The sequence below is a fragment of the Pseudomonas sp. KH_046_2 genome (genome assembly GCF_057838985.1).
Map to the genome: position 1 here is coordinate 5,517,576 of NZ_CM174480.1, position 111,990 is coordinate 5,629,565.

Sequence of the window (111,990 nt, forward strand, 5' to 3'; positions counted from 1 at the left end):
TCACTTTGATAGATCTGCTTGGCGTACATTTCGAACACCTGGCCCTGGTTGAGGAAAATCACCTTGTAGATTGGAGCTTCACGTTTGGTCATGGCAGGCGAAACACATCGGGGGATAAAAATGAGGGCGCGAACTATAGCATAGCCATTGGACGCGCAGCGGTAGGAACCTGGGTACATGTTCCCTATAATGCGCGGTTCTTTGAATCACGTGATGACTCTATTCCATGGCCAAGAAGCTTTACATCGAAACCCACGGTTGCCAGATGAACGAGTACGACAGCTCGCGCATGGTCGATCTGCTGGGCGAACATCAGGCCCTGGAAGTCACCGCCCGCGCTGAAGACGCCGACGTGATCCTGCTCAATACCTGCTCGATCCGCGAACGTGCACAGGACCGTGTCTATTCCCAGCTCGGTCGCTGGCGCGAGCTGAAGCTGGCCAACCCGAACATGGTGATCGCCGTCGGCGGTTGCGTGGCCAGCCAGGAAGGCGCGGCCATTCGCGATCGCGCGCCGTACGTCGACGTGGTCTTCGGCCCGCAGACCCTGCACCGCCTGCCGGAAATGATCGACGCCGCGCGCATCACCAAGCTGCCGCAAGTCGACGTCTCGTTCCCGGAAATCGAAAAATTCGACCATTTGCCCGAGCCGCGCGTCGACGGCCCGAGCGCTTACGTGTCGGTGATGGAAGGCTGCAGCAAGTACTGCACGTTCTGCGTGGTGCCCTACACCCGCGGCGAAGAGGTCAGTCGGCCGTTCGACGACGTAATTGCCGAGATCATTCAGCTGGCCGAAAACGGCGTGCGCGAAGTGACGCTGCTGGGGCAGAACGTCAACGGCTATCGCGGGACCACCCATGATGGGCGCCTGGCGGATCTGGCCGAGCTGATCCGCGTAGTCGCCGCAGTCGACGGTATCGACCGCATCCGCTACACCACGTCGCATCCGCTGGAGTTCTCCGACAGCCTGATCCAGGCCCACGCCGACGTGCCGGAGCTGGTCAAGCACCTGCACTTGCCGGTGCAATCGGGCTCGGACCGCATCCTCGCGGCGATGAAGCGCAACCACACCGCGCTGGAATACAAATCCAAACTGCGCAAGCTGCGCGCCGCCGTGCCGGGGATCTGCATCAGCTCGGACTTCATCGTCGGTTTCCCGGGCGAAACCGAGAAAGATTTCGAGCAAACCATGAAGCTGATTGCCGACGTGGGTTTCGACTTTTCCTACTCGTTCGTCTACAGCCAGCGCCCGGGCACACCGGCCGCCGACCTGGCGGACGACACTCCAGAAGAGTTGAAAAAAGAACGCCTGAACGCGCTGCAACATCGCTTGAACCAGCAAGGTTTCGAGATCAGCCGACAAATGGTCGGTTCGATACAGCGGATCCTGGTGACCGACTACTCGAAAAAGGACCCGGGCGAGCTGCAGGGCCGGACCGAGAATAATCGTATCGTCAACTTCCGCTGCGACAATCCGACCCTGATCGGCCAGTTCGCAGATGTGCACATCGATGCCGCACAGCCGCACTCGCTGCGCGGCTCGCTGGTGTAGGAGCGAGCTTGCTCGCGATGCTCGTCAACGATGACGCGTGCATCCTGAATGAGCGCGGGGCATTCAAGCCCTTCGCGAGCAAGCTCGCTCCTACATAGTCCACGCCAGAGGCAGGAATCGGGTTGCCTCATTTAAGAGTAAGAGCTTTCGCGCCCACGCCACTGGCGCTATCCTTGATTCATCACTATTGCCCCAGGGCGGCTAAATACGACCTTGAACGCACCCATAGAACCACATCGTTTCATCCTCGAGCCTTTTGAAGCTCGCCGCTTCGCCAATCTGTGCGGGCAATTCGACGAGCACCTGCGCTTGATCGAACAGCGCCTGACCATCGAGATCCGCAACCGCGGAAACCAGTTCGAACTGATCGGCGAGCCCAAACACACCACCTCCGCGGAAAACCTCCTGCGCCGCCTGTACCGGGAAACCAAGGGTACCGAGCTGTCGCCGGACATGGTTCACCTGTTCCTGCAGGAATCGGCCGTCGAGCAGCTGGACAACCACTCCCCCGCCGAACCGTCCGTGGCCCTGCGTACCAAGAAAGGCATGATTCGCCCACGCGGCTTGAATCAAGTGCGCTACGTGAAGGAAATCCTCGGTAACGATATCAACTTCGGCATCGGCCCGGCCGGTACCGGCAAGACCTACCTGGCCGTGGCCTGCGCGGTGGATGCACTGGAGCGCGAGCAGATTCGCCGCATCCTGCTGGTTCGTCCGGCGGTCGAAGCAGGTGAAAAACTCGGCTTCCTGCCTGGCGACCTGTCGCAAAAAATCGACCCGTACCTGCGCCCGCTCTACGACGCGCTCTATGAAATGCTCGGCTTCGAATACGTCGCCAAGCTGATCGAGCGCCAAGTGATCGAAGTCGCGCCGCTGGCCTACATGCGCGGCCGTACGCTGAACAACAGCTTCATCATTCTCGACGAAAGCCAGAACACCACGGTCGAGCAAATGAAGATGTTCCTGACCCGGATCGGCTTCGGCTCCACGGCAGTCATCACCGGGGACATCACCCAGGTCGACCTGCCACGCGGCACCAAGTCCGGCCTGCATCACGTGATTGAAGTACTAAAGGATGTACCGGGGATCAGCTTCACCCATTTCCAGCCCAAGGACGTCGTGCGCCATCCGCTGGTGCAGCGCATTGTCGAAGCCTATGAGCGCTTCGAAACCAAAGCGGCCGATGATGCAGCCGCCAAGGATAGCCGCCGCGATGCTTGAGCTTGACCTGCAAATCGCCACCGAGGCCCGCGCCCCCAGCGAAGCCGAGTTCCGCCAGTGGTGCGAACTGGCTTTGCGCCAGCGCACCGCCGACTCGGAGATGACCATTCGTCTGGTCGACGAAGCCGAAGGACGCGAGCTGAACCACACCTGGCGGCAAAAGGACTACGCAACTAACGTCTTGTCATTTCCGGCCGACGTGCCGGACGAGTTTCTCGACATCCCGCTGCTGGGCGACCTGGTGATCTGCGTAGCCGTGGTCGAGCGCGAAGCCGCTGAACAGGGCAAGGAGCTCAAGGCCCATTGGGCACACCTGGTGATTCACGGCTGCTTGCATCTGCTTGGTTACGACCATATTGATGACGAGGAAGCCGAAGAAATGGAAGCACTGGAACGAACGTTGCTTGCAGAACTGGGCTATCCCGATCCGTACGCGGACGACGAAACCGATTTATCCCCTACCGAAACAACAAAGGATTCAGAGTAATCGCTATGAGCGAAGATCGATCGAGCAACGGGCAGAAGTCATGGCTGGGTAAGCTCACCCAGGCTTTTGCCCACGAGCCGAAAAACCGCCAGGAGCTGCTGGAGCTGCTGCGCGATGCACACCAGAACAAACTGCTGGACAGCGAAGCGCTGGCCATCGTCGAAGGCGCCATCCAGGTGGCTGACTTGCAGGTCCGGGACATCATGGTCCCGCGCTCGCAAATGGTCAGCATCAAGGCGACCCAGACACCCCGCGAGTTCCTGCCTGCCGTGGTCGACTCGGCCCACTCCCGCTACCCGGTGATCGGCGAAAGCCACGATGACGTGATGGGTGTGTTGCTGGCCAAGGACTTGCTGCCGTTGATCCTCAAGGAGAACGGCGACAGCTTCAACATCAAGGACCTGCTGCGCCCGGCCACTTTCGTGCCGGAATCCAAGCGCCTTAACGTGCTGCTGCGCGAGTTTCGCGCCAACCACAACCACATGGCCATCGTCATCGACGAGTATGGCGGCGTGGCCGGCCTGGTGACCATCGAAGACGTGCTGGAACAGATCGTCGGCGACATCGAAGACGAACACGACGTCGAAGAAGACAGCTACATCAAGCCGCTGCCCAGCGGTGATTTCCTGATCAAGGCCCTGACGCCGATCGAGAACTTCAACGAGTTTTTCGACAGCGAGTTCTCCGACGACGAATTCGACACCGTTGGCGGCCTGGTGATGAGCGCGTTCGGGCATTTGCCAAAACGCAACGAAATCACTGAAATCGGCCCGTACCGTTTCCGCATCCTGAACGCCGACAGCCGTCGGATTCACTTGCTTCGCCTGTCGCCCATTGCTCGCTAAGGATTGAAATGCGCTGGACAACCCGCCCCGGCTGGCCCGGTAACCTGCTGGCCGTGGCGGCCGGTGCAATCACCACCCTGGCCCTGGCGCCGTTCGATATCTGGCCACTGGCGCTGCTCGCTGTCGGGCTGTTCTATGCCGGCCTGCGCGAGCTGAGCCCGCGCCAGGCACTGGGTCGCGGCTGGTGTTTCGGTTTCGGCCTGTTCGGTGCCGGCACCAGCTGGATCTACTACAGCATTCACCACTTCGGCGGCGCTTCGGTACTGCTGGCCGGTTTCCTGATGTTGCTCTTCACGGCGGCGATTGCCTGGTTCTTTGCCCTGCCCGCCTGGATCTGGGCGCGCTGGCTGCGCCGAAATGAAGCGCCGTTGGCCGACGCCCTGGCCTTCGCAGCGCTGTGGGTCGCTCAGGAGGCCTTTCGCGGCTGGTTCCTGACAGGTTTCCCGTGGCTGTATTCCGGTTACAGCCAGCTCGACGGCCCGCTGGCCGGGCTCGCGCCAATCGGCGGGATGTGGCTGATTTCCTTCACCCTGGCCCTGACGGCCGCGCTGATCTACAACGGCTTGCGCCTGGTTCGCACGGGGCGCAAAGGTTTCATCGCTGCCGGTGCATTGCTGCTGGTCGGTCCATGGCTGCTCGGCATGGCCCTCAAACATCATGCCTGGACCAGCCCGTCAGGCCCGCCACTGAGCGTGGCCGCCATTCAGGGCAACATCGAACAAAGCATGAAGTGGGACCCGGCGCAGCTCAACGCGCAACTGGCGTTGTACCGCGACATGAGTTTCAGCTCCAGGCGCGTCGATCTTCTTATCTGGCCGGAAACGGCGATCCCGGTGCTCAAGGAGTCCGCCGAGGGCTACCTGAACATGATGGGCAGCTTCGCGGCCGAGCGTAAATCGGCGCTGATTACCGGCGTCCCGGTCCGCATGGAGGTCCGCCACGAGAAGCGCTTCTTCAATGGCATCACCGTTGTCGGCGAAGGTGACGGCACTTACCTCAAGCAGAAGCTGGTGCCGTTTGGGGAATATGTTCCGCTGGAGGATGTGCTGCGCGGGCTGATCGCCTTCTTCGATCTGCCGATGTCGGACTTTGCCCGCGGCCCGGCCGACCAGCCGCTGCTGCAGGCCAAGGGTTATCAGATCGCTCCGTACATCTGTTATGAAGTGGTTTACCCGGAATTCGCCGCCAGCCTTGCCGCTCGCAGCGACCTGTTGCTGACCATCAGCAACGACACCTGGTTCGGCACCTCCATCGGTCCGCTGCAACACCTGCAGATGGCGCAGATGCGTGCGCTGGAGGCCGGCCGTTGGATGATCCGCGCCACCAACAACGGCGTGTCCGGCCTGATCAACCCGTTCGGTCAGATTACCGACCAGATCCCGCAGTTCGAGCGCGGCATCCTGTATGGCGAAGTGGTGCCGATGCACAACCTCACGCCGTACCTGGAATGGCGCTCGTGGCCGTTGCTCATTCTCTGCGTGTTGCTGTTTGGCTGGGCGCTGATTGCGAGCCGGATGGCCAAGACTGTCTGAAATCATTTGTGGCGAGGGAGCTTGCTCCCTCGCCACAACGTTTAGCGCTCAGCGATAGAACAACGAATAACCGATCTGCCCCACCGCCTCGTTCATCAACTGCCCGTTCTGCCAGATCGCCTTGAACTCCGGCATCCAGCCACCCAGTGGCCGCGCGTTGTCGCCGCCCAGAAACCCTACCGGCGCCGGCACTACTTCAAACCCGGCCTTGCGAAAACTCCAGGCCGCTCGTGGCATATGCCAGGCCTGAGTCACCAGCACTACGCGCTTGATACCTTGAGGAAGCAACACCTCGGCGCTGAACTGCGCATTTTCCCACGTCGTGCGGCTGCGCCCTTCCTGCCAGCGCACGGTCACGCCAAAATCGTCGCGCAAGGAGTCAGCCATCATCTGCGCTTCGCTTGGCGGAGTGCCGTAATGCAAGCCGCCGCTGGTCAGTACCGGCAGGCCGGAAGCCTTGGCCAGCCGTGCGGCAAAGCGCTGGCGGTCCAGGCCGATACCCGTGGGCTGGTCGGCGCCCCAGGCCGCGTCACCGCGCTCGCGCCCGGAACCAAGGACAACGATGGCGTCTGCGCGCTGCCCCAGGACTGCCCACTCATCGCGGGCCAGCGGCAGCTCCCGTTCGAGCAGGCTGGCACTCCACTGCACCACTACTGGCAGGCTCATCAGCCAGAAGCCACCCAGGCCCAGCGCAAAGCACGCACCGGCCAGCCTTGGCCTTGAACGGCGCAACCACCAGGCAAGCAAAAGCAGCAGCAAGAGAATGCCGGGCGGCAAAAGAAGTTGTTTTACGAAATAACGAAAAGGCATCGAGCATCTCCCGGAGATGCCCGAAGCCTAAGTGGGTTGGTGCAATGCGGCAATCAATACGGAAGGACTATGCTTCAAAAATGCATGGAGCATGGCTCTGTGCCCTATTTGAACTGCAAAGACCGGACCTTTACCGCGTCTCTGCCGGGAACCTTGTCCTTGAGCCAGATGATCTTGGCCGAACGTGGTGCGTCGAGTTGCTTTACCGCCTCTGACAAGCATCCGTGCGTCTCACGCTCACTGCGATCCAGATACGCCTTGACCAGTGCAAACTCTGCGGGGCTGAGGCCACGCAGTTCCAGCTCCAGAGGGCGTACGTCACGCAACCGGCCAGCAGTTCTTGCCGCTTCCAGGGCCAGGGCCAAACGATCGATCAGTCTTTCGTACAGCTCCGGTTTCGTAGCTTTTTGCTGTGACTCAACCATCCCTCACCTCATTGGAAGATAAGACCTACTCCCCAGTTAGAGCTTAGCTTCCATGAACAAACCGGCTGAGCGCCGCGACCAACGGCCCTCGCGGCGGTTTTTGCGAGACGCGCGGCAGCAATCAGGGTTTCCCTCGGTAGAGCGCGGTCATGTATGCTACGGCGCTTCCTGTAACTCCACTTCCAGCTCGGCTGGGCAGCGAAAACGCCAATGCGGCGTGATCAGCGTCCAGCGTTGCATTGAAGAGGATTAGGCCACCCCTATTCAGTTCAAAAGTAGCCATGCACGAACAATATCAGCCCCGTGAAATCGAAGCCGCCGCCCAGTCGTTCTGGGACGAGCAAAAGTCCTTTGAAGTCAGTGAACAGCCAGGCAAGGAAACTTACTACTGCCTGTCGATGTTCCCTTACCCCAGCGGCAAGCTACACATGGGGCACGTGCGCAACTACACCATCGGCGACGTGATCTCCCGCTACCAGCGCATGCAAGGCAAGAACGTTCTGCAACCCATGGGTTGGGACGCCTTCGGCATGCCGGCGGAAAACGCCGCGATGAAGAACAACGTGGCGCCCGCCAAGTGGACCTACGAGAACATCGCCTACATGAAGTCCCAGCTGCGCAGCCTGGGCCTGGCGGTGGACTGGTCCCGTGAAGTGACCACCTGCAAGCCCGATTACTACCGCTGGGAACAATGGCTGTTCACTCGCCTGTTCGAAAAAGGCGTGATCTACAAAAAAAGCGGCACCGTGAACTGGGACCCGGTCGACCAGACCGTCCTGGCCAACGAGCAAGTGATCGACGGTCGCGGCTGGCGTTCGGGCGCGCTGATCGAAAAGCGCGAAATCCCGATGTACTACTTCAAGATCACCGCCTACGCGGATGAGCTGCTGGAGAGTCTCGACGAACTGACTGGCTGGCCTGAACAGGTCAAGACCATGCAGCGCAACTGGATCGGCAAATCCCGCGGCATGGAAGTGCAGTTCCCGTACAACGTCGACTCCATCGGCGAAACCGGCGCGCTGAAAGTCTTCACCACCCGTCCGGACACCCTGATGGGCGCGACTTACGTCGCCGTGGCCGCCGAACACCACCTGGCTAGCCTGGCGGCGCAGAACAACCCTGAGCTGCAAGCGTTCATCGCTGAATGCAAGGGCGGCAGCGTGGCCGAAGCCGACGTCGCCACCCAGGAGAAAAAAGGCCTACCGACCGGCCTGTTCGTCGAACACCCGCTGACCGGGGAAAAACTGCCGGTATGGGTCGCCAACTATGTGCTGATGCACTACGGCGACGGCGCAGTGATGGCGGTTCCGGCCCACGACGAGCGCGATTTCGAATTCGCCCACAAGTACAACCTGCCGGTCAAATCGGTCGTGCGCACCAGTTCCGGCGATAGCAACCCGGCGCCATGGCAAGACGCCTACGGCGAGTACGGCACGCTGATCAATTCCGGCGAGTTCGACGGCCTCGACTTCGTGGGCGCCTTCGACGCCATCGAAGTCGCGCTGATCAAGAAAGAACTGGGCGCCTCGCGTACCCAGTTCCGCCTGCGCGACTGGGGCATCAGCCGCCAGCGTTACTGGGGCTGCCCGATCCCGATCATCCACTGCAACACTTGCGGTGACGTGCCGGTACCGGAAGATCAACTGCCTGTCGTGCTGCCGGAAGACGTCGTACCCGACGGCGCCGGTTCGCCACTGGCGCGCATGCCCGAGTTCTACGAGTGCAGCTGCCCTAAATGCGGCCAGCCTGCCAAGCGTGAAACCGACACCATGGACACCTTCGTCGAGTCCTCGTGGTACTACGCCCGCTATGCCTCGCCGCATTTTGAAGGCGGTCTGGTGGAAAAATCGGCGGCCGACCACTGGCTACCGGTGGATCAGTACATCGGCGGTATCGAACACGCGATTCTTCACCTGCTCTACGCGCGCTTCTTCCACAAGCTGATGCGCGACGAAGGCCTGGTGAGCTCCAACGAGCCGTTCAAGAACCTCCTGACCCAGGGCATGGTGATCGCCGAGACTTACTATCGCCGCGAAGCCAATGGCGCCTACACCTGGTTCAACCCGGCAGACGTCGAGCTTGAGCGTGACAGCAAGGCCAAGGTGATCAGCGCCAAGCTGAAAGCTGACGGCTTGCCGGTGGAAATCGGTGGCACCGAAAAAATGGCCAAGTCGAAGAACAACGGCGTCGACCCACAGTCGATGATCGATCAGTTCGGCGCAGACACCTGCCGCCTGTTCATGATGTTCGCTTCGCCACCTGACATGAGCGCGGAATGGTCCGACTCCGGCGTCGAAGGTTCGCACCGTTTCCTCAAGCGCGTCTGGCGCCTGGCTCAATCCCACGTCACTCAGGGTCTGCCGGGCAAACTGGACGTCGCTGGCCTGAATGACGAGCAGAAAGCCGTTCGTCGCTCGATCCACCTGGCCATCAAGCAGGCCAGCCAGGACGTAGGCCAGAACCACAAATTCAACACCGCCATCGCTCAGGTGATGACGCTGATGAACGTGTTGGAAAAAGCCGCGCAGGCCACTGAACAGGATCGCGCGCTGGTTCACGAAGGCCTGGAAACCGTGACTCTGCTGCTGGCTCCGATCACGCCGCACATCAGCCACGAGCTGTGGAATCAACTGGGTCACGCTGAACCTGTGATCGACGCCGGTTGGCCGGTGGTGGATGACAGCGCTTTGGTACAGGACAGCCTGCAACTGGTGATCCAGGTCAACGGCAAGCTGCGTGGCCACATCGAAATGCCTGCCAGCGCCAGCCGTGAAGAAGTCGAAGCCGCCGCCCGTGCCAACGAGAACGTGCTGCGCTTCGTCGACGGTCTGACCATTCGTAAAGTGATCGTAGTGCCCGGGAAACTGGTCAATATCGTCGCCAGCTAATTGGATCAGGCGCCAGGTGAGCCTGGCGCCGAGTAAAACCTTTCGGGCCGCTTGATCGGCCCACATGGTTTCAAGGGGAGCAACAAGATGATCAAACGCAATCTGCTGGTGATGGGCCTCGCGGTTCTGCTGAGCGCCTGCGGTTTCCAGCTGCGCGGCACCGGCACCAATGAACTGACGATCAAGGAACTCGACCTGAGCGCCCGTAACGCTTATGGCCCAACCGTTACCCAGTTGCGTCAGGTACTGACTGGCAGTGGCGTCAAGGTCTATAACGGCGCTCCTTACAAGCTGGTGCTGACCAATGAACAGGAAACCCAGCGCATCCTCAGTTACGCAGGTGCCGGTCGTGCCGGCGAGTACCAGATCACCACCGTGCTGAACTACGACATCCTTGGTCGCGGAGATCTGGCGCTGCTGAGCGACAAAATCGAAGTGCAGAAAATCTATATGCACGACGGCAACAACCTGGTCGGCTCTGACCAGGAAGCTGAAACAGCCCGGACAGAAGGTCGCCGGGAGATGGTCCAGCGCATGATGCTGCGCCTGGAACAACTGAGCCCGACCCAACTGAACCAGTTGCAGCAGACTGCCGAAGCCAGGGCCAAGGCTGATGCCGCCGCGCTGGAAGCGGCAAAGAAGGCTGAAGCGGATACCCCGCGTCAGTCGCCTGTCGAACTGCCGCAGCAGTAAGACTTACGGGGCGCCCGGGCGCCCCGTTCGCCCTCTCTTATGAAGCTCGCCCCCGCCCAACTCGCCAAACACCTGCAAGGCGCCCTTGCGCCGGTCTATATCATCAGCGGCGATGACCCGTTGCTGTGCCAGGAGGCGGCCGACGCTGTTCGCGCTGCCGCCCGTCAGCAGGGATTCGATGAACGCCAGGTGTTTGCCGCAGACGCCAGTTTCGACTGGGGGACGCTGCTGCAAGCCGGTGCCAGCATGTCTCTGTTCGCCGAAAAGCGCCTGCTGGAACTGCGCCTGCCGTCCGGCAAACCCGGCGACAAAGGTGCTGCCGCGCTGATCGAATACTGCTCGCGCCCGGCCGACGACACCGTGCTGCTGATCAGCTTGCCGAAACTCGATGGCAGCGCGCAGAAAACCAAGTGGGGCAAAGCGCTGGTCGAAGGGCAGCAGACCCAGTTCGTGCAGATCTGGCCGGTCGATGTCGCCCAGTTGCCAAGCTGGATCCGCCAACGTTTGTCCCAGGCCGGGCTTTCCGCCAGCCAGGACGCCGTTGAGCTGATCGCCGCGCGGGTCGAGGGCAACTTGCTGGCCGCCGCCCAGGAAATCGAAAAACTCAAACTGATGGCCGAAGGGGGCCAGATCACCGTTGAAACCGTGCAGGCTGCGGTGGCTGACAGTGCGCGCTTCGACGTCTTTGGCCTGACCGATGCGGTGCTCAATGGTGAAGCAGCCCATGCGTTGCGCATGCTCGAAGGGTTGCGCGGTGAAGGCGTCGAGCCGCCGGTGATTCTCTGGGCACTGGCCCGGGAGTTGCGCCTGCTGGCCAATATTTCCCTGCAATACAGCCAGGGCACGCCGCTGGACAAGGCCTTCAGCCAGGCCAAACCGCCAGTCTGGGACAAACGTAAACCGTTGGTGAGCAAAGCCCTGCAGCGCTACTCGGCCCAACGCTGGGCGCAACTGTTGCTCGAAGCGCAGCGCATTGATGCGCAGATCAAGGGTCAGGCGGCCGGTTCGCCGTGGATGAGCCTGAGCCGGTTGACGTTGTTGATGGCCGGGCAGAGATTGTCGTTGCCGGCTGAGTGAAAAGTCCTACACAAAGTAGGGACTAGACAGATCCGCAACTTCGGCTGAAGATGCACCTCGCAAAATCCACTCACTGCGAGACATCATCATGAGCAAAAAGCCATCAACGCATGGTCCCAACAAGGCCAGATCCATCATCGCCCAGCCATTGTTCCGCAGCCGCCAGGAACGCCCGGCCAAGGGCAAAGGCAGTTACCGCCGCGAAGCCTTCCAGTCTGACAGCTGGGAGGCTTCTTACTTTCTGGCTGCGTAAAGCAGAACACCCCTTCGACATGTTAAGGTCTGTACCTGATTCGTATTTCCTGGACCCGTGCATGCCCTTTTGTCTTTCCCGTCGTTGGCACTTACGCCAATTGATCGCTGCCTCCAGCCTTGTTTTGCTTGTCGCCTGTGCGGAAAAACCGACTGCAGCCGACGCTCAGCCGCTTCAGACGCTTCCTGTCGCCACCGCCCCGGCGGTTGTTCCGCCTGTGGTTCCGACGGGTGAAAACCTCGACATCCAGCCGACCCAGACTTTCGCCGAATGGCAGGCGGGTTTCCGCAAGGATGCCCTGGCCGCCGGAGTCCGTGCCGACCTGTTCGACCGCGCTTTCGCCAATGTCAGCTTCGACCCCAGTGTGATTCGTGCCGATCGCAGCCAACCGGAATTCGCAAAACCGGTGTGGGAATACCTGGACGGCGCCTTGTCGCCGCTGCGGGTACGCAAAGGCCAGTCGCTGGTCGACCAGTACGCTGACGTCCTGCAAAGTATCGAGCAGCGCTACGGCGTCGATCGCCAGGCACTGGTGGCGGTATGGGGCATGGAGAGTAACTTCGGGCAGTTCCAGGGCAGCAAGTCGGTGATCAACTCGCTGGCAACCCTGGCCTACGAAGGTCGTCGTCCCGGTTTCGCCCACGCGCAATTGATTGCCGCCCTGCAAATCCTGCAACAAGGCGACATCGAACCCGAGAAGATGCTCGGATCCTGGGCCGGCGCCATGGGCCAGACCCAGTTCATCCCGACCACCTACAACACCCACGCCGTCGATTTCGACGGCGACGGCCGTCGCGATATCTGGGGCAGTTCGGCTGACGCCCTGGCCTCGACCGCGCATTACCTGCAAAGCTCCGGCTGGCAGAGAGGTCAGCCGTGGGGCTTCGAAGTCCAACTGCCGAGCGGTTTCAACTACGTGCTGGCCGATGGCACGATTCGCAAGAGTGTCGCCGAATGGCGCCAACTGGGCGTTACGCTGCCCAACGGCGGCCAAGTTCCGGCAGGCTCGGAGCAGCTGTCTGCGGCACTGCTATTGCCGGCTGGCTACCGCGGCCCAGCCTTCCTGGTGCTCGACAACTTCCGTGCGATTCTCAAGTACAACAACTCGTCGTCCTACGCCCTGGGAGTGAGCCTGTTGTCCGAACGCTTCAATGGCGCAGGCCTGATCAGCGGTACGTGGCCAAAGGATGACCTGCCTCTGAGCCGTACCGAGCGGATCGAGCTGCAGAACCTGCTGAGCGCAAAAAACTATGACGCCGGCACCGCCGACGGGATCATCGGTGCCAACACCCGCAAGGCGATCCGCAGCGCCCAGCAGTCGTTTGGCTGGCCGGCGGACGGGTATCCGACGCACAAGCTGCTCGAAGGACTGCGTAACCGCTAAAAGCTTCGCGAGCGGGCTCGCTCCCACATTTGATCTGTTAATGACACAAATCAATGTGGGAGCGAGCCTGCTCGCGATGACTGGCTATCAGGCGATGAAGATCTAGCGCCTGACCACCACATCCTGCTCCAGCACCAATTCCTTGTTCCCCGCATCCAGCCTGACCAACGCCCCCATGGGCAGCGTCAGGTTCGGATCGCAATGCCCACTGCGCCACCCGGACAGCACCGGAATCTTCAATGGCTCGAAGGTCTGCTTGAGCAACCTGTCCAGCGCTGCCGCCTCAACCCCCGCAACATCCCCGACCAACACGCCGCGCAGCTTGTGCAACGTGCCAGCCAGCCGCAGGTGGGTCAGCAACCGGTCGATGCGATACAGCGGCTCGTTGATGTCCTCGATCAACAGAATGACGCCCTCGGCGTCAATCTCGTAGGGCGTGCCCATGGTCGCGGCGATCATGGCCAGATTGCCTCCGAGCAAGCGCCCATGAGCCACCCCCGGCTCGATCGTGGTCAGCGGGTAAGCCACCGGATGAGCCAGCACCGTGCCCGCCCTCACCTGCCCGCGCAGCATGTTGAAGAACGAAGACTCGGTAGGTATTTGCTTTTCACCCAGCAAGTCGGCATTGAGCATCGGACCATGAAAAGTCACGAAACCGGCATAACGACTGATCGCCAAATGCAGCGCAGTGATGTCGCTGTAGCCGACGAACGGCTTGGCGTTGTCACGCAGCAAATCAAAATCGATGCGATCGAGCAGCCGCGGCGTGCCGTAACCGCCGCGCAGGCAGATGATCGCATCCACCTCGCTGTCGGCGAACGCTGCATGCAGGTCCCCAAGTCGCACTTCGTCGCTTCCGGCCAGGTAGCCGTTTTTTTCGTAGACCCCGGGAAACACTTTCAGTGAATAACCCCGGGCGCGCATCCATTGCACCGCCTTGTCGGTGTCCAGCGGCGCGGGACCGGCGGGTGCGATGACGCCGATCATGCCTTCCGACGGCAGTGCCGGGACAGGGGCATGGGGGCAAAGGGTGTGGGTCGGTCGAGCGGTCATCCGTGAATCTCCCTGCGTGAAATCTTCAGCACACAGTAGTCAGGAACGGGGACAAACAGAAGAGGAACCGTTGCCCCGCAGGTTGCAGGAAAAAACAGCCATTGCCGCAGGCCAGGCAAAAAAACGCCCGCGAGGCTGGATGCCGTGCGGGCGCTTTTCATTTCATTGCGTCGATCAGGACGACATCAGCTCGGCCTTGACCAGCTTGGCCTGCTCGTCGGCGTGATACGAGGAACGTACCAACGGACCCGAGGCAACGTTCTTGAAGCCCATCTTGTAGCCTTCTTCGGCGAACCAGGCGAAGGTGTCCGGGTGCACGAAGCGCTGCACCGGCAAGTGGCTGCGGGACGGTTGCAGGTACTGGCCGAGGGTCAGCATGTCGATGTCGTGCTCGCGCATGCGCTTCATGACTTCGATGACTTCTTCGTCGGTCTCGCCCAGGCCCAGCATCAGGCCGGACTTGGTCGGAATGTGCGGCATCATCTGCTTGAAGCGTTGCAGCAGGGTCAGCGACCACTGGTAGTCCGAACCCGGACGCGCGGCCTTGTACAGGCGCGGCACGGTTTCCAGGTTGTGGTTGAACACATCCGGCGGCTCGGCGGCGGTGATTTGCAGGGCGATATCCATGCGGCCACGGTAGTCCGGGACCAGGGTTTCGAGCTGCACGTTCGGCGACAGCTTGCGGATTTCACGGATGCAGTCGGCAAAGTGCTGGGCACCGCCGTCACGCAGGTCGTCGCGGTCTACCGAAGTGATCACCACGTACTTCAGGCGCAGGTCGGCGATGGCAATGGCCAGGCTTTCCGGCTCGTTGACGTCCAGTGGCTTCGGACGGCCGTGACCGACGTCGCAGAACGGGCAACGACGGGTGCAGATGTCACCCATGATCATGAAGGTCGCGGTGCCACCGGAGAAGCACTCGCCCAGGTTCGGGCAGGACGCCTCTTCGCACACACTGTGCAGCTTGTGTTTGCGCAGCAGGGCCTTGATGCGGTCGACTTCCGGCGAAACCGGGATGCGTACACGAATCCAGTCTGGTTTCTTCGGCAACTCGGTGGTCGGAATGATCTTTACCGGGATGCGTGCAACCTTTTCGGCGCCGCGCAGCTTCACGCCGGCTTCAACCTTGGGACGCGGGGCCGGGCGCTCGGAGACATCGAGCGTCGGGATCATGGTTTGCACTGCATCAGTAGTCATATCAGTCGATTCCGCCCGTCAGGGTCGTCTGCTCAGCATAGTCGAGGTGTTTGACGAGCTGCGCGCGCAGCCGGGCACTTACCTCGGCAAATTCAATCGATCCTGCGTGATCGCTCAGCTGGGTCATCGCCAGCCCAGCGTAGCCGCAGGGATTAATCCGTCGAAACGGTTCCAGGTTCATGTCCACGTTCAAGGCCAGGCCATGAAAGGAACAGCCGTGGCGGATCCGTAGACCCAGGGAGGCGATTTTCGCCCCGTCGACGTAGACACCCGGTGCATCGGGCTTGGCCACGGCGGTGACACCGTAACTGGCCAGCAGCTCGATCAGGCAGAGCTCCATCCGGGAGACCAGATCGCGCACGCCAAACCCGAGCTTGCGCACGTCCAGCAGCAGATAAGCCACCAGCTGGCCAGGGCCGTGGTAGGTCACCTGACCACCACGATCGACCTGCACCACCGGAATATCACCAGGAAGCAGCAGATGCTCGGCCTTGCCAGCCTGGCCCTGGGTGAACACCGCAGGGTGTTCCACCAGCCAAATCTCGTCGGCGGCATCGCTGCCGCGTTCGTTGGTGAAGCGTTGCATGGCATGCCAGACCGGCTCGTAAGCCATCTGGCCGAGCTCGCGAAAGCCCAGCACACCGGACATCACAGCACCATGTGCACGAAACCGGTTGCCCGCAGTTCGCTGTTGATGTTGTACAGCTGGTCCTGGTCGGTCGCGACGATGTGCAACTGGATGGTGGTGTATTTGCCGTTGCTGCTCTGGCGCTCGTCAACGCGCTCATCGTTGATCGTTGCATATTTGCGCACGATGTCGATGATTCTGTCCTTGTTGCCCACACCGGTGTCGCTGATCACCTTAACCGGGTAATCATTGGCAGGGAACTCGATCTTTGGCGCCTTTACTTCGGTATCGGTCATGGCGTAACGGCCTCGTAAGCGTAAGCCGTGGCGACGGCAAAGCCCCGCGCCGGATCAGCGCAGGGCCATGCAGGTGCACACTATCAGTTGAACAAGCCGTAGAAGAATAGACGGATGCTATCCCACATGCGGCGGAAGATACCACCCTCTTCGACGCCATCCAGAGCGATCAGATCGGCGCTGTGCACCACCTTGTCGTCCAGTTTGACTTCGACTTTACCGATCACGTCGCCCTTGGCGATTGGCGCGATCAGCTGCGGGTTCATGGTCATGCTGGCAGCGAGCTTTTTCAGCTGGCCTTTTGGCAAGGTCATGGTCAGGTCTTGCGCCAGGCCAGCCTTGACCTGGTTGGTGGAGCCTTTCCAGACTGGAGCCTGAGCCAGCTCGGTGCCCTTCTGATAGAAGGTCTGGGTTTCGAAGAAACGGAAACCGTAGGTCAGCAGCTTCTGGGTTTCGGCGGCACGGGCCACTTCGCTGTTGGTGCCGAATACCACGGCGATCAGGCGCATGCCATCACGTACGGCCGAGGACACCATGCAGTAGCCGGCTTCGTCGGTATGGCCGGTTTTCAGACCGTCGACGGTCTTGTCGCGCCACAGCAGCAGGTTACGGTTCGGTTGCTTGATGCCGTTCCAGAAGAACTCTTTCTGCGAGTAGATCGCGTAGTGAGCCGGGTCTTCGTGGATGATCGCGCGAGCCAGCACAGCCATGTCGTGAGCCGACGAATAGTGCTCAGGGTTCGGCAGGCCGGTCGGGTTCATGAAGTGGCTGTTGGTCATGCCCAGGTCGCCAACGGTTTTGTTCATCATGTCGGCGAACGCGTCTTCGCTGCCGGCGATGTGCTCGGAGAGCGCAACACTGGCGTCGTTGCCCGACTGGATGATGATGCCGTGCAGCAGATCGCTGACGGTAACCTGAGAGCCGACCTTGATGAACATCCGCGAACCGCCGGTACGCCAGGCGTTTTCGCTGACGGTTACCGGGTCGTTTTCACCGATCTGGCCACGACGGATTTCCAGGGTCGCGATGTACGCGGTCATCAGCTTGGTCAGGCTCGCCGGTGGCAGACGCTGGTCACCATTGTTCTCGACCAGCACGTTGCCGCTGCTGGCATCCATGAGCACATAGGCCTTGGCGGCCAGTTGTGGTGGCGAAGGCATCATCTCGACCGCGAATGCGGCAGGTGAGAGAAGCAGCGGGACTAGCAGGAACAGGCGTTTGGCAAAGGTGGTGATGTTCATCCGTCTCTCGAAATCGCTAATGGAAACTGCCCGAAGGCAAAACTAATCAAATGACTTTCTAACGAGTCATCGCGTATTCAGCTGCTCACTCAGTCACCCTTGCCGGGCTTTTGTTCTTCAACGAGTCAACAACCTGGTTCGCCCCCCAATACCGCAGACGAACCGTCAATCAAGCTCTATGTATTACTCCGTGACCACACTCGGCGAACCGAGATTGGCCAGGCGCACACTGTTCTGCACCTGCTGGATTTCACCCGGCGATCCGATCGGGCCCAGGCGAACCCGATGCAGGGTCTGCTGATTGCGCACGATCGAACTGATGAACACCGGAGCGCTCACCATCCCGCTGAGCTTCGATCTCAGGAGTTCTGCAGCGTCCGGGTTGGCGAACGCGCCCACCTGCAGATACTGGCCAGAGGCTTGTGCAGAAGCGTTTTTTTTTGCGTCGGCAAGTTGAACAGGAACGACGGCGGCGGCGTGTTGCTGCGGCGGTGGCGTCCATTGCTCGACAGTGCCCGCCGACGCCGTGATCACCGGGGCGCTATTCTGCGCGACTTTCGGTTCGTTGAGCATTAATGGTGCCGGACGGCCCTTGGCGGCCCACCATTGCTGCGGGTCGATGCCTTCGACCTTGACCCGCGCGGTGCCGGTCTCGGCGTAGCCAAGTTTCTTGGCAGCGGCATACGACAGGTCGATGATCCGGTCCGAATAGAACGGCCCGCGGTCGTTGACTCGCAGGATCACGCTCTTGTTGTTGTCCAGGTTGGTCACCCGGACGTAACTCGGCAGTGGCAATGTCTTGTGCGCGGCGCTCATGCCATACAGGTCATAGACTTCGCCGTTGGCGGTGTTCTGACCATGAAACTTGGTGCCGTACCAAGACGCTGTGCCCGATTGCACGTAGGTCTTGGACTCTTGCAGCGGAAAGTAGGTTTTACCTAGCACTGAGTATGGAGCGGCCTTGTACGGGCCGGTATGCAGGGTCGGCGTGGCGTCCGGAATACGCGAAACATCGACATCCCACCATGGCGCGCCATCCTTGTGAGCGCGGTTGATGTCCAGCCCCGGTGTCGTGCGCACGGCGGTGCTGGTCTTCTGGGCCGGCGCGCGGCTGGTCGAACAACTGGCGACCAGCATTGCCAGCGCGGCGAATGCCATCAGCTTCAGGGGTTTATTGATAGGCAATGCCCGCATTACTTGACGCCCCGTGCTTGGACCAGCTGTTCAGACAGTTGATGTACGGCCATGGCGTACATCACGCTGCGGTTATATCGCGTGATCGCGTAAAAATTCTTCAGGCCCATCCAGTACTCGGGGCCATTGTCGCCTTCCAGGCGGAACGCAGTAACCGGCATATCATCGCGCAGCGCATCATGACTTGACCACCCCAGGGCTCGCAACTCCCCGACGGTTTTCGTCGGTTCGATTCCTGTGGTCAAACCTTCGTCGACCCGATCGCCACGGACATCGGCGCGGCTGACCACCGGTTCGCCGGCGACCCAGCCATGACGCTTGAAGTAACTGGCGACACTGCCGATGGCATCGTCCGGGTTGGTCCAGATGTTGATATGGCCATCACCGTCGAAATCCACCGCATAGGCGCGGAAACTGCTCGGCATGAATTGCGGCAATCCCATTGCGCCGGCGTAGGAGCCTTTGAGCGTCAACGGATCGACCTGCTCTTCGCGGGCCAGCAGCAGGAACTCACGCAATTCCTTGCGGAAAAACTCGGCACGGGGAGGATAGTCGAAACCCAGGGTCGACAAGGCATCGATCACCCGGAAATTTCCGGTATTACGACCGAAAAAGGTTTCAACGCCGATGATCGAGACAATCACCTGGGCCGGCACGCCGTATTCCTGCTCGGCACGGGCCAATACCGCTTCGTGCTGACGCCAGAAATCCACACCCCGGGCGATGCGCGCATCGGTGATGAACATCGGGCGATATTCGCTCCACTGCTTGACCCGTTCGGCGGGTTTCGAGATGGCGTCCAGAATCGACTGCTTACGCTCGGCTTCGCGGAACACGCCCATCAACTGTTCACCGGCGAAACCGTAGTCGCGGGTCATTTCACCGACGAATTCGGCCACCTGAGGTGAGCCTTCGTAGTCGCCGGCCAACGCTTCCTGCACGGTGCCAAGGATGCTTACCAGGCCGACCCATGGCGCAAATCGAGTCGCCCAGCCACGCATTACCTGCATTGAAATTTCACCTTATTCAAACCTGCGCGATCCACTTGCGATGGGTATGGATCGACATCAAAACCCCAAACGCTGACAGTAGCGTCACCAGCGAAGTTCCTCCGTAGCTAATGAACGGCAACGGCACCCCCACCACCGGCAACAGGCCACTGACCATACCGATGTTGACGAAAACATAAACAAAAAACGTCATGGTCAGGCTGCCCGCGAGCAACTTGCCGAACAATGTCTGCGCCTGGGCGGTAATCACCAGGCCGCGGCCGATCAACAACAGGTAGATCAGCAACAGCGCGCAGATCCCCACCAGGCCGAACTCTTCACCCAATACGGCAATGATGAAGTCGGTATGGCTTTCCGGCAGGAAGTCCAGGTGCGACTGGGTGCCCAGCAACCAGCCCTTGCCGAACACACCGCCGGAGCCGATGGCGGCCTTGGACTGGATGATGTTCCAGCCGGTACCTAGCGGGTCACTTTCCGGGTCAAGGAACGTGAGGACGCGCTGTTTCTGGTAATCGTGCATAACGAAATACCACATGGCCACGGACACCGGCACGGCGGCAGCGAGCACACTGAGGATCCAGCGCCAGCGCAGGCCACCCATGAACAGCACAAAGGCGCCCCCCGCCAGAATCAGCAATGAAGTGCCGAGGTCGGGCTGACGCACGATCAGGATGAATGGCAAGCCGATCAGAAACAGGCTCACCCCCACATGCTTGAGTTGCGGCGGCAAGGTGCGCTTGGACAGGTACCAGGCGATGGTCGCCGGCATCAGGATCTTCATGAACTCCGAAGGCTGGAAGCGGATCACCCCGGGAATGTTGATCCAGCGGGTTGCGCCCATGGCGTTGTGACCCATGACGTCGACAACTACCAGCAACAGCACGCCGAGCACATAACCCACCGGGACCCAGCGGGCCATGAAGCGTGGCTCGAACTGGGCGATGACGATCATCGACACCAGGCCGATGCCGAAAGAAGTGGCTTGTTTGGCCAGCAGATCCCAGCTTTTGCCACTGGCCGAATACAGCACGAACAGGCTGCCGGCGGCGAGGGTCAGCAGCAGTATCAGCAGCGGGCCGTCAATGTGCAGGCGTTGCAGCAGCGTCGCACGGCGGCGCATCACATCCTCACTGGAGAGCATGCGATCGAAGTTATTCATCACGGGCGGTAGCCTCTGCACTGATAGGGCTGGCGTATTCGGGCTTCAACCGACCGTCCTGGTCCAGGAGCCAGGCATCCATGATCTGGCGCACCACTGGCGCGGCGACGCCGGAGCCGGACTCGCCGTTCTCGACCATCACCGACACCACGATCTTCGGGTCGTCGGCCGGCGCGAAGCCGACGAACAGGGCGTGGTCGCGATGGCGTTCCTGAACCTTGGAACGGTCATACTTCTCACCCTGTTTGATCGCGACCACCTGGGCCGTACCCGACTTGCCGGCGATTCGGTATTGCGCGCCGATCGAGGCTTTGCGCGCCGTACCGCGGGCACCATGCATAACCTGCTGCATGCCGTGGTTGACCTTGGCCCAGTCCGACGGGTCGCGCAGAATGATGTCCGGCATCGGATTTTCATCCACCGGTTTCACGCCCTCGATGGTCTTGGCCAGGTGCGGACGGTTCCAGACGCCTTTGTTGGCGACCAGAGCGGTGGCCTGGGCCAATTGCAACGGGGTCGACTGCATATAGCCCTGGCCGATCCCGAGAATCAGCGTTTCACCCGGGAACCACGCCTGCCGGCGGGTCGCACGTTTCCATTCGCGGGACGGCATCAGCCCCGGCGACTCTTCGAACATGTCCAGCGAGACTTTCTGGCCGATGCCGAACTTGGTCATGTACGCCGACAGCCGATCGATCCCCAGCTTGTGGGCCAAGTCATAGAAGTAGGTGTCGTTGGAGCGCATGATCGCCGTATCGAGGTCGACGAAACCGTCACCGGTACGGTTCCAGTTACGGTATTTGTGATCGTAGTTGGGCAGCATGTAGTAACCCGGGTCGAACACTCGCGACGACGCCGTCACCACGCCGGCATCCAGACCGGCAATCGCTACCGCTGGCTTGATGGTCGAACCCGGCGGGTACAGGCCACGCAGCACGCGGTTGAACAGCGGCCGGTCGATGGAATCGCGGAGTTCGGAATAAGCCTTGAAGCTGATGCCGGTGACGAACAGGTTCGGGTCGAAACTCGGCTGGCTGACCATCGCCAGCACTTCGCCGGTTTTCGGGTCCAGCGCTACCACCGCGCCACGACGACCACCGAGCGCAGCTTCGGCGGCTTCCTGCAATTTGATGTCCAGGCTCAGGACGATGTCCTTGCCGGGAATCGGATCGGTACGCTTGAGCACGCGCAGTACGCGGCCCCGGGCGTTGGTCTCGACTTCCTCGTAACCCACCTGGCCGTGCAATTCAGGTTCGTAGAAACGCTCGATGCCGGTTTTGCCGATGTGGTGGGTGCCGCTGTAATTGACCGGGTCGAGGGATTTGAGCTCTTTCTCGTTGATCCGCCCCATGTAGCCCACCGAGTGCGCAAAATGCGCACCCTGCGGATAGTGACGCACCAGTTGCGCAACCACCTCCACCCCTGGCAGGCGGAACTGGTTCACGGCGATCCGGGCGATCTGCTCTTCGCTCAGCTCAAACAGGATCGGCACCGGCTCGAACGGCCGGCGACCCTGACGCATGCGCTTCTCGAAGATCACCCGGTCCTCTGGCGTCAGTTCCAGCACTTCGACGATCACGTCGAGTACTTGCTGCCAGTCGCCAGACCGCTCACGGGTCATGCTCAGGCTGAAGCTGGGCCGGTTATCGGCAATCACCACGCCGTTGCGGTCGAAAATCAAGCCACGGGTCGGCGGAATCGGCTGCACGTGGACGCGGTTGTTTTCCGACAGGGTCGAGTGGTACTCGTACTGGATCACCTGCAGGAAATACAGACGCGCGATCAGTACGCAAATCAGCGTCACCACGGCAATTGCCCCGAACACGACGCGGCCACGCACCAGACGGGCGTCTTTTTCGTGGTCCTTGATGCGGATCGGCTGGGACATGAGGGCAGAGCTACTTGTGGTAAGGGTGACCGGACAACACGGTCCAGGCACGGTACATCTGTTCGCCGATCAGGATCCGCACCAGCGGGTGCGGCAAGGTCAGCGGCGACAACGACCAGCGCTGGTCAGCCCGGGCACAGACTTCCGGCGCCAGCCCTTCGGGACCACCGACCATGAAGTTGACCGTACGCGAGTCCAGCCGCCAGCGGTCGAGCTCGACCGCCAGTTGCTCGGTGCTCCAGGGCTTGCCATGGACTTCGAGAGTGACAACCCGCTCGTTCGGCCCGACCTTGGCCAGCATGGCTTCGCCTTCCTGACGGATGAAACGGGCCACGTCGGCGTTCTTGCCACGGGTATTGAGCGGTATTTCCACCAGTTCCAGCGCCAGTTCGGACGGAAGACGCTTGGCATATTCATGCCAGCCTTCTTCCACCCATTTGGGCATGCGTGAACCGACGGCGATCAGTCGCAGTCGCACAGCGGTCCCTTATTCCTGGTCTTTGTTGAGCTTGTTGAAGTGCTCGTGACCAACTTCAGGGCTGTGGTGCTTGCCATCGGCCGCACGGCTCTGCTCGGCACCTTTCCACAGGCGCTCCAGGTCATAGAACTGACGGGCGTTGGAGGTCATCATGTGGACGATCACGTCGTCCATGTCCAACAGCACCCAGTCGCTGTCGCCCTTGCCTTCTTCACCCAGCGGCTTGATACCCAGGGCTTTGACGGCCTCGCGGACTTTGTCCAGCATCGCGCCGATCTGGCGGTTGGAAGTACCGGTGGCGATGATCATGTAGTCAGTGATGCTCTGCTTGTCGCGAACATCGATCACCAGCACGTCCTGGGCCTTGACGTCTTCCAGGGCGGCAACGGCGATCTTGACCAGCTCATCGCCTTTTGGCGGTTCGGCGGCGAAGACCTTTTCCGGCAGCGGGGCACTCTTGAATGTGCCTTTGCGTTTTACTTTGCTTTCGTTGTTGCTCGTCATATAAAACTCGTTTTGCTCGTTTGTTCGGGCGCTTCAATACACGTTGTTGCCACGTGCCTTGAGGCACTCCTATTCAGTTCGACGCACGGTAGAGTCCGTGCGCATCGATGTAGGCCAGGACCGCGTCGGGCACCAGGAAACGTACCGACTTACCGCTGGCCAGCAGTTGACGGATCTGGGTGGCGGATACCGCGAGCGGTGTCTGCCAGACGAATGCAATCTGTCCGCTCGGCCCTTTGAGGGCCAGCGGGTCGCTCACCGAGCGCGCTGCCAGCAGGTTGCGCAAGGCATCCGGCGGTTCGCTGTCGGCATCCGGGCGTTGCAACACCAGGATATGGCAATGCTGGAGCAACTCTTCCCAGCGGTGCCAAGTGGGCAGGCCGCAAAAAGCGTCCCAGCCCAAAAGCAGAAAAACCTGGTCGGACGCGGCCAGTTCGGCGCGCATCAGTTCCAGGGTATCAATGGTGTAGGACGGTTTGTCCCGCTGCAATTCGCGGGCGTCCACCACCAACGGTGCCACACCGGCCACCGCGCACTCGACCATCGCCAGACGGTCTTTTGCCGACACCTGCGGCTTGTCCCGATGGGGCGGCCTGGCATTGGGTGTCAGACGCAGCTCATCGAGCGCCAGGGTTTCGGCGACTTCCAGCGCACCGCGCAAATGGCCGATGTGCACCGGGTCAAACGTTCCGCCCAGCACGCCAATGCGGCGAGGGGCTGGCTCGCTGACGGTGACCGGGGCTGACGGGTCGAAGTCGCCCAAGTCAGACCGGCTCCTGTCCGCGCAACTGCCCGTCACCGACCACGATGTACTTCTCGCAGGTCAGTCCCTCGAGACCCACCGGGCCGCGGGCGTGCAGCTTATCAGTAGAAATGCCGATCTCGGCACCCAATCCGTATTCGAAGCCATCGGCGAAGCACGTTGGCGTGTTGATCATCACCGACGAGGAATCGACTTCAGCTACGAAACGCCGGGTGTCGCCCTGGTGTTCGCTGACAATCGAATCGGTGTGATGGGAGCCGTAATGGTTGATGTGCTCGATGGCCTGGCCCAGTCCGTCAACCACGCGGATCGACAGAATCGCCGCCAGGTACTCGGTGCTCCAGTCTTCCTCGGTGGCCGGCACGGCATCGATGATCGCCCGGGTGCGCTCGCAACCGCGCAGTTCGACGCCTTTTTCGCGGAACTGTGCCGCCATCGCCGGCAGGAAATCCTTGGCAACGGTTTGATCCACCAGCAGCGTTTCCATGGCACCGCAGATGCCATAACGATAAGTCTTGGCGTTGAACGCGATGCGCCGGGCCTTGGCCAGATCGGCGTGCTCACTCACGTAAACGTGGCAAATGCCGTCCAGGTGCTTGATCACCGGGACGCGGGCATCACGACTGACGCGCTCGATCAGGCCACGGCCGCCGCGCGGCACGATGACATCGACGTACTCAGGCATGGTGATCAGCGCGCCGACGGCAGCGCGATCGGTGGTTTCGACCACTTGCACCACCGCGGCCGGCAGATCGGCTTCGGCCAGGCCACGCTGAATGCAGGCGGCGATGGCGCGATTGGAATGAATCGCCTCGGAACCGCCACGCAGGATGGTCGCGTTACCGGACTTCAGGCACAGGCTCGCGGCATCGATTGTCACGTTCGGCCGCGACTCGTAGATGATTCCGATCACGCCCAATGGCACGCGCATCTTGCCGACCTGAATACCGGACGGACGGAAGCTCATGTCACGGATCGCGCCGACCGGGTCCGGCAGGGCTGCAACCTGACGCAGGCCGACGATCATGCCGTCGATACGCGCCGGGGTCAGCGCCAGGCGTTCGAGCAGGGCCGGCTCAAGACCATTGGCGCGACCGGCGGCCAAATCCTGTTCATTGGCCGCCGTCAGCTCGGCGCGGGCAGCGTCCAGCGCGTTGGCGGCGGCCTGCAGGGCGCGGTTTTTCTGCGCGGTACTGGCACGGCCGATCACGCGGGAAGCTTCGCGGGCAGCGCGACCCAGGCGGGTCATGTAGTCAAGAACGGACTCAGTCATGGTCTGGCGTGGTCTTTGATTAGGTCTTGGTAAAGAGTAAAGCGACAGATTATAGCTGTCGCGCCCACCGACTAACAGCGGTGACGGGCGGATGGTCGAAATGGAGGGCAATTTGCCGATGTTCAGCCGGGATTAAGCTGCAAATTGTTATCATCACGACTCATTCAGCCCTGACAAATGCCGGTCATCATGTCCAACCTGACTGTTCGAGCGTCCGCCGTGAGCCTGCCCACGGGCCTCCCGGACGCGTTTTTCGACCGTGACGCGCAAATTCTGGCCCGGGATTTACTGGGCAAAGTCATTCGCCATCGGGTTGGTGACCTGTGGCTCAGCGCCCGGATCATCGAGACCGAAGCCTATTACTGCGCAGAAAAGGGTAGCCACGCGTCCCTCGGCTACACAGAAAAACGTAAGGCTTTGTTTCTGGATGGCGGCCACATCTATATGTATTACGCCCGGGGCGGCGATTCACTGAACTTCAGCGCCCAGGGGCCGGGTAACGCCGTGCTGATCAAATCCGCCTACCCGTGGGTCGACCAATTGAGCGGGCCAGCCAGCCTGGCACAAATGCTATTGAACAACCCCGATGCCCAGGGCCGCCCTCGCCCGTCACAAAAGCTCTGCGCCGGGCAAACCCTGCTGTGCAAGGCACTGGGCCTGAAAGTACCGGTGTGGGACGCCAAACGCTTCGATCATGAAGTGCTGCTGGTAGAACACGTCGGTCAGATGCCCGCCCACATCATCCAGACCACGCGCCTGGGCATCCCCCACGGGCGCGATGAACACCTGATGTACCGCTTTGTCGACGCTGCCTACGCGGCTTGTTGCACGCGCAACCCGTTACGACGGGGTCAGGTCGAAGGTCGCGATTATTTTGTGCTGACCTGAGATTGATCCGGATTTTGAAACTGAAGGAATTCCCTGTAGGAGCGAGCCTGCTCGCGATGAGGTCAGCACAATCAACATCACTGTTGACTCAAAGTGCGCTATCGCGAGCAGGCTCGCTCCTACAAATAGAAATTTGAACATTTGATGGAGTGGTTTTTATGGGCCAATGGCTCGATAGCGTGACCGGATGGTTGGCGGTCAACCCGCAATGGCTGGCAGCAGCGGTATTCATCGTGGCCTTTGTGGAATGCCTGGCGATTGCCGGGCTGATCGTTCCCGGCACGGTGTTGCTGTTCGCCGTGGCGGTACTGGCTGGCAGTGGCGCGCTGACGCTCAGCGAGACGCTCTTGCTGGGTTTCGTCGCCGGAGTGCTGGGCGACGTCATTTCGTATTTTCTGGGGCGGCACTTCCATCAGAACATCCGGCGCTTGCCGGGCTTGCGCCATCATCCGGAATGGATCGCCGGGGCCGAGTCATACTTCCAGCGCTACGGCATCGCCAGCCTGCTGGTCGGGCGTTTTATCGGCCCCCTGCGGCCAATGCTGCCGATGGTAGCCGGCATGTGCGACATGCCTTTCCCGCGCTTCCTCGCTGTCAGCCTGCTGGCCGGCGCCGGTTGGTCGGTGGCTTATCTGATGCCTGGCTGGGCCACGGGCGCGGCAATCCGCTTGCCGTTGCCCGAAGGCTTCTGGCTCCAGGCCGGGTTAGTTGCCGGCAGCATTGCTCTGATGGTCGGCTTGAGCGCGACCAGCAGCCTGCGCCGACATCGCCGGGCGACGCTGTTTATTACGGGAATGAGCTTGCTGATTCTGGCGGGGCTGTTTATCGGTTATTCGCACCTGTCTGCACTCGATCAAGGGGTGATGACGCTGGTGCAGGAACATCGTAACCCGATGCTGGATGAAGTGGCGGTGGTCTTCACGCTGATCGGCGAATTCCGCAACATGTTGCTGTTCAGTGCGCTGCTGACCGGTTTGCTGCTACTGATGCGGCAATGGCGGCACGCGATTTTCGCGGGCAGCACGCTGCTCTTCACGGCACTGGCCAATACCGCGACCAAATACTTTTTCGCCCGCGTACGCCCCGAAGTGTTGACCGACCCGCTGACCAGCTACAGCATGCCCAGCGGCCATGCTTCAGGGTCATTCGCGCTGTTCCTCACCCTCGCCGTATTGGCCGGCCGCGGGCAACCGCCCAGGATGCGTCTGACCTGGCTGTTGGTGGGCTGCCTGCCCGCACTAGCGATTTCGCTTTCGCGGGTCTACCTCGGTGCGCATTGGCCGACGGATGTATTGGCCGGCGCAATGCTGGCGGCGTGTGTCTGCGCGGCCAGCCTGTGGCTGATCCAGCGCAAGGGACCGCTCAACGCCTTGCCGCCCAAGGTCTGGTGGCTGGTGCTCCCAGCCTTGGTGGCATTGTTCGGTTTCTTCGTGTTGCGGCATTTGCCGCATACGATGTTGCGGTATGCGTACTGACAGCAGTCAGGCAAACAGTTCGCCCTGCAACTCATCCAGCAACGCCTGAATCGCATCCAGTCGTTGCTGCGGATCATCGAGTTGCAGCAGGTCGATCTTGTCCAGTTCCGCGAAAGGCAACAGGTACGCCAATTGATTGGCCAGTGATTGTTGCCCGGTCGCCTCAGTGCCCATGTTCAACGCTTCGACCATCGGGTGCTCAGCCAAGGCCTTGAGCAACGCAACCAGGTCGGCATCTTCGTCCTGCAAGGGTTGCTCGGGTTCGTCTTCCAGCCACTCGACCTCGGCGACGGTCAGCTGATCGCGCTGGACTTCCGTTCGTAATACATGGAAACGCCGTCCGCCCTGAACCCGAATCCCCAGCAGGCCGTTATCCTGCTGCTTGAAATCGGTGATCAGCGCCTCACACCCGACCAGGGCGTAACCCGCCGGGGCGATACCGACTTCTTCGCCATCAAGGATGCACACCACGCCGAAGCCGCCGCCCTGCTTCATGCAGCGGCCGATCATGTCCAGATAGCGCGCCTCGAAGATCTGCAAATCGAGGATGCAGCCTGGAAACAGCACTGTATTGAGCGGAAAAAGCGGCAGACTCATAGACAATTCCTTACACCACCATCGACACAGCCAACGGCAGGAACACCGCCGTGGCCACACCCATCAGACTCATCGCCAGCGCCGCGAAGGCGCCGCACTCTTCACTTTCCTGCAACGCCACTGACGTGCCGACCGCGTGGGCCGTCATGCCCAGCGCCATGCCCCTGGCTTCCGGGCTGTGCACGCCCAACCGGGTCAACAACCCCGGGCCGAAAATCGCCCCGATCACGCCGGTAATCAAGACGAACACCGCTGCCAGCGCCGCGACGCCACCGATCTGCTCGGCCACCAACATAGCGATAGGCGAAGTCACCGATTTCGGCGCCATGGTCATCAGGATCATGTGCTCGGCACCGAACGACCAGCCCAGCAACACGCCCATCCCCGTGGCCACCACCCCACCTATCACCAGCGTAGTAAATATCGGCCAGAACAACTGCCGAATCCGTCGCAGGTTGAGATAAAGCGGCACCGCCAGCGCGACAGTGGCCGGGCCGAGCAGGATGCTGAGAATCTCGGTGCTCTTGCGGTACTCGGCGTAGGTCAGGCCGCAGCCCACCAGCACGCCGATCACCAGCAACATGGAGACAAGCACCGGCTGCAAAAAGATCCATCGGGTTTTCTCGAATGCCGCCAGGACGAGTTGATAGGCGCCAAGAGTAATGCCGATACCAAACAACGGATGATGAATTACCGACGTCCAGGCGCCGTGCCAGTCGAAAATCATTGGTTGTCCTCAGGGTGAGCGTGCCCCTTGACCATGCGCTGCATCAGCACCCCGGCGAAGGCCATGGAAAGCAGCAGCGACAACACCAGCGCACCGACAATGGCCCAGAAGTCCGCCGCGATGTCAGCGGCATAAACCATCACACCCACGGCCGGCGGTACCAGCAACAGCGGTAGGTAGCGCAGCAGGCTGCTGGCCGCCAGGTTCAGCGGCTCGCCGACCTGTCCGCGACAGATGAGGTACGCCAGCAACAGCAGCAGGCCCACAATCGGCCCCGGCAGCACCGGCAAGAACAAATGATTGATTGCAGTGCCGAGCAATTGGAACAGCACCAGCCACGTCAGGCCCCGTAACAACATCAAAGATCTCCCGCAAAATCCGTCACCCGCATTGGCAGGGCATTATAAGCATGCTCGCGCTATAGACCGGCATTCGCCAAAAGCATGGTCAGTTGACCGGAGCGTTTGGCCATGTTGATCTAAAGTGGTAAGCCGGGAGGTCAGATCCCCGCAAGCCAAAACCATAAAACCGATAAACCCAAGGAGAGTCTCAATGCCCTATGTTCCAGTTGCAGAGCTCAAAGATTATGTCGGCAAGGAACTTGGACGTTCCGAATGGCTCACCATCGACCAGGACCGCATCAACCTGTTCGCCGAAGCCACAGGGGATTTTCAGTTCATCCACGTCGACCCGGTCAAGGCCGCGCAAACGCCATTTGGCAGCACCATCGCTCACGGCTTCCTGTCGTTGTCGCTGATCCCAAAACTGATGGAAGACATCCTCGTCATGCCCGAAGGCTTGAAGATGGTAGTCAACTACGGCCTCGACAGCGTGCGCTTCATCCAACCGGTCAAGGTCAACTCGAAAGTGCGCCTGAAGGTCGACCTGACCGAAGTCATCGAGAAGAAACCCGGCCAATGGCTGCTCAAGGCCACCACCACCCTGGAAATCGAAGGTTCGGACAAACCGGCGTACATCGCCGAACCCCTGTCCCTGTGCTTCGTATAAACCTTGTCGGATGCGAAGCAGCTCCTGCTGTTTCGCGCCCTCTGGCAGTACCTCACCCTATATTAAGGACACATAGCTGCGGCATACTCCCTCGCCTAATTGCCCGGAATTCGCTATGCGCCCACTTGCACTCCTTGCCTTGACCCTGATGCTCACCGCTTGCGGCGACGGCGAATCACTATTGCCTCCCGACGCACGCCTGCCGGACGGCGGACGCTATCGCGGTGACCTGGTCAATGGTTTTCTGCAAGGCAAGGGGCGTATCGACTACCCGAACGGCAGCTGGTACGCCGGCGAATTCGACAAAGGCCAGTGGCAAGGCCAGGGCGAATGGCATGGCAGCAATGGCGAAGTCTATCGCGGGCAGTTCAATCAGGGCCTGTTCGACGGCCAGGGGGCACTGACCACCAACGCCAGCAGCTACAGCGGCGGCTTCAAGGCCGGCCGGCGCAACGGCGAAGGCACCCTCAAAGAAAACGGCATGAGCTATCGCGGAGAGTTCAAGGCCGATCAATACGCCGGCCTGGGTCGCCTCGAACTCGAAGACGGCAGCTCCTATCAGGGCCAGTTCGCCCACGGCAAACCCAATGGCGAAGGCCAGCGCGGTGACGGCAACGGCAATCAGTTCACCGGGCACTTCGTCGACGGCCAACTGGAAGGCAACGGGACTTTCAACAGCGCCGACGGCGACATCTATGTCGGCGGCTTCAAGAACAATCAACTGCACGGCAAGGGCCGCTACGAAAACGCCGACGGCGATGTCTGGCTGGGCCAGTTCAAGGAAGGCTCGCTGAATGGCAAAGGCGAGTTGATCGGCACTGATGGCAGCCACTACATCGGCCATTTCAATGACTGGCGCTTTTCCGGCCAGGGCCGGCTGAACCTGTCCGACGGCAGCTTCTACACCGGCCAGTTCGACAACGACAGTTACCAGGGGCGCGGCACACTGGTGTTGACCGATGGCACCGTGCTCAGCGGCACCTGGGTCAACGGCCAGCGCGTGCGCGACACCGAGGGCAAATTATTGCCCGATACTCTGGAGCTCGGACTTCTGGCCCAGGGGCGCCTGCTCGACGCCGCGCTGGCCAACATTCCAGCCTCGACAGCGGCGGTAGAACTGTATTCGTTGACCCTGGGCGGCGATGGCAAGCAAAGCGTGTTTCTGCGCGAATCCGACTACGTCGCCAACATGCTCACTACCCGTTTCGGCACTTTTGGCCAGATCCGCCTGGTGAACCATCGTGACCACCTCGCCGACCGCCCGATGGCTACCCGGGAAAACCTGCGCCGGGCTGCCCTGAGGCTGGCCGAACGCAGCGGTCCGGAAGACCTGATTTTCATCTACCTGACCAGCCACGGCACCAGCGAACACGAACTGGTGCTTGACCAGCCGCGCATGGAATTGGCCGATCTGCCAGCCGACGAGTTGGCCGCTGTTCTCGCCCCGTTGAAAAACCGCGACAAGATCATTGTGATTTCGTCCTGCTACTCCGGCGGTTTCATCCCCGCCCTCAAGGATGAACGAACCCTGATCATGACGGCCTCGCGGGCCGACCGAGTGTCCTTCGGTTGCTCGGAGGAGGCCAACTTCACTTACTTCGGCGATGCCCTGTTCGCCCAGGCCCTGAACCAGACCGATGACCTGGAACAAGCCTTCAAACTGACCAAGGCCAGCGTCGCCGAACGTGAGCTCGCGGACGGTTTCGAAGCGTCCGAACCACAGATCTGGGCACCGAAAACCGTCCTCTCACATTGGCAACTACTGCGTAAACAGCAGGCACGAAAAGCCCTGCAAAGTGCGTCCATCGAAAGCAAGGATGCAAACAGCAACTAAGCTGAATAGTATCAAGGGAGAAACACTATGTACTTGACGCCTCAGCACGTATTGCTTGCCGGAGCCACCGGGCTGACCGGTGAACATCTGCTTGATCGCCTGCTTAACGAGCCAACGATTACCCGGGTATTGGCCCCCTCACGCCGGCCACTGGCCGAGCATCCGCACCTGGAAAACCCGGTCGGCGACCCGACGGCGTTCCTGCCACAACTGAACGGGCGGGTCGATATCGCCTATTGCTGCCTTGGCACCACGATCAAGCAGGCCGGCTCCGAACAGGCGTTTCGCGCGGTGGACCTGGACATGGTCGTGGCCTTTGCCAAACGCGCACGGGAGATGGGCGCACGGCACCTGATCGTGATCAGTGCTTTGGGAGCCGATCGCAGATCCTCGATTTTCTACAACCGGGTCAAAGGCGAGATGGAGTACGCACTGCGCGCGCAGGACTGGCCACAGCTGACCATCTGCCGGCCTTCGCTGTTGCTGGGTGATCGCACCGAACCGCGACTGGGCGAGAAAGTCGCCGGCCCGTTGTCTCGGCTGATCCCTGGTAAATACCATGGAATCGAAGCCTGCCAACTGGCTCGCGCGATGTGGCGCCTGGCGCTGGAAGAACAGGACGGGGTCAGGATTGTCGAGTCGGATGAGCTGCGCAAACTCGGAAAGTAATCCACGGACCTGTGGCGAGGGGGCTTGCCCCCGTGCGGCTGCGCAGCAGTCGTAAATCCTGTGCGTGCGGAGCAACAGATAAATCGAGTTGACTGGTTTTGGGGGCTGCTTCGCAGCCCAACGGGGGCAAGCCCCCTCGCCACAACGCTCTCTTACAATCCACCCGTCGCCTGAAAACTCACCCCTATCACCGTCAGCAACGACAACGGCAACAGCAGCGTGTCGAGCAACGCACTGGCCGGCAAATCAACGCCCGGATAGCTCGGCGCTTCGGCGCCGAATCGGTCCATCGCACAGCACCCACCGTTCATTGCATACAAATCCAGGCGAGTGCCCGAGTACACCACCGGCGCGCCCGGCTTGGCCGCATCGAGGGTACGCGCCGTGGCGCACCCGGCCAATTGCAGTGCCAGCACCATCACCAGCAACTTATTCATCGCTGGTCAGATGATGCTCGCCCCAGCGCGGCAACATGTCCTGAGGAATATTCAGCAGGTTGAGAATCCGCGCCACGACGAAATCGATCAGGTCGTCGATGGTTTGTGGCTGATGATAGAAGCCCGGAGATGCCGGCAGGATTGTCACGCCCATGTTCGACAACTTGAGCATGTGCTCAAGGTGAATGCTCGAATACGGCGTTTCACGGGGCACCAGGATCAACTGCCGACGCTCTTTGAGCGTCACGTCGGCGGCCCGTTCGATCAGGTTGTTGCAAGCACCCGTGGCGATGGCCGACAACGTGCCCGTGGAGCACGGCACCACCACCATCGCCGCCGGGGAGCCGGAGCCCGAAGCCACCGGAGACATCCAGTCTTCCTTGCCGTACACCCGAATCTGCCCGGCGGCAGCCCCCGTGTATTCGGTGAGGAAGGCCTGCATCATCTGCGGCTTGGATGGAAGCGTGACGTCGGTTTCGGTGGCCATCACCAACTGCGCGGCCTTGGAAATCAGGAAGTGCACTTCACGATCTTCCCGCACCAGGCAGTCGAGCAGACGCAGACCGTACTGGGCGCCTGAAGCGCCGGTCATCGCCAGGGTGATGCGGTCCGGGCCGTTGTTCATTTGAGCGCCTCGGCCAGTTTGCCATGCAGGCCGCCGAAGCCGCCGTTACTCATGATCACCACGTGAGTGCCGGGTTGGGCCTGGCTCTTCACGCGCTCGATGATGCCTTCCAGGGAATCGCTGACAATCGACGGCACAGTGCACAGCGTCGCGGTGCCGGCCAGGTCCCAACCGAGGTTGGCCGGTGCGTACCAGATCACCTGATCGGCATCGACCACGCTTTCCGGCAATCCGTCTCGGTGCGCCCCAAGCTTCATGGAGTTGGAACGCGGCTCGATGATTGCAATCAACGGTGCATCGCCAATGCGTTTGCGCAGCCCGTCGAGGGTGGTGGCGATGGCAGTCGGATGGTGAGCGAAGTCGTCATAAATGGTGATGCCACCCACTTCCGCGACTTTTTCCATCCGGCGCTTCACGCTTTTGAAGGCGCTCAACGCGGCGATACCCATGGACGGCACCACACCGACATGGCGTGCGGCAGCCAGGGTCGCCAGGGCGTTGGCGACATTGTGCTGGCCAGTCATGTCCCACTCGACCACGCCCTGGGCGACGCCTTCGAACATCACTTCGAACTTCGAGCCATCTTCACTGAGCAGCTTGACCTGCCACTGACCGCCGGCACCAGTGGTTTGCACCGGCGTCCAGCAACCCATCTCGATAACGCGCAGCAAGGCCGGCTCAGTGGTCGGATGAATCACCAGGCCTTCGCTCGGGATAGTCCGCACCAAGTGATGGAACTGCCGCTCGATGGCCGGCAGGTCCGGGAAAATGTCCGCGTGATCGAACTCCAGGTTGTTCAGGATGGCCGTGCGCGGGCGGTAATGCACGAACTTGGAGCGCTTGTCGAAGAACGCGCTGTCGTACTCATCGGCTTCGATGACGAAGAACGGCGTATCGCCCAGGCGCGCCGACACCGAGAAATTCTGCGGTACGCCGCCGATCAGGAAGCCGGGGCTCATGCCCGCGTGTTCCAGCACCCAGGCCAGCATGCTGCTGGTGGTGGTCTTGCCGTGCGTACCGGCAACCGCCAGCACCCAACGACCTTGCAGCACGTGATCGGCCAGCCATTGCGGGCCGGAGACGTAGGGCAGGCCTTTGTTCAGCACGTACTCCACAGCCGGATTGCCCCGGGACATGGCATTGCCGATCACCACCAGATCAGGCGCCGGATCGAGTTGCGCCGGGTCGTAGCCTTGGGTCAATTCGATGCCCTGGGCTTGCAGCTGAGTGCTCATCGGCGGATAGACGTTGGCATCGGAGCCCGTCACGTGATGGCCCAGCTCTTTGGCCAGAACTGCCATTGACCCCATGAAAGTGCCGCAGATACCAAGAATATGAATGTGCATAGTCGACCTCGTAAAACATGGCCGCAGGTTAGCTTAGGGAGGGGAAAATCGCACCTGATGTTTCAGATCTGAAGGCGCCCGCTCCCACAAGGACTGCGCAGTCCCTGTGGGAGCGAGCCTGCTCGCGAAAGGCCACGACTCGGTTTACCGGGCAATCCCGTGTTTACGCAGCTTCCTGTAAAGGGTATTGCGACTGACCCCCAACTGCTCCGCCGTATGCGTCATGTGCCAGCGCGTCTGCTCCAGCGCATTGAGCAACGCCAGCCGCTCGGCATCTTCCAGCGGACGCTCCGATGGTTCCTCGATAGCCTGCGCCACCGCCGGCCTGGCCGAACGAATCATCGCCGGCAAATCCTCCAGCCCGATCCGCCCGCCTTCACACAACGCCGCCAACGTACGCAGCACATTTCGCAACTGCCGCACGTTGCCCGGCCAGGCGAACCCCAATAAGGCCTCCCGCGCCGGCCCGTCGATCAACACGGTTTCTGCGCCCGCCTCCTCGGCCAGCAAAAAATCGAGCAACCGGGATTTGTCGCTACGATCACGCAAGGCCGGCAACGCGACTTCCAGCCCGTTGAGCCGGTAATACAAATCCTCACGGAAGCTGCCGTCCTGCACACGATCCAGCAAGTTACGGTGAGTGGCACTGATGATCCGCACATTCACCGCTTCCGGTTCGCCACCGATCGGCACCACTTGCCGGTCTTCCAGCACCCTCAGCAAGCGCGTCTGCATGGCCAGTGGCATGTCACCGATTTCATCGAGGAACAACGTGCCGCCATCGGCCTGTTGCAACTTGCCGCGCATGCCCTCCTTGCGCGCACCGGTAAAGCTGCCGCCGCGATATCCGAACAGCTCGCTTTCGATCAGGCTTTCGGGAATGGCCGCGCAGTTGAGGGCGACAAAGGCTTTCTCCGCCCGCTGGCTGGCGTGGTGCACCGCTTTGGCAAAGGCCTCCTTGCCGGACCCGGTTTCGCCGTTGATCAGCAACGGCACGTCGCGTTCGTAGACGCGCAAGGCCTTGCGGAAGTCCACCTGCAACGTCGCGTCATCCAGGCAAATGCCCGACAGGCGCGGTGCTTGTGCAACCCTGGCCGCTGGCACCATCGGAATCGGCAGCGGCCGCCGTGCCTCACCGCGCAATACCGCGAACAGCTTGCGACCATCCCGGGTGCGCAACGGCCAACTGGCGGCGGCATTGGTGCTCGCGCGACCGAGCAACTCATCGAGCGAGCAATCGAAAAACGCCTCAACCGGCTTACCAAGCAAGCCGCCGCGAATATGCCCCAGCAGGTTCAGCGCACTCTGGTTGACCGCGCAAATGCGCCCTTCCCCGTCGAACGCCAGCAACCCTTCGCTGAACAAACCGACGGACTCGGCCTGCAAGTGAAAACGCAGCAACCATTGGTTGTCGAAACAGCGCAGGAAGTAGCAGCTCTCGATCATCTTCGCCGACAGATTGACCAGCGCCATGGTGTGGAACTGGCTTTGCCGCGACACATCGCGCCGCGCCGACGACACGTCGAGTACCGCCAGCAATTCGCCATGGGGATCGAAGACCGGGCTCGCCGAGCAGGTCAGGCCGGTGTGGCGGCCGCGAAAGTGTTCGTCCTGATGGATGGTCAGCGACTGACGCTCCACCAGACAGGTGCCGATGCCATTGGTGCCTTCGCAGGCCTCGCTCCAGTCGGCACCGAGCCAAAGGCCGGCGCGTTCGAAAATCTGTCGTTCGGCGGGCGCGGTGACACAGTTGAGGATCACGCCGCGGGCGTCGGTCAGCAGCACGGCATGGCCGGCGCCGGAGAGTTGTTGATGCAGGCTGGTCATTTCATTGCCGGCGATGTGCAGCACTTGCTGCAAGCGTTCGCGGCTTTCCAGGACACGGCCATGTTCCAGTACCGTCGGCGCGATGCTCAGGGCCGGATCGAGGTGATAGTCCTCAAGGCAGCGCAGCCAGGAACGGGCGATGGACGGATCACTGCCAGGACCGTGCAGGTGGGTCTTGCCCTGAGTCACGGTCAATACTTGCTGGGCATGGCGACTCAAATGGTTGTCGTGCATTTCTTATTATTCTCCCCGGGGCTCGGCGTCCCGTGCATGAGGTGATGCCGAGCATCCTCCAGCCCGGCCCGCATTGCAATGCCCGCAAGACCGGTTGGTCACAAGCCGTGCCAAAAACGGTACAAAGTGTCACCAGGGCTGTACCGAAAGCGTCACAGGCGCTGCCCGCCCGTCCGACAAAAACCTCGCAAGGCCTTGATTTACCTGACATGCGAGGCACTGGCCCGGCCCTTGCTCTACGCTTAAAGCAAGCGCACATGCGCGACTCCCTATAAGCACAAAAGCAAGGAGAGACCACCATGCGTTACGCTCACCCCGGTACTGAAGGCGCTATCGTTTCGTTCAAAGCCAAATACGGTAACTACATCGGCGGCGAGTTCGTCGCGCCTGTCAAAGGTCAGTACTTCACCAATACCTCGCCAGTAAATGGCCAACCGATTGCCGAATTCCCCCGTTCCACGGCCGAAGACATCGACAAGGCCCTGGACGCTGCCCACGCGGCGGCCGATGCCTGGGGCGCCACTTCCGCCCAGGCACGCTCGCTGGTGCTGCTGAAAATCGCCGACCGCATCGAACAGAACCTCGAACTGCTGGCAATCACCGAATCCTGGGACAACGGCAAAGCCGTGCGTGAAACCCTCAACGCCGACATCCCGCTGGCCGCCGACCACTTCCGCTACTTCGCCGGTTGCATCCGCGCCCAGGAAGGCAGTGCCGCCGAGATTGATGGCAACACCGTGGCCTATCACATCCATGAACCGCTGGGCGTGGTCGGGCAGATCATTCCGTGGAACTTCCCGATCCTGATGGCCGCCTGGAAACTCGCCCCGGCTCTCGCCGCCGGCAACTGCGTGGTACTCAAGCCTGCCGAGCAAACCCCGCTGGGCATTACCGTGCTGATGGAGCTGATCGGCGACCTGCTGCCACCGGGTGTGCTGAACATCGTCCAGGGTTTCGGTCGCGAAGCGGGCGAAGCCCTGGCCACCAGCAAGCGCATCGCCAAGATTGCCTTCACCGGCTCGACTCCGGTCGGCTCGCACATCATGAAATGCGCGGCGGAAAACATCATTCCGTCCACCGTGGAACTGGGCGGCAAGTCGCCGAACATCTTCTTCGAAGACATCATGAAGGCCGAACCGTCCTTCATTGAAAAAGCCGCTGAAGGCCTGGTACTGGCGTTCTTCAACCAGGGCGAAGTCTGCACCTGCCCTTCCCGGGCGCTGGTACAAGAGTCGATCTACGACGAATTCATGCAAGTGGTGATGAAGAAGGTCCTGCAAATCAAACGTGGCGACCCGCTGGACACCGACACCATGGTTGGCGCCCAAGCGTCCGAGCAGCAATTCGACAAGATCCTTTCGTACCTGGAAATCGCCAAGGGCGAAGGCGCCGAACTGCTGACCGGCGGCAAGGTGGAAAAACTCGAGGGCAACCTGGCAAGTGGCTATTACATCCAGCCGACGCTGCTCAAGGGCACCAACAAAATGCGCGTGTTCCAGGAAGAAATCTTCGGCCCGGTGGTGAGCATCACCACCTTCAAGGACGAAGCCGAAGCCCTGGCCATCGCCAACGACACCGAGTTCGGCCTGGGCGCCGGTCTCTGGACCCGCGACATCAACCGCGCCTACCGCATGGGCCGCGCCATCAAGGCCGGTCGGGTGTGGACCAACTGCTACCACCTGTACCCGGCGCACGCCGCGTTCGGTGGCTACAAGAAGTCCGGCGTCGGCCGTGAAACCCACAAGATGATGCTCGACCACTATCAGCAGACCAAAAACCTGCTGGTGAGCTACGACATCAATCCGCTGGGCTTCTTCTAAAAAACCGGGGGCGACGCAGGAAATTCTGTGTCGCCCTTCAGTCAGTCATCGCGGGCAAGCCCGCGATGGCGTCCTCAATGACAGCACACAAAGGCTGGCCGCTCTGGCACGGGCCTTGCGTACCCGTCATTCAGGAATTTCACCCAACCCGTCACACCCGAAAGTCCAAAAGATCGAACAATAAAAACTAGAGAGGACTTATGACTACTTCTTCCACACAGCTCAAACCCACACTCGGCACCCTGCATCTATGGGGCATTGCCGTCGGCCTGGTGATTTCCGGCGAGTACTTCGGCTGGAGTTACGGCTGGGGCACCGCAGGCACGCTGGGTTTTCTCGTCACCGCGCTGATGGTGGCGACGATGTACACCTGCTTCATCTTCAGTTTTACCGAACTGACTACTGCGATTCCCCACGCTGGCGGGCCGTTTGCCTACAGCCGCCGGGCCTTTGGTGAGAAAGGCGGGTTGATCGCCGGCATCGCCACCCTGATCGAATTCGTCTTTGCACCACCGGCCATCGCCATGGCCATCGGCGCCTACCTCAACGTGCAATACCCGGAGCTGGACCCGAAGATCGCCGCCGTTGGCGCCTATTTCGTGTTCATGGGCCTGAATATCCTCGGCGTCAGCATCGCGGCCACCTTCGAACTGGTGGTCACCGTGCTGGCGGTCGCCGAATTGCTGGTGTTCATGGGCGTGGTCGCCCCGGGCTTCAGCTTCAGTAACTTCGTACTCAATGGCTGGTCGGGGTCAAACGAGTTCACGATGGGCTCGATTCCCGGGATCTTTGCGGCGATCCCCTTTGCGATCTGGTTCTTCCTCGCCATCGAAGGCGCGGCCATGGCCGCCGAGGAAGCCAAGGACCCGAAACGCACGATCCCCAGGGCCTATGTCAGCGGCATTCTGACCCTGGTGTTCCTGGCCATCGGCGTGATGGTGATGGCGGGCGGCGTCGGCGACTGGCGTCAACTGTCGAACATCAACGATCCGCTGCCCCAGGCGATGAAAGCCGTGGTCGGCGATAATTCGACCTGGATGCACATGCTGGTATGGATCGGCCTGTTCGGTCTGGTGGCAAGTTTCCACGGGATCATTCTTGGCTATTCCCGGCAGTTCTTCGCCCTGGCTCGCGCCGGTTACCTGCCCAAAGGGCTGGCCAAACTCTCGCGCTTCCAGACCCCGCATCGGGCGATTCTGGCCGGCGGCGTGATCGGCATCGCGGCGATCTACAGCGACGGCCTGATAAACCTGCAAGGCATGACCCTGACGGCGGCGATGATCACCATGTCGGTATTCGGCGCCATCGTGATGTACATCATCAGTATGCTGAGCCTGTTCAAGCTGCGTAAGACCGAACCGAACCTGGAGCGCACCTTCCGCGCGCCGGGCTATCCGATCGTGCCGGGGATCGCGCTGTTCCTGGCGGTGGTGTGCCTGGTGGCGATGGCATGGTTCAACACCGTGATCGGCCTGGTTTTCCTCGGTTTCATGGTTGCCGGCTACCTGTACTTCCAGTTGACCGCCAAGCAACGTTCCGAGGCACCGGCAGACGCTATGCTCGAAGGTATCTAAATGCACCGGCGCCGGGCCACGAGCCTGGCGCCTGCATTATTGAAGTGCATGCAGCTCCCACAGAAAAGCGGATCGAATTTTTGAATTGATCAGGAGGCCCCCGCCCCATGGCCGTATATGCCCATTCCGTCGGCGCCCAGACCTATCGCTTCGACAGCCTCAAGGATGTAATGGCCAAGGCCAGCCCGGCGCGCTCCGGGGATTTTCTGGCCGGCGTCGCAGCCCTCAATGACGGCGAGCGTGTCGCGGCACAGATGACTTTGGCCGACATTCCGCTATCTCACTTCCTGCAAGAAGCGTTGATTCCCTATGAGTCCGATGAAGTCACCCGACTGATCATCGACACCCACGACAAACAAGCCTTCGCGGTTGTCAGCCATCTCACTGTCGGCGGCTTTCGCGACTGGCTGCTCAGCGATGCCGCCGACGAGCAGGTCCTGCGCGCCCTCGCCCCCGGCCTGACTCCGGAAATGGCCGCCGCCGTGTCGAAGATCATGCGCGTGCAGGATCTGGTGCTGGTGGCGCAAAAAATCCGCGTGGTCACGCAGTTTCGCGGCACCCTGGGCCTGCGCGGTCGACTGTCCACGCGCTTGCAACCGAATCACCCCACCGACGAACCGGCCGGTATCGCCGCAAGCATTCTCGACGGCCTGCTGCACGGCAACGGCGATGCCATGATCGGCATCAACCCGGCCACCGACAGCATCGCCTCGATCTGCGCCATGCTGGAGATGCTCGACGCGATCATCCAGCGCTACGAAATCCCGACCCAGGCTTGCGTACTGACCCACGTCACCACGTCGATCGAAGCGGTCAACCGCGGCGTGCCATTGGACCTGGTGTTCCAGTCGATCGCCGGCACCGAAGCGGCCAACGCCAGTTTCGGTATCAACCTCAATATATTGCAGGAAGGTTACGACGCCGGATTGAGCCTCAATCGCGGCACGCTGGGCCAGAACCTGATGTATTTCGAAACCGGCCAGGGCAGCGCCTTGTCGGCCAACGCCCATCACGGCGTCGATCAGCAAACCTGCGAAACCCGGGCCTACGCCGTAGCGCGGCATTTCAAGCCCTTTCTGGTGAATACCGTCGTCGGTTTCATCGGCCCGGAATACCTGTACAACGGCAAACAGATCATCCGCGCCGGCCTGGAAGACCATTTCTGCGGCAAATTGCTCGGTGTGCCCATGGGTTGCGACATCTGCTACACCAACCACGCCGAAGCCGACCAGGATGACATGGACACCTTGCTGACCCTGCTGGGCGTCGCCGGGATCAACTTCATCATGGGCATCCCCGGCTCCGACGACATCATGCTCAACTACCAGACCACCTCGTTCCACGATGCGCTCTACGCCCGGCAGACCCTGGGCCTGAAGCCCGCACCGGAATTCGAACAGTGGCTGGCGAAAATGGGCATCTTCACTCAAGCCGATGGCAGGGTTCTGTTCGGCGACAGCCTGCCGCCAGCCTTCCGGCAGGCCCTGGCGCAACTGGGATGAGCATTGACATGGACAAACTACCCTTCGATCCACACAACCCTTGGCTGGAACTACGACGCCTGACGCCGGCGCGAATCGCTCTGGGCCGCACCGGCACCAGCATTCCCACCCGCGCACAACTGGACTTCCAGTACGCCCACGCTCAGGCGCGGGATGCGGTGCACTTGCCGTTTGACCATGCCTCCCTCAGCGCGCAATTGGTCGAACGTGATCGCCAGTGTCTTTTGCTGCACAGCGCGGCGACGGATCGCAACACGTACCTGCAACGCCCCGACCTGGGGCGAAAACTCAGTGATGCCTCGGCGCAGACCCTGCGTGACTACGCAGCGGCCCATCCGGGAGGCGTGGACCTGGTGATCGTGGTCGCCGACGGCCTGTCGGCACTGGCCGTTCATCGCCATACCCTGCCGTTTCTGGCGCGATTCGAAGAGCAAATGGCCGGCGACAGCTGGACTGTTGCACCAGTCATACTCGTGGAACAGGGCCGGGTGGCCGTCGCCGATGAGATCGGTGAGCTGCTTGGCGCAAAAATGACCGTGATCCTCATCGGCGAACGCCCAGGCCTCAGCTCTCCGGACAGCCTGGGTTTATATTTCACCTACAATCCCAAGGTCGGCCTTACCGATGCCTACCGTAATTGCATATCCAACGTGCGGCTTGAAGGCTTGAGCTACGGTATGGCGGCACACCGTTTGCTTTACTTGATGCGCGAAGCCTGCCGGCGGCAGTTGTCAGGGGTCAATCTGAAGGATGAAGCACAGGTTCAGACACTGGAGTCGGACGCGGGAGCCGATATGAAAGGTAATTTCCTGCTCGGTCCGCCGAATGCCTGAACCGCGCCCTCATTGCACATTCGTACCAGTTTCAGGCAGGATCGTTGCGCGGCCGCCAAGGGTTTCCCATCGCCGTCAGAGACGTAAGACAGCCACTTGAAGACGAGACCTACCATGCGGATTATTCAAGCGACCCTCGAACACCTGGACCTGCTGACCCCGTTGTTCGTCAAATATCGCGAGTTTTATGGTTCCCTGCCGTATCCGGACTCGTCCCGGGCGTTCCTCGAAAAACGCCTGCGTCGCAAGGAATCGGTGATCTACCTGGCGCTGTCCGATGACGACAGCAACAAACTGATGGGTTTCTGTCAGCTGTACCCGAGTTTCTCCTCGCTTTCGCTCAAGCGCGTGTGGATCCTCAACGATATTTATGTCGCCGAGGACGCCCGCCGCCAGTTGGTGGCCGACAACCTGATCCGCACCGCCAAAAAAATGGCCAAGGAAACCAATGCCGTGCGCATGCGTGTTTCCACCAGCAGCAACAACGAAGTCGCGCAGAAAACCTACGAGTCCATCGGATTCAAGGAAGACACCGAATTCAAGAACTATGTGCTGCCGATCAGCGACGAACTCTGAATCACCTGCACCCTGCTCGCGATGGCATCGATCGGATTACACTGGTCCAACGAGGCAACGGCATCGCGAGCAGGCTCGCTCCCACCCAATCGTTATCAAACATCAGCCCTGTGATGACATTCCCCGCTACAATCTCGACGCGATTTTCACCACTCGCCTCGTATAATCCCGATATTCCCGGCTTGTAAGAAAAACTACCCCTATCCGTAGTCTTACGCGAAGTCATCCGCACAGGTCTGCTGAGTCGGGCCGTCACCACAGGTGCTATCCATGGATTTCAACCCGATCGACATTGTCCTGCATCTCGACGTCTACCTCGACATGCTTGTAACCAACTACGGGGCATGGATCTACGCCATTCTGTTCATGGTGATCTTCTGTGAAACCGGCCTTGTGGTCATGCCCTTCCTGCCGGGCGACTCCCTGCTGTTCATCGCCGGCGCCGTGGCGGCCGGTGGCGGCATGGACCCGGTCCTGCTCGGCGGTCTGCTGATGCTGGCGGCGATTCTGGGCGACAGCACCAACTACATCATCGGACGAACGGTGGGTGAAAAACTGTTCAGCAATCCGGACTCGAAGATCTTCCGTCGTGACTACCTGCAACAAACCCACGACTTCTACGACAAGCATGGCGGCAAAACCGTGACCCTGGCCCGCTTCCTGCCGATCATCCGTACTTTTGCACCGTTCGTCGCCGGCGTGGGGAAAATGCCTTATCCGCGCTTCTTTGCCTTCAGCGTGCTGGGCACCATCCTGTGGGTCGGCGGCCTGGTGACGCTCGGTTACTTCTTTGGCAACGTGCCGTTCATCAAGAAGAACCTGTCGCTACTGGTAGTCGGCATTATCCTGCTCTCGCTGGTGCCGATGATCATTGGCATGGTGCGTAACCGCCTTGCCGGTTCGAACTCCAAAGCCGAATCGCACTGACACGATGTGGTCCCTGAGCGCCTGGCGTCGTCGGCGCACCCTGGCAAAGCACCCGATTGCCGATGACATGTGGCAACGGGTGCGCCATCACCTGAGTTTTCTCGATGGCATCAGCGCCGCCGAAGACCAATGGCTGCGCGAAGCCTGCGTGCTGTTCCTCGAAGACAAGCACCTGAGCGCCCTGCCCGGTGTCGAGCTGCATCAGGAACAACGCTTGCTGCTCGCCGCTCAGGCGCAATTGCCGCTGCTGCACCTCGGCGACCTGAACTGGTATCAGGGCTTCCACGAAATCATTCTCTACCCCGATGACTTCCTCAGCCCCCAGCGCCATCGCGATGCCAGCGGCGTCGAGCACGAATGGGACGGTGAACACAGCGGTGAAGCCTGGCAGCAAGGCCCGATCATCCTCGCCTGGCCCGGCGTAGTGGCCAGTGGTGGCTGGGAAGGCTACAACCTGGTGATCCACGAACTGGCACACAAGCTCGACATGCTCAACGGCGTCGCCAACGGCCTGCCGCCGTTGCATCCCGACATGCGCGTCAGCGACTGGGCCAGCGTCATGCAAGAGGCCTACGACGACCTCGACCGGCAACTGGAACGCAATCCCGATGCCGAAACTGCCATCGACCCCTATGCCGCCGAGAACCCTGCCGAGTTCTTTGCCGTCACCAGCGAATACTTCTTCAGCGCCCCGGATTTGCTGCACGAGGCTTATCCACAGGTGTACCAGCAGTTGAAGCTGTTCTATCGCCAGGACCCGTTGGCGAGGTTGAAGCAACTTCAGGCGCATGACCCTGTCTATCAGGCACACCAGTAAGCGCCATACGACTTCTGGTCCATGGCGTCGACACAGGAATATGCCTATAATCGCCGCCACTTTTTGGTCAATCCGGCCAAGTGTTTTTGGTCAACTAACGGGGGCAACGCCCAATGAGCTACAGCAAGATTCCGGCTGGCAAAGACCTGCCGAACGACATCTACGTCGCGATCGAGATTCCGGCCAACCACGCGCCGATCAAATACGAAATCGACAAAGACAGCGATTGCCTGTTCGTTGACCGTTTCATGGCCACCCCAATGTTCTACCCGGCCAACTACGGTTACATCCCGAACACCTTGGCTGACGACGGTGATCCCCTCGACGTGCTGGTCGTAACCCCTTACCCGGTTGCTCCAGGTTCGGTGATCCGCGCCCGTCCGGTCGGCATCCTCAACATGACCGACGACGGCGGCGGCGATGCCAAAGTCATCGCAGTCCCACACGACAAGCTGTCCCAGCTGTACGTCGACGTGAAGGAATACACCGACCTGCCAGCACTGCTGATCCAGCAGATCGAGCACTTCTTCGCGAACTACAAAGATCTCGAAAAAGGCAAATGGGTGAAGATCGAAGGCTGGGCCGGCGCAGACGCCGCCCGCGAAGCGATCACCAAGTCGGTTGCTGCCTACAAAGGCTAAGCCCGGCTGCTGGCTATTAGCTGCAAGCGGCAAGAAAAACCCCGGGTGATCCGGGGTTTTTTGTGGGCGCTTGATAAGCACGCCAAACACTACGTTTAAACAAGCCCTCAAATGGTTTTTGTTTGTTTAAAATTCCCCAAGAACGTCTTACATCCGGTCGTAAATTACCCGCAAAATTTGAACGAGGCGTTTATTCAAACCCTTGTTAGCCGCCAGTAGACTCGCGTTCATGAAAAAGAACACTAGCGGCCCACGCTTTAAAGCGCTCCTCGAAGCAGCGAACATCACGACCACCGGATTTGCCGAATTCCTGGATACGGCACCGCAAAATGTACATAACTGGTACACCCGCGGTGTGCCTGCCCATTGCATGGAAGAAGTCGCCAGAAAACTCTCCGTCAGCAGCGACTGGCTGAAAACAGGCGAAGGCTCGAAAGACGCCCAACACCTGCGCCTGCTCGACGAGTCCGGCAACACCTTCGATGCCCAGACCATCCGCGGTGTCTATACGGTCATCGAGCCTGTCGACGTCGAACTGCCATTCCTCAAGGAAGCTGTCACCGCCCCGGGCTCCAACAAAACCCACGTCATAGAAGACCTCGAGATATCCATCCGCCTGCCCCGCAGCCACCTCGATTCCCTGGAAATCAACCATGCCGACGCCATCTGCGCCCTGATGAGCGGCAACAGCATGGGTGAGAAAATCGAAGACGGTTCGACCCTGGCGATCGACCGTGGCCTGACCCAGATTGTCGATGGCGAGATCTACGCCATCGAACATGACGGCATGCTGCGCATCAAGTACCTGCACCGACTGCCGGGCAACTCCCTGCGACTGCGCAGCCATAACCGCGCCGAGTACCCGGATGAAATCTTCAGGGCCGCACAAATCGAAGAGCAGAACATCAGAGTGCTGGGCTGGGTGTTCTGGTGGTCGACCCTGAACAAACGGCGGCCGACGGTGCCGTTTCTTTAAGCGCTCCAGAACGCCCATCGGCCACCCACCCGGGTGGCCAAACGGCTCTGCCCGGCACTTCCCGCTGGGAATTTCCATCAAACCTGCGTATGCTGCGCCCCACATTTGCGCATCGAACCGCCCTGCGGCTCAGATGCACTGACCTGTCAGATGACTTTCTCACCAGGTCCCACAGCCGGACGCAAGATCCGGGTGTACGTTTTGAAGGCTGGCGCGGTTTACCAAAAATGATCCAAGCCAGTCCCCGAGAAGCCGGCCACAAGCCGGCTTTTTAATTTCTGAAAGAAAGTGATTCACAACAAAAATCACTCAACTCCTTCAGCATTCAGCGCATAAAACTCCTGCAACTTGGCTTGCAACAGTTTCTTGTCTGGCAATTGGGTGTGGTACTCCGCGATCAAGGCCGGCGACAGTGAGCGGTTCAGGGCGTACTCGACGATTTCGTCCTCCTTGCTCGCGCACAGCAATACGCCGAGCGCCGGGTTTTCGTGTGGCTTGCGGACATTGCGGTCCAACGCTTCAAGATAAAAATCCATCTTCCCCAAGTATTCCGGCTCAAAGCGCCCGACCTTGAGTTCGATCGCCACCAGGCAGTTCAGCCCACGGTGGAAAAACAACAGGTCCAGCGCAAAGTCCCGCCCACCTACCTGCAACGGATATTGTGAACCCACAAAGCAGAAGTCCCTGCCCAGTTCGATCAGAAAATCCCTGAGCTTGTGCAACAGGCCTCCATGCAAGTCTGTCTCTGCATGACCACGCTCCAGAGCCAGAAACTCGACCACGTAGGCATCCTTGAACACATCCAGGGCCTGGGGATGAATTTGTCTCAGCGGTGCTGACACTTTTGCCGGGCTGACCACTGAACGTTCAAACAGAGCCGCCTTGAACTGACGCTCCAGTTCGCGGCTCGACCACTTCTCCTGGATTGCCATGCGCAGGTAAAACTTACGCTCCTCCGGGTGTTTGCTCTGGTTGAGGATGATCATGTTGTGTGTCCAGGGCAATTGTCTCAGCAGTGCTGAGACTTTTACGTCATGCCTGTACGCTTCGAAAAATTGACGCATACGAAACAAATTAGGCCGGGTAAAGCCCCGCAATCCGGGCTGAGTACGAGCGAGATGAGTGGCTAATCGAGCCACCACGCCATCACCCCACTCCGCCGCTTCAATTTTGCGACTGATGTAGGCCCCAACCTGCCAGTGCAGCTCAATCAGCTCGGTGTTGACCGCCTGCATGGCACGTTGTCGCGCGGTCAAAATCAGTTGGGTGATTTCGTTGAAAGCAGAATCGAGAGAAGTATTGCCAGGAAGATCATTCACGTCAGGGCATTTCCATGTCAGTGGGAGGGCCCTTTCAATTACTCCTGATACCGACGCAAGAACATTCACAATGTATGTCTGCATGAAACAACGCTAATAGGCCTCCATCCCGCCAATAGAACACGTGCAAAGCCAAAATGGCCGATGCTAAATCCACCCCGTCCAAAAACCGCTCCCCTTACCCCGGAAGAAGCTCTGCCGGTCGGACTTCGCTTTCAAGCTCAACGGGAACCTACGCAATGGATCTGCACATCCCGACCCTGCTGGTAGTCTCAGTTTTCGTTTTCATTCTGATGGGTTTGTTGACCTGTCATGCCTGGTGACGTGAAACCCGCGAGCTTCCTCTGGCTTATCTGGGCGCAATGATGCTGCTGGCGGCGCTGGGTGTGGTGCTGATCAGTTGGCGGGGGCGATATTGTCCCGCTCATTTTCACCCGCGAGTCGGGCTACGAGCTTTCGAGCCTGCTTTCACAGGCGGATGAAGCCCTGTATGGCGCCAAGGATCACGGGCGAAACCGTGTGCAAACCCTGCGCAAGTTGTACCTCAACCTCACGGATAGCTGAATGACTTCACCAACGTCAACTCCCCCACCGCACGCATCGGCACCAGGAAGGTTTCCATCTTCTCGCTCGGCGTGCCTTCCTCGGTAATCACCGTCACCTGCGCCGTGGTCAGCGCTTGCACCGCGTCTTCCTGCCCCTCTTCATCACTGCTGTAGCCGCCGCCAAAGTAGTTCACATAGACCAGATATTGCCCCTTGATCGGCGCGGGCATGGCGAAGATTTCCGGGCCGTAGCCGGTGGTGACGTCGACGTCGAGCGCGGCACCGTTGGGGACGACGCGGTCGCCGTACCAGATGTGCGCGCCGTCGGGGGTGATCAGGTGCAGGTCGAGGTCGGTGTTGTCGCTGTCCCACGCCAGCAATACGCGCAATTTGGCCGGGGTCGCACCGGCGCTGCGGTTGAGAAATTGCGTGCGCTGACGTTGCTGACCATCGGGGCTGCGCACCTCGACGCTGTTGCTGCCGTTGGGGAATGAGAACGGGCGATCGAAGCGGCCGGCCGGGTCGATTTTCAGCGGCATGCTCACCCCGTTGACGATCAGCCGGCCGGGCTCTGTGGATTTGGCTGTGGCTTTGATCTGCCCGCTGATGCGAGCGGTGTTGGCCTGCCCTGCCGGAGTGTTCACCGACGAGGCCGGGTAGTTGACTGTCTGACGGAAATTTTCCCCTTCGCCTTCAGATGCACCGGTGCGCCAGCCGCCTGCGGGGGTGTCGAGCTTGACGCTGTCAGCCGCCATCACCGATGGCAACGCCACCAGCGAACAGAGAAACAGCAAGACCTGTGGATAACGGAGTTTCATGGACTATTCCAGCAAGAGGTGGCGGGCGAGCCCTTCGATGTAGGTTTCATCCTGGCCATTGGGGTGTGCTTCGAAGGCCAGGTGCAGGTATTCGTGAGTCAGGTCGAGGCGGTCTTGCAGTGTCTGCGCGCCACGCACGTAGATGCGCTGACGTTCGCGGTCGACATAGGGGCGACCGAAGGCCAGGCGGCAGACGGCGAAGGTGCTGACTTCGCTGTAGCCGGTTTCGCTTTCGAGTTTTTGCCGCCAGCCGCGCCGTTGTTTCTGCAGCCATGCTTGTGCGGCGGGCAACGCTTCGCAGGACGCGACCGGGTTGTCCCAGCGACTGAGACTGGCGCGTGGGTAGGCGTGCAGCAGGATGGCGTCGTAGCGCTGGCCGGCACGGGTCTGTTCGACGGCTTGCTGCCAGGACAGTTTGTCCGGGCCGGGTTGATCGGAATGGTAGGTGACGGTGCTGCCGGCCAGCACCAGGTCGCTGGTCCAGGCGGCGATGTCGCGCGACCCGGACGACGCCGGACGCGGTGCGACCCGCTGACGGCTGCTGCTGTCGTCGATGCTCAGGCAGTCACCGCTGCGCGTGGCGTTTTGCAGTAAGTAGGTGCGGATGGCCACCGCCAGGGCTTTGGCGGCCTCGACCGGTTCGGCACTGGCTTCGCGCTGGAGAACGCGGGCGACGTACTCTTCGCGATCCAGGCGTGCCACGAGCTTGTCGTTCAGCAGAAACAGTTCGCCGTCGCTGTGGATATCCAGCGTATTGCCGTTGGCGAATTCAACGCGGTAGTCACCCTGCAATGCCCCGGCAGTCACCGAGGTGTCCCCTGATAGTACGCGTCGAAGTGGATAGCGGGAGAACAGGTCGACCTCTACGCACCGCCCTGCATCCGCAGGCCATGCAACAGGAATCACCGTAGAGAGTGCCTGCGCATAATCTCGAAGAACCCGTTGACTGGTGCCCCGTCCTCCGGCCCAAACCGGTGTGCCATCCGCTGTCCAACCGGCAAACCCGCCCTGACGCGATGTTGCATCCTGATCCGCCAGCCAGCTCCAGGTCTTCACCCGCAGACGACTTCCGAGTTCGCCGACGGCCTGGCCATCAGCGGCATTGAGCACCACATCGAGCAACACACGCCGGGCTTGATCCTGCGCCGGCAGCACGGCCAACACCTTCAACAATTCCGCCACCGAAACCCGGGTAGCCGGTTGCAACGAAGGCAAATCCAGCAACCATTGTGGCGCCTGCCGCGTCTGCCAATAGGCTCGCCAGTCGGCATCGTCGATGCCCAACCGCGCGGGCTCGAAATACAGACCACATGACTTCACCAACGCCTGATCACGCTCGATCCTGCCGCCCGCCGTGCAGCAATAAACCTCTTCTTTCGACTGCCCGCGGCATTCATAAGCCGGTTCGCGCGCGCCGGTGTCCACCAGCCAGGCGTAGACGAACAACTTCCACACACTGCCCAGCGGCGTCTGCAAGGTCTGCGGCAACGGTTCGCGGGTGATCACCTGCGTTCGGCTGAGCGACAACAAATCGCCCTTGAGGGCCAGGCGCAAAGGTTCGTCCTGCGCCGTTGCCAGCACAGGGATCAAGCACAGCAACCAAGCTATCAGCCGCCTGTGCACGTCAGTGAACCGTGACCTGGCCAAGGGCTGCCTTTTGCTCAAGTGCCTGATGCTGCGGCGCATAAACCTGAGTGAAACGCACCGGCGGCAGGTTGAACTGCCCCTTTTGCGAGAAACGCACCAAATGCCGCAGGCGCAACTCGCCACTCAAGGCATCGATCGGAACGGCGTAAGCCATTTGCCCCGGTTCGAATCGCGCCTTCTCCAGCGATGTCGGTTCGGTGCCGGCCTTGCCCATGAGCTTGATGCCCCAAGTGGTGCGCTCGACATCGGCGCCCGGTGGCAGCGGCACTTCCAGCATGCCGTAGCGCAACGGTTTGGCGGCTTTGCTGGTGACGATCACTTCGTCGAGATAGAGGTTGTCGCTGGACAGCGGCGCGTTGCCGACCGCTTCAAGTTTGAAGGTGAAAGCCTCATCCCCCGGCACCAGTCGCGACAGGCGACGGGTGATGGTCACGGCCATCGGATCGACCGCCGGCTGCTGGCTGCGGTAGCTCAATGCAGCGCGCAGCGGACGCTCTTGCGCGCCGGTCAGCGTCAATACCGTCGGCACTGGCGCAGGCCCCTGCCACGTCCAATACATCTCACCAGAAACCCCGTACTGCTTCTTCCAGCCTTCACCCGGCGCCAACGCAATGGTGGGCGATGCCTGCTCGATGCTGCGTTGCAGCCAGGTCAACGCCAACGCCCGTTCCAAGGTCGATTGCTGTGGCAGCAAACGTTGCAGCAAGACCTGTGCGTGAGCCTGATCGAAGGGCTGCAGCGACAGGTTCAGCGCTTCGGCAAACGGCTGGGAACTGACCGCCAGACGTTGCTGCGCGTCGGCCAGTTGCCGATTGAACGCGTCCGGCAAAGCCACCTTCGCTTGCCTGACCAGCGATGCCGTCAGCACTCGTGCAGCAGCCAGCCCCAACGCGGAATCCGGATCGCTCATGACGAGGCTGTCTTCGCCGTCCTCCATCAGGTTCGCGGCAGTGCCCTCGCCCGCTTTCGCCAGGTCGTCCATCAAGCCACTGAGCAAGGTGTTGACCGGCAACTGCATCTGTCTGGCGAACGACAGGATCAGCGCCCGCTGCAACAGCGGCGTTTTCTTCGCCTGCTTGGCGTAGACCTCCAGCACCCGCTGCCAATGCTCCGGCGGCAGGCTCAGTTCCAGCACCTGGCTGGCGTGCCAGTCGGCGTAATAGGCGTAGGCGGTGAGGAAGGCATCCGGCTCGCCGTCCATGCCCCACCAGGTGAAGCTCGCCGAAGGGCCGGCCATTTGCACCAGTCGCAGGCGACTGTTTTGCATGATCAGGCGCAGGCGATCGCGGATCTGCGGATTCGCCGCCAGCGTCGGGTAGGCGATGCTCAACGGCAGCAGGCGGCTGGCTGTCTGCTCGACGCCACCGTAGGGGTAGCTCAACAGATCGTCGAGGGCAGAACGGAACAGCGCTTGCGGACTGTCGTCCAGGCGAAGGCGGATATCACTGGCGTCTGTCGGCAGCGTCAGCGGTGTATCGCCCTCACCCACATCAAGGCTCTGGGTTTGAGTCACCCGCCAGCCTTCACCAGTCGCGCTTAGGCGCACCGCCAGGGCGTCAGCAGTTTTGCCATCCTGCACCAGCTCGGCGCTCCACTCGCCGTTGGCCAGTTCAAAGGTCGGCAGCGGGATGTAGTTGATGCCGCTGTTGAGGGTCACAGGCACGCGCTGTTCGTTGCCGGCGTAATGGGTCACCAGTTCGGCCTTGAGCGGTTTCTCGGCCTGGCTGAAGGCGAACACACCGAGGTCCGGTTTGTCACCGGCGCGGAATCGGGTCGGACCGCTCCACTTCAGGTACAGAGGTTTTTCCGAGCGCACGAATTGCTTCTTCTGCCCGACCTGACCGCCATCGGCGATGGCCCTGGCGGTGATGCGCCAGCGGGTCAGAGAGTCCGGCATCTTGAAGGTGAAGCGGGTTTTGCCGTTGGCATCGGTCAGCAATTCAGGCTGCCACGCAGCGGTGTCGACGTCCTCGCGACGCGGTCGCTCCAGCACCTTCACGCCGCGTTCGCTGCGATTGGCTTTGCCCGGTGCACCGGGGCTGCCCGGCAAGGCGACGTCATAACTGATGAACGACAAACTGGCGCTGGTGCGCACGTTGTTGCGCCGTGGGTGATAGAAAAACTGGTCGATGCTCGGCGCTACTTCCGGTTGCAGGGCGTAGACCATTTCATCGACCACGCTGACCGTCAGGTGCGCGGGAATCGCTTTGCCGGCGAACTGGGTGGTCAGGTCCACCGAGACGGTTTCGCCCGGCTGATAGGTTTCTTTGTCGGTGGCAATGGCCACGTCGATCTGTGGCGTCACCACCTTGATGCCGGCATTCTGGAAACTGTACTGGCCGCCCTTGGTGTACAGCACCGAGAAGGTCAGGTTCGGCGCGAAGCCGTCCTTCACCGGGATGCGCGCGCGGTACTGGGTATCGCTGAGTTTTTCCATCTTCAGCCAGTCGCCGCCCTTGGACAGCAGCGCGGTGGCCTCGACCTTGTCGCGCTCCAGAGATAGCAGCGCATCGTTCACTGGCTCGGGGAAAGTGATCAGCGCCAGCGCTTCATCACCTGCGATGTACTCGGGCTTGTCGAGGACGATTTCCACGGTGCCGGGTACGGCTTTGACACCTTCGCCGGTAACCGAGTGGCCGGTGGCGCCGACCACCCGGCCATGATCATCCTTGAGCGTCAGGTTATAGGTGCCAGGCCGGTCGAAGGCCAAGGTGAAACCTTTGTCGGTTGTCGCGAGTTTGCCTTCGCCGGTGCTCTGGTCTTCCAGGCGTACCCAGCCGTAGCTGCCTGGCGTAACGGCGTCGACCTGCTCGCCTTCGCGGGCGTAGCTGAAGGCAACCTTGTCACCCACCGCGCTGAAGCGTTGAGGCGCGCTCAAGCGGAAATTCGCCGCGCCACGGTCGATGAGGATTTCCTTGGTGGTCTTGACCCGATACGCCGCACCGTCGCTGGCAAACACCGTAAGCATGTAGCGACTCGGTTTGTCCGCTGCCGGCAAGTCGAGGGACGCACTGCCCTTGGCGTCGGTGGTCAATTCGGTGCTGGTCAGCTCCACCGGAAATTGCCCGAGGTATTGCAGTTCGTTGTCGACCATCGACAGCTGTTGGGCGCGCAGGCTCAGGCTCAATTTCGCATTGGCCACCGGCCTGCCGTCCGGGTACAGCAGCACCAGGTTGCCCTTGACCGGTTCGCCAGTACGGTAATCCTGCTTGGCCAGATTGAGCGAAATCTCGAAGTGCGGTTTGATGTATTCAGCGACGCGAAAGGCGCTGCTGTAGGCCTGATCCTTGTAGTTGAAACGCAGTTCATATCCACCGGCCACAGCGTTGTCCGGCAACTGGAAACGACCTTGAGTGCCTGCCTTGGAATCGAGCTTCAGATCGAGGGATTGCAGCGCCGTGCCGGTCGCATCCAGCACGGTCACATTGACGTCGGCCGCGCTTGGCTGCACCGAGTCCCGCGCGTTCTTGAACTCCCGGCCGACGATTTTCAGCGACACCCAATCCCCCGGCCGATACAGCGGCCGGTCAGTGAAGGCATAGAGTTTGGTGTCGTAGATTTCGCTGTCGTAGTAGAAGTTTTCCGAGACGAACACGCCGCCCTCTTCGTCCTCGCCGATCACGAACGAACGCTCGGGGCTGACGTGTTTCAGGCGCAGCAATCCATCGGCGTCAGTAGCGCCACTGCTCATCACGCCGAGGCCATCGGTCCACAGCACATTGACCTTCGGCACCGAACTGCCTTCGTGTTTGCGCGCGGCCCACACCAGCAATTCGTCACCGGCAATCTTGCTCACCGCCACGGTGTTGGAGACGAACACCATGGTGGTCGCGCGGTACTTGCCGATCAGCGCTTCCACCAGATAAAGACCCGGTTTGAGATTGCCCAACGGGATGTACACGTTGCCCGGCGCGACGCTGACGAACTCGCTGGAAGAACCGGCCAGATTCACCCCCGCAGGTGGCTGGATCGGCTTGGCCTGCCACAACGGATAACGGAACTGGCTGACCACCGGCAAACCCGGTATCAGCGCGAATTGCGGCTGCGCATCGTAGGGCGTTGGCGCGGCCATCGCGTTGCCCATCTTCAGCTCCGGCACTTCCTCGGTGACTTGTTTACGCGACTCGTAGGAAAACGCCCGCTGCATCACCCGACGGGATTTGCGATACCAGTTGTCCCACAGGTAAGCGAGGGTGTTGGACAGGCCTTCGCCCTTGAACTGGCCATCACTGACCACCCGATGCAGATTCTTCTGGCGCTTGAGGAAATCCAGCGGCTTGTCGATGCGATACACCCGAATGTCGGCACCGCCGTAGGGCTCCATGCGAAACCGGCGATAGTCGCGGCCCGGTGCTTCGAGGCGCACCATCGCCTGTTCATCGCTGGCAAAGCTGCTGTCGGCCAGCAGGAAAAAACTCTCGCCGGCCACCGGCGCATAGCCGCTGGCCGGGACCGAGTCTTCGGCATTTACCGCCGAGAACGGCAGCACCAATACCAACAGCAGAGACAGAAAACGCAGCATGCGGGCACCGGTCATTGGGAAAGAAAATTCAGTCGATAGACGCCGATGAAGTTGGGGTTGGCTGCGTCGGGTATCCATCGGGTGTCCTTCCATGTCAAGAGTTGCTGCAGGCTTGCCGAACGCATGCCGTTGTCGGTGGGTGTGCTGGTGCCGGTGTGATAGGCGATGTAGCGGCCCATCCAGATCATCAGGTGCTGGTCGTCGCCCTGATCGAAAAACATCAGGTCGCCAGGGCGTGCTTGAGACACATCGCGGCTGACCAGATGGCTGTTGAACTGGATCAATTTGATCGCATTGACGTATGGCCCGACCTTGCCGCCGCCCTGCTGCCATTGCTGGGCAAGACCGCGCTGGGCATCGCTCAGTTGCAGTTCCGGTGGCAGGTAACGATTGGACAGGCCATTGCTGCGCAGCCATTTGTCGTCATGGACTTTCAGCGCTTCATTGGCAGCGAAGCGCACCAGTCCGGCACAGTCTTGCTGATACCACCGGGGACTCGGGCCCTGGCTTAGTTGCTCCTGGGCGATGCGCACGAACCAGGCACGGAAGACCTGGGATTGCTGTGGGTCGAGCGATGGTGCCTCGACAGCGTGGGCACCCGCGCTCAGCAACAACGCCAGAAGGCCGAGACGTCGGATCAACGCCGTCACAGCGCTTTCCACTCCAGCGGCAGCCATTGCCAGTGGCCGTCTGGCTCGCTGCCTTCGGGCAAGGTCAGCGCATATTTGCCGTAGCCGCCGAGTTTGCGCAGTTTCGGGATCAGGTAGGTTTGCGCGGCGTTGTAGAACACCGGTTCCATGTCCTGGGGCAGGCTATCGAGGGTTTCCTGTTGCATCAGTTGCGCCATGGAATCCGGGCCGAAATAGACCGGCATCAGCAGGTCTTTGGGCACCACATCGGCCATCGGCGGGAAGCGTTTGTCGAGGGTGCCGAGGGCCTTGTCGACGAGTTTGTCGTCGAGGGAAAACAGCAATGTTGAATCATGGCGGGCCAGGCTCACACGCATGAACGCCTTGCCGCTGATCGCCTCCGGATTCTCGGCGTCCTTGGTTTTGTACGGGCCGAAACTGGAACTGACTTGCCGCTGCCACTGATGGCTCTGCCCTTCCTGTTTCTCCACTACCGGGAAGGCGCCTTCTTTGACATTGCTCTCGTAGGCACCGACCATCGAGCCGAACAGCTTGCCCAGATCGCCATCGAGCGTGCCGCCATCCTCGTCGTTCAGACTGGCCACCAGCAACGGCGTGTACAGACGCGAATCAGCGTACCAGCAAAGCCCCGCCGCGCCGGCCATGTGTTCGGTCAACGCTTGTGCCACGCTATCTTCGGCACCGAGTTTCACCAGCAGCGGTTTCTGTTGTTCGGCAGCCAGCGGCAACGCCACGCAAGCGCTGGCGCCCATGGGCATGGCTTGCCAGATCGGTTTGAAATCGAAGTCCGGCTGATTCTCCAGTTCATCCATGGCAAGGAAGCTGTGCCAGCCCTTGTCGTCCATGTCGAAACGCAGGCCGGCGAAGTTCGGAATGAAGCGCTGATACCCCATGGCCAACACACTGGCATTGACCGACAGGCGTTGTTTCACCTCCGGCGCGCGCGGCGGCAGGCCGAAAGCTTCGGGAAACAGTTTGTCGCCATTGAGCAGCGCAGCAATGGCCGTGGTCGACACGCTGCCCGACTCTTCCGTTGCGCCGCTTTGCGGATCGTAGAGTTTCGCCGGGTTGGACAGCACCACCAATTTGTCGCCATGGGACGCGAACAGCAGCGCCTTGCTCGCGTTGTAACCGAGTTGATAGAGCGCCACGTCGTCGGTACCGACCTTCACGTCAGCGACCTTGCTCAGCTGCGAGTCGTCCAGCGCCACTTTGGCCAGCGGCTCCAGCACTTTGGCCAGCCCGCCGCGATCCATCACCAGCAGGAAATCCTTGAGCCGACCGTCCACCCCGCGCCACAGCGCTACGTCTGCAGGCTGATCGAACAGCTGCTCGATCAAGGTGTCCTGCAGTTTCAGGTCATGTTCGTAGATGATCCGCCGTAAGCTGCCGATCAAGCCCAGGCGATCGGCGTGAGTTTCGTAATAGAAGACGAAATCTTCGGTCAGGGTTTCCTTGAGGAACGGCACTGCCAGCAGATCCTTGGGCAACTGACTCAGGGAATGGGTTTCCAGCAGGCCATCCGGGCGGCTCATGCCCAGTTTGTCACTGGCCAACACAGGCGCCGGGGCCTTGGGCTTGTGCATGAACCACCCCAACCCGCCGGCCACGCCAATGACCAGGCATATCCCGATCAGCAGCGTCGGCCAATGCAGGGAAGGTTTGGCCGCTGGTGCGCCAGCGGCCGGAGTAACAGTGCTATCACTCATGTTCACAAAACCCGATGTTCATCCGTGGAGCGGGGATGCTTAGTAGTTGAAAGTCTTGACCAGCAGCAGGTCGCCGATTGCGCGCAGGGGCACGATGAACGTCTCGCGTTTTTCATCGACGGTGTTTTCGTTGAGCACCAGATTGATCTGCGAGGTAATCACCTCGTTCTGGTTACCGGACTCATCGAAGTTATAGCCGCCGCTGCCGAAGTTGCCCCAATAGTTCACGTAAACCAGATAAGTGCCACGCAGCGGAGCGGTCATGGTGAACATTTCCGGACCCGGGCCATCGACGCCGTCAGGGTCGAGGCCGCCGCCATTGGTCAAGGCCGGGTGCGCCCAGAAGGCATGCTGGCCATCGGGCGTGACAATATGCAGGTCGAGTTCGGCTTTCGGATCATCCCAACCCAGCACCACGCGAATCCGCGCCGGGGTGCGCAGGTTGTTGGCTTCATAGAATTGAACACGCTTGAGGGACTGGCCTTCGGCACTGCGCACTTCGACGCTGTTGGAACCGGCGCCAAACGCATACGGCCGGGCGAAACGCCCTTGCTCATCGGTATAGAGATTCAGCGGATTGCCGTTGACCGCCAAGGTGTGCGGCCCGCGCTGGGTGCCGAGGGCCTTGAGCCGGCCTTCGATCATCGTGCGATTGCGCTGCACGCCCCGATCAATCGGCGGCGTGGGATAGGCGACTTGCGGATTTTCGCTACGGTCCAGCAGACCGTTGTAACGCCAGCCGCCCACCGGTTCCGATAACTCGGCATTGGGCGCGGCCAGAATCACGGGCGCGATAACCAACCCGATCAGCAGCAAAAGAAATGAGCGCATGCGACGCCTCCTGCCATGCAGGACGAAACCTTGCGCCTGATCCTGGGCGCGTTACAGATATGAATACTGCGTTTCGTCTGAAAGACCTGTGACTGCCAGGTCGTATAGGGCTCGAAGGTTAGCCATTCGGATGTTTTTTAACAATCGAATGGCTCCGAAATTGCGGTGGGAATCACGGTAACGGGTGGACGGTGAGCCGAATACGCGCCATATTCGGCTCATTATATGAGCCGAATAGTCCGCCTAATCGGCTCACCCCTACTAGAGCATCAAGTTCATGACACCTCAATGGATATGGCAGCAGCCTGATTGGCCGGGGTTCACCTGGAATGCCGAACGCCTGGCGCCCTTGTTACGCGAGTGCGTTCAAGCACAAGGTCGGCTAATGGGCATGGCCAGTTCCGTGGGCAGTTCGCTGAGCGCGCAAAGTGAACTGGATGCATTGCTGCAAAACATCGTCACCTCATCGGCGATTGAAGGCGAACAGCTGAATGTCGGTTCAGTTCGTTCTTCATTGGCGCGGCGATTGGGGTTGGAGCTCAATGATGGCGACAACGTCAGCAAGCGCAGTGAAGGGCTCGCGCAATTAATGCTCGATGCTACCCAGCATTTTGCCGAGCCGCTGACACTTGAACGACTGCTGGATTGGCATGAGTGGCTGCTTCCAGAACAGGAAATCGGCTTGGCCGCGCAAAGCATTCGTGTAGGTGTTTTGCGCGGCGATGATCCAATGCAAGTGGTTTCCGGTCGTCTCGACAGACCGACCGTGCACTTCGAAGCACCGCCTCGCCTGGGCCTTGAGCGCCAACTCGATACCTTCCTCGAATGGTTTGAAACCAGCCGAAATCAGTCCGGGCTCGACCCTTTGCTGCGAGCTGGCATCGCACACTTCTGGTTTGTCACTCTCCACCCGTTTGACGACGGCAACGGTCGCCTGACCAGAACGATCACCGACCTTGCATTGGCTCAAGGCGAGGCTCAGGCGATCCGTTTTTATGCCATGTCGGCGAGTATTCTCGAGGATCGATCTGGCTATTACCGGGTGCTGGAAAACTGCCAGAAATCCAACACGGACATTACGGTTTGGCTCGAATGGTTCCTGCAAACTCTATTGCGCAGCCTGCAACAGGCCATGGCACGGATCGAATCCGTGCTGGGCAAAGCGCGCTTCTGGCAGGCGCACCGGGAGTCCGAGCTGTCGACCGAGCAGACCAAAATACTGAATCGCTTGCTGGACGGAGGGGAGCGTGGATTCGAAGGCGGGATCAGCGCGGCGCAGTATCAAGCCGTGGCGAAAGTCTCCAAAGCGACCGCGACCCGGCATCTGGCCGAACTGCTGGATAAGGATTGCCTGCAACGCCTGCCGGGTGGCGGGCGCAGTACTCGCTACCAGATCAAATATCCCGACCAAGCGCATCCTGAGCGCTGAAACCCTTGCACCAACCACTCCGCTCATTTGCCCATACCCCCCCTATCTGCTAGTGTCGCGCCGGTTTAACGTCAACCGGAAATCGCCGCCATGGCCCGCAAAAAAGCTGCACTGGATTTCGAACAGTCCCTCGCCGACCTGCAAACGCTGGTGGAGCGTCTGGAGAATGGCGAATTGTCGCTGGAGGACTCGCTGGCCGCTTTCGAGCAAGGCATCGGTCTGACCCGCGATTGCCAGGCGGCGCTGGCCCAGGCCGAGCAAAAGGTTCAAGTGCTGCTCGAGCGTGATGGCGAGTTGGCCGAGGAACCCTTCGACGCGGATCAGCCAGAATGATTGCAGCGTACTCGGCCACCAGCCAGGCCCGCGTCAATACGGCTCTGGAAACCCTGTTCACTGCACCGAGCCCCGAGCTGGCGCGGCTGTATGAAGCCATGCGCTACAGCGTGATGAATGGCGGCAAACGCGTGCGTCCACTGCTGGCCTACGCCGCGTGCGAAGCGTTGGGCGGCAAGGCCGAGCAAGCCAACGGCGCAGCCTGTGCGGTGGAGCTGATCCACGCCTATTCGCTGGTGCATGACGATTTGCCGGCCATGGACGATGACGATCTGCGTCGCGGCCAGCCCACCACCCACAAGAAATTCGACGAAGCCTGCGCGATCCTCGCTGGCGACGGCTTGCAGAGCCTGGCCTTCAGCGCCCTGCTTGACCCACGCCTGAGCACATTGAACGCCGAGATCCACCTGCAAATGGTCAGTGCCCTGGCGCTGGCGGCAGGCCCGGCGGGCATGGTCGGCGGTCAGGCCATCGACCTCGGTTCGGTCGGTCTGAAGCTCGATCAAAAAGCCCTGGAATACATGCACCGGCACAAGACCGGCGCGCTGATTGAGGTCAGCGTCAAGCTCGGCGCCCTGGCCAGCGGCCGTGCCGAGAAAGACGAACTCAAGTCCCTGCAGACTTATGCACAGGCCATCGGCCTGGCATTCCAGGTCCAGGACGACATTCTCGACGTCGAAAGCGATACCGCCACCCTCGGCAAACGCCAGGGCGCCGACATTGCCCGGGACAAACCGACCTACCCGGCCCTGCTCGGCCTCGACGCCGCCAAGGCCTATGCCCTGGAGCTGCGCGACCAGGCCCTGCACGCGCTGCGACCGTTTGACGCGGCGGCCGAGCCGTTGCGTGATCTGGCCCGGTATATCGTCGATCGCCGCAGCTGAAGGCGTATCCGCCAAAAAAGCCCAACGCGTGGGCAGGGGGCGATGCATCAGGTAAACTGCCGCATCTTTTATACCTATAACGATTCGCCTGATGCCCACGACGTTTCATGAGATTCCCCGCAAGCGCCCGACCACGCCCCTGCTCGACCGCGCGAACACGCCGGACGGCCTGCGCCGGTTAGGCGAAGCCGAGCTGGAAACCCTGGCCGATGAGTTGCGCCTGGAATTGCTCTACACGGTCGGCCAGACCGGTGGGCATTTCGGTGCCGGCCTGGGCGTGATCGAGCTGACCATCGCGCTGCATTACGTCTTCGACACCCCGGACGACCGGCTGGTGTGGGACGTGGGTCATCAGGCGTATCCACACAAGATCCTCACCGGTCGTCGCGAGCGCATGGGCACCCTGCGCCAGAAGGACGGCGTCGCTGCGTTCCCGCGCCGCTCCGAGAGCGAGTACGACACCTTTGGCGTCGGCCACTCCAGCACCTCGATCAGTGCCGCACTGGGCATGGCGATTGCCGCCCGCCTGCAAAACAGCGAGCGCAAGGCGATCGCGGTGATCGGCGACGGCGCGTTGACCGCGGGCATGGCGTTCGAGGCGCTGAACCATGCGCCGGAAGTGGACGCCAACATGCTGGTGATCCTCAACGACAACGACATGTCGATCTCGCGCAACGTCGGTGGCTTGTCGAACTACCTGGCGAAGATCCTATCCAGTCGCACCTACGCGAGCATGCGCGAAGGCAGCAAGAAAGTGCTGTCGCGTCTGCCCGGGGCCTGGGAAATCGCTCGCCGGACCGAAGAATATGCCAAAGGCATGCTGGTTCCCGGCACGCTGTTCGAAGAACTGGGCTGGAACTACATCGGCCCGATCGATGGCCACGACCTGCCGACCCTGATCGCCACCCTGCGCAACATGCGCGATCTGAAGGGCCCGCAGTTCCTGCACGTCGTCACCAAGAAAGGCAAAGGCTTCGCCCCGGCGGAAGTCGACCCGATCGGTTACCACGCCATCACCAAACTCGAACCCCTGGACGCCCCGGCCGCTGCGCCGAAAAAGGCCAGCGGGCCGAAGTACTCCGGCGTGTTCGGCGAATGGCTGTGCGACATGGCGGCTGCCGATCCGCGTCTGGTCGGGATTACCCCGGCGATGAAGGAAGGCTCGGACCTGGTTGCTTTCAGCGAACGTTTCCCGCTGCGCTACTTCGACGTCGCCATTGCCGAGCAGCACGCCGTTACCCTCGCGGCCGGCATGGCCTGCGAAGGCGCGAAGCCCGTGGTAGCCATCTATTCGACCTTCCTGCAGCGCGGCTACGACCAGTTGGTGCATGACGTCGCCGTGCAGAACCTCGACGTGCTGTTCGCCATCGACCGCGCAGGCCTGGTGGGCGAAGACGGTCCGACCCACGCCGGTAGCTTCGATTTGTCGTTCCTGCGCTGCATCCCCGGCATGCTGGTGATGACCCCGAGCGATGAAAACGAGCTGCGCAAGATGCTCACCACCGGCCACCTGTACGAAGGCCCGGCGGCCGTGCGCTACCCGCGCGGCAACGGCCCGAATGCGACCATCGAGAAAGACCTGGAACCGATCGAGATCGGCAAAGGCGTAGTCCGCCGCCAAGGCAGCAAAGTCGCCCTGCTGGTGTTCGGCGTGCAACTGGCCGAAGCCCTGAAAGTCGCCGAGACGCTGGACGCGACTGTGGTCGACATGCGTTTCGTCAAGCCGCTGGATGAAGCGCTGGTTCGCGAAATCGCCGGCAGCCACGAGCTGTTGGTGACCGTCGAGGAAAACGCAATCATGGGCGGCGCCGGTGGCGCGGTCAGCGAATTCCTCGCCCGCGAAAACATCCTCAAGTCGATGCTGCACCTGGGCTTGCCGGACATCTACGTCGAACACGCCAAGCCTGCGCAAATGCTGGCCGAGTGTGGCTTGGATGAAGCCGGGATCGAGGCTTCGATCCGCGAGCGCCTGCAACTGCTGAACATCTAAATCCCTGGATACATGCAACACCCTGTGGGAGCGAGCCTGCTCGCGATAGCGGACTGTCAGTCGACTCAAATGTTGACTGATACACCGTCATCGCGAGCAGGCTCGCTCCCACATTTGATTTGTGTGCACCACGAAACACCATCGGACTACCAATGAAGTTCTCCCGCCTCGCCCTGCCTCTGTTTCTGCTACCCACCGCCAACGCCTATGCCGACACCTTCGAACGCGACCAGGCCCTGAAGCTGCCCGACGTGTTGATCAGCGCCAACCGCCAGGTCGAAGCACGCAACGACAGCAGCGCCGCCAACACCGTATTCACCCGCGAAGACATCGATCGCCTGCAACCCGATAGCGTCACCGATCTGCTGCGTCGGGTGCCAGGCGTGCAGGTCTCGCAGGCCGGCGGGCGCGGCAGCCTTCCGGGTGTCTACATCCGCGGCACCCAGTCAGCCCAGAGCCTGGTGTTGGTGGACGGCCAGCGCATCGGCAGTTCGACCTCCGGCGACAGCAACCTGCAACACATCAACATCGAGCAGGTCGAGCGCGTGGAAGTGCTGCGCGGCTCCCGCTCGGTGATTTACGGCAGCGATGCGATTGGCGGGGTGATCCAGATCTTCACCCGCCGTGGTGGTGAACAAGGCCTGCAACCGCGCTTGCACACGGGTTTTGGCAGCAACCAGACCTGGGAACGCAGCCTTGGCCTGTCCGGTGGTGATGAGCGAACCCGCTTCAACCTCGGCGCCAGCCTCGACGAAACCGCCGGGATCAATCGCACCCACGAGTCGTACCCCAGCGACGGCGATCACGACGCCTACCGCAACAAATCCCTCAGCCTGAGCCTGAGTCACGCCCTGACGGAAGACATCGAAGTCGGCGCCAACATGCTTGATAACCGTGGCAAGAGCGAGTTCGACAATCCATTCGATTCAGTTCAACAGCAGCCCTACAATGAATTCGATGTGAGCAGTGTCAGCAGTTACGTCGACGCGCGCATCAATGAAGTATGGAAAACCCGTGTCGAATTCGGCCACAGCGAAAACCGCGAGAAAAACCTCGACAAGCTCAGTGACAAACGCAGCGCTTTCAACACCTACCGCGACTCGGTGAACTGGCAGAACGACCTGACGCTCAACGAGCGAAACAGCCTGATGCTGGGTGGTGACTGGTACGAAGACCGGATCAATAGCAGTACAGCGTTCGACGAAGACAGCCGCTGGAACCGCGCCGCGTTTATCCAGCATCGCTATCAGGCCGACAGTTTCTCCACGGAGTTGGGCCTGCGTCACGACGATAACCAGCAGTTCGGCAGCCAGAACACCTGGAGCGGCACCTTCACCCTGCCTCTAAACCCGGATAATGAAGTACTGCTGAGTTACAGCGAGGGCTTCCGTGCGCCGACGTTCAACGACTTGTATTACCCAAACTACAACAACCCCGACCTGAAGCCTGAAACCTCGAAAAGCTATGAACTGCAATGGCGCAGCCAATTAACCGAGAGCAGTCGCCTAGAAGCGTCGCTGTATCGCACAGATATTGAAGACGCAATCATCTACAGCTCCCGCCCGGAGAACGTTGCTTCCGCGAGAATCAACGGCTTCGAAGCAGCGCTGAAGCAAGAACTGTTCGGCTGGCAGAGCAACCTTGGCGTGGCGATCATCGACCCGCGCGACCGTGACTCAGGCCACACCCTGGCCCGTCGTGCGCGGCGCACCTTGAGCTGGGATCTGGACCGTCAGTTCGATCGCCTGGGCCTCGGCGCGAGTTGGCAAGCGGTCAGCAGCAGCTATGACGATCTGAACAATCAACAGCCGCTGGGTGGATATGCCTTGTTGGGATTGCGCAGCAGTTGGGAGCTCAATCGTGAAATCCAGCTGGAGCTGAAGGTCGACAACCTGCTGGACAAGGGTTACAGCCGGGCGTTGTACAGCTTCCAAGGTAGCCAGTATGGGTATCGCGAGGAAGGTCGGGCGTGGATGTTCGGGGTGACCTGGACGCCGGAGATCTAAAGCCAGATTCAAACATTTGTGGCGAGGGGGCTTGCCCCCGTTCGGTTGCGCAGCAACCGCAATCAGGCTGATGGGGATGTCTGATAAAACACCATTGCAGGACTTGGGGTCGCTTCGCAGCCCAACGGGGGCAAGCCCCCTCGCCACAGGTCAGCGGTCGGGCGCGATCAACTGGCACAGCTTTGCGGTGGCCTCGATCATCTGCCCACTCGGCCGCTCCAGCCCCTTGTCCGTCACCAATCGCAACTGTCCCTGTGCCACGGCCGCCACCTGCGGCCAGGCTTTCCACGCATCGAGCTGCGCCTGTTCGCTGGCCAGAATCACCTCGGGATTGTGCTGCAACACGGCTTCCACGCTGACTTGCGGTGCCGGCAGCTTCAGGTCGGCAAACACGTTTTTGGCACCGCAGACCTCCAGCGCATCGCTGATGATCTGCTCGCCGCCAACCGTGTACAGCGGCCGATCCCAGATCTGATAGAACACCCGCAATGGCTGATCCCGTCGATAGCGCTGACGCAATTCATCCAGCCGTTGGCGTAAATCGCCGGCCAATGAAGCTCCGCGTTTAGGCCGACCGAGCTGGGCGGCAATGGTCTCGATCTGTGCGGCGAGCTGGTTCAGGCTGTGGGGTTCGGCGACGTAGGTGGGAATATTCAGTCGCTTGAGCTGGTCACGCTGGGCCGGGCCGACACTACCGGGCCAGAGCAGCAACAGATCGGGCTTCAGGCTGAGCAAGCGCTCCATGTCCAGCTGGCCATAGCGGCCAACGGAGGGCAGGTCCTTGAGTTCGGCAGGCCGTTCACCGGCGTCCAGCACACCGACCAGAAGGTCGGCGGAGCCCAGTTCAACGACGATTTCAGAGAGCGACGGGGCGAGGCTGACAACCCGTTCGACCGCGAATGCCGAGCCGCTGGCGGCCAGCAGCAACACCGCCAGCCAGAACGCGCGCATCAACCGAGTTGACGCGGAATACGGTAGAGGTAGAACAGCACGGCAGTCGACAGTGCCAGCAGCATCAGCGGCACGGCTTCGAGACCGACGAACACCGCCAGGGCAGCGATCCAGGCCGGCAGGCCGGCGACCAGGAATGCCGTGCGCCGCTTGGCCGCCAGACTGATCCAGGCGGCAGGCTCTTCAGGGGTATCGAGGGCTTTCTGAGTGGCGATCAGCGCGTGTTTGTAGGCACCGAAAAACTTCAGGCTGACAAACATCGAGGCGACTCCGGCGATGAACAACGGCATCGCCAGCACCGGCAAAATGACTTCGCTCTGGCCGAACACCGCGTTGATCACAAAAAGCGGCAACAAGGCCAGTGCCAGATATTGCCACCAGTTGAAGGACAGTCGCCGCCGCACCTGACCGCGGGTCACGCCCGGTCTACCTCGCCCTGATGCTCATTGCCCATCATGTGGTCGAGCTTGCTGGCCTTGGTCGCCAGGTAGAGGCGGTTATGCGGGTTGTGGCCGGTGTGCAGCGGTACGCGCTCGGCGACCACGATACCCATATCGGTCAAGGCCTTGACCTTGCGCGGGTTGTTGGTCATCAGGCGCAGGGACTTCACGCCCATGTGCTCCAGCATCGGCAGGCACATGGCGTAGTCACGCTGGTCGGCGGCAAAGCCCAGGCGTTCGTTGGCTTCGACGGTATCGGCGCCACCGTCCTGCAGCTCATAGGCGCGGATTTTGTTGAGCAGACCAATGCCCCGGCCTTCCTGACGCAAGTAGAGCAACACGCCACGACCTTCACGGGCGATGGCCTGCAAGGCAGCTTCCAGTTGCGAGCCGCAGTCGCAACGTTGGCTAAACAGGGCATCGCCCGTCAAGCATTCGGAGTGCAACCGGCCGAGTACCGGGGCACCGTCATCGAACTCACCCAGGCTCAGCACAACGTGCTCGCGGCCGGTGGCTTCATCGAGAAAGCCATGCATGGTGAATTGCGCAAAAGGTGTTGGCAGCTTGCAAGCGGCGACAAAAGCGACAGGCACCGGTGTGCTCCTGATCTAAAAGTCTGAAGATTCGCAGAGCCGGCATTGTAACAGCAGGTTCCGGAGGACGCTTAGGCTGAATTATCGGCGATAACTATCAAAATGTTTGATATACGCCCCAGCACATTCCCTGTGGGAGCGAGCCTGCTCGCGATTGCGTGCTGTCAGCGACATCAATATTGACTGATACACCGCCATCGCGAGCAGGCTCGCTCCCACAGGGTTCTATGTCGGTCATCGGATCTGGAAAGCATTCGAATCAAACAGTCAGGCGAAAAACCACACCAGCCCTTGCATCGCCAACCAGGCGAACACCCCGGCCAGGACATCATCGAGCATGATGCCGACGCCGCCATGTACGTGCCGGTCAATCCAGCGGATCGGCCATGGCTTGAGAATGTCGAAGAAGCGGAACATCAGGAAACCCGCAAGCAACCACTGCCAGCCTTCCGGCACCAGCCACAGGGTGATCCACATCCCGACCATTTCGTCCCAGACGATGCCTTCATGGTCGTGTACCCGCAAATCGTCGGCCACTTTGCCGCACAGCCAGAAGCCGAACAGCATGGTGATGCCCAGCATCAGCCAGTAACCCCAGTCGGGCAGCATCTGCCACAATGGGATAAAAGGCAGCGCAACCAACGACCCCCAAGTGCCGGGCGCCTTTGGCAAGGTGCCCGAGCCGAAGCCGAACGCCAGGAAATGCCACGGATTACGCCAGACCGACGGCGGTACGAATTCCGCCGGGACCTGTTTGGGATGATCTGTCACGGTGACTCCCGAAAATGTTGATAACCCCGGGTTTTCGGGGTGATGTCTTTGCCATCGGCGTCCAGCAGCCTCACGCCCTGCCCCGTCACTACCTGCCCGATCACATGGATCGGCCAGCCGTCGGCCAGCAATAGCGGCAATTCGACGGACGGCAAGGTAAAGGCCAGGACGTAATCGTCGCCGCCGCTCAGGGCTGCAACCTGTGCGTCCGATTGACCGAGAAAGTCGATCAGGCTCTGCGACAGTGGTAATCGATCCCGCTCGACTTCGATACCGACCTTCGACGCCAGCGCGATATGCCCGCAATCAGCGAGCAGGCCGTCGGAGATATCCATTGCCGAAGTGGCCTTGCCCCGTAGCGCCTGACCCAAACCGAGCTGCGGTTGCGGCGACCAGTAATGCGCCAGCAAGGGCTCGGCAATGCGCGCTTCGGCTGTGCGCTGGCCAAGCACCAGGGGCAAGGCACCGGCGGCATTGCCCAGGTTGCCGCCGACACACAGCAGGTCGCCCGGTTGCGCACCGCTGCGGGTCAGCGCCAGACCGGCCGGCACGCGCCCGAACACGGTCATGGTCAGGCTCAACGGTCCGCGAGTGGTATCGCCGCCGACCAACGCGACGCCGCAACTTTGCGCCATCTGGTTCAAACCGCGGGCATAAGCTTGCAGCCAATCGGCGGTCACCGTCGGCAGGGTCAAAGCAAGGGTAAAGGCAACCGGGGTGGCGCCCATGGCGGCCAGGTCGCTGACGGCCACGGCCAGCGAGCGCTGACCGAGCAGAAACGGATCGCAGGGATCGGCGAAATGCACGCCGGCCACCAACGTATCGGTAGATATCGCCATCTGCTCCCCGGGGGGAACAGCCAGCAAGGCACAGTCATCGCCAATCCCGAGGGCAACGCCTTCGCCGCCCTGCGCACAAGGCGCGGCGGCGAAGAAATTGCGGATCAGCTCAAACTCACCCATTGCAGTTGCAAGCGCCGATCAGCGCTTGAACGCCTTGACTTCAGCTTCACGCAGGCGCGGGGCCAGCTTGTCGAGCACACCGTTGACGAACTTGTGGCCGTCGGTGGAACCGAAAACCTTGGCCAGTTCGATACCCTCGTTGATCACAACGCGGTACGGCACGTCGACGCGCTTGAGCAGTTCCCAGGTGGACAGGCGCAGAACGGCCAGTTCAACAGGGTCCAGCTCTTCGATGGTCAAGTCCAGGCAAGGCGTGAGCGCGGTGTCGATTTCGGTCTTGAACTGCGGAACCCCGTGGAGGATCTCGCGGAAGTACGCGCCGTCGACATCGCTGAAATCGTTATCGACCCGGAACTGCGCTTCGATTTCGTTCAGCGATTGCTTGGCCATGTGCCATTGGTACAGCGCCTGGGTCGCGAGCTGACGGGCTTCGCGACGCTTGACGCTTTTCGATGGCTTGCCGGCATCCGCAGGCTTTGGATCGCGCGGGTTGAAACGATCGCTTTCGTCGCTAATCACTTGGCCTCCAACTGCGCCAGCAGGCTGACCATTTCCAGAGCGGACAGGGCAGCTTCAGCACCTTTGTTACCGGCCTTGGTGCCGGAACGTTCGATGGCTTGCTCGATGGAATCAACGGTCAGGACGCCGAAAGCGACCGGAACGCCGAACTCCATGGACACCTGGGCCAGGCCCTTGGTGCACTCGCCAGCCACGTATTCGAAGTGCGGAGTGCCGCCACGAATGACCGCGCCCAGGGCGATGATTGCCGCGAATTCGCCTTTCTGGGCGACTTTCTGCGCAACCAGCGGAATTTCGAAGGCGCCAGGTGCGCGGATGATGGTGATGTCGCTTTCGCTCACGCCGTGGCGAACCAGGGCATCAACTGCACCGCTGACCAGGCTTTCAACGACGAAGCTGTTGAAGCGGCCCACTACCAAAGCGTAGCGGCCTTTAGGGGCGATGAAGGTACCTTCGATGGTCTTCAGGGTCATTCGTTAGATCTCTTAAAGAGCCGGGACGCGTCTCGTACGCGTCCCTCAGTGATATTTGAACCGCGAATTCAAGGCCGGAAACAACCGGTCATTATTCGGAGGGCACGTATTCTACAACTTCCAGATCGAAACCGGATATCGCATTAAATTTCATGGGTGCCGACATCAGGCGCATTTTGCGTACGCCAAGGTCGCGCAGGATCTGCGAACCGGCACCGACAGTGCTGTAGGTGGTCGGTTTTTTCACCGCGGCGTGATCGGCGGTTTCGCGGATATGCGCCAGCAACACGTCGCCATCGAGCGGGTGACCGAGCAACAGCACCACGCCGCTGCCGGCCTCGGCAACCTTGGCCATGGCGGCGCGCAGGCTCCAGCGGCCTGGTTGCTTGACCATCAGCAGGTCACGCAGTGGGTCCATGTTGTGCACGCGAACCAGGGTCGGTTCTTCGGCACACACGTTGCCCAGGGTCAGCGCCATGTGCACGTCGCCTTCCACCGAATCACGATAGGTCACCAGGTTGAATTGGCCCAGTTCGCTGTCCAGTGGCTGCTCGGCAATCCGCTGAACGGTACGTTCGTGGATCATCCGGTAGTGAATCAGGTCGGCGATGGTGCCGATCTTGATGTCGTGTTCGGCGGCAAAAGCTTCCAGTTCGGCGCGACGGGACATGGTGCCGTCGTCGTTCATCACTTCGCAGATCACGCCGCTCGGCTCGAAACCGGCCATGCGCGCCAGGTCGCACGCCGCTTCGGTGTGGCCGGCGCGGGCCAGGGTACCGCCGGCCTGGGCCATCAGCGGGAAGATGTGGCCCGGGCTAACGATGTCTTCAGCCTTGGCATCACGGGCGGCGGCAGCCTGCACGGTGCGCGCACGGTCGGCGGCGGAAATGCCGGTGGTCACACCGGTGGCCGCTTCGATCGATACGGTGAACTTGGTGCCGAAACCGGAACCATTGCGCGGCGCCATCAACGGCAGCTTGAGCAGTTCGCAGCGCTCGCGGCTCATCGGCATGCAGATCAGGCCACGGGCGTGCTTGGCCATGAAGTTGATGTGCTCGGGCTTGCAGCACTCGGCGGCCATGATCAGGTCGCCTTCGTTCTCGCGGTCTTCGTCATCCATGAGGATGACCATCTTGCCTTGGCGGATGTCTTCAACCAGTTCTTCGATGCTATTGAGCGCCACAAGGCACCCCCCTTCTTTCGAAATTTGAGCTCAGGATTTGAGGTAGCCGTTTTGGGCCAGAAAGCTTTCGGTAATGGTGCTGCCGGCAGTCGGCTCGGCGGCCTTGTCGCCCAGTAGCAGGCGCTCCAGATAACGGGCCAGCAAGTCCACTTCCAGATTCACCCGGCGACCCGGCTGATACGACGCCATGATGGTTTCGCTCAGGGTGTGGGGAATGATGGTCAGCAGGAACTCGGCGCCATCGACTGCGTTCACGGTCAGGCTGGTGCCGTCGACGGTGATCGAGCCTTTATGGGCGATGTACTTGGCCAGGTCCTTCGGCGCGCGGATGCGGAATTCCACGGCGCGCGCGTTCTCGGTACGGGCAACCACTTCGCCCACGCCGTCGACGTGACCGCTGACCAGATGCCCGCCGAGGCGAGTGGTCGGGGTCAGGGCTTTTTCCAGATTGACCGGGCTGCCGCTTTTCAAGTCGTTCATGGCGGTGCAGTCGAGGGTTTCGCGACTGACGTCCGCCGCAAAACCATTGCCTGGCAACTCGACGGCAGTCAGGCACACGCCGTTGACCGCGATGCTGTCGCCCAGTTTGACGTCGCTCAGGTCGAGCTTGCCGGTTTCGACGTGAACCCGCACATCACCGCCCTTTGGGGTCAATGCACGAATACTGCCGATGGATTCGATGATGCCGGTAAACATGAGGTTCTCCTCGAGAACAAAGCCAAAGCTTGCGCGATGGCCGGAAATTATACGCTTGCTGCTGGCAAAGGAATGGCGATGACTCGCCAGTCATCGCCAACGGCACGAATTTCAGTGATTTTGAGCTCGGGCGCATCCTTCATTTGCGCGAGCGGCCAGTCCAGCAGCGGCCGCGCCGAGGAACCCAGGAACTTGCCGGCAATGAAAATCTGGAACTCGTCCACCAGACCGAGTTGGGCAAAGGCACCGGCCAGCCGTGGGCCGGCCTCGACCAACACCTCGTTGACGCCACGGGCGGCGAGCTCAACCAGCAGCTGGCGCAGATCGACCTGCCCATCGTAGCCCGGCACGATCAGGCATTCCGGACCGTTGGCATATTGCTCTTCCACCGCCACGCAGGTCGCGACCAGCGCCGGGCCGGCCTTGAAGAACGGTGCATCCAGCGGTACCCGCAGACGACCGTCGACCAGCACCCGCAGCGGCAGGCGGCTCATGGCCAAGGCCGTTTGCTCTGCATCCAGCCCCAGCTCATCAGCGCGCACGGTCAGCCGCGCGTTGTCTGCCAGCACCGTATCGGCGCCGGTCAGTACCACACTGGCTTGCGCGCGCAGGCGCTGAACCGCCGAGCGCGCCGCCGGGCCGGTGATCCATTGGCTTTCGCCGCTTTCCATGGCCGTGCGCCCGTCCAGGCTCATGGCCAGCTTGACCCGCACGAACGGCAAGCCGTGTTCCATGCGTTTCAGAAAGCCTTGATTAAGCTTGCGCGCCTCGCCTTCCAGCACGCCGCTTTCGGCGGCGATACCGGCCTGGGCCAAACGTTGCAGACCACGACCGGCGACTTCCGGGTTCGGGTCCTGCATCGCCGCGACCACGCGGGCCACACCGGCATTGACCAGTGCATCGGCACAGGGCGGTGTGCGGCCGTGGTGGCTGCAAGGTTCAAGGGTCACGTAAGCGGTGGCGCCACGAGCCTGCTCACCGGCCGCGCGCAGGGCGTGGACTTCAGCATGGGGCTCGCCGGCGCGCTCATGCCAGCCTTCGCCGACAATCTGCCCGCCCTGCACGATCACGCAACCGACCCGCGGATTGGGGTGCGTCGTGTAATGCCCCTTGCGCGCCAGTTCCAGGGCACGGGCCATGAAATGAGCATCGAGGATGGCTTGTTCTGCGGGCGTGGTCATTCTTTCACCGGTTCACGGGCCAGGCGATCGATCTCTTCGCGGAACTCGTTGAGGTCCTGGAAGCGGCGATATACCGAAGCGAAGCGGATGTAGGCGACTTCGTCGAGCTTCTGCAGCTCGGCCATCACCAGTTCGCCGACCACGAGGGATTTGACCTCGCGCTCGCCCGTGGCACGCAGTTTGTGTTTGATGTGCACCAGCGACGATTCGAGGCGCTCGACACTCACCGGGCGCTTCTCCAGCGCGCGCTGCATGCCGGCGCGGAGTTTTTCTTCGTCGAACGGCTGGCGACTGCCGTCGGTTTTGATCAGGCGCGGCAACACCAGTTCAGCCGTCTCGAACGTCGTGAAGCGCTCGCCGCAGGCCAGGCATTCACGCCGGCGGCGCACCTGTTCGCCCTCGGCGACCAGACGCGAGTCGATGACCTTGGTGTCGTTGGCACCGCAGAAGGGACAGTGCATGGTGGCAGGCAACAAAAAAAGGGAGGGCCATGGTAGCGCATCCCGGTGGCAAGACAAGCCATAGGGTTTGCGGTATACAGACGGGATGATCAATTGATCCATGGATTTCATCTTTCCGGAGCTGCCAATGCCGTTACGACCGCTCGTTTTGCTCAGCCTTTTCAGCCTGTTGGTGGCCTGCAGCAGCGACGCACCCCAGCCCCAGCCGCCGACGCCGGGCCCAGCGCCGCAGCAAGCGCAGAAAAAAGCCAAAGAGGCAGCCAACCTTGGCCCGCTGCCCGCGTACCAGCGCGAATTGAGCGGTACCCTGCAAGGCGTGCCGGCGGGTGCCGAAGTCGAGTTGGCGCTGCTGGTGATCGACGAAAAAGACCGTCCGCAACAATTGCTCGCCAGTTCCAGCCTGATCGGCAACAACCAGGTGCTGCCGTTTCACCTGCGCTTCAATCCGGAAGCCTTCCCGGTCGGGGCCCGCGTTGAACTGCGAGGCCGCGCAAGTCAGTCCGGGCAGTTGATCCTGCACCTGCCGTCGCAGCTGATTACCCAGCCGACCACCCAGGCCCTGGGCCAACTGCAATTCGTCAAAGCCCCATGAATGCACCGCTCGACCTGCAACAGGCCTTGGCTGAATTGCTCGGTGACGCGCAACTGGTGGCCTGCCCGTTGCCTGCAACCGATTTAAAACTGTGGCTGATCGACGGCGACAACATGGACCGCGCCTTCAGCCCCGAAGAGACCCGGCGCATCCTGCATGAGCCTCCGTACTGGAGTTTCTGCTGGGCCAGCGGCCTGGCCGTGGCCCGCTATCTGGCCGAAAACCCGCATTGGGTCGAAGGCAAGCGCGTGCTGGATTTTGGTGCCGGTTCCGGGGTAGCGGGGATTGCCGCTGCCAAGGCCGGCGCGCTCGAAGTGCTGGCCTGCGACCTCGACCCGCTGGCGATTGCCGCGTGTCGGGCCAATGCCGAGCTCAATGACGTAGAGCTCAACTACTCGACGGATTTTTTCGCCGAGGCCGATCGCTTCGATCTGATCCTGGTGGCGGATGTGCTGTACGACCGGGCCAACCTGCCGCTGCTCGACCAGTTCCTCAGCCGCGGCCGAGAGGCGCTGGTGGCGGATTCCCGAGTACGGGATTTTCGTCATCCGTTGTACCGGCGCATAAAGATGCTGGAGGCGATGACCCTGCCGGATCTGGCCGAGCCCCACGAGTTTCGGCATGTGAGCCTCTACCACGCCGCCCGCGCCTGACCGTATAGTTGCCCCATTCACGCTTTTACGAGATCCCCCATGAGTCAGGAAACGCCGTACATCTTCGACGCCACGACTGCCGATTTCGACCAGTCGGTGATCGAGAACTCTTTCCACAAGCCTGTGCTGGTGGATTTCTGGGCCGAATGGTGCGCGCCCTGCAAAGTGCTGATGCCGATGTTGCAGAGCATTGCCGAGAGCTATCAGGGAGAGTTGCTGCTGGCCAAGGTCAACTGCGACCTCGAACAAGACATCGTCGCCCGCTTCGGCATCCGCAGCCTGCCGACCGTGGTGCTGTTCAAGGACGGTCAGCCTGTCGATGGCTTTGCCGGTGCCCAGCCGGAATCCGCCGTGCGCGCCCTGCTCGAGCCCCATGTGCAGATGCCGCCACCGGCCGCCGCCGATCCGTTCGAACAAGCCCAGGCGCTGTTCGATGACAGCCGTTTTGCCGATGCCGAAGCGCTGCTCAAAGTGATCCTGGGTGAAGACAACACCAACGCCAAGGCACTGATCCTCTACGCCCGCTGCCTGACCGAGCGCGGTGAACTGGGCGAAGCGCAAGCCGTGCTGGATGCGGTCAAGAGCGACGAGCACAAGGCCGCGCTGGCCGGCGCCAAGGCACAGATCAAGTTTCTCGGTTTGGCCAAGGACTTGCCGGATGCCGCCGACCTGAAGGCCCGGCTGGCAAAAGACCCGCTGGACGATGAGGCGGTCTATCAACTGGCGATCCAGCAACTGGCCCGTCAGCAGTACGACGCCGCGCTGGATGCATTACTGAAGTTGTTCATCCGTAACCGCAGCTACAGCGAAGGCTTGCCGCACAAGACCTTGCTGCAGGTGTTCGAGTTGCTGGGCAACGATCATCCGTTGGTGAGCACGTATCGCCGCAAGTTGTTTGCCGCGCTGTACTAAACCGTCTCGATCCAGCTGTAGAGCGGCGTATCCCCGCCGCTCAATACCTTCACGTCCGAACTATGGCGCAATCGCACCAGCAGGCGCTTGCCCGCCGCCGCACTGCCGGTCAGCCCTTCGAGTTGATCGAGCAGGTCCGGCCCGCTGAGCTGTCCTGCCTTGCGCAGCAAATCCCTGGCGATCTGCCACAGCGCATCATCCTGATTCAGCGGTTTCGCCGCTGGAATGCTGACCCCGGATTTTTCCACCTGCAACTGCGCCCCTAGCCGCGCCCAGTCCGCGTCGTCCATCTCCAGGGTCAAATCCACCGGCCAGTCGCCGATGCTTCCGCGAATTCGCAACATAGGTCTGCTCCCGCACATTTCATCCCTGCATGCTCCCATGGGACTTGTGCAACGCCAAGCAGGCAGTCAAACTCTCCGCGCTTATGTTATAAGATCACATAACACATTCTTCATTTTACTTTTCGGAGACTCGTCATGCGTCGTCTGCTTCTCGCCCTGCCGTTTGCCATGTTGCCGCTGGCTGTCGCCCATGCCGCCGACGAACACGATCATGAGCATGGCAGCCTGGATGCCCACGAACATGGCGTGGGACGCCTCAATGCGGCGCTGGACGGCAAGACACTGGAACTGGAACTGGAAAGCCCGGCCATGAACCTGGTGGGTTTCGAGCACGTCGCCACCAGCGATGCGGACAAGGCTAAAGTCGCTGCCGCACGTGCTCAACTGGAAAAACCGCTGACCCTGTTCAACCTGCCGAAAGCCGCCGGTTGCGTGGTGGAGAACCAGGAACTGGAAAGCCCGCTGTTCGGCGACAAGCCCGATGCCGACGATGATCACGATGAAGACGCCAAGGACGAAGACGGCCACGAACATCATCATGATCACAGCGAAATCCACGCTCACTATCAGTTCACTTGTGCCACGCCGGCGGCACTGAAGTCGCTGGACCTGGCGAATATTTTCACCAGTTTCCCGGCCACCCAAAAAATTCAGGTACAACTGATCGGCCCGAGCGGGCAGCAAGGGGTTGATGTGACGGCCAAGGCTGCCACCCTGAAATTCTGAACTCACCGAAGCCCCCCTGTAGGAGCGAGCCTGCTCGCGATGAGGCCAGCACATTCAACATCAATGTGACTGTAAGACCGCTATCGCGAGCAAGCTCGCTCCTACAAGGGCTCACCACCAACCAGACCGGTTTCACATGACCCAAGCACTCATCGAACTGTCCGACCTGGGCTTCAGTTGGCCCGGTCACCCGCCATTGCTGGACATCCCGGCGTTTCGCCTGGAGCGCGGGGAAACCCTGTTCCTCAAAGGTCCCAGCGGCAGCGGCAAGACCACCCTGCTCGGCCTGCTCGGCGGCGTGCAAAAACCTGATCGTGGCAGCATCCGCCTGCTCGGCCAGGAACTGACGCAACTCTCGGCAGGCGCCCGCGACCACTTTCGCGTCGATCACACCGGCTACATCTTTCAGCAGTTCAACCTGCTGCCGTTTCTGTCGGTGCGCGAAAACGTCGAACTGCCCTGCCACTTCTCCAGACTGCGCGCCGAACGGGCGAAACAACGCCACGGCAGCGTCGACAAAGCGGCCGCCACGCTGCTCGCCCACCTGGGGTTGAAGGATGCAAACATCCTCGGTCGCCGCGCCGACTCGCTGTCCATCGGCCAGCAGCAACGGGTCGCGGCCGCACGTGCGTTGATCGGTCAGCCGGAACTGGTGATCGCCGACGAGCCGACCTCGGCCCTCGATTACGACGCCCGCGAGAACTTCATTCGACTGCTGTTCGCCGAGTGCCGCGAAGCCGGTTCGAGCCTGTTGTTCGTCAGTCATGACCAGAGCCTGGCGCCGCTGTTCGACCACAACCTGTCGCTGGCCGAACTCAATCGCGCCGCCACCCCGTCCGAGGTCTGAGATGTATCTGTTTCGTCTAGCCATGGCCAGCCTGGCTAACCGCCGCTTCACCGCGATCCTCACCGCGTTCGCCATTGCCCTGTCGGTGTGCCTGTTGCTGGCGGTGGAGCGCGTGCGCACCGAAGCCAAGGCCAGTTTCGCCAGCACCATCAGCGGTACCGACCTGATCGTCGGCGCCCGCTCCGGCTCGGTGAACCTGTTGCTGTACTCGGTGTTCCGCATCGGCAACGCCACCAACAACATCCGCTGGGACAGCTTCGAACACTTCGCCAGCAACCCGAGAGTGAAGTGGGCGATCCCGATGTCCCTCGGCGATTCCCATCGTGGTTATCGGGTGATGGGCACCACCGAGGCCTACTTCGAGCATTACCAGTACGGTCGCCAGCAGCACCTGCAACTGAGCGATGGCCGCGCCTTCGAAACCGATCCGTTCGAAGTGGTGCTCGGTGCCGAAGTGGCCGAGGCACTGCACTACAAACTCGGCGACAAACTGGTGCTGGCCCACGGCGTGGCCGCGATCAGTCTAGTCAAGCACGACGACAAGCCGTTCACCGTGGTCGGCATTCTCAAACGCACCGGCACACCGGTAGACCGCACGCTGCACATCAGCCTTGGCGGCATGGAAGCGATTCACATCGACTGGCATAACGGCGTACCGGCCCGGGGCGAGGGACGCATTACGGCCGATCAGGCGCGCAACATGGACCTCACGCCGCAAGCGATCACCGCGTTCATGCTCGGTCTCAACAACAAGATTTCGACCTTTGCCCTGCAACGTGAGATCAACGAATTCCGTGGTGAGCCGATGCTGGCGATCTTGCCGGGCGTGGCGTTGCAAGAGCTGTGGAGCCTGATGGGCACCGCGGAAAAAGCCCTGTTCGTGGTCTCGCTGTTTGTGGTGCTGACCGGGTTGATCGGCATGCTCACGGCGATTCTCACCAGCCTCAACGAGCGCCGCCGGGAAATGGCGATCCTGCGCTCGGTGGGCGCACGCCCCTGGCACATCGCGACGCTGTTGGTGCTCGAAGCCTTTGCCCTGGCGCTGTCGGGCGTGATCGCCGGTGTAGCGTTGCTGTATGTGTGCATCGCGGCGGCCCAGGGTTATGTGCAGGCCAACTACGGCCTGTTCCTGCCGCTGTCCTGGCCGAGCGAGTATGAATGGACGCTGCTCGGTGGCATCCTGATCGCCGCGCTGCTGATGGGCAGCGTGCCGGCCTGGCGCGCCTATCGCCAATCCCTGGCCGATGGCCTGTCGATCCGTTTATGAGGACGTTGAGAATGCCCCGCGCTGTACTTGCGCTGTTGATGCTGGTCGCCCTGCCCCTGTGGGCGGCCCAACCAAAAGACCTGACCTGGTCGGAGATGATCCCGCCCGACGCGCCGAAAGAAGTGCCGAACATGACGCCGCTGCACGATCTGTCGCAGATGAGCAGCACGCTCTCGGCAGAGTCGGCGCCAGCAGCCAGACAGGACATGCCCAACGCACCGGTGGTCAAGACCCTCGACGGCCAGAACATTCGCCTGCCGGGTTACATCGTGCCGCTGGAAGTGAGCGAGGAAGGACGCACCACGGAGTTCCTGCTGGTGCCATATTTCGGCGCCTGCATCCATGTGCCGCCTCCGCCGTCGAACCAGATCGTGCACGTCAAGAGCGAAGTCGGCGTGAAGCTCGACGAGTTGTATCAGCCTTACTGGATCGAAGGCGCGTTGCAGGTCAAGGCGTCCACCAGCGAGTTGGCGGATGCCGGGTATCAGATGGAGGCGGACAAGATCTACCTGTATGAATTGCCGGAGTGAGTCCGGCAGTCATGTAGCGTCTGATCGACAGCCATCGCGGGCAAGCCCGCTCCCACAGGCTTTGCGCAATCCTGTGGGAGCGGGCTTGCCCGCGATGGGGCCATCAAAAACAACACAAGAACCACTCATCCCCCACTTTCATTGAGCTGCATCAAAAGACCGAATAGTTAGCCGGCTTACCATTGGACATCAAAATTTTTAACGCCCTCTGGAGCCCCCCATGAACAAGTCCATGCTCAGCGCTTCGCTGGTTGCCCTCGCGCTCGCAGCCCCGCTCGCCCACGCCTTCGAGGCCGGCGATATTCTCCTTCGCGCTGGTGCAATCACCGTCAACCCGGAAGCCGACAGCTCCAGCGTCAAGGTCGATCAAGGCCCGCTGGCGGGTGCCGACCTGGGCGGCAAGGCGACCATGAGCAGCGACACGCAACTGGGCTTGAACTTCGCCTACATGCTCACCAACCACTTGGGTATCGAGCTGCTGGCGGCGACACCGTTCGAGCATGACGTGAAACTCAAAGGCACCGCCCTGAGCGCCGCCAACGGCAAACTCGGCACGCTCAAGCACCTGCCGCCGACCTTGAGCCTGGTGTATTACCCGCTGGATCCGAAGTCGGCCTTCCAGCCGTACGTCGGCGGCGGCATCAACTACACCTATATCTACGACGAACACGTTGGCAGCCAGGCGCAGTCCGCCGGTTTCAGCAACTTCAAGGCGGAAAACTCCTGGGGCCTGGCGTGGCAGGTCGGTGCCGACTACATGCTGACCGACAACATCATGATCAACGCTCAGGTGCGCTACATCGACATCGATACCCGCGCCACTGTCGAGAACAACTCGATTGCACCCGGCACCCGGGCACGTGTGGACGTCGATGTAGACCCGTTCATCTACATGGTGGGTCTGGGTTACAAGTTCTAAAGAACGTTCACGTGGTGGTGAATGAGGCTTGGTGGCGAACAGACTAAATACTGACGGCGACTGCTTCGCAGTCGAACGGGACGATGCGGCGATCCGACAAGCTCCCTCGCCACAGGAATTGCACAAGCTGTAAGTAAATTCCGGCCGTGAAAAAGGCGCCTGTAAAATGGCGCCTTTTTCATGTCCGCATGGAAGCGATCTATCGCCCCAGCAACCGCGCCAGCCCTACACGCATCGGTGTCTGCTCCGTGGTACTGAAGCGTTCCAACAGGCGCTGGTTGTTCGCCCGGGAGTGACGAATGTCACCGGAGCGCGCCGGGCCGTAACTCACCGGTGGCAGCTTGCCGACCACGGCTTCGAGCGCTTCGAGCATCTGCTTGAGGGTCGTCGCCTGATTCCAGCCAACGTTGACCGCTCCGACTTCGACCCGGGGCATCTCGATGGCCTGCACCAGCAAGTCGACCAGATCTTCGACGTAGACAAAATCCCGGGTCTGCTCACCATCGCCGAACACAGTGATCGGCAAGCCCTTCACTGCGCGCTCGCTGAATATGCTGATCACCCCGGAGTACGGCGAGGATGGATCCTGGCGCGGGCCGAAGATGTTGAAGAAGCGGAAAACCACCGGTTCCAGCGCATGCTGGCGGCGGTAGAAGTCGAAGTAATGCTCGCTGGCCAGCTTGTCCACCGCGTAAGGCGTCAGAGGCGCCTTTGGCGTGTCTTCGTCGATCGACTCACCTTCGCCATTGTTGCCATACACCGCCGCGCTCGAAGCAAACAGCACGCGTTTGACCCCGGCCTGGCGCATGGCTTCGCAGACGTTCAGCGTGCCGATGAAGTTGCTCTGGTGCGTGCGCACCGGATCGTCCACCGAGGCCTGCACCGAAGCCACGGCGGCGAGGTGCGCCACGGCGCGGCAACCGGCCATCGCCCGGGCGACCAAAGCCGCATCGGCCACGTCGCCGACGATCAGTTCGACCCTGGGATTGTCCAGCGGCAGATTGCTGCGCTTGCCGGTGGACAGGTCATCGAGAATCCGCACCGCATGGCCCTTGGCAAGCAGCGCGTCAGTCAGGTGTGAACCAATGAAACCGGCACCACCGGTGATCAAAACGGGGCCGTCAGCCATGTCGATAGAACCTGTCCAGTAGACCGGGAAGCGCCGCACGCCAGGCGCGCGGTTTGATTCCGAAGGTGTGCAGAATTTTTTTGCAGGCCAAGACCGCGTGTTGCGGCTCTTCGGCGGCATCCGGACGCGCGGCGTGGGCCTGGGCGGTCGGGGCTTCGATGGCCAGTGGATGCAGGCTGCGGGCTTCGGTCAGAATCGCCTGCCCCAGCGCCAGCGGCGTGGTCGCCTCATGCCCGGCGTAGTGGTAGGTGCCCCACAGCGGCGCGGCACAATCGAGTTGCTTGAGTACTGAAATGATCACGCGGGCAGCATCGTCGACCGGTGTCGGATTGCCCCGTCGGTCGTCGGCCATCAGCAGTTCTTCGGGTTGTTCGGCACGAGCGAGGAAGCGACCAAGGGTGCCATCCGGGCTGTCGTCCAGCAGCCAGCCGAAACGCAGCAGCACGTGTTGCGGGCAGGTGGCGCGAACGCTTTGCTCGATCCGCCACAAGGCCTGACCCCGCAGGCCCAGGGGCACCGGTTCGTCTTTTTCGCTGTAGGCCGTGGCGCGGGAGCCGTCGAACACGCGATAGCTGGAAGGTTGCAGCAGAACGATGTTGTGGTGCTGGCACAGTTCCGCCAGACGCTCGATCGCGCGCTCCTGGCCGGCCAGGCGCGATTCGCTCACTGCCTCGGCCTGAAACCAGTCGAAGTAGTAGGCAAGGTTGATCAATGCATCGGGACGGGTGTCGTCGAGCAATTGTGTCAGGCTCGCGGCATCCCAGCCGTCTTGCGGCGGGCGGGGGGCGAGGAAACCGATGTCTTCCTCCGCACCGAGGCGAATCAGCGCCTGCCCAAGGGCATTTCCGCCGCCCAGTAACATAAGGCGCATTCGCATAGAGTCAGCAGGCCCAGTCTGATTGAAACGATGGCTTTATCGACACCGCCCCCAGGCGATGTCGTTGATAATTGCCGGAATCGTTGCATTTTGCGGGTTTAGTGCGCAACCGTCACCCGTAAAGTGTAGATGCCTGAGTTTTGCAGTGCTGCCACTGGCCCCCTCGCCACAGGTTTACCGGCCAGCCAGTGAGACTTGCATCTTGCGCCCCCCACCCGCATAAATTGCTGCATGAACCTGCCCCTCCCCGCAGACAGTGCCCTGAGCGGCTTTCACCCTGCCGTCAGCGCCTGGTTCAGCCACACGTTCCCGGCGGTCACCGCCGCCCAGGCCCGGGCGTGGCCGTTGATCCGCCAACGCCGCTCGACCCTGGTCGCCGCGCCCACCGGCTCCGGCAAGACCCTCACCGCCTTTCTCGCCGTCATCGACGACCTGGTGCACCGCGGCCTGGAAAGCCCCGAAGGCTTGCCCGACGCCACCCTGGTGGTCTACGTCTCGCCCCTCAAGGCGCTGTCCAACGACATCCAGATCAACCTGCAAAACCCGCTGGCCGGCATTACCGAGCAATTGCGCGTGATGGGGCTGCCGCAATTACAGATCAGCACCGCCGTGCGCACCGGCGATACACCGCAAAAAGACCGTTCGGCAATGCGCAAGACTGCGCCGCACATTCTGGTGACCACGCCGGAATCCCTGTATGTGCTGCTCGGTTCCGATTCCGGCCGGCAGATGCTCGGCACGGCACGAACGGTGATCGTCGATGAGATCCACGCCATGGCCGCCAGCAAACGCGGCAGCCACTTGGCACTGAGCCTTGAACGCCTGCAAGCACTCTGCCAGGAGCCACTGCTGCGCATCGGTCTGTCGGCCACGCAAAAGCCCATCGAAGCCGTCTCGCGCTTCCTTGTCGGTCGCGACCGCCCGTGCGAGATCGTCGACATCGGCCACGCCCGCCCCCGCGATCTGGACATCGAAGTGCCACCCGTGCCGCTATCGGCCGTGATGGCCAACGATGTCTGGGAACTGGTGTACGACCGCCTCGCCGCCCTCGCCCGGGAACACCGGACCACGCTGATTTTCGTCAACACCCGGCGCCTGGCCGAACGCCTGAGCCGGCACCTGAGCGAGCGCCTGGGCAAGGATGCCGTGGCGGCCCACCACGGCAGCCTGGCCAAGGAATTTCGCCTGGATGCCGAGCAACGACTCAAGCGCGGCGACCTGCAAGTGCTTATCGCCACGGCGTCGCTGGAACTGGGGATCGACATCGGCGACGTCGACCTTGTGTGCCAGATCGCCTCGCCGCGTTCGATTGCCGGGTTTCTGCAGCGGGTCGGCCGTTCCGGGCACCAGGTCGGCGGCACGCCCAAGGGCCGATTGTTCGCCACCACCCGCGACGACCTGATCGAATGCGCCGCGCTGCTCGACTGCGTGCGCCGGGGCGAACTCGATACCTTGCTGATCCCGCAAGCGCCGCTGGACGTGCTGGCGCAGCAGATCATCGCCGAGGTCAGTTGTCAGGAATGGTCGGAGCAAGCGCTGCTGGATATGCTGCGCCATGCCTCGCCCTACGCCGCACTCGACGACAAACACTATCAGGCGCTGCTGCAGATGCTCGCAGAGGGTTACAACGGGCGTCTGGGCATCCGTAGCGCCTACCTGCACCGCGATGCCGTGAGCCGCACCCTGCGCGGTCGCCGGGGCGCGAAACTGACGGCGGTGACCAGTGGCGGGACCATTCCGGACAACGCCGACTACAGCGTGCTGCTGGAGCCTCAAGGGCTGAACATCGGCACTATCAACGAAGACTTCGCGGTGGAAAGCATTGCCGGGGATATCTTCCAGTTGGGCAACACGTCCTATCGGATCCTGCGGGTGGAAACCGGCAAGGTCCGGGTCGAGGATGCCCAGGGCCAGCCGCCGACCATTCCGTTCTGGCTCGGTGAAGCACCGGGGCGCAGCGCCGAATTGTCCGCGGCGGTGGCGCGCTTGCAGGCACAACTCGACGACCTGCTGGGGGCTGCGCCAGGCAACTTGCAGCCAGCGCTCGACTGGCTGACCGAGACCCTGGGCCTGAACCTCGCCAGCGCCGAACAACTGGCGGACTACCTTGCCCGCGCGCGGCAAACACTGGGTGCCCTGCCTTCCCAAGACACGCTGCTGATGGAGCGTTTTTTCGACGAGTCCGGTGGCACACAACTGATCATTCACACGCCGTTCGGCAGCCGCATCAACCGCGCCTGGGGCCTGGCCCTGCGCAAGCGTTTCTGTCGCACCTTCAACTTCGAATTGCAGGCCGCCGCCAGCGAAGACGCCATCGTGCTGTCGCTGTCCACCAGCCACAGTTTTGAACTGGACGACGTCTGGCGCTACCTGCACAGCAACAGCGCCGAACACATCCTGATCCAGGCCGTGCTCGACGCGCCGCTGTTCGGCGTACGCTGGCGCTGGAATGCCGGCGTGGCCCTGGCGCTGCCGCGCTACAGCGGCGGGCGCAAAGTCCCGCCGCAGATCCAGCGGATGAAAAGCGAAGACCTGATCGCCAGCGTGTTTCCCGATCAGATCGCCTGCGTGGAAAACCTCGCTGGCGAACGGGAGATTCCCGACCATCCGCTGGTGGAACAGACCCTCGACGATTGCCTGCACGACGCCATGGACACCGAAGGCTGGCTGGCCTTGTTGCAACGCATGGAACGCGGCGACATTCGCCTGATCAGCCGCGACTTGCCGGCACCCTCGCCGCTGGCGGCGGAGATTCTCAGCGCCCGGCCCTATACCTTTCTCGACGATGCACCGCTGGAAGAACGCCGCACCCAAGCGGTGCTCAATCGGCGCTGGAGCGACCCGCAGTCCACCGACGATCTCGGTGCCCTGGACGCCGAGGCGATTGCCTCCGTGCGCGACGAAGCCTGGCCGACGCCCTCCGGTGTCGATGAAATGCACGAGGCCTTGATGGGCCTGGCGTCCATCACCAATGCCGAAGCCGGCGCCAATCCGCAGTGGCTCGACTGGCTCACGACCCTGGCCGACAGCGGACGCGCGAGCCGTTTGCAGATCAACGCGGGGCAATCGTTGTGGCTGGCACTGGAGCGCCTGACCTGCCTGCGGGCGATTTATCCACAGGCCGAATTGACGCCACCGCTGCAAGCGCTGCCGGACTTCGACGAGGCCTGGGAACCCGACGACGCCGTCCTCGAACTGATCCGCGCACGGCTCAGCGCCTTCGGGCCGCTGACGCTCGATCGCATTGCCGAACCACTCGGCTTGCCCGCTGCACAAGTCAACCAGGCCCTGGCGCAACTGGAGCGCGAAGGCTACGTGCTGCGCGGTCGCTTCACTCCGGGCACTGCCCGGGAAGAATGGTGCGAGCGGCATTTGCTGGCGCGGATTCACCGCTATACGGTCAAGCGCCTGAGCCGGGAAATCGAACCGGTGGCATTGCAGGATTTCATGCGATTCCTGTTCGACTGGCAGCATGTTTCGAACGCAAGCCAGGGTCAGGGCGCGGCGGTACTGCCTGCCGTCGTCGCGCAATTCGAAGGCTACCCCGCCGCCGCTTCAGCCTGGGACAGCGACATCCTGCCAGCGCGGATCAAGGACTACTCGGCGACCTGGCTGGATGAGTTGTGCCGCAGCGGCAGACTGGTGTGGACGCGCCTGACTGCGCACAACAAAAGCACCAGCACCGCGCTGCGCAGCACGCCGATTGTGTTGCTGCCGCGCAACCGGGTCGGCCTCTGGAGTGGCTTGACCGAGCAGACGCCGGTCAGCGAACTGTCGCCGAAAACGCAAAAGGTCCACGCCGCTCTCAGTCAGCATGGCGCGCTGTTTTTCGATGAACTGATCCATGAGGCCCACCTGCTGCGTTCGGAGCTGGAAATCGCCCTGCAGGAACTGGTGGGCGCAGGGCTGGTGAATGCCGACAGCTTCGCCGGATTGCGCGCACTGATCACCCCGGCCAGCAAGCGCCAGCCGCGCAACAGTCGGCGTGGACGTGGGGCATTCATTGGTGGCATGGACGACGCCGGGCGCTGGGCCCTGTTACGACGCGTGCCTGCCGCGCCAGCGGTGCAAAACCAGCGGACGCCTGCCGAAACCCTCGAACACATCGCCATGACCTTGCTGCGCCGCTACGGCGTGGTGTTCTGGCGCTTGCTGGAGCGTGAGGCGGACTGGTTGCCGAGCTGGCGCGAACTGCTGCGTACTTTCCATCGCCTGGAGGCACGTGGCGAGATTCGCGGCGGGCGGTTTGTCAGTGGTCTGGCGGGCGAGCAATTCGCCCTGCCCGAGGCGATCCCCTTGTTGCGGGAGGTGCGGCGTCGCCCCCATGACGGCAGCCTGGTCGCGGTGTGCGGGGTCGATCCGCTGAACCTCGCCGGCACGCTATTGCCCGGCGCGAAAGTCCCGGCGCTGGCGAGCAATCGGCTGGTGTATCGGGACGGGTTGCCGGTTGCTGCCGAGATTGCTGGCAAGCCGCAGTTCTGGGGGGAGCTGGATCAGCACGGTGGTGCCGAGGTGCGCAACAAACTGATCCGGCATTGAGGTTGTCTGGTCTGGCGCCTTCGCGAGCCTGCTCGCGATGAGGCCAGCACGGCCAAAAAAACTATTGAGACCGCGGCCGATCCGGCATCAGCACCGCCGAGTGATCCGGCTCATGCCCTGCCTCGGCTGGAGGTTCGACCAGATGCCTCGGCACCAGCGCCTGCTGTGGATAAGTCTGCGCGAAGTTCACCCACGGGCAGTTATCCACAAGCTTTTTCAAACGCTGGTTGAAGGCCCGGCTCACCGCATATTGGCCACCGGACACCGTACGGAATTGCGCGGTCAGCACCACACCGTTGAGGTCCATCTTGTCGACGCCGAACACATCCAGCGGCCCTTGCAGGTTGTAGCGCAGGAACGGGTCGCTACTGATGGAGTGCCCCGCCTCGCGGATCAGTTCGATTGCCTTGTCGACATCGGTGTCGTAAGTGAACTGCACCGAGAAAAACGCATAGGCGAATTGCCGCGATTGGTTGGTCACCGCCTTGATCTGCCCGAACGGCACCGAGTGCACGAAGCCCTTGCCGTCGCGCAGGCGCAAGGTGCGAATGGTCAGGCCTTCGACGGTACCTGCGTGACCGGAATCGAGCACCACCCAGTCACCGATGGACAATGTGTCTTCGATGATGATGAACAGCCCGGTAATCACATCCTGCACCAGTTGCTGGGAGCCGAAACCGATCGCCAGGCCGATGACCCCGGCACCGGCCAGGAACGGTGCGACGTTGATCCCCAGGTTGGCCATGGTGGTAATCGCGCAAATCACCACCAGGATGATTTTGATCGCATTGCGTAGCAGCGGCAGGATGGTTTTCACCCGCGTACTCGGCTGGCGCGCCGAGCGCTTGTTGGTCGGTGGTTTCAGGGCTTCCTGAATCGCCGTGTCGAGCACCACCCAGACCATCCAGGTCACCAGCAGGATCAGACCGATGTGGCCCAGGGAATCACTGATCGCCCGGCCCACGGCATTGGTCACTGCGAATTCGAACAGCGACACGCCCCAGATCCGCCCGAGGATATCGATGAACACGATGGCCATGCCGATGCGCAGCAAGGCATGGGACAAGTTGAGAAAACGCTCCTTGTAGGCGCCGTTGCGGCGCAGGTCCGCTTCGCTGCGCGCCTTGAACAGATGGTGCAACGTAGTGCTGAGAAACACCGTGGCAATCAGCAATACCGTAGTGAACAAGGCGCTGCGCAGCACTCTCTGGTTGTCCGCCCCGGCGCCGATCAGGTTGATGATCGAAACCAGTACCATCAACAGGATCGGCCAATACCAGAGCCCGGAAAATATCCGCAGGGTTTCACGCAACGCCGGCTGACTGAGGCGCTGGGCCAGCGGCAGGATGCGGATCACATGGGCCACCGGGCGACGCATGCGGATTACCAGCAAGCCGAAGGAAATCGATGCTGCCAACCCGGTGAACACGGCGATGCTGCTGGTGAGATTGTTGCCCAATTGATGGGCGATCTGCGGACTGGTCAGGGCATCGCTCAGTGCCACCAGAAAGCCGATGCCGAACAACGGCCTGGGACTCGTCTCGCGGATGATCTGCACCGCCCGCCGCTTGTGCCCGACATTGAACACCACCACCAGCGACAGCACCAATGACGCGGCAAATATCCCCGCGCTGGCGGCATAAGCCAGACACAGCGCCAGCGCCCGACCGGCCGATATCGGCAAAAACTGGCTGGCATAAATCGTCAACGGCAGACTGACAACCGCCGCAAGGGTGTAGGGCAGCACGTAACCGAGCAACGCCTGGCCCCGTTCACGACTGAGCAGCAGACGGTGCTCGCACAGGCGCCTGGCGGCCAGCCGCCCAAGCAGCCAAAGCCCGGCAAAAACAGCCGCCCACACGCAGCTCAGCAGCAGGAAATCGCTGGCGACGCTCCAGGGTGAACGGGCCGAAGGCTGATTGACCAACTGATCCACTTCATCGACCGCGAGGTCGGCACGCAGGCGCCAGGCGTCGACCAGGTTTTCGTTGAGATCGAGTTTGGTCTGGACCTCGTCGATGCTCGAACTGATGGCCCCCAACAATCCGCCTTGCACCAGCGGTTCGGGGTGGGCCGGCGGCGTCGCGGCGGTCGCGGTGACCGGCAGCCCCGGTATCGCGGCGGCTTCCAGTTGCTCGCTGCCCACAAACAGCAACGCTCCCAGCAGTATCGCGGTCTTGAGCCTGATCAAAGCACCCGCTCCTTTGGCTGTGTCTGTATGGAACTGATCGAGAAATACCGGGCAAGTTCGGATATAGCTCCCTCGCCACAGACTAACACCCGCGCTCGCGATCTTTGCGCCCAAGGCAAATATCAAATGTCCATCCCTGTATTTTTCTGACCGAGCCAAATCCCGACACTGCGCTCCATCACATCATTGCACCGGAGTTGCAGCCATGCCCATTGCCCTGCTCGCGCTGACCCTCAGCGCCTTTGCCATCGGGACGACCGAATTCGTCATCGTTGGCCTGTTACCCACCATTGGCACCGACCTCGGCGTCAGTCTGCCATCCGCCGGGCTGTTGGTCAGCCTGTATGCCCTTGGCGTTGCCGTCGGCGCCCCGGTGCTGACCGCCCTCACCGGCAAGGTTCCGCGCAAGTTGCTGCTATTGTCGTTGATGGTGCTGTTCACCCTCGGCAATCTGCTGGCGTGGCAAGCACCGAGCTACGAGTCGTTGATCCTCGCACGGATCGTCACCGGCCTGGCCCACGGGGTATTTTTCTCGATCGGTTCGACCATCGCCACCAGTCTAGTGCCGAAGGAAAAAGCCGCCAGCGCGATTGCCATCATGTTCACCGGCCTGACCGTGGCGCTGGTCACCGGCGTGCCGCTGGGGACATTCATCGGCCAGCATTTCGGCTGGCGTGAAACCTTCCTCGCCGTTTCGGCCCTGGGCGTGATCGCCTTCATCGGCAGCCTGATCTACGTGCCGAAAAATATCGCCCACAGCAAACCCGCATCGCTGTTGCAGCAATTGCAGGTGCTCAAGCAACCGCGCCTGTTGCTGGTGTATGCCATGACGGCCGTCGGCTACGGCGGCTCGTTCATTGCCTTTACTTTCCTCGCACCGATTCTTCAGGACCTCTCCGGCTTCAGCGCCGGCACCGTCAGCCTGGTGTTGCTGGTCTACGGCATCTCCGTGGCCGTCGGCAACATCTGGGGCGGCAAACTGGCAGACAAGCGCGGCCCGATCAGCGCCCTGAAAATCATCTTTGCCCTGCTCGCCGCCGTGTTGTTCGTGCTGACTTTCACCGCCGGCAATCCGTGGCTGGCGCTGGCCACCGTGCTGTTCTGGGGTGCGGTGGCGTTCGGTAACGTGCCGGGGTTGCAGGTGTATGTGGTGCGTCAGGCTGAGCATCACACCCCGCAGGCGGTGGACGTGGCGTCCGGCCTGAACATCGCGGCGTTCAACCTCGACATTGCCGGTGGCGCCTGGGGCGGTGGCTTGATCGTCGCCCACATGGGGTTGATTCACACCGCGTGGATCGGTGGTCTGGTGGTGTTGGTGGCGCTGGCATTGACCGCATGGAGCGGACGTCTTGATCGCATTGGCCCGGTGTATGCCGAACCGGCTGAGGGCTCTGCCCACGTTGTAACAAGTCACTAATAAACCCTGTGGGAGCGAGCCTGCTCCCACAGTTGCTCGGTGGTGCTCTGTAGAAAATGTACCGTCCGTAGCCCCATCGAAACTTTCGCCGCCGCCCCAGGGTCATCCATAGACAGGAGCCGTCAGGCGGGAGACGACATGACAGCGAATCACACCGATATTCCCGCACACTCGAACGCAACCGAGATGCGGGTACAGGGTGCGTCCGTCACTTGTCATTTCACCGTGCTGACGGTCAACACCCACAAAGGTTTCACCGCGCTGAACCGGCGTTTCATCCTGCCGGAACTGCGTGAAGCGGTGCGCAGTGTGTCTGCCGATGTGGTGTTTTTGCAGGAAGTCCACGGCACCCACGAGCAGCATCCCAGGCGCTACACCAACTGGCCGGCGATGCCACAATACGAATTCCTCGCCGACAGCCTGTGGCCTCAGTTCGCCTATGGCCGCAATGCGGTGTATCCGGCGGGCGATCACGGCAATGCGTTGTTATCGAAGTTCCAGATCATCCGCCACGACAACCTCGACGTGTCCTTCAGCGGCCACGAGAACCGCGGGCTCTTGCATTGCGTGTTGCGCCTGCCCGGCGACGGCCAGGAGGTGCATGCGATTTGCGTGCACCTGGGGCTGCGTGAAACCCATCGCACCGCGCAACTTAAGCTGCTCGCCCAGCGCCTGGACGCCCTGCCGGACGACGCCCCGGTGATAGTCGCCGGGGACTTCAACGATTGGCGCCAGCGCGCCGATGCATTACTCACGCCCAGCGGTTTGCGTGAAGTCTTCGCCGCGCACCATGGCAAACCGGCGCGCAGTTTCCCCGCGCGCTTGCCGGCATTGCGCCTGGACCGCATCTACGTGCGCAACCTCAAGGCCAGCCATCCGCGAGTGCTGACCTCCCGGCCCTGGTCGCACCTTTCCGACCACGTCCCGCTGTCGGTGGAGATCGAGCTATGAGCAGCCAGTCGATGGAAAAAACCACGCTGGAACACATCCCCGCTCCGCCCACCCGAGAGCCGACAGCGGTCGATGTCGAATACGGCTGGCAAGGCAGCAATCGGGTCGAGTTGCTGGAGAACGGTGAAGCGTATTTTCCGCGGGTGTTTGAAGCACTGCGCCGGGCGCAAAGTGAAATCCTGCTGGAAACCTTCATTCTGTTTGAGGACAAGGTCGGCAATGAGCTGCAACAGATCCTGATCGAAGCCTCTCAGCGCGGCGTGCGCACCACCGTCAGCCTCGACGGCTTTGGTTGCGGCGAGCTGAGTACCGGGTTCCTCACCGCCCTGACCGCCGCCGGTGTGCACCTGCAAATATTCGACCCGGCACCGAAACGCCTGGGCATCCGCACCAACTGGTTCCGGCGCCTGCACCGCAAGATTGTGGTGGTCGATGGCAGCGTCGCGTTCGTCGGCGGGATCAACTTTTCCGCCGATCACCTGGCCGACTTCGGCCCCGAGGCCAAACAGGATTATTCCGTAGAAGTGCAAGGCCCGGCCGTGGCCGATATCCATCACTTTGCCCTGCTGCAATGCGGTCGCCCGGTGCGCGCCAAATACTGGTGGCAACGCCGTCGGCTGCGGCGTTCGGAACTGGCCTCCAGCGATCACGACGGCCAGGTGCGGCTGGTGTACCGCGACAACGGTGAACACCCGTCCGACATCGAAGAGGTTTACCGCCTGGTGTTGCGCCAGGCACAGCGCCGAGTGGTAATCGCCAACGCCTACTTCTTTCCCGGTTTCCGTCTGTTGCGAGAGATCCGCAACGCGGCCCGCCGAGGCGTGGATGTGCGGCTGATCCTGCAGGGCCAGCCAGACATGCGGGTGGCCAGGCTCGCCGCACGCATGACCTATGACTACCTGCTCAAGTCAGGGGTGAAAATCTACGAATATTGCGACCGACCGCTGCACGGCAAGGTCGCCTTGGTGGACGAGGACTGGAGCACCGTCGGTTCCAGCAACCTCGACCCGTTGAGCCTGTCGATGAATCTCGAAGCCAACTTGCTGATCCGCGACCAAGCCTTCAATCGTCATCTGTTCGATCGCCTGGAAGACCTCAGCGACAACCATTGCAAGGCCATGTCTCCCGACATCGCGCCACGAGGTCGTGTCTGGCACATGACCATCGGTTTTCTGGTGTTTCACTTCCTGCGGCATTTCCCGGCATGGGCCGGTTGGTTGCCGGCGCATAAACCTCGCCTGAAACCCTTCCCTCCTCCGACCGGGAGCGCTGACCATGAACCGCGCTGAACCCAACACGGCAACTCACGCCAATAGCCCTGGCAAGTCGCACTGGAGCCGCTGGAAACGACCGCTGACGATGCTGTTTTTCCTGATGCTGATCGTGCTGTTCACGATGCTCGCCCAGCGCCTCGAATGGAGCGAAGTATTCGATAACCTGGCCGATTTCAAGGTGCGCACACTGATCATTGCGTCGGGGCTGACCCTGGTGAGTTTTCTGGTGTACGCCTGCTTCGACCTGATCGGTCGCACCTACATCCGCCAGAACCTGACCTGGAAGCAGATCCTGCCAGTGGGGATCATCAGCTACGCCTTCAACCTGAACCTGAGCGCCTGGGTCGGCGGCATCGCCATGCGTTACCGGTTGTACTCGCGGCTAGGGGTCAGCAAGAGCAACATCGCGAAAATCCTCGGTCTGAGCCTGGCGACCAATTGGTTCGGTTACATGGTCATTGCCGGCGCCATGTTCAGCAGCGGGCTGGTGCGCATGCCGCCGGGCTGGAAGCTCAGCAGTAGCGCGCTGCAAGGCGTGGGGGTTTTGCTGTTGCTGTTGAGCGCCGGGTACCTGGCGGCGTGCCGGTTTGCCAAGCGTCGGGAGTGGGCGATTCGCGGCATCGAAATCGACCTGCCGTCCTTGCGCATGGCAGTGCTGCAACTGGCCCTCGGGGCCCTGAACTGGTCGCTGATGGCGGCGGTGATTTTCACCTTGCTGCCGAGCAAACTGGACTATCCACTGGTATTGGGCGTGCTGTTGATCAGCGCCATCGCCGGGGTCATCACTCACATCCCGGCCGGGCTCGGCGTGCTGGAAGCTGTATTCGTAGCGTTGCTGCAACACGAGGTTTCGCGGGGCAGCCTGGTGGCGGGACTGCTGGCCTATCGAGCGATTTATTTCATCCTGCCGCTGTTGATTACCCTGTTGATGTATTTGCTGGTGGAGGCCAAGGCCAAGGCGCTGCGGATAGAGAAAAAACCCAAGTGATTTTGTGCTGGTTGTGAAGACGCCTTCGCGAGCAAGCCCGCTCCCACAGGGTCTGTTGGTGGATGCAGATTCTATGTACACCCTCGATCCATGTGGGAGCGGGCTTGCCCGCGAAGGCGCCCGCAAACACACCGCAAATCACTGGGATTGAATAATGCTCAACCGCTCCCCCACTACCATCTCGGTAATCCAGCCGACAAGGATCGAGGTGTAGGCCTGCTGCGAAACCGGGTCGCTCAAGGCGTGGTCGGCGCCATCGATGATGCGATGGGTCAGCGAGTGAGTCTGCTGGCATGCCGCGCGGTAACTCATGATCGTCGCGTGGGGTACGTAGTCGTCGGTCTCGGACTGTACCAACAGGACATCCCCGGTGAATTGTGAGCAGGCATGCAAGGCACGATTGCTGTCGGCACGCACCAGGGTGCTTCGGTAATCACGCAGATCCAGCTTGTCCAGGTCGCGTTTCGGCGCGTGCCATTGCTCGTCGCGATACAGCGCCGGCACCCGCAGCGCCAGCCAGCGCACCGGCCTCAGCGAAGTCAGGATCGAGGCCAGATACCCCCCGTAACTGGTGCCGACCACGGCAATCGCCGAGGTATCGAGAGCCGGGTGCGCGAGCAAGCGGTCATAGGCTGCCAGCAAGTCTCGCAAATTGTCTTCCCGGGTCACTCGGGACAATGGTATGCCGGTGCCACCGGTGTGCCCGCGCAGGTCGAAGGTCAGGCACACGCACCCCAACCCGGCGATACCTTTGGCGCGCTCCAGATCCCGCTCCTGACTGCCGCCCCATCCGTGCACAAAGAGCACGCCGGGGACTTTCGATTTGGGGCTCAGGAAGGTCCCGCTCATCTGTTCGTCGTCGATGTCGATCTGAATGGATTCGCTTCTAGCCGTCATAGGATTTAACCGTTACGTACTTTAGGAGAAAGTCACTGCTCTGCGCCGGCCCGCGATACACCTCGATGGCGTTTGCCGGCAACGGCTGATCGATGTAGGTTTCCACCGAAGACACACGAATCGCAGGCATCCTGGGATCGTTGACGAAACTCTGCAAGGCCGCCACCTCGGCGCTGCTGGCACCACCCATGCGCCAGGATTGTTCGAGCACGCCGCTGCGTTGATTACCGTCGCTATCGATGCCCTGGGCGATGTCGTAGTTACGGCGTGACGCATAGAAACGCGGATAGGCTTCATCCGCGGCGCTGTCGAACACCTGCGCCTGCTTGATAGCCACCCGTACGTCATCGGCCAGGTCCAGCTTGAGTAAATCGTCGTAGCCGCCCTGCACCACCAACAGGTTCGAGCCGCCATACACCTCTTCGCCCTCTGCATCCTTGGTCAGGTATTGATCACCGCAGTAACTCAGCACCTTGTCGCCGATGAAACTCTGACCAACGCTGTGGGTGATCACTTGATCCAGGTCCTGCTCCAGTACCACACCCTCGCTGAAGGTTGCCTCAGCCTCGGGCCTGGCCAGAATTTCATCGAACTCGTCGAGGCTCTGGATCACTTCCTGACCACGTCCGGCGCAAGCGTGTATCGGCTTCAAGCGAACGGGCCCGGTATACAACAAATGCTCCGCCGCCGGACGCGCATCCTTCAGGGAGAACACGCTGAGTCCGTCGAGCACCACGCTGCGCACCCGCTCGGAAAACAACGGAGCCCAGCCAGGCGGAGCATGGGCGTGGCGGTTGAGCAATCCGTGGCTGATGGCCTTGGTGCAGATGAAGTCGTGGTCGACATAACCGCCCCACAAATCCTCCGGCCCCTTGACCCCCAGTTGCCGGGCAATCGCAGTGCCCACCAGGGTCTGGGTTGGCAACAGGTAGAGGTCCCGCCCGACATGCAACTGCGGGTCGTAACTGCCGCCGTACTTGAGCCCCAGTATCTGCGCCAGCCAGCGGGCCAGCGCACGGTTGGTTTCAACTTCGTGCAGCGGCGCATCGGCGAGCACCGAATGGGAGACCACCAGTTTCCTGCGGTTTGTTGGGGTCATGCATCCCCCTTCAATCGACGATTGATGAATGTAGCTGAAGGGGTGCAGAGATCAGGCCAAGCTGCCCTGAAGGGAAAGGGTTTTCAAATCAGCCTGTTGCGCAGAACGTGATGGCATGTGGCCTGTTTTATTCTGCACGACGCCCGTTGATATTCCGGCATTTTGCACGATTCCAGCCCACACACCCGACCCTGTGGGAGCGAGCTTGCTCGCGATGAGGGAATGACATTCAACATTTATGTGGCTGACACACCGCTATCGCGAGCAAGCTCGCTCCCACAGGGAATAGAGGTGATGCGACTACCGTGCAACCGATCCAGGGCTCACCCCAAACCGCGTCCGATAATCACTCGGCGCCAACCCGGTGATTTTCTTGAATGTCGCACGAAACGCCCCGGGGTCCTGATAACCCACGGTCCAGGCGATGTGATCGATGGTCCCGTTGGTGAATTCAAGCATTTCCCGGGCCTTGCCGACTCGCAGATGCTGGCAGTATTCGGTGGGTTTGAGCCCCGTGGCCGCGCGGAAGCGTCGCAGGAAGGTGCGTTCTTCCAGCCCTGCCTTTTCGGCCATCGCCGCCAGCGACACATCGGTCGCCCCGGTGCTTTGCAGCCAGTGTTGCACCTTGAGGATCGCCCCATCGCCATGACTGAGGATCGGCGCAAAGTTGCTGCCGCACTCACTGGCGCTGTCGCTGTGTTCCACCACCAGAAAACGCGCGGTGTTGGTGGCGATGCTCGGCCCCAGCAGCCGGTTGACCAGCCGCAGGCCCAGTTCCGACCAGGCCATCAGCCCTGCGGTGGTAATCAGGTCGCCGTCATCGACGATTGGCGTATCGGCCTTGAGCCTGATCGCCGGATAACGTTCAGCGAAGGCTTTGGCCGAGGTCCAGTGGGTGGTGGCGCTACGACCGTCGAGCAGACCGCTTTCGGCCAACAGGATAGAACCCACGCAAACCCCGCCCAGTGTCGCACCGTTGGCATGTTGATCACGCAACCAGCGGATCAATCCCTGTGGCGCCTGGCCCTCGGAAAAACCGCCGATCGACGGCGGAATCAACACGGCCACCAGGGCCCGCTCCGGGCCGGGATGACTGTCGAAAACCCGAACCGGCGGCTGATCGCCTTCGACCTGCCAATGGCTGACCCGCAACAGCGGCAACTGCGCAGACTGATGTTCGGCGGCAATCCGGTTCGCCACCCCGAACAAGTCCGTCAAGCCATGCACCGCCGCCATCTGTGCGCCGGGATAGATCAGCACACCGAGTTCGGCGATTGCCCTTTCTGCGTCCATTGTCAGTTTTCCCCCTTCTATTGTCGGTGCGGCCAATCCTCGGATCGCCTGCCAGAGCCAATACTTCATTCCACACCAACACACACTTCGAGGAAACAGTCATGGCCAAGCAAGCGCTCATCGTAGTCGATATCCAGAACGACTACTTCCCCCAAGGCAAGTGGCCGCTGGTCGGTGCCGACGCTGCCGCAGACAACGCCGTCCGCCTGATCAAGGCCTTCCGCGACGCAGGGGATTCAGTAGTGCACATCCGCCACGAATTCACCTCCGAAGAGGCGCCGTTTTTCACCCCGAACTCCGAAGGCGCCAAGCTGCACCCGAAAGTGCTCAACCGCGCCGACGAACCGGTGGTACTCAAGCACTTCGTCAACTCGTTCCGCGAAACCGAATTGAAATCGATCCTCGACGAACAAGGCATCAAGGAACTGGTGGTCGTGGGCAGCATGAGCCACATGTGCGTGGACGGCATCACCCGTGCGGCGGCGGATTTCGGCTATACGGTCACCGTCATCCACGACGCCTGCGCCACCCGTGACCTGGAATTCAATGGCGTGACGGTTCCAGCGGCGCAGGTTCATGCGGCGTTCATGGCGGCCCTGGCGTTTGCCTATGCCAGCGTGGTGTCGACCAACGAGTTCCTCGCGGCCTGAGTCTGCGATTAAATTCCACCGCCCATAAAAAACCCGCACTTCCAAGCGAAGTGCGGGTTTTGTGTTTCAGCTTGTAGCTTGAGGCTTGAGGCTTGCAGCTGCTTTAGAACGGAATATCGTCATCAAAGCTGTCGAAATCCGGAGCCGGCTGAGGAGCGGCCTGCTGTGGAGCCGGGCGCGACTGTTGCGGCGCCGACTGCTGTGGACGCGGAGCCTGCTGGCGCGGAGCGGATTGCTGGTAGTTGTTACCGCCGCCCTGGCCTTGCTGGTCGCCCTGTGGACGGCCGCCCAGCAGTTGCATGGTGCCTTGCATGTCGACCACGATTTCGGTGGTGTAACGCTTGATACCGTCTTTTTCCCACTCGCGGGTCTGCAGCTTGCCTTCGATGTAGACCTGCGAACCTTTACGCAGGTATTCGCCAGCGATTTCTGCAACCTTGCCGAACATCGACACACGGTGCCATTCGGTCTTTTCGACTTTCTGACCGGTTTGCTTGTCGGTCCACTGTTCGCTGGTCGCCAGACTCAGGTTGGTCACGGCGTTACCGTTAGGCAAGTAGCGAACTTCGGGATCCTGGCCGCAAGTGCCGACCAATATGACTTTGTTAACCCCACGGGCCATAACGTTCTCCTAGGCTACGCACGCTGCCCCGGCCGGGTTGTTCACCAGGCGCTCAAGGGTGGTGCGATCCAATAGTTCGGTGTCCAGTTTGATGTAAATCGCCGCCTCTTCCGCGACGATGACTGCATCTGTTACCCCTACGACCGCCTTCAGGCGCTCGACCAGACCCGCTTCGCGGATCGCCTCGGGCGACAACGGCAAGCGCAGGCTCGTGACGTAGGGAGGTTCGCGCATGGTAACAGCAAAGGCCAGCCAGAGGGCAGCCAGACCGGCGCATCCGAGGAACACAACCGACAGACCGCCATGCTGGAACAGCCAGCCGCCAAGAATCCCGCCCAATGCCGACCCGAGGAACTGGCTGGTGGAATAAACCCCCATCGCCGTGCCCTTGCCGCCGGCCGGTGAAACCTTGCTGATCAGCGATGGCAACGAAGCTTCCAGCAGATTGAACGCGGTGAAGAACACCACCGTACCGATCACCAGAGCCCGCAAGCTATCGCCGAACCGCCAGAAGAATAGCTCAGTGAGCATCAGCGTCACGACGGCGCCGAGTAAAACTCGTTTCATTTTGCGTTTCTTCTCGCCATAGATAATGAACGGGATCATGGCGAAGAAAGAAATCAGCAACGCGGTCAGGTACACCCACCAGTGCTGCTCTTTGGGCAGCCCGGCTTTCTCGACCAGTGCCAGCGGCAAGGCGACGAAGCTGGACATCAACATCGCGTGCAACACAAAAATGCCCAGGTCCAGGCGCAGCAGGTCTGGGTGCTTGAGCGTCGGCATCAGCGCCTGACGCGCCACACCGGACTCACGATGCTGCAACGGCCCGTTGGACCGCGGCACCATGAACATCACGATCACGATGCCGAACAACGCCATGCCGCCGGTGGCAAGGAACAGCCCGGACAGCCCGAAGGCGCGGGTCAGCAGCGGGCCGACCACCATGGCCACCGCAAACGACAGGCCGATGGTCATGCCGATCATGGCCATGGCCTTGGTCCGGTGCTGCTCGCGGGTCAGGTCGGACAGCAAGGCCATGACCGCCGCGGAAATCGCCCCGGCGCCCTGCAGGATCCGACCGGCAATCACGCCCCAGATCGAGTCGGCATTGGCTGCCAGCAGACTGCCGAGTGCAAACACGATCAGGCCCAGGTAAATCACCGGGCGGCGACCGATGCGGTCGGAAATGAAACCGAAAGGAATCTGGAACACTGCCTGGGTCAGGCCATAGGCGCCAATCGCCAGACCGATCAGGGCCGGCGTGGCTCCGGCCAGATCCATCCCATAGGTCGCCAGTACCGGCAACACCATGAACATGCCAAGCATACGGAAGGCGAACACCAGGGCCAGACCGCTTGCCGCGCGGGTCTCGCTGCCACTCATGCGCTCGCTGTGGGGATCGTGCATGGAAAAACCTCATGTGAACCGGCGGCGATTCTACCAGTCCCATCGATTGGCAGGGTATATCGCGACGCTTTGACGCGCATTGCTGACACACTCTTCATGCAAGACAGTAGCCCACTCGTTTGATAGTGTGCATCCATCCAGTATTTGGCCGTATACTCCTACGTTTTCGACGCCCGCCGAGCGAGGCCACCTTGGACAAGATCCTGATTCGTGGGGCTCGAACCCACAACCTGAAGAACATCGACCTGACCCTGCCACGGGACAAGCTGATCGTCATCACCGGCCTGTCCGGCTCCGGCAAGTCGTCCCTGGCTTTCGACACCCTGTACGCCGAAGGTCAGCGCCGCTACGTCGAATCGCTGTCGGCCTACGCCCGGCAGTTCCTGTCGATGATGGAAAAGCCCGACGTCGACACCATCGAAGGCCTGTCGCCGGCGATCTCCATCGAGCAGAAGTCGACCTCGCACAACCCACGCTCGACGGTCGGCACCATCACCGAAATCTACGACTACCTGCGTCTGCTTTATGCACGCGTGGGTATTCCGCGCTGCCCGGATCACGATATCCCGCTGGAAGCGCAGACCGTCAGCCAGATGGTCGACCTTGTCCTCGCCGAACCGGAGGGCAGCAAGCTGATGCTGTTGGCGCCGGTCATCCGCGAGCGCAAAGGCGAGCACCTGTCGGTTTTCGAAGAGCTGCGCGCACAGGGCTTCGTCCGCGCCCGAATCAACGGCAAGCTCTATGAGCTGGACGAAGCGCCCAAGCTCGACAAGCAGAAAAAACATACCATCGATGTCGTGGTCGACCGCTTCAAGGTTCGCGCCGACCTGCAACAACGCCTCGCCGAATCCTTCGAGACCGCGCTGAAACTGGCGGACGGCATCGCCCTGGTGGCGCCGATGGACGACGAGCCGGGTGAAGAGATGATCTTCTCCGCACGCTTCGCCTGCCCGATCTGCGGCCACGCCATCAGCGAACTGGAACCCAAGCTGTTCTCCTTCAACAACCCGGCCGGCGCTTGCCCGACCTGTGATGGTTTGGGGGTGAAGCAGTTCTTCGACATCAAGCGCCTGGTCAATGGCGAACTGACCCTGGCCGAAGGGGCGATTCGCGGTTGGGACCGGCGTAACGTCTATTACTTCCAGATGCTCGGCTCGCTGGCCTCGCACTACAAGTTCAGCCTGGAAGTTCCGTTCAACGAACTGCCGGCCGATCAGCAGAAGTTCATCCTGCACGGCAGCGGCTCGCAAAACGTCGACTTCAAGTACCTGAACGACCGTGGCGACATCGTCAAACGCTCACACCCGTTCGAAGGCATCGTGCCGAACCTGGAACGTCGTTACCGCGAAACCGAATCGGCATCGGTGCGCGAAGAGCTGGCCAAGTTCCTCAGCACCCAGTCGTGCCCGGACTGCCGTGGCACCCGCCTGCGGCGTGAAGCGCGGCACGTGTGGGTCGGCGAGAAAACCCTGCCGGCAGTGACCAACCTGCCGATCGGCGATGCATCCGATTATTTTGGCGGGCTCAAGCTCACCGGCCGGCGTGGCGAAATCGCCGACAAGATCCTCAAGGAAATCCGCGAACGCCTGCAGTTCCTGGTCAACGTCGGCCTCGACTATCTGTCGCTGGATCGCAGCGCGGACACCCTATCCGGTGGCGAGGCCCAGCGCATTCGCCTGGCCAGCCAGATTGGCGCCGGCCTGGTGGGCGTCCTGTACATCCTCGACGAACCCTCTATCGGCCTGCACCAGCGCGATAACGACCGGCTGCTGGGCACTCTCAAACACCTGCGCGACATCGGTAACACGGTGATCGTGGTCGAGCACGACGAAGATGCGATTCGCCTGGCCGACTACGTGGTGGACATCGGCCCGGGCGCTGGCGTGCACGGCGGGCATATCGTTGCCGAAGGCACGCCTGCCCAGGTCATGGCGCACCCGGACTCGCTGACGGGCAAATACCTGTCGGGCCGGGTGAAGATCGAAGTCCCGGCCAAGCGCACGCCGCGCAACAAGAAGCTGACGCTGTCGCTCAAGGGCGCGCGTGGCAACAACCTGCGCAATGTCGACCTGGAGATCCCGATCGGCCTGCTGACCTGTGTCACCGGCGTGTCCGGCTCCGGCAAGTCGACGCTGATCAACAACACCCTGTTCCCGCTGAGCGCCACGGCGCTGAACGGCGCCACTACCCTTGAAGCGGCCGTCCACGACAGCATCAAGGGCCTGGAGCACCTGGACAAGGTCGTCGACATCGACCAGAGCCCGATCGGTCGCACACCGCGCTCCAACCCGGCGACCTACACCGGTTTGTTCACGCCGATCCGCGAGTTGTTCGCCGGCGTACCGGAGTCCCGCTCCCGGGGCTACGGGCCGGGGCGCTTCTCCTTCAACGTCAAGGGCGGCCGCTGCGAGGCCTGCCAGGGCGACGGCCTGATCAAGGTCGAGATGCACTTCCTGCCGGACATCTACGTGCCCTGCGACGTGTGCAAGAGCAAGCGTTACAACCGCGAAACCCTGGAGATCAAGTACAAGGGCAAGAGCATCCACGAAACCCTCGAGATGACCATCGAGGAGGCGCGGGTGTTCTTCGATGCCGTACCGGCCCTGGCGCGCAAGCTGCAAACGTTGATGGACGTCGGCCTGTCGTACATCAAGCTGGGGCAATCGGCGACCACGCTGTCCGGCGGTGAAGCCCAGCGGGTGAAACTGTCCCGCGAGCTGTCCAAGCGCGATACCGGCAAGACCCTGTACATCCTCGACGAACCCACCACCGGGCTGCACTTCGCGGATATCCAGCAACTGCTGGACGTGTTGCATCGCCTGCGCGACCACGGCAACACAGTGGTAGTGATCGAACATAACCTGGACGTGATCAAGACCGCTGACTGGCTGGTGGACCTGGGTCCGGAGGGTGGTTCCAAGGGCGGGCAGATCATTGCCGTCGGCACACCGGAGGAAGTGTCAGAGATGAAGCAATCCCATACCGGTTACTACCTCAAGCCGCTGCTGGAACGCGATCGGGCTTAACCGGGCCCCATGAAAAAGCCCCTGTCACTTCATCAGTGACAGGGGCTTTTTTGTATTCGCAGCAATCAGGTGTGGGATTGCAGGTAGTTCTCAAGCCCGATCAACTTGATCAGACCCAACTGCTTCTCGAGCCAGTAGGTGTGATCTTCTTCGGTGTCATGCAATTGAACCCGCAGCATTTCGCGGCTGACATAGTCCTTGTGCTGCTCGCAGAGCTTGATGCCCTTGCACAGCGCAGCACGAACCTTGTATTCGAGGCGCAAGTCCGCTTCGAGCATCTCGGTCACCGTGGTGCCGACATCGAGATCGTCCGCACGCATGCGCGGTGTGCCTTCGAGCATCAGAATCCGGCGCATCAGGGCATCGGCGTGCCCTGCTTCCTCTTCCATCTCGTGGTTGATTCGTTCGTAGAGCTTGGTGAAACCCCAGTCCTCATACATCCGCGAGTGGACGAAATATTGATCACGCGCGGCCAGTTCGCCGGTCAGCAACGTGTTGAGGTAATCGATCACATCTGGGTGGCCTTGCATCGCCCTACATCTCCCTGCTTGAAAGTTGTAGTTTGAACCAACATGCCCTTATCGTCACTCGCGAGACGCAATAAAAGCGAAGATATTCTGAGAAAACAGGTTGAAATAACGCAAAAACCGCCCAAACAAGGGCGGTTCTGCTTCTCATTTAGACTTCGTTAAGCTGTACGTTGAGCAGCTTTGCGATTGCTTCTCCATACGCCGGGTCAGCCTTGTAGAAATGCTGCAACTGACGGTCAACCACATCACTCGATACGCCCGCCATCGCACCGGCGATGTTGCTGACCAGCAGTGATTTCTGCTCTTCAGTCATCAAGCGGAACAACGCGCCGGCGTGACTGTAGTAATCCGTGTCTTCACGGTGGTCGTAACGATCGGCGGCACCACTGAGGGCCAACGCGGGCTCTGCGTAACGAGGCGCCTGCTTCGGCGACTCGACATAGCTGTTCGGCTCGTAGTTCGGCGTCGCACCGCCATTGCTGCCAAAAGCCATCGAACCATCACGCTGGTAAGTGTTGACCGGACTGCGCGCAGCATTGACTGGCAACTGCTGGTGATTGGTGCCGACACGGTAGCGATGAGCGTCCGCGTAGGCGAAGACCCGACCTTGCAGCATACGATCCGGCGACAGACCAACGCCTGGAACCATATTGCTGGGACCGAAAGCCGCTTGTTCAACTTCCGCGAAGTAGTTCTGCGGATTGCGATTGAGCTCCAGCTCTCCGACTTCGATCAGTGGAAACTCTTTCTGCGACCAGGTTTTGGTGACATCAAACGGGTTCTCGTAGTGCGCCGCCGCCTGAGCCTCGCTCATGATCTGAATGCACACGCGCCATTTCGGGAAATCACCCTGCTCGATGGCATTGAACAAGTCACGCTGGGCGTAATCCGGATCAGTACCCGCAAGGCGCGCCGCCTCGGCAGGAGCAAGGTTCTTGATCCCCTGTTTGGTCTTGTAGTGCCACTTCACCCAGTGACGCTCACCTTGAGCGTTGATGAGGCTGTAAGTGTGGCTGCCGAAGCCGTGCATGTGGCGGTATCCGTCAGGGATACCCCGGTCGGAGAACAGGATGGTGACCTGGTGCAGCGCCTCGGGCGAATGCGACCAGAAGTCCCACATCGCCTGGGCACTCTTCAGGTTGCTTTGCGGCAAACGCTTCTGGGTGTGGATAAAGTCCGGAAACTTCAGTGGATCACGAATGAAGAACACAGGGGTGTTGTTGCCAACGATGTCCCAGTTGCCTTCTTCGGTGTAGAACTTCAAGGCGAACCCGCGCGGATCACGCTCGGTATCGGCCGAACCACGCTCGCCACCCACGGTGGAAAACCGCAGAAAAGTCGGGGTTTGCTTGCCGACTGCCTGAAACAGCTTCGCACTGGTGTATTGAGTGATATCGCTCGTCACGGTGAACGTACCGTAGGCACCCGAGCCTTTGGCGTGTACACGGCGCTCAGGGATGTTTTCACGGTTGAAGTGGGCAAGCTTCTCGATCAGGTGAAAGTCGTCGAGCAGCAGCGGGCCACGAGGGCCGGCGGAACGTGAATTCTGGTTATCGGCAACAGGAGCGCCACTGGCGGTGGTAAGCGTTTTGTTTTGGCTCATGCGATCTTCCTTCCTCTGTCGGTCTTGAACTGCCGGCTATCGGCTGAGAAGGAGTATTGATCATCAATATGACAGCTACAAATTCATTAACTTGCAGACATCGATAGAGAAAAACTAATGATCATCCCCATCACATAATGACGATGTGGACAAAGGAGGCGCTTGTACAAACGGCGCGTTTCTTACAGGCACAAAAAACCGGGCACTAGGCCCGGTTCTTTGTTTCAGACTGACGTCTTACTCGGCAGATACAGCTTCGCCGGCAGTAGCACGATCAACCAACTCGACGTACGCCATAGGCGCGTTGTCGCCAGCGCGGAAACCGCACTTGAGGATGCGCAGGTAGCCACCCTCACGGGTAGCGTAACGCTTGCCCAGGTCGTTGAAGAGCTTACCAACGATAGCTTTCGAACGAGTACGGTCGAAAGCCAGACGGCGGTTAGCAACGCTATCTATCTTGGCCAAAGTGATCAGCGGCTCGGCAACGCGGCGCAGTTCTTTAGCTTTTGGCAGAGTAGTTTTGATCAGCTCGTGCTCGAACAGCGACACCGCCATGTTTTGGAACATGGCCTTGCGGTGCGAGCTGGTGCGGCTCAGGTGACGACCACTTTTACGATGACGCATGGTTCATTCCTTACCAAACACTACGTTCGGTGATTACGACGATCAGGCAGTCGCCTTGTCGTCCTTCTTAAGACTTGCAGGCGGCCAGTTGTCGAGGCGCATGCCGAGGGACAGACCGCGGGAGGCCAGAACGTCCTTGATTTCAGTCAAGGATTTCTTGCCCAGGTTCGGAGTCTTCAACAGCTCTACTTCGGTACGCTGAATCAGGTCACCGATGTAGTAGATGTTTTCCGCCTTAAGGCAGTTAGCCGAACGTACAGTCAGTTCCAGATCGTCAACCGGGCGAAGCAGGATCGGATCGATCTCGTCTTCCTGCTCGACAACCACTGGCTCACTGTCACCCTTGAGGTCGACGAACGCAGCCAACTGCTGTTGCAGGATGGTTGCAGCGCGGCGAATTGCCTCTTCAGGATCCAGAGTACCGTTGGTTTCCAGATCAATAACCAGCTTGTCCAGGTTAGTACGCTGCTCGACACGGGCGTTTTCCACCACGTATGCGATACGGCGAACCGGGCTGAACGAAGAGTCAAGCTGCAAGCGACCGATGCTGCGGCTTTCGTCTTCATCGCTCTGACGCGAATCTGCCGGTTCATAACCACGACCACGAGCTACTACGAGCTTCATGTTCAGGGCGCCGTTAGACGCCAGGTTAGCGATTACGTGATCGGGATTAACGATCTCGACATCATGATCCAGCTGAATATCGGCAGCGGTAACCACCCCCGAACCCTTCTTCGACAAGGTCAGCGTAACTTCGTCACGACCGTGCAGCTTGATAGCCAGACCTTTAAGGTTCAACAGGATTTCAATTACGTCTTCCTGTACACCTTCGATGGCGCTGTACTCGTGGAGCACACCGTCAATCTCGGCCTCGACTACTGCACAGCCGGGCATTGAGGACAACAGGATGCGGCGCAGCGCGTTGCCCAGGGTATGGCCAAAGCCACGCTCGAGAGGCTCGAGAGTGATCTTGGCGCGGGTTGGACTGACAACCTGCACATCAATGTGGCGGGGTGTCAGGAACTCATTTACCGAAATCTGCATGGATGCACCTATTTTCTAGCCCTTACTTGGAGTAGAGCTCGACAATCAGGCTTTCGTTGATGTCGGCGGACAGATCACTGCGAGCTGGAACGTTCTTGAAAACGCCCGACTTCTTCTCAGTGTCTACTTCTACCCATTCTACGCGGCCACGTTGGGCACACAGATCGAGAGCTTGGACAATGCGAAGTTGATTTTTTGCTTTCTCGCGAACAGCGACCACGTCACCAGCACGAACCTGGTAGGACGGAACGTTAACGGTCTGACCGTTTACGCTGATCGACTTGTGCGATACCAGCTGACGGGATTCGGCACGAGTCGAACCAAAGCCCATACGGTATACAACGTTGTCCAGACGGCATTCGAGCAGTTGCAGCAGGTTTTCACCGGTTGCACCTTTCTTGCCAGCAGCTTCTTTGTAGTAGCCGCTGAATTGACGCTCGAGAACGCCGTAGATACGACGGACCTTCTGCTTTTCACGCAGTTGGGTGCCGTAGTCGGACTGGCGACCGCGGCGTTGGCCGTGGATACCAGGTGCTGCTTCAATGTTGCACTTCGATTCGATCGCGCGCACGCCGCTCTTCAGGAAGAGATCGGTGCCTTCGCGACGAGCGAGTTTGCATTTTGGACCAATGTAACGAGCCATTCTTTACAATCTCCTGGATTACACGCGGCGCTTCTTCGGCGGACGGCACCCGTTGTGCGGGATTGGCGTCACGTCGGTGATGCTGGCGATCTTGTAGCCACAGCCGTTCAAAGCGCGGACTGCGGATTCACGACCTGGACCTGGACCTTTGACGTTGACGTCGAGGTTTTTCAGGCCGTATTCCAGCGCAGCTTGACCAGCACGTTCAGCAGCTACTTGAGCAGCAAACGGGGTGGACTTGCGGGAACCGCGGAAACCCGAACCACCGGAGGTAGCCCAGGAAAGAGCGTTACCTTGACGGTCGGTAATGGTCACGATGGTGTTGTTAAAAGATGCATGGATGTGGGCGATGCCATCAACCACTGTCTTTTTAACTTTTTTACGAGGACGAGCAGCAGGTTTTGCCATGATTAAATTCCTGTCGATTCGCTGGGGCGATTACTTGCGGATCGGCTTACGCGGACCTTTACGGGTACGCGCGTTGGTCTTGGTACGCTGACCGCGTACTGGAAGACCGCGACGATGACGCAGACCGCGATAGCAACCGAGGTCCATCAAGCGCTTGATTTTCATGTTGATTTCGCGACGCAGGTCACCTTCAGTGGTGAACTTCGCCACTTCGCCACGCAGCTGTTCAATTTGCTCGTCGCTCAGATCTTTGATCTTTGCTGCTGGGTTTACCCCAGTCTCTGCACAAATTTTCTGTGCAGTAGTGCGACCAACACCATAGATGTAGGTCAGCGAGATAACAGTATGCTTGTTATCTGGAATGTTAACGCCTGCAATACGGGCCATTCAGTGGGACTCCAATTGACAGCTACCTACGCCCCGGAAGCCAAGAAATAGGGCGCGAGATAATATCGCTGTAATAACAAATAATCAACCCGGCAGCGCACTAGCTGCCGGGCTTGAAGCACAATCACACTCAGCCTTGGCGCTGTTTGTGACGCGGTTCCGCGCTGCAAATTACTCGAACAACACCTTCGCGGCGAATAATCTTGCAGTTACGGCACAGCTTTTTCACCGATGCACGAACTTTCATCACCAACTCCTCGAACCTTATGGGTCAGCGCAGCATGCCGCTGCCGTAACCCTTCAGGTTGGCTTTCTTCATCAGGGATTCGTACTGGTGCGAAACGAGGTGCGATTGTACTTGGGACATGAAGTCCATCACAACCACGACGACGATCAGCAACGAGGTCCCGCCAAGGTAGAACGGTACGTTGGCTGCAACCACCAGGAACTGGGGCAACAGGCAGACGGCCGTCATGTAAAGAGCACCGAACATGGTCAAGCGAGTCAGAACGCCATCAATGTAGCGCGCAGACTGCTCACCTGGACGGATGCCCGGAATAAAGGCACCGGACTTCTTCAGGTTTTCCGCTACGTCTTTCGGATTGAACATCAACGCCGTATAGAAGAAGCAGAAGAAAATAATCCCTGCACTAAACAGCAGAATATTCAACGGCTGACCAGGAGCGATCGACTGCGAGATGTCCTGCAACCAGCCCATACCTTCAGACTGACCGAACCAGGCACCCAACGAAGCCGGGAACAGCAAAATGCTGCTCGCGAAAATAGCCGGAATAACACCGGCCATGTTCACCTTCAGCGGCAAGTGGCTGGTCTGCGCAGCGAAGACCTTGCGGCCCTGCTGACGCTTGGCGTAGTGAACAGCAATACGACGCTGACCACGCTCAATGAACACCACGAAACCGATAATCGCTACTGCCAGCAAACCGATGGCAACCAGGGCGAAGATGTTGATATCACCCTGACGTGCAGACTCGAAAGACTGCCCGATCGCTCTCGGAAGACCGGCGACGATACCCGAAAAAATCAACATCGAGATACCGTTGCCAACACCACGCTCAGTAATCTGCTCACCCAGCCACATCATGAACATCGCACCAGCCACAAATGTGGTTACCGCGACGAAATGGAAGCCAAAGTCACCAGTGAACGCAACGCCCTGCCCCGCCAGACCAATGGACATGCCAATAGCCTGGACGAGAGCGAGGACGACAGTGCCGTAGCGGGTGTACTGGCTGATCTTGCGACGGCCAGCTTCACCTTCCTTCTTCAACTGCTCCAGCTGCGGGCTGACGGCAGTCATCAGTTGCATGATGATCGATGCCGAGATGTACGGCATGATCCCCAGTGCAAAGATGCTCATCCGCTCCAGCGCGCCGCCGGAAAACATGTTGAACAAGCTAAGAATGGTCCCCTCATTCTGTCGAAACAGGTCCGCGAGTCGGTCCGGGTTGATACCTGGAACCGGGATGTGTGCGCCTATTCGGTAGACGATAATCGCCAGGAACAGAAAACGCAGACGAGCCCAGAGTTCAGACATACCGCCTTTGCCGAGCGCAGAGAGAGCACCTTGCTTAGCCATTTATTCCTCGAACTTGCCGCCAGCTGCTTCGATAGCCGCACGCGCACCTTTGGTGGCGCCGATTCCCTTGCCGATAGTGACAGCGCGAGTCACTTCACCGGACAGCATGATTTTCACACGCTGTACGTTGACGTTGATCACGTTGGCATCTTTCAGGGACTGCACGGTGACGATGTCGCCTTCCACTTTAGCCAGCTCGGACAGACGCACTTCTGCGCGGTCCATGGCCTTCAGGGAAACGAAACCGAACTTCGGCAGGCGACGATGCAGCGGCTGTTGACCGCCTTCAAAGCCTGGAGCAATGGTGCCACCGGAGCGGGAGGTCTGACCTTTGTGACCACGGCCACCAGTCTTACCCAAACCGCTACCGATACCACGGCCCGGACGATGCTTTTCGCGACGGGAACCCGGCGCTGGACTCAGATCATTGAGTTTCATCGATTAACCCTCGACACGCAGCATGTAGTAAGCCTTGTTGATCATCCCGCGATTCTCGGGAGTATCCTGGACTTCTACAGTGTGACCGATGCGACGCAGACCCAGACCCTTAACGCACAGTTTGTGGTTAGGGATGCGGCCGGTCATGCTTTTGATCAGCGTTACTTTTACGGTAGCCATGATCAGAAGATCTCCTTGACGCTTTTGCCACGCTTGGCGGCAATGGATTCAGGAGACTGCATTGCTTTCAAACCCTTGAAAGTGGCGTGAACCACGTTTACCGGGTTAGTCGAGCCGTAGCACTTGGCCAGAACGTTCTGAACGCCAGCAACCTCGAGGACAGCACGCATAGCGCCGCCAGCGATGATACCGGTACCTTCAGAAGCAGGCTGCATGTACACCTTCGAAGCGCCGTGAGCGGACTTCATAGCGTACTGCAGGGTGGTGCCGTTCAGATCAACCTGGATCATGTTGCGGCGAGCAGCTTCCATTGCCTTCTGGATCGCAGCAGGCACTTCACGCGACTTGCCACGGCCGAAGCCAACACGGCCCTTACCATCACCAACCACGGTCAACGCGGTGAAAGTGAAGATACGGCCGCCTTTAACGGTTTTGGCTACGCGGTTAACTTGAACCAGCTTCTCAATGTAGCCTTCGTCGCGCTTTTGGTCGTTATTTGACATAACTTAGAACTCCAGCCCAGCTTCACGAGCAGCATCAGCCAGCGCTTTAACGCGGCCGTGGTACTTGAAGCCAGAGCGGTCGAAAGCCACTTGCGAGACGCCCGCGGCCTTAGCACGCGTAGCGACCAGCTGGCCAACCTTTGTGGCCGCGTCGATGTTGCCAGTGGCGCCATCACGCAGTTCTTTATCCAAAGTCGAGGCGCTTGCCAGGACTTTGTTGCCGTCGGCCGAGATGACCTGGGCGTAGATGTGCTGCGACGAGCGGAACACGCAGAGACGCACGACTTCGAGTTCGTGCATTTTCAGGCGTGCTTTGCGAGCGCGACGCAGTCGAGTAACTTTTTTGTCGGTCATTTGCTATGCCCTACTTCTTCTTGGCTTCTTTACGACGGACGACTTCGTCCGCGTAGCGCACACCTTTGCCTTTGTACGGCTCTGGTGGACGGAAGTCGCGGATCTCAGCGGCCACTTGACCTACCAGCTGCTTGTCGATGCCCTTGATCAGGATATCGGTCTGGCTAGGAGTCTCAGCGGTGATGCCTTCCGGCAGTTCGTAATCCACTGGGTGCGAGAAGCCAAGGGCCAGGTTCAAAACCGTGCCTTTTGCTTGCGCCTTGTAACCAACACCGACCAGCTGGAGCTTGCGCTCGAAGCCTTGGCTTACGCCCTGGACCATGTTGTTTACCAACGCACGCGTGGTACCGGCCATTGCGCGAGTTTGTTGATCGCCATTGCGAGCAGCGAAACGCAGCTCACCAGCTTCTTCAACGATCTCAACGGACG

Annotated in this window: 108 protein-coding genes (2 of these 108 running past the window's edge); 44 read left to right on the forward strand and 64 right to left on the reverse strand. The window is 60.9% G+C overall.

Going from position 1 to position 111,990, the window contains the following annotated elements:
* Positions 1–92, reverse strand: partial view of a DUF1820 family protein gene (locus AC3IX1_RS25100; protein ID WP_008052403.1) — the 5' portion only. The gene continues 238 nt to the left of window position 1, outside the view; the window shows 92 of its 330 coding nt (coding positions 1–92); its start codon is at positions 90–92; the stop codon falls past the left edge of the window.
* A 134-nt stretch (positions 93–226) separates the two neighbouring features.
* Here AC3IX1_RS25100 and miaB point away from each other — a divergent pair, with 134 nt between their 5' ends.
* The 5 genes from miaB to lnt all read left to right on the forward strand — a co-directional run bounded on the left by miaB (position 227) and on the right by lnt (position 5,637).
* The gene (miaB, locus tag AC3IX1_RS25105) at positions 227–1,552 is read left to right on the forward strand and encodes a tRNA (N6-isopentenyl adenosine(37)-C2)-methylthiotransferase MiaB (protein WP_489386206.1); all 1,326 of its coding nucleotides are present in this window, start codon (positions 227–229) and stop codon (positions 1,550–1,552) included.
* 213 nt (positions 1,553–1,765) lie between these two features.
* A complete protein-coding gene (locus AC3IX1_RS25110) occupies positions 1,766–2,773 on the forward strand; it encodes a PhoH family protein (protein WP_056728837.1) in 1,008 nt (335 codons plus the stop codon).
* A complete protein-coding gene (ybeY, locus tag AC3IX1_RS25115; protein ID WP_489386207.1) occupies positions 2,766–3,260 on the forward strand; it encodes an rRNA maturation RNase YbeY in 495 nt (164 codons plus the stop codon). Before AC3IX1_RS25110 ends, ybeY begins: the two co-directional genes overlap by 8 nt.
* Positions 3,261–3,265: 5 nt before the next feature.
* Positions 3,266–4,105, forward strand: coding sequence for a CorC family transporter (locus tag AC3IX1_RS25120; protein ID WP_489386208.1), 840 nt, complete (start codon positions 3,266–3,268; stop codon positions 4,103–4,105).
* 8 nt (positions 4,106–4,113) lie between these two features.
* Entirely contained in the window at positions 4,114–5,637 is a 1,524-nt protein-coding gene (gene lnt / locus AC3IX1_RS25125; RefSeq protein WP_489386209.1) for an apolipoprotein N-acyltransferase, read from the forward strand.
* Between the two features lie 48 nt (positions 5,638–5,685).
* Here lnt and AC3IX1_RS25130 read toward each other — a convergent pair whose 3' ends face one another.
* Together AC3IX1_RS25130 and AC3IX1_RS25135 are read right to left on the reverse strand one after the other, a co-directional pair.
* Positions 5,686–6,447: a YdcF family protein gene (locus AC3IX1_RS25130; protein ID WP_489386210.1), complete on the reverse strand. Its 762-nt coding sequence runs from the start codon at positions 6,445–6,447 to the stop codon at positions 5,686–5,688.
* 104 nt (positions 6,448–6,551) lie between these two features.
* On the reverse strand, positions 6,552–6,872 hold the full coding sequence (locus AC3IX1_RS25135) for a hypothetical protein (RefSeq protein WP_008052397.1): 321 nt from the start codon (positions 6,870–6,872) through the stop codon (positions 6,552–6,554).
* A 281-nt stretch (positions 6,873–7,153) separates the two neighbouring features.
* On the opposite strand from AC3IX1_RS25135, the gene leuS reads away from it, so the two are divergent.
* The 5 genes from leuS to AC3IX1_RS25160 all read left to right on the forward strand — a co-directional run bounded on the left by leuS (position 7,154) and on the right by AC3IX1_RS25160 (position 13,167).
* On the forward strand, positions 7,154–9,760 hold the full coding sequence (gene leuS / locus AC3IX1_RS25140) for a leucine--tRNA ligase (RefSeq protein ID WP_489386211.1): 2,607 nt from the start codon (positions 7,154–7,156) through the stop codon (positions 9,758–9,760).
* Positions 9,761–9,847: 87 nt separating this feature from the next.
* Positions 9,848–10,453, forward strand: coding sequence for an LPS-assembly lipoprotein LptE (locus AC3IX1_RS25145; protein ID WP_489386212.1), 606 nt, complete (start codon positions 9,848–9,850; stop codon positions 10,451–10,453).
* A gap of 39 nt (positions 10,454–10,492) precedes the next feature.
* Entirely contained in the window at positions 10,493–11,530 is a 1,038-nt protein-coding gene (gene holA, locus AC3IX1_RS25150) for a DNA polymerase III subunit delta (RefSeq protein ID WP_489386213.1), read from the forward strand.
* Between the two features lie 88 nt (positions 11,531–11,618).
* Complete coding sequence (gene arfA, locus AC3IX1_RS25155) at positions 11,619–11,783, forward strand: alternative ribosome rescue factor ArfA (protein ID WP_489386214.1); 165 nt, start codon at positions 11,619–11,621, stop codon at positions 11,781–11,783.
* 61 nt (positions 11,784–11,844) lie between these two features.
* Positions 11,845–13,167, forward strand: coding sequence for a lytic murein transglycosylase (locus AC3IX1_RS25160; protein ID WP_489386215.1), 1,323 nt, complete (start codon positions 11,845–11,847; stop codon positions 13,165–13,167).
* Between the two features lie 102 nt (positions 13,168–13,269).
* Here the strand turns inward: AC3IX1_RS25160 and AC3IX1_RS25165 are convergent, their stop codons facing one another.
* From AC3IX1_RS25165 to AC3IX1_RS25225, 13 genes are all read right to left on the reverse strand, one after another.
* On the reverse strand, positions 13,270–14,220 hold the full coding sequence (locus AC3IX1_RS25165; protein WP_489386216.1) for a S66 peptidase family protein: 951 nt from the start codon (positions 14,218–14,220) through the stop codon (positions 13,270–13,272).
* Between the two features lie 174 nt (positions 14,221–14,394).
* A complete protein-coding gene (gene lipA, locus AC3IX1_RS25170) occupies positions 14,395–15,393 on the reverse strand; it encodes a lipoyl synthase (protein WP_489388787.1) in 999 nt (332 codons plus the stop codon).
* Positions 15,394–15,418: 25 nt separating this feature from the next.
* Positions 15,419–16,066, reverse strand: coding sequence for a lipoyl(octanoyl) transferase LipB (lipB, locus tag AC3IX1_RS25175; protein WP_489386217.1), 648 nt, complete (start codon positions 16,064–16,066; stop codon positions 15,419–15,421).
* Entirely contained in the window at positions 16,066–16,341 is a 276-nt protein-coding gene (locus tag AC3IX1_RS25180) for a DUF493 domain-containing protein (protein ID WP_008052383.1), read from the reverse strand. Before AC3IX1_RS25180 ends, lipB begins: the two co-directional genes overlap by 1 nt.
* Before the next feature lie 83 nt (positions 16,342–16,424).
* The gene (locus tag AC3IX1_RS25185; RefSeq protein ID WP_056728857.1) at positions 16,425–17,582 is read right to left on the reverse strand and encodes a D-alanyl-D-alanine carboxypeptidase family protein; all 1,158 of its coding nucleotides are present in this window, start codon (positions 17,580–17,582) and stop codon (positions 16,425–16,427) included.
* A 183-nt stretch (positions 17,583–17,765) separates the two neighbouring features.
* Positions 17,766–18,776 carry a septal ring lytic transglycosylase RlpA family protein gene (locus AC3IX1_RS25190; protein ID WP_489386218.1) on the reverse strand — a complete coding sequence of 337 codons (1,011 nt, stop codon included), beginning with the start codon at positions 18,774–18,776 and terminating at the stop codon, positions 17,766–17,768.
* Entirely contained in the window at positions 18,776–19,786 is a 1,011-nt protein-coding gene (mltB, locus tag AC3IX1_RS25195; protein ID WP_489386219.1) for a lytic murein transglycosylase B, read from the reverse strand. Before mltB ends, AC3IX1_RS25190 begins: the two co-directional genes overlap by 1 nt.
* A gap of 16 nt (positions 19,787–19,802) precedes the next feature.
* A complete protein-coding gene (gene rodA, locus AC3IX1_RS25200; RefSeq protein WP_489388788.1) occupies positions 19,803–20,906 on the reverse strand; it encodes a rod shape-determining protein RodA in 1,104 nt (367 codons plus the stop codon).
* A gap of 31 nt (positions 20,907–20,937) precedes the next feature.
* Complete coding sequence (gene mrdA / locus AC3IX1_RS25205) at positions 20,938–22,833, reverse strand: penicillin-binding protein 2 (protein WP_489386220.1); 1,896 nt, start codon at positions 22,831–22,833, stop codon at positions 20,938–20,940.
* 10 nt (positions 22,834–22,843) lie between these two features.
* The gene (gene rlmH / locus AC3IX1_RS25210; protein ID WP_489386221.1) at positions 22,844–23,311 is read right to left on the reverse strand and encodes a 23S rRNA (pseudouridine(1915)-N(3))-methyltransferase RlmH; all 468 of its coding nucleotides are present in this window, start codon (positions 23,309–23,311) and stop codon (positions 22,844–22,846) included.
* A gap of 9 nt (positions 23,312–23,320) precedes the next feature.
* Positions 23,321–23,815, reverse strand: coding sequence for a ribosome silencing factor (rsfS, locus tag AC3IX1_RS25215; protein ID WP_095941979.1), 495 nt, complete (start codon positions 23,813–23,815; stop codon positions 23,321–23,323).
* A 73-nt stretch (positions 23,816–23,888) separates the two neighbouring features.
* A complete protein-coding gene (gene nadD, locus AC3IX1_RS25220; RefSeq protein ID WP_489386222.1) occupies positions 23,889–24,578 on the reverse strand; it encodes a nicotinate-nucleotide adenylyltransferase in 690 nt (229 codons plus the stop codon).
* Position 24,579: 1 nt separating this feature from the next.
* The gene (locus tag AC3IX1_RS25225) at positions 24,580–25,851 is read right to left on the reverse strand and encodes a glutamate-5-semialdehyde dehydrogenase (protein WP_489386223.1); all 1,272 of its coding nucleotides are present in this window, start codon (positions 25,849–25,851) and stop codon (positions 24,580–24,582) included.
* A 189-nt stretch (positions 25,852–26,040) separates the two neighbouring features.
* Here AC3IX1_RS25225 and AC3IX1_RS25230 point away from each other — a divergent pair, with 189 nt between their 5' ends.
* Entirely contained in the window at positions 26,041–26,739 is a 699-nt protein-coding gene (locus tag AC3IX1_RS25230) for a DNA-3-methyladenine glycosylase (protein ID WP_489386224.1), read from the forward strand.
* A 158-nt stretch (positions 26,740–26,897) separates the two neighbouring features.
* On the forward strand, positions 26,898–28,214 hold the full coding sequence (locus tag AC3IX1_RS25235; RefSeq protein ID WP_489386225.1) for a bifunctional DedA family/phosphatase PAP2 family protein: 1,317 nt from the start codon (positions 26,898–26,900) through the stop codon (positions 28,212–28,214).
* A gap of 6 nt (positions 28,215–28,220) precedes the next feature.
* Here AC3IX1_RS25235 and AC3IX1_RS25240 read toward each other — a convergent pair whose 3' ends face one another.
* From AC3IX1_RS25240 to AC3IX1_RS25250, 3 genes are read right to left on the reverse strand one after another with little or no spacing between them, the layout of a single operon-like run.
* Complete coding sequence (locus AC3IX1_RS25240; RefSeq protein WP_007998442.1) at positions 28,221–28,811, reverse strand: LON peptidase substrate-binding domain-containing protein; 591 nt, start codon at positions 28,809–28,811, stop codon at positions 28,221–28,223.
* A gap of 10 nt (positions 28,812–28,821) precedes the next feature.
* The gene (locus AC3IX1_RS25245; RefSeq protein ID WP_489386226.1) at positions 28,822–29,538 is read right to left on the reverse strand and encodes an LrgB family protein; all 717 of its coding nucleotides are present in this window, start codon (positions 29,536–29,538) and stop codon (positions 28,822–28,824) included.
* Positions 29,535–29,897 (reverse strand): CidA/LrgA family protein, encoded by a 363-nt coding sequence (locus AC3IX1_RS25250; protein WP_489386227.1) that lies wholly within the window; start codon positions 29,895–29,897, stop codon positions 29,535–29,537. The genes AC3IX1_RS25245 and AC3IX1_RS25250 overlap by 4 nt, the downstream gene beginning before the upstream one ends.
* Positions 29,898–30,090: 193 nt before the next feature.
* On the opposite strand from AC3IX1_RS25250, the gene AC3IX1_RS25255 reads away from it, so the two are divergent.
* From AC3IX1_RS25255 to AC3IX1_RS25265, 3 genes are all read left to right on the forward strand, one after another.
* On the forward strand, positions 30,091–30,546 hold the full coding sequence (locus AC3IX1_RS25255; protein WP_046041672.1) for a MaoC family dehydratase: 456 nt from the start codon (positions 30,091–30,093) through the stop codon (positions 30,544–30,546).
* A 115-nt stretch (positions 30,547–30,661) separates the two neighbouring features.
* A complete protein-coding gene (locus tag AC3IX1_RS25260; protein WP_489386228.1) occupies positions 30,662–32,380 on the forward strand; it encodes a C13 family peptidase in 1,719 nt (572 codons plus the stop codon).
* A gap of 27 nt (positions 32,381–32,407) precedes the next feature.
* Positions 32,408–33,049, forward strand: a complete 642-nt coding sequence (locus AC3IX1_RS25265; RefSeq protein WP_489386229.1) for an oxidoreductase — start codon at positions 32,408–32,410, stop codon at positions 33,047–33,049.
* A 152-nt stretch (positions 33,050–33,201) separates the two neighbouring features.
* Here AC3IX1_RS25265 and AC3IX1_RS25270 read toward each other — a convergent pair whose 3' ends face one another.
* The 4 genes from AC3IX1_RS25270 to AC3IX1_RS25285 form a co-directional block, all read right to left on the reverse strand.
* Positions 33,202–33,486: a YceK/YidQ family lipoprotein gene (locus AC3IX1_RS25270; RefSeq protein WP_046041669.1), complete on the reverse strand. Its 285-nt coding sequence runs from the start codon at positions 33,484–33,486 to the stop codon at positions 33,202–33,204.
* Positions 33,479–34,111: a flavin prenyltransferase UbiX gene (gene ubiX / locus AC3IX1_RS25275; protein ID WP_489386230.1), complete on the reverse strand. Its 633-nt coding sequence runs from the start codon at positions 34,109–34,111 to the stop codon at positions 33,479–33,481. The genes AC3IX1_RS25270 and ubiX overlap by 8 nt, the downstream gene beginning before the upstream one ends.
* Positions 34,108–35,457: a UDP-N-acetylmuramate:L-alanyl-gamma-D-glutamyl-meso-diaminopimelate ligase gene (gene mpl, locus AC3IX1_RS25280; RefSeq protein WP_489386231.1), complete on the reverse strand. Its 1,350-nt coding sequence runs from the start codon at positions 35,455–35,457 to the stop codon at positions 34,108–34,110. Before mpl ends, ubiX begins: the two co-directional genes overlap by 4 nt.
* Before the next feature lie 144 nt (positions 35,458–35,601).
* Positions 35,602–37,518 carry a sigma-54-dependent Fis family transcriptional regulator gene (locus AC3IX1_RS25285; protein WP_489386232.1) on the reverse strand — a complete coding sequence of 639 codons (1,917 nt, stop codon included), beginning with the start codon at positions 37,516–37,518 and terminating at the stop codon, positions 35,602–35,604.
* Between the two features lie 299 nt (positions 37,519–37,817).
* Between AC3IX1_RS25285 and exaC the strand changes: the two genes are divergently transcribed.
* The 9 genes from exaC (at position 37,818) to AC3IX1_RS25330 (ending at position 47,184) form a co-directional block, all read left to right on the forward strand.
* Positions 37,818–39,338: an acetaldehyde dehydrogenase ExaC gene (exaC, locus tag AC3IX1_RS25290; protein WP_095941965.1), complete on the forward strand. Its 1,521-nt coding sequence runs from the start codon at positions 37,818–37,820 to the stop codon at positions 39,336–39,338.
* A 200-nt stretch (positions 39,339–39,538) separates the two neighbouring features.
* Positions 39,539–40,912 (forward strand): ethanolamine permease, encoded by a 1,374-nt coding sequence (eat, locus tag AC3IX1_RS25295; protein WP_150726942.1) that lies wholly within the window; start codon positions 39,539–39,541, stop codon positions 40,910–40,912.
* Between the two features lie 107 nt (positions 40,913–41,019).
* Positions 41,020–42,414 (forward strand): ethanolamine ammonia-lyase subunit EutB, encoded by a 1,395-nt coding sequence (locus AC3IX1_RS25300; protein WP_489386233.1) that lies wholly within the window; start codon positions 41,020–41,022, stop codon positions 42,412–42,414.
* A gap of 8 nt (positions 42,415–42,422) precedes the next feature.
* The gene (gene eutC, locus AC3IX1_RS25305) at positions 42,423–43,247 is read left to right on the forward strand and encodes an ethanolamine ammonia-lyase subunit EutC (RefSeq protein ID WP_489386234.1); all 825 of its coding nucleotides are present in this window, start codon (positions 42,423–42,425) and stop codon (positions 43,245–43,247) included.
* 114 nt (positions 43,248–43,361) lie between these two features.
* On the forward strand, positions 43,362–43,823 hold the full coding sequence (locus AC3IX1_RS25310) for a GNAT family N-acetyltransferase (protein ID WP_007990572.1): 462 nt from the start codon (positions 43,362–43,364) through the stop codon (positions 43,821–43,823).
* 270 nt (positions 43,824–44,093) lie between these two features.
* Positions 44,094–44,750 (forward strand): DedA family protein, encoded by a 657-nt coding sequence (locus AC3IX1_RS25315; protein ID WP_489386235.1) that lies wholly within the window; start codon positions 44,094–44,096, stop codon positions 44,748–44,750.
* 4 nt (positions 44,751–44,754) lie between these two features.
* Positions 44,755–45,567 (forward strand): M90 family metallopeptidase, encoded by an 813-nt coding sequence (locus AC3IX1_RS25320; protein WP_489386236.1) that lies wholly within the window; start codon positions 44,755–44,757, stop codon positions 45,565–45,567.
* A 113-nt stretch (positions 45,568–45,680) separates the two neighbouring features.
* Positions 45,681–46,208 carry an inorganic diphosphatase gene (gene ppa / locus AC3IX1_RS25325; RefSeq protein ID WP_007990564.1) on the forward strand — a complete coding sequence of 176 codons (528 nt, stop codon included), beginning with the start codon at positions 45,681–45,683 and terminating at the stop codon, positions 46,206–46,208.
* A 229-nt stretch (positions 46,209–46,437) separates the two neighbouring features.
* Positions 46,438–47,184 carry a S24 family peptidase gene (locus tag AC3IX1_RS25330; RefSeq protein WP_489386237.1) on the forward strand — a complete coding sequence of 249 codons (747 nt, stop codon included), beginning with the start codon at positions 46,438–46,440 and terminating at the stop codon, positions 47,182–47,184.
* 305 nt (positions 47,185–47,489) lie between these two features.
* Here the strand turns inward: AC3IX1_RS25330 and AC3IX1_RS25335 are convergent, their stop codons facing one another.
* The 7 genes from AC3IX1_RS25335 to AC3IX1_RS25365 all read right to left on the reverse strand — a co-directional run bounded on the left by AC3IX1_RS25335 (position 47,490) and on the right by AC3IX1_RS25365 (position 59,225).
* Positions 47,490–48,503, reverse strand: a complete 1,014-nt coding sequence (locus tag AC3IX1_RS25335) for a PDDEXK nuclease domain-containing protein (RefSeq protein WP_489386238.1) — start codon at positions 48,501–48,503, stop codon at positions 47,490–47,492.
* 550 nt (positions 48,504–49,053) lie between these two features.
* Positions 49,054–49,866 (reverse strand): YfaP family protein, encoded by an 813-nt coding sequence (locus tag AC3IX1_RS25340; protein ID WP_489386239.1) that lies wholly within the window; start codon positions 49,864–49,866, stop codon positions 49,054–49,056.
* Between the two features lie 3 nt (positions 49,867–49,869).
* Positions 49,870–51,489 (reverse strand): DUF2300 domain-containing protein, encoded by a 1,620-nt coding sequence (locus AC3IX1_RS25345; protein WP_489386240.1) that lies wholly within the window; start codon positions 51,487–51,489, stop codon positions 49,870–49,872.
* A 1-nt stretch (position 51,490) separates the two neighbouring features.
* The gene (locus tag AC3IX1_RS25350) at positions 51,491–56,050 is read right to left on the reverse strand and encodes an alpha-2-macroglobulin family protein (protein WP_489386241.1); all 4,560 of its coding nucleotides are present in this window, start codon (positions 56,048–56,050) and stop codon (positions 51,491–51,493) included.
* A complete protein-coding gene (locus tag AC3IX1_RS25355; protein ID WP_489388789.1) occupies positions 56,047–56,673 on the reverse strand; it encodes a DUF1175 domain-containing protein in 627 nt (208 codons plus the stop codon). The genes AC3IX1_RS25350 and AC3IX1_RS25355 overlap by 4 nt, the downstream gene beginning before the upstream one ends.
* Before the next feature lie 8 nt (positions 56,674–56,681).
* Positions 56,682–58,394 (reverse strand): DUF2138 domain-containing protein, encoded by a 1,713-nt coding sequence (locus tag AC3IX1_RS25360; protein ID WP_489386242.1) that lies wholly within the window; start codon positions 58,392–58,394, stop codon positions 56,682–56,684.
* 39 nt (positions 58,395–58,433) lie between these two features.
* Positions 58,434–59,225 (reverse strand): YfaP family protein, encoded by a 792-nt coding sequence (locus tag AC3IX1_RS25365; RefSeq protein ID WP_489386243.1) that lies wholly within the window; start codon positions 59,223–59,225, stop codon positions 58,434–58,436.
* A 277-nt stretch (positions 59,226–59,502) separates the two neighbouring features.
* On the opposite strand from AC3IX1_RS25365, the gene AC3IX1_RS25370 reads away from it, so the two are divergent.
* From AC3IX1_RS25370 to AC3IX1_RS25390, 5 genes are all read left to right on the forward strand, one after another.
* Complete coding sequence (locus AC3IX1_RS25370; protein WP_489386244.1) at positions 59,503–60,654, forward strand: Fic family protein; 1,152 nt, start codon at positions 59,503–59,505, stop codon at positions 60,652–60,654.
* Positions 60,655–60,744: 90 nt separating this feature from the next.
* Positions 60,745–60,987 (forward strand): exodeoxyribonuclease VII small subunit, encoded by a 243-nt coding sequence (locus tag AC3IX1_RS25375; RefSeq protein ID WP_007970180.1) that lies wholly within the window; start codon positions 60,745–60,747, stop codon positions 60,985–60,987.
* A complete protein-coding gene (gene ispA / locus AC3IX1_RS25380; RefSeq protein WP_489386245.1) occupies positions 60,984–61,871 on the forward strand; it encodes a (2E,6E)-farnesyl diphosphate synthase in 888 nt (295 codons plus the stop codon). Before AC3IX1_RS25375 ends, ispA begins: the two co-directional genes overlap by 4 nt.
* A gap of 91 nt (positions 61,872–61,962) precedes the next feature.
* On the forward strand, positions 61,963–63,861 hold the full coding sequence (gene dxs, locus AC3IX1_RS25385; RefSeq protein ID WP_007994160.1) for a 1-deoxy-D-xylulose-5-phosphate synthase: 1,899 nt from the start codon (positions 61,963–61,965) through the stop codon (positions 63,859–63,861).
* Between the two features lie 152 nt (positions 63,862–64,013).
* On the forward strand, positions 64,014–65,867 hold the full coding sequence (locus tag AC3IX1_RS25390) for a TonB-dependent receptor domain-containing protein (RefSeq protein ID WP_489386246.1): 1,854 nt from the start codon (positions 64,014–64,016) through the stop codon (positions 65,865–65,867).
* A gap of 150 nt (positions 65,868–66,017) precedes the next feature.
* Here the strand turns inward: AC3IX1_RS25390 and AC3IX1_RS25395 are convergent, their stop codons facing one another.
* From AC3IX1_RS25395 to nrdR, 11 genes are all read right to left on the reverse strand, one after another.
* Entirely contained in the window at positions 66,018–66,818 is an 801-nt protein-coding gene (locus AC3IX1_RS25395; protein WP_489386247.1) for a cobalamin-binding protein, read from the reverse strand.
* Positions 66,818–67,237 (reverse strand): MFS transporter, encoded by a 420-nt coding sequence (locus AC3IX1_RS25400; protein WP_489386248.1) that lies wholly within the window; start codon positions 67,235–67,237, stop codon positions 66,818–66,820. The genes AC3IX1_RS25395 and AC3IX1_RS25400 overlap by 1 nt, the downstream gene beginning before the upstream one ends.
* Positions 67,234–67,851, reverse strand: a complete 618-nt coding sequence (ribA, locus tag AC3IX1_RS25405; protein ID WP_046041645.1) for a GTP cyclohydrolase II — start codon at positions 67,849–67,851, stop codon at positions 67,234–67,236. The genes AC3IX1_RS25400 and ribA overlap by 4 nt, the downstream gene beginning before the upstream one ends.
* 267 nt (positions 67,852–68,118) lie before the next feature.
* Positions 68,119–68,622, reverse strand: coding sequence for a phosphatidylglycerophosphatase A family protein (locus AC3IX1_RS25410; protein WP_007970166.1), 504 nt, complete (start codon positions 68,620–68,622; stop codon positions 68,119–68,121).
* The gene (thiL, locus tag AC3IX1_RS25415) at positions 68,619–69,584 is read right to left on the reverse strand and encodes a thiamine-phosphate kinase (RefSeq protein ID WP_489386249.1); all 966 of its coding nucleotides are present in this window, start codon (positions 69,582–69,584) and stop codon (positions 68,619–68,621) included. The genes AC3IX1_RS25410 and thiL overlap by 4 nt, the downstream gene beginning before the upstream one ends.
* Before the next feature lie 18 nt (positions 69,585–69,602).
* Entirely contained in the window at positions 69,603–70,103 is a 501-nt protein-coding gene (gene nusB / locus AC3IX1_RS25420; protein WP_003185935.1) for a transcription antitermination factor NusB, read from the reverse strand.
* Entirely contained in the window at positions 70,100–70,576 is a 477-nt protein-coding gene (gene ribH, locus AC3IX1_RS25425; RefSeq protein ID WP_003228649.1) for a 6,7-dimethyl-8-ribityllumazine synthase, read from the reverse strand. The genes nusB and ribH overlap by 4 nt, the downstream gene beginning before the upstream one ends.
* Positions 70,577–70,667: 91 nt before the next feature.
* Positions 70,668–71,759: a bifunctional 3,4-dihydroxy-2-butanone-4-phosphate synthase/GTP cyclohydrolase II gene (ribBA, locus tag AC3IX1_RS25430; RefSeq protein WP_095941942.1), complete on the reverse strand. Its 1,092-nt coding sequence runs from the start codon at positions 71,757–71,759 to the stop codon at positions 70,668–70,670.
* A 30-nt stretch (positions 71,760–71,789) separates the two neighbouring features.
* Positions 71,790–72,455, reverse strand: a complete 666-nt coding sequence (locus AC3IX1_RS25435; protein ID WP_046815884.1) for a riboflavin synthase — start codon at positions 72,453–72,455, stop codon at positions 71,790–71,792.
* Between the two features lie 47 nt (positions 72,456–72,502).
* Positions 72,503–73,636, reverse strand: coding sequence for a bifunctional diaminohydroxyphosphoribosylaminopyrimidine deaminase/5-amino-6-(5-phosphoribosylamino)uracil reductase RibD (gene ribD, locus AC3IX1_RS25440; protein WP_489386250.1), 1,134 nt, complete (start codon positions 73,634–73,636; stop codon positions 72,503–72,505).
* On the reverse strand, positions 73,633–74,097 hold the full coding sequence (gene nrdR, locus AC3IX1_RS25445) for a transcriptional regulator NrdR (protein ID WP_003228656.1): 465 nt from the start codon (positions 74,095–74,097) through the stop codon (positions 73,633–73,635). The genes ribD and nrdR overlap by 4 nt, the downstream gene beginning before the upstream one ends.
* Positions 74,098–74,224: 127 nt before the next feature.
* Here nrdR and AC3IX1_RS25450 point away from each other — a divergent pair, with 127 nt between their 5' ends.
* The 3 genes from AC3IX1_RS25450 to trxA are packed head-to-tail and all read left to right on the forward strand — an operon-like array spanning position 74,225 to position 76,254.
* Positions 74,225–74,689 carry a hypothetical protein gene (locus AC3IX1_RS25450; protein ID WP_489386251.1) on the forward strand — a complete coding sequence of 155 codons (465 nt, stop codon included), beginning with the start codon at positions 74,225–74,227 and terminating at the stop codon, positions 74,687–74,689.
* Positions 74,686–75,342 (forward strand): class I SAM-dependent methyltransferase, encoded by a 657-nt coding sequence (locus AC3IX1_RS25455; protein WP_489386252.1) that lies wholly within the window; start codon positions 74,686–74,688, stop codon positions 75,340–75,342. Before AC3IX1_RS25450 ends, AC3IX1_RS25455 begins: the two co-directional genes overlap by 4 nt.
* A gap of 39 nt (positions 75,343–75,381) precedes the next feature.
* Positions 75,382–76,254 carry a thioredoxin gene (trxA, locus tag AC3IX1_RS25460; RefSeq protein ID WP_007970158.1) on the forward strand — a complete coding sequence of 291 codons (873 nt, stop codon included), beginning with the start codon at positions 75,382–75,384 and terminating at the stop codon, positions 76,252–76,254.
* Here trxA and AC3IX1_RS25465 read toward each other — a convergent pair.
* Positions 76,251–76,598 (reverse strand): hypothetical protein, encoded by a 348-nt coding sequence (locus AC3IX1_RS25465; protein ID WP_489386253.1) that lies wholly within the window; start codon positions 76,596–76,598, stop codon positions 76,251–76,253. The genes trxA and AC3IX1_RS25465 overlap by 4 nt on opposite strands.
* A gap of 135 nt (positions 76,599–76,733) precedes the next feature.
* Between AC3IX1_RS25465 and AC3IX1_RS25470 the strand changes: the two genes are divergently transcribed.
* The 5 genes from AC3IX1_RS25470 (at position 76,734) to AC3IX1_RS25490 (ending at position 80,887) form a co-directional block, all read left to right on the forward strand.
* Positions 76,734–77,324, forward strand: a complete 591-nt coding sequence (locus tag AC3IX1_RS25470) for a DUF2796 domain-containing protein (protein ID WP_489386254.1) — start codon at positions 76,734–76,736, stop codon at positions 77,322–77,324.
* Positions 77,325–77,460: 136 nt separating this feature from the next.
* A complete protein-coding gene (locus AC3IX1_RS25475) occupies positions 77,461–78,171 on the forward strand; it encodes an ABC transporter ATP-binding protein (protein ID WP_489386255.1) in 711 nt (236 codons plus the stop codon).
* 1 nt (position 78,172) lies between these two features.
* Entirely contained in the window at positions 78,173–79,438 is a 1,266-nt protein-coding gene (locus tag AC3IX1_RS25480) for an ABC transporter permease (protein WP_489386256.1), read from the forward strand.
* 11 nt (positions 79,439–79,449) lie between these two features.
* A complete protein-coding gene (locus AC3IX1_RS25485) occupies positions 79,450–79,968 on the forward strand; it encodes a DUF3299 domain-containing protein (RefSeq protein ID WP_150755399.1) in 519 nt (172 codons plus the stop codon).
* Positions 79,969–80,188: 220 nt separating this feature from the next.
* On the forward strand, positions 80,189–80,887 hold the full coding sequence (locus tag AC3IX1_RS25490; protein ID WP_008053850.1) for an OmpW/AlkL family protein: 699 nt from the start codon (positions 80,189–80,191) through the stop codon (positions 80,885–80,887).
* Positions 80,888–81,086: 199 nt separating this feature from the next.
* Here AC3IX1_RS25490 and AC3IX1_RS25495 read toward each other — a convergent pair whose 3' ends face one another.
* Positions 81,087–82,016: an NAD-dependent epimerase/dehydratase family protein gene (locus tag AC3IX1_RS25495; protein WP_489386257.1), complete on the reverse strand. Its 930-nt coding sequence runs from the start codon at positions 82,014–82,016 to the stop codon at positions 81,087–81,089.
* On the reverse strand, positions 82,009–82,893 hold the full coding sequence (locus tag AC3IX1_RS25500) for a sugar nucleotide-binding protein (protein ID WP_489386258.1): 885 nt from the start codon (positions 82,891–82,893) through the stop codon (positions 82,009–82,011). The genes AC3IX1_RS25495 and AC3IX1_RS25500 overlap by 8 nt, the downstream gene beginning before the upstream one ends.
* 231 nt (positions 82,894–83,124) lie before the next feature.
* Here AC3IX1_RS25500 and AC3IX1_RS25505 point away from each other — a divergent pair, with 231 nt between their 5' ends.
* The gene (locus AC3IX1_RS25505; protein ID WP_489386259.1) at positions 83,125–87,432 is read left to right on the forward strand and encodes a DNA glycosylase AlkZ-like family protein; all 4,308 of its coding nucleotides are present in this window, start codon (positions 83,125–83,127) and stop codon (positions 87,430–87,432) included.
* Positions 87,433–87,493: 61 nt separating this feature from the next.
* On the opposite strand, the gene AC3IX1_RS25510 is transcribed toward AC3IX1_RS25505, so the two are convergent.
* Positions 87,494–89,623 carry a mechanosensitive ion channel family protein gene (locus tag AC3IX1_RS25510; RefSeq protein ID WP_489386260.1) on the reverse strand — a complete coding sequence of 710 codons (2,130 nt, stop codon included), beginning with the start codon at positions 89,621–89,623 and terminating at the stop codon, positions 87,494–87,496.
* A gap of 205 nt (positions 89,624–89,828) precedes the next feature.
* Here AC3IX1_RS25510 and AC3IX1_RS25515 point away from each other — a divergent pair, with 205 nt between their 5' ends.
* From AC3IX1_RS25515 to AC3IX1_RS25530, 4 genes are all read left to right on the forward strand, one after another.
* Entirely contained in the window at positions 89,829–91,040 is a 1,212-nt protein-coding gene (locus tag AC3IX1_RS25515) for an MFS transporter (protein WP_489386261.1), read from the forward strand.
* Positions 91,041–91,226: 186 nt separating this feature from the next.
* On the forward strand, positions 91,227–91,991 hold the full coding sequence (locus AC3IX1_RS25520; protein WP_489388790.1) for an endonuclease/exonuclease/phosphatase family protein: 765 nt from the start codon (positions 91,227–91,229) through the stop codon (positions 91,989–91,991).
* The gene (gene clsB, locus AC3IX1_RS25525) at positions 91,988–93,280 is read left to right on the forward strand and encodes a cardiolipin synthase ClsB (protein WP_489386262.1); all 1,293 of its coding nucleotides are present in this window, start codon (positions 91,988–91,990) and stop codon (positions 93,278–93,280) included. The genes AC3IX1_RS25520 and clsB overlap by 4 nt, the downstream gene beginning before the upstream one ends.
* A complete protein-coding gene (locus AC3IX1_RS25530; protein WP_489386263.1) occupies positions 93,267–94,253 on the forward strand; it encodes a lysylphosphatidylglycerol synthase domain-containing protein in 987 nt (328 codons plus the stop codon). The genes clsB and AC3IX1_RS25530 overlap by 14 nt, the downstream gene beginning before the upstream one ends.
* Positions 94,254–94,391: 138 nt before the next feature.
* On the opposite strand, the gene AC3IX1_RS25535 is transcribed toward AC3IX1_RS25530, so the two are convergent.
* From AC3IX1_RS25535 to AC3IX1_RS25545, 3 genes are all read right to left on the reverse strand, one after another.
* Positions 94,392–95,150 carry an alpha/beta hydrolase family protein gene (locus AC3IX1_RS25535; RefSeq protein ID WP_489386264.1) on the reverse strand — a complete coding sequence of 253 codons (759 nt, stop codon included), beginning with the start codon at positions 95,148–95,150 and terminating at the stop codon, positions 94,392–94,394.
* Positions 95,140–96,249: a DUF3182 family protein gene (locus AC3IX1_RS25540; RefSeq protein ID WP_489386265.1), complete on the reverse strand. Its 1,110-nt coding sequence runs from the start codon at positions 96,247–96,249 to the stop codon at positions 95,140–95,142. The genes AC3IX1_RS25535 and AC3IX1_RS25540 overlap by 11 nt, the downstream gene beginning before the upstream one ends.
* 300 nt (positions 96,250–96,549) lie before the next feature.
* The gene (locus tag AC3IX1_RS25545) at positions 96,550–97,542 is read right to left on the reverse strand and encodes a GlxA family transcriptional regulator (RefSeq protein ID WP_489386266.1); all 993 of its coding nucleotides are present in this window, start codon (positions 97,540–97,542) and stop codon (positions 96,550–96,552) included.
* Between the two features lie 101 nt (positions 97,543–97,643).
* Between AC3IX1_RS25545 and AC3IX1_RS25550 the strand changes: the two genes are divergently transcribed.
* Entirely contained in the window at positions 97,644–98,192 is a 549-nt protein-coding gene (locus AC3IX1_RS25550) for a cysteine hydrolase family protein (RefSeq protein ID WP_489317405.1), read from the forward strand.
* A 103-nt stretch (positions 98,193–98,295) separates the two neighbouring features.
* On the opposite strand, the gene AC3IX1_RS25555 is transcribed toward AC3IX1_RS25550, so the two are convergent.
* Positions 98,296–98,814: a single-stranded DNA-binding protein gene (locus tag AC3IX1_RS25555; protein WP_007984430.1), complete on the reverse strand. Its 519-nt coding sequence runs from the start codon at positions 98,812–98,814 to the stop codon at positions 98,296–98,298.
* A 9-nt stretch (positions 98,815–98,823) separates the two neighbouring features.
* Complete coding sequence (locus AC3IX1_RS25560) at positions 98,824–100,221, reverse strand: MFS transporter (protein WP_489386267.1); 1,398 nt, start codon at positions 100,219–100,221, stop codon at positions 98,824–98,826.
* 191 nt (positions 100,222–100,412) lie between these two features.
* Between AC3IX1_RS25560 and uvrA the strand changes: the two genes are divergently transcribed.
* Positions 100,413–103,247, forward strand: a complete 2,835-nt coding sequence (gene uvrA / locus AC3IX1_RS25565) for an excinuclease ABC subunit UvrA (RefSeq protein WP_489386268.1) — start codon at positions 100,413–100,415, stop codon at positions 103,245–103,247.
* Positions 103,248–103,312: 65 nt separating this feature from the next.
* Here uvrA and bfr read toward each other — a convergent pair whose 3' ends face one another.
* From bfr to rplF, 14 genes are all read right to left on the reverse strand, one after another.
* Positions 103,313–103,777 carry a bacterioferritin gene (gene bfr, locus AC3IX1_RS25570; RefSeq protein ID WP_150726869.1) on the reverse strand — a complete coding sequence of 155 codons (465 nt, stop codon included), beginning with the start codon at positions 103,775–103,777 and terminating at the stop codon, positions 103,313–103,315.
* Positions 103,778–103,925: 148 nt separating this feature from the next.
* The gene (locus AC3IX1_RS25575; RefSeq protein WP_489386269.1) at positions 103,926–105,380 is read right to left on the reverse strand and encodes a catalase; all 1,455 of its coding nucleotides are present in this window, start codon (positions 105,378–105,380) and stop codon (positions 103,926–103,928) included.
* A 237-nt stretch (positions 105,381–105,617) separates the two neighbouring features.
* Positions 105,618–106,004 (reverse strand): 50S ribosomal protein L17, encoded by a 387-nt coding sequence (rplQ, locus tag AC3IX1_RS25580; protein ID WP_046041617.1) that lies wholly within the window; start codon positions 106,002–106,004, stop codon positions 105,618–105,620.
* A 42-nt stretch (positions 106,005–106,046) separates the two neighbouring features.
* Entirely contained in the window at positions 106,047–107,048 is a 1,002-nt protein-coding gene (locus AC3IX1_RS25585) for a DNA-directed RNA polymerase subunit alpha (RefSeq protein ID WP_007970428.1), read from the reverse strand.
* Between the two features lie 22 nt (positions 107,049–107,070).
* Positions 107,071–107,691 carry a 30S ribosomal protein S4 gene (rpsD, locus tag AC3IX1_RS25590; RefSeq protein WP_003176404.1) on the reverse strand — a complete coding sequence of 207 codons (621 nt, stop codon included), beginning with the start codon at positions 107,689–107,691 and terminating at the stop codon, positions 107,071–107,073.
* An 18-nt stretch (positions 107,692–107,709) separates the two neighbouring features.
* Positions 107,710–108,099, reverse strand: coding sequence for a 30S ribosomal protein S11 (gene rpsK, locus AC3IX1_RS25595; RefSeq protein WP_002555466.1), 390 nt, complete (start codon positions 108,097–108,099; stop codon positions 107,710–107,712).
* 30 nt (positions 108,100–108,129) lie between these two features.
* Positions 108,130–108,486 (reverse strand): 30S ribosomal protein S13, encoded by a 357-nt coding sequence (rpsM, locus tag AC3IX1_RS25600; RefSeq protein ID WP_009045849.1) that lies wholly within the window; start codon positions 108,484–108,486, stop codon positions 108,130–108,132.
* 130 nt (positions 108,487–108,616) lie between these two features.
* On the reverse strand, positions 108,617–108,733 hold the full coding sequence (gene rpmJ, locus AC3IX1_RS25605; RefSeq protein ID WP_002555468.1) for a 50S ribosomal protein L36: 117 nt from the start codon (positions 108,731–108,733) through the stop codon (positions 108,617–108,619).
* A 24-nt stretch (positions 108,734–108,757) separates the two neighbouring features.
* The gene (gene secY, locus AC3IX1_RS25610; RefSeq protein ID WP_042610655.1) at positions 108,758–110,086 is read right to left on the reverse strand and encodes a preprotein translocase subunit SecY; all 1,329 of its coding nucleotides are present in this window, start codon (positions 110,084–110,086) and stop codon (positions 108,758–108,760) included.
* Positions 110,087–110,524, reverse strand: a complete 438-nt coding sequence (gene rplO / locus AC3IX1_RS25615) for a 50S ribosomal protein L15 (RefSeq protein ID WP_003228720.1) — start codon at positions 110,522–110,524, stop codon at positions 110,087–110,089.
* 3 nt (positions 110,525–110,527) lie between these two features.
* Positions 110,528–110,704, reverse strand: coding sequence for a 50S ribosomal protein L30 (rpmD, locus tag AC3IX1_RS25620; protein WP_003176408.1), 177 nt, complete (start codon positions 110,702–110,704; stop codon positions 110,528–110,530).
* Between the two features lie 2 nt (positions 110,705–110,706).
* Entirely contained in the window at positions 110,707–111,207 is a 501-nt protein-coding gene (rpsE, locus tag AC3IX1_RS25625) for a 30S ribosomal protein S5 (protein WP_003186035.1), read from the reverse strand.
* A 3-nt stretch (positions 111,208–111,210) separates the two neighbouring features.
* Positions 111,211–111,561, reverse strand: a complete 351-nt coding sequence (gene rplR / locus AC3IX1_RS25630; protein WP_003186037.1) for a 50S ribosomal protein L18 — start codon at positions 111,559–111,561, stop codon at positions 111,211–111,213.
* 10 nt (positions 111,562–111,571) lie between these two features.
* Positions 111,572–111,990, reverse strand: the 3' portion of a protein-coding gene (gene rplF / locus AC3IX1_RS25635) for a 50S ribosomal protein L6 (RefSeq protein ID WP_003176412.1). It continues 115 nt past the right edge of the window; 419 of the gene's 534 nt are visible here — the last part of the coding sequence; its start codon lies off the right edge, out of view — the gene reads right to left on this strand; its stop codon occupies positions 111,572–111,574.

What these genes read in the sequence shown, in the direction of transcription:
- miaB (WP_489386206.1), top strand. Translation starts at nt 227, where the DNA reads ATGGCCAAGAAGCTTTACATCGAAACCCACGGTTGCCAGATGAACGAG.
- ybeY (WP_489386207.1), top strand. Translation starts at nt 2,766, where the DNA reads ATGCTTGAGCTTGACCTGCAAATCGCCACCGAGGCCCGCGCCCCCAGC.
- AC3IX1_RS25120 (WP_489386208.1), top strand. Translation starts at nt 3,266, where the DNA reads ATGAGCGAAGATCGATCGAGCAACGGGCAGAAGTCATGGCTGGGTAAG.
- lnt (WP_489386209.1), top strand. Translation starts at nt 4,114, where the DNA reads ATGCGCTGGACAACCCGCCCCGGCTGGCCCGGTAACCTGCTGGCCGTG.
- AC3IX1_RS25130 (WP_489386210.1), bottom strand. Translation starts at nt 6,447, where the DNA reads ATGCCTTTTCGTTATTTCGTAAAACAACTTCTTTTGCCGCCCGGCATT.
- AC3IX1_RS25135 (WP_008052397.1), bottom strand. Translation starts at nt 6,872, where the DNA reads ATGGTTGAGTCACAGCAAAAAGCTACGAAACCGGAGCTGTACGAAAGA.
- leuS (WP_489386211.1), top strand. Translation starts at nt 7,154, where the DNA reads ATGCACGAACAATATCAGCCCCGTGAAATCGAAGCCGCCGCCCAGTCG.
- AC3IX1_RS25145 (WP_489386212.1), top strand. Translation starts at nt 9,848, where the DNA reads ATGATCAAACGCAATCTGCTGGTGATGGGCCTCGCGGTTCTGCTGAGC.
- holA (WP_489386213.1), top strand. Translation starts at nt 10,493, where the DNA reads ATGAAGCTCGCCCCCGCCCAACTCGCCAAACACCTGCAAGGCGCCCTT.
- arfA (WP_489386214.1), top strand. Translation starts at nt 11,619, where the DNA reads ATGAGCAAAAAGCCATCAACGCATGGTCCCAACAAGGCCAGATCCATC.
- AC3IX1_RS25160 (WP_489386215.1), top strand. Translation starts at nt 11,845, where the DNA reads ATGCCCTTTTGTCTTTCCCGTCGTTGGCACTTACGCCAATTGATCGCT.
- AC3IX1_RS25165 (WP_489386216.1), bottom strand. Translation starts at nt 14,220, where the DNA reads ATGACCGCTCGACCGACCCACACCCTTTGCCCCCATGCCCCTGTCCCG.
- lipA (WP_489388787.1), bottom strand. Translation starts at nt 15,393, where the DNA reads ATGATCCCGACGCTCGATGTCTCCGAGCGCCCGGCCCCGCGTCCCAAG.
- lipB (WP_489386217.1), bottom strand. Translation starts at nt 16,066, where the DNA reads ATGTCCGGTGTGCTGGGCTTTCGCGAGCTCGGCCAGATGGCTTACGAG.
- AC3IX1_RS25180 (WP_008052383.1), bottom strand. Translation starts at nt 16,341, where the DNA reads ATGACCGATACCGAAGTAAAGGCGCCAAAGATCGAGTTCCCTGCCAAT.
- AC3IX1_RS25185 (WP_056728857.1), bottom strand. Translation starts at nt 17,582, where the DNA reads ATGAACATCACCACCTTTGCCAAACGCCTGTTCCTGCTAGTCCCGCTG.
- AC3IX1_RS25190 (WP_489386218.1), bottom strand. Translation starts at nt 18,776, where the DNA reads ATGCGGGCATTGCCTATCAATAAACCCCTGAAGCTGATGGCATTCGCC.
- mltB (WP_489386219.1), bottom strand. Translation starts at nt 19,786, where the DNA reads ATGCAGGTAATGCGTGGCTGGGCGACTCGATTTGCGCCATGGGTCGGC.
- rodA (WP_489388788.1), bottom strand. Translation starts at nt 20,906, where the DNA reads ATGCGCCGCCGTGCGACGCTGCTGCAACGCCTGCACATTGACGGCCCG.
- mrdA (WP_489386220.1), bottom strand. Translation starts at nt 22,833, where the DNA reads ATGTCCCAGCCGATCCGCATCAAGGACCACGAAAAAGACGCCCGTCTG.
- rsfS (WP_095941979.1), bottom strand. Translation starts at nt 23,815, where the DNA reads ATGACGAGCAACAACGAAAGCAAAGTAAAACGCAAAGGCACATTCAAG.
- AC3IX1_RS25225 (WP_489386223.1), bottom strand. Translation starts at nt 25,851, where the DNA reads ATGACTGAGTCCGTTCTTGACTACATGACCCGCCTGGGTCGCGCTGCC.
- AC3IX1_RS25230 (WP_489386224.1), top strand. Translation starts at nt 26,041, where the DNA reads ATGTCCAACCTGACTGTTCGAGCGTCCGCCGTGAGCCTGCCCACGGGC.
- AC3IX1_RS25235 (WP_489386225.1), top strand. Translation starts at nt 26,898, where the DNA reads ATGGGCCAATGGCTCGATAGCGTGACCGGATGGTTGGCGGTCAACCCG.
- AC3IX1_RS25240 (WP_007998442.1), bottom strand. Translation starts at nt 28,811, where the DNA reads ATGAGTCTGCCGCTTTTTCCGCTCAATACAGTGCTGTTTCCAGGCTGC.
- AC3IX1_RS25245 (WP_489386226.1), bottom strand. Translation starts at nt 29,538, where the DNA reads ATGATTTTCGACTGGCACGGCGCCTGGACGTCGGTAATTCATCATCCG.
- AC3IX1_RS25250 (WP_489386227.1), bottom strand. Translation starts at nt 29,897, where the DNA reads ATGTTGTTACGGGGCCTGACGTGGCTGGTGCTGTTCCAATTGCTCGGC.
- AC3IX1_RS25255 (WP_046041672.1), top strand. Translation starts at nt 30,091, where the DNA reads ATGCCCTATGTTCCAGTTGCAGAGCTCAAAGATTATGTCGGCAAGGAA.
- AC3IX1_RS25260 (WP_489386228.1), top strand. Translation starts at nt 30,662, where the DNA reads ATGCGCCCACTTGCACTCCTTGCCTTGACCCTGATGCTCACCGCTTGC.
- AC3IX1_RS25265 (WP_489386229.1), top strand. Translation starts at nt 32,408, where the DNA reads ATGTACTTGACGCCTCAGCACGTATTGCTTGCCGGAGCCACCGGGCTG.
- AC3IX1_RS25270 (WP_046041669.1), bottom strand. Translation starts at nt 33,486, where the DNA reads ATGAATAAGTTGCTGGTGATGGTGCTGGCACTGCAATTGGCCGGGTGC.
- ubiX (WP_489386230.1), bottom strand. Translation starts at nt 34,111, where the DNA reads ATGAACAACGGCCCGGACCGCATCACCCTGGCGATGACCGGCGCTTCA.
- mpl (WP_489386231.1), bottom strand. Translation starts at nt 35,457, where the DNA reads ATGCACATTCATATTCTTGGTATCTGCGGCACTTTCATGGGGTCAATG.
- AC3IX1_RS25285 (WP_489386232.1), bottom strand. Translation starts at nt 37,518, where the DNA reads ATGCACGACAACCATTTGAGTCGCCATGCCCAGCAAGTATTGACCGTG.
- exaC (WP_095941965.1), top strand. Translation starts at nt 37,818, where the DNA reads ATGCGTTACGCTCACCCCGGTACTGAAGGCGCTATCGTTTCGTTCAAA.
- eat (WP_150726942.1), top strand. Translation starts at nt 39,539, where the DNA reads ATGACTACTTCTTCCACACAGCTCAAACCCACACTCGGCACCCTGCAT.
- AC3IX1_RS25300 (WP_489386233.1), top strand. Translation starts at nt 41,020, where the DNA reads ATGGCCGTATATGCCCATTCCGTCGGCGCCCAGACCTATCGCTTCGAC.
- eutC (WP_489386234.1), top strand. Translation starts at nt 42,423, where the DNA reads ATGGACAAACTACCCTTCGATCCACACAACCCTTGGCTGGAACTACGA.
- AC3IX1_RS25310 (WP_007990572.1), top strand. Translation starts at nt 43,362, where the DNA reads ATGCGGATTATTCAAGCGACCCTCGAACACCTGGACCTGCTGACCCCG.
- AC3IX1_RS25315 (WP_489386235.1), top strand. Translation starts at nt 44,094, where the DNA reads ATGGATTTCAACCCGATCGACATTGTCCTGCATCTCGACGTCTACCTC.
- AC3IX1_RS25320 (WP_489386236.1), top strand. Translation starts at nt 44,755, where the DNA reads ATGTGGTCCCTGAGCGCCTGGCGTCGTCGGCGCACCCTGGCAAAGCAC.
- ppa (WP_007990564.1), top strand. Translation starts at nt 45,681, where the DNA reads ATGAGCTACAGCAAGATTCCGGCTGGCAAAGACCTGCCGAACGACATC.
- AC3IX1_RS25330 (WP_489386237.1), top strand. Translation starts at nt 46,438, where the DNA reads ATGAAAAAGAACACTAGCGGCCCACGCTTTAAAGCGCTCCTCGAAGCA.
- AC3IX1_RS25340 (WP_489386239.1), bottom strand. Translation starts at nt 49,866, where the DNA reads ATGAAACTCCGTTATCCACAGGTCTTGCTGTTTCTCTGTTCGCTGGTG.
- AC3IX1_RS25350 (WP_489386241.1), bottom strand. Translation starts at nt 56,050, where the DNA reads ATGACCGGTGCCCGCATGCTGCGTTTTCTGTCTCTGCTGTTGGTATTG.
- AC3IX1_RS25360 (WP_489386242.1), bottom strand. Translation starts at nt 58,394, where the DNA reads ATGAGTGATAGCACTGTTACTCCGGCCGCTGGCGCACCAGCGGCCAAA.
- AC3IX1_RS25365 (WP_489386243.1), bottom strand. Translation starts at nt 59,225, where the DNA reads ATGCGCTCATTTCTTTTGCTGCTGATCGGGTTGGTTATCGCGCCCGTG.
- AC3IX1_RS25370 (WP_489386244.1), top strand. Translation starts at nt 59,503, where the DNA reads ATGACACCTCAATGGATATGGCAGCAGCCTGATTGGCCGGGGTTCACC.
- AC3IX1_RS25375 (WP_007970180.1), top strand. Translation starts at nt 60,745, where the DNA reads ATGGCCCGCAAAAAAGCTGCACTGGATTTCGAACAGTCCCTCGCCGAC.
- ispA (WP_489386245.1), top strand. Translation starts at nt 60,984, where the DNA reads ATGATTGCAGCGTACTCGGCCACCAGCCAGGCCCGCGTCAATACGGCT.
- dxs (WP_007994160.1), top strand. Translation starts at nt 61,963, where the DNA reads ATGCCCACGACGTTTCATGAGATTCCCCGCAAGCGCCCGACCACGCCC.
- AC3IX1_RS25390 (WP_489386246.1), top strand. Translation starts at nt 64,014, where the DNA reads ATGAAGTTCTCCCGCCTCGCCCTGCCTCTGTTTCTGCTACCCACCGCC.
- AC3IX1_RS25395 (WP_489386247.1), bottom strand. Translation starts at nt 66,818, where the DNA reads ATGCGCGCGTTCTGGCTGGCGGTGTTGCTGCTGGCCGCCAGCGGCTCG.
- thiL (WP_489386249.1), bottom strand. Translation starts at nt 69,584, where the DNA reads ATGGGTGAGTTTGAGCTGATCCGCAATTTCTTCGCCGCCGCGCCTTGT.
- ribH (WP_003228649.1), bottom strand. Translation starts at nt 70,576, where the DNA reads ATGACCCTGAAGACCATCGAAGGTACCTTCATCGCCCCTAAAGGCCGC.
- AC3IX1_RS25435 (WP_046815884.1), bottom strand. Translation starts at nt 72,455, where the DNA reads ATGTTTACCGGCATCATCGAATCCATCGGCAGTATTCGTGCATTGACC.
- ribD (WP_489386250.1), bottom strand. Translation starts at nt 73,636, where the DNA reads ATGACCACGCCCGCAGAACAAGCCATCCTCGATGCTCATTTCATGGCC.
- nrdR (WP_003228656.1), bottom strand. Translation starts at nt 74,097, where the DNA reads ATGCACTGTCCCTTCTGCGGTGCCAACGACACCAAGGTCATCGACTCG.
- AC3IX1_RS25450 (WP_489386251.1), top strand. Translation starts at nt 74,225, where the DNA reads ATGCCGTTACGACCGCTCGTTTTGCTCAGCCTTTTCAGCCTGTTGGTG.
- AC3IX1_RS25455 (WP_489386252.1), top strand. Translation starts at nt 74,686, where the DNA reads ATGAATGCACCGCTCGACCTGCAACAGGCCTTGGCTGAATTGCTCGGT.
- trxA (WP_007970158.1), top strand. Translation starts at nt 75,382, where the DNA reads ATGAGTCAGGAAACGCCGTACATCTTCGACGCCACGACTGCCGATTTC.
- AC3IX1_RS25465 (WP_489386253.1), bottom strand. Translation starts at nt 76,598, where the DNA reads ATGTTGCGAATTCGCGGAAGCATCGGCGACTGGCCGGTGGATTTGACC.
- AC3IX1_RS25470 (WP_489386254.1), top strand. Translation starts at nt 76,734, where the DNA reads ATGCGTCGTCTGCTTCTCGCCCTGCCGTTTGCCATGTTGCCGCTGGCT.
- AC3IX1_RS25475 (WP_489386255.1), top strand. Translation starts at nt 77,461, where the DNA reads ATGACCCAAGCACTCATCGAACTGTCCGACCTGGGCTTCAGTTGGCCC.
- AC3IX1_RS25480 (WP_489386256.1), top strand. Translation starts at nt 78,173, where the DNA reads ATGTATCTGTTTCGTCTAGCCATGGCCAGCCTGGCTAACCGCCGCTTC.
- AC3IX1_RS25485 (WP_150755399.1), top strand. Translation starts at nt 79,450, where the DNA reads ATGCCCCGCGCTGTACTTGCGCTGTTGATGCTGGTCGCCCTGCCCCTG.
- AC3IX1_RS25490 (WP_008053850.1), top strand. Translation starts at nt 80,189, where the DNA reads ATGAACAAGTCCATGCTCAGCGCTTCGCTGGTTGCCCTCGCGCTCGCA.
- AC3IX1_RS25495 (WP_489386257.1), bottom strand. Translation starts at nt 82,016, where the DNA reads ATGGCTGACGGCCCCGTTTTGATCACCGGTGGTGCCGGTTTCATTGGT.
- AC3IX1_RS25500 (WP_489386258.1), bottom strand. Translation starts at nt 82,893, where the DNA reads ATGCGAATGCGCCTTATGTTACTGGGCGGCGGAAATGCCCTTGGGCAG.
- AC3IX1_RS25505 (WP_489386259.1), top strand. Translation starts at nt 83,125, where the DNA reads ATGAACCTGCCCCTCCCCGCAGACAGTGCCCTGAGCGGCTTTCACCCT.
- AC3IX1_RS25515 (WP_489386261.1), top strand. Translation starts at nt 89,829, where the DNA reads ATGCCCATTGCCCTGCTCGCGCTGACCCTCAGCGCCTTTGCCATCGGG.
- AC3IX1_RS25520 (WP_489388790.1), top strand. Translation starts at nt 91,227, where the DNA reads ATGCGGGTACAGGGTGCGTCCGTCACTTGTCATTTCACCGTGCTGACG.
- clsB (WP_489386262.1), top strand. Translation starts at nt 91,988, where the DNA reads ATGAGCAGCCAGTCGATGGAAAAAACCACGCTGGAACACATCCCCGCT.
- AC3IX1_RS25530 (WP_489386263.1), top strand. Translation starts at nt 93,267, where the DNA reads ATGAACCGCGCTGAACCCAACACGGCAACTCACGCCAATAGCCCTGGC.
- AC3IX1_RS25535 (WP_489386264.1), bottom strand. Translation starts at nt 95,150, where the DNA reads ATGACGGCTAGAAGCGAATCCATTCAGATCGACATCGACGACGAACAG.
- AC3IX1_RS25540 (WP_489386265.1), bottom strand. Translation starts at nt 96,249, where the DNA reads ATGACCCCAACAAACCGCAGGAAACTGGTGGTCTCCCATTCGGTGCTC.
- AC3IX1_RS25545 (WP_489386266.1), bottom strand. Translation starts at nt 97,542, where the DNA reads ATGGACGCAGAAAGGGCAATCGCCGAACTCGGTGTGCTGATCTATCCC.
- AC3IX1_RS25550 (WP_489317405.1), top strand. Translation starts at nt 97,644, where the DNA reads ATGGCCAAGCAAGCGCTCATCGTAGTCGATATCCAGAACGACTACTTC.
- AC3IX1_RS25555 (WP_007984430.1), bottom strand. Translation starts at nt 98,814, where the DNA reads ATGGCCCGTGGGGTTAACAAAGTCATATTGGTCGGCACTTGCGGCCAG.
- AC3IX1_RS25560 (WP_489386267.1), bottom strand. Translation starts at nt 100,221, where the DNA reads ATGCACGATCCCCACAGCGAGCGCATGAGTGGCAGCGAGACCCGCGCG.
- bfr (WP_150726869.1), bottom strand. Translation starts at nt 103,777, where the DNA reads ATGCAAGGCCACCCAGATGTGATCGATTACCTCAACACGTTGCTGACC.
- AC3IX1_RS25575 (WP_489386269.1), bottom strand. Translation starts at nt 105,380, where the DNA reads ATGAGCCAAAACAAAACGCTTACCACCGCCAGTGGCGCTCCTGTTGCC.
- rplQ (WP_046041617.1), bottom strand. Translation starts at nt 106,004, where the DNA reads ATGCGTCATCGTAAAAGTGGTCGTCACCTGAGCCGCACCAGCTCGCAC.
- AC3IX1_RS25585 (WP_007970428.1), bottom strand. Translation starts at nt 107,048, where the DNA reads ATGCAGATTTCGGTAAATGAGTTCCTGACACCCCGCCACATTGATGTG.
- rpsD (WP_003176404.1), bottom strand. Translation starts at nt 107,691, where the DNA reads ATGGCTCGTTACATTGGTCCAAAATGCAAACTCGCTCGTCGCGAAGGC.
- rpsK (WP_002555466.1), bottom strand. Translation starts at nt 108,099, where the DNA reads ATGGCAAAACCTGCTGCTCGTCCTCGTAAAAAAGTTAAAAAGACAGTG.
- rpsM (WP_009045849.1), bottom strand. Translation starts at nt 108,486, where the DNA reads ATGGCCCGTATTGCAGGCGTTAACATTCCAGATAACAAGCATACTGTT.
- rpmJ (WP_002555468.1), bottom strand. Translation starts at nt 108,733, where the DNA reads ATGAAAGTTCGTGCATCGGTGAAAAAGCTGTGCCGTAACTGCAAGATT.
- secY (WP_042610655.1), bottom strand. Translation starts at nt 110,086, where the DNA reads ATGGCTAAGCAAGGTGCTCTCTCTGCGCTCGGCAAAGGCGGTATGTCT.
- rplO (WP_003228720.1), bottom strand. Translation starts at nt 110,524, where the DNA reads ATGAAACTCAATGATCTGAGTCCAGCGCCGGGTTCCCGTCGCGAAAAG.
- rpmD (WP_003176408.1), bottom strand. Translation starts at nt 110,704, where the DNA reads ATGGCTACCGTAAAAGTAACGCTGATCAAAAGCATGACCGGCCGCATC.
- rpsE (WP_003186035.1), bottom strand. Translation starts at nt 111,207, where the DNA reads ATGTCAAATAACGACCAAAAGCGCGACGAAGGCTACATTGAGAAGCTG.
- rplR (WP_003186037.1), bottom strand. Translation starts at nt 111,561, where the DNA reads ATGACCGACAAAAAAGTTACTCGACTGCGTCGCGCTCGCAAAGCACGC.